Below are 115,343 nucleotides of genomic sequence, written 5' to 3' on the forward strand. Positions count from 1 at the left end.
AAAGGAGACGTTGAGCAAACTCCTTTTTCACCTCAACAGGGATTGCTTGCAATATCATTTCAAGGCGAAGTTCTTCTTCAAATGTAATTGGCACATCCATAGAACAGGCATTCAGCGCTCTTTCAGCCTCCAGATAGGAATCTTTTAACGAAGAAAAATTTCCTGCTTTTCCAATTCCCATAAAAACAGGTGCACCTATATAGCTTTGGAGTTGATCTTGGAATTTCGTCAGAAGCGTATGGAGAGCCTCCTTGCTTGAAATTCTACTGCTTGCGAGAAGTAAAATCATACGGTTCTGTCCCCATTGCACAAGAATATCTTCCTTCTTCAGCTCTACATCCAATTCGGAAAAATGCCATCTTTTTGTTTTCATGAGCGCTTCATCACTCTGAAACTCTATTAAAATAACTTGCCTGTTCACTTCTAGGTTTATACCTAGCACTTCAGCACGTTTTTTAATGGAAGTGGATGGTCCGTCCTTCAATAACCAATCAAACACAAATGTCTCAAGCGATCTTGCTTCCCACTCAAATTGATCCTGGTAATGATTTTCTTGGATCAATAGCTCTGTCATTTTCTTGATCAATTCCCCGTAAGGAAGCACTTTTTCTGGCGTTCCTGTAATGCCGATCACCCCAACAACTTTTTGCTGATGGAAGAGGGGAAGGGTGATGCCTGCTTTTACACCCGATAGAGTCGTTTCATCCACCTTAGAGATAATTCGCATTTGTTTATCCGAAGCCGCAAGATAAGCCCCTTCATGGAATTTACCAAGTCTATCAGGGTCTGTACTTGCAACGATGATTCCGGATGTATCGACGATAATTAAATCTTCTTCTATAAAATTTTTCACTTCTCGTATGATCTTTTTGGCAAGGGATGTTCGCAGCAAGGTGAGACCTCCTATAAAAAAAGCGGCCTAAAGGGAAGGGCCGCTTTCTAGTCGTTATATTTAACTTACCATAAGTATAAGAAGGCTTCTACTGCTGCTCCAACACTTCCGCCTCACTGCCTGCTTTTTCATAATACCGAATAACAGAAGGAGTCAGTTTTAGAAGCAAATATTCCGGATCGTCCGGACTTTTGATCCACTCCGACAGTTTTTCATCCCAGAATTTCTTTTTCAAATCTAGACTGTCCTCAAAGCTTGCTTCTGCCTCTATTTCTGCGTAAGGCTGCTTCCAACTTGTACCCTCCATGCCTAGAAGGATATGTACATGTGGGTTCGCTTTTATATCTTCAATTTTATGAGTGTGCTCGTTTGTTGCACAGTACAATACCAGATCTTCATTGAAGAATAGCATGAAACGGGAGTAAGGGCGGTCCCCTCTTATTGTAGCGAGCGTTCCGATTTTATGGTTGCTGAACATCGAAGTGATCTTGCTTTTTAAGTCGGTAGTCATCGTTATCCTCTACACCTTTCATTTAAAAGTACTCCCCGTTAATGTGGCATGTTTGACGAATTTTTAAACACTGTTGTCGTCAGGTTTCTACGATTAAAAGAATAGGTCAGGGATATGATAAGGGTAAAAGAAGAAAGCGGGTGTACACGTGTATAAATTTTTCCTTATTATGATTGCTATTGGTTTTCCTTTATCTGTCCTCGGGTCGCTGCTTCATTGGCCGGTTGTAATGATGTTCATTATATATAGTTTAACCATAGTTGCGCTTGCAAGCTATATGGGGCGGGCGACAGAGAGTATCGCAGTACATACGGGTCCAAGGGTGGGCGGCTTGATCAATGCGACCTTTGGAAATGCCGTGGAGTTGATTATTGCATTCTTTGCGCTTAAAGCGGGACTTATTACAGTAGTGCTTGCCTCACTTACAGGTTCAGTGCTCGGAAACCTATTACTCGTTATGGGCCTTTCGTTTTTTGTTGGAGGTTTAAAGTATAAGCGACAAAAGTTTAATGTGTTTGATGCTCGTCATAATTCGGGTTTGTTAGTTTTTGCGGTCCTTGTTGCGTTTGTTATTCCGGAAATTTTTGCACAGGAGATGGGGCCAAGTGATACATTTGCTCTCAGTGTGGGGATTTCGTTAATCCTGATTTTGCTCTATTTGGCGGCATTATTCTTCAAACTAGTGACTCATCGCGGGGTATATCAATCGTCCGAAACGGAGGGAGCGGCAGAAGAGCACGAAACAGCGGAGTGGGGGAAGAAAAAAGCTATCTTTATCCTTTTGTTGGCAACACTTGCAGTAGCGTATGTTTCGGAAAGCCTCGTTCATACATTTGAAGAGGTGGGTGAGGCATTTGGTTGGTCTGAATTGTTTATCGGGGTTATCATCGTTGCAATTGTCGGAAATGCGGCAGAGCATGCATCCGCCATTATTATGGCCTACAAAAATAAAATGGATATCGCAGTAGAGATTGCGGTTGGCTCTACCTTGCAAATTGCGATGTTTGTCGCACCAATACTCGTGCTGATTTCCATCTTTTTTGAACAGCAGATGGCATTGGTGTTCACGGTACCAGAGCTTATTTCAATGGTAACGGCCGTCCTGCTTGCGATTGTCATTTCGAACGACGGAGAGACCAACTGGTTTGAAGGGGCGACAATCCTTGCAGCATATTTGATCATGGGGATTGGATTCTTTCTTTTATAAGGCACAAAAAAAACTCTGTGCGGTAGGCTGCACAGAGTCCCAAAGCATGTAGGGCCAACCAATAACTTCTAAGTACCAAGGGGTTAAAGCTTTGAACTAAGGAATAAAAAGCTTTATATGTGCACTGTGTAGGTGTAAATCACTCCTTCACTCTAAGCTGATTTGGAGCTTTTAATCCCTCCTTCGTTTTTAGGTAATTATAGTATATAAACGTAATGTTAAAAATATTCTGATTTATTTAATCTTTTTTTTCTTTTTCATATTTTGATGATTCACGCTTACAATGATAAAGTAGGACAAGTGACAGTAAATTGTAGAGGAGTTATCAGATTGGTTATACGGACATTATTTTATTTAATTGGTCTTTTTGTCTTATCCTTCGGGATTAGTTTGACGATAAAATCAGATTTGGGGGCTGGCGCGTGGGATGCTCTTAACGTAGGTCTTTCCACCACATTTGGGCTGACGGTAGGGAGCTGGGTGTTTATTGTCGGGATTATCCTGATTGCGATTAATGCTTGGCTACATAAAAGCAAACCTGATTATCTGGCAGTTATTACGATTTTCCTTGTTGGGATTTTTATCGACTTTTGGTTGATACAGGTGTTCGGCACATGGATTCCAGTGGGGATGTTTTTCCGTTTTGTTGTCCTTTTAGCTGGAATGGTCATCATGGCAGTGGGGATATCGGCATATTTGCAAGCTAAGTTTCCTGTTATTCCAATTGACAACCTGATGCTTGGGATTCAAAATCGTTTTAAGGTCAAGATGATGACGGCAAAAACGATTGGGGAAGTGTTTGCCCTTATCTTCGCTCTTATTTTCAAAGGGCCGATTGGGATTGGTACATTTATCATCACATTTGGGATCGGACCATTAATTCAAATTTTCTACCCGCGTTTGGAAAACCTATATAAAAAATTACGACACGAGAGCTGAGATTAGCTTTCGTGTTTTTTATTTGGTAAAAAGTTTCACCTTTCATGGATAATCTGAAATCGCTTCGAAAAAGATAACAGTACATAGATTTCAAGACGATTGAAAGGAGTAATACACATCATGCGCATACTTCAAATTATGTTGGCAGCTTTTATCGCATTTGGTTTCGCCATGAGTAGTGTCCACGCTGAAGAGACAAAAGTAAAGGCTGATAATAAAAAACTGGAGGTACCTAATTCTGTTTTAGACATCTCTAAGGACAACACGTATCCAAATCCTTCACAGGATGTGCCATACCTGCAGCCAAGTGAGCTATCTCAAGAACTGATTGATTCTTCCAATGTGAAAATTGAAAACCCGAAGCTGATCAAGATTTTAAATGAGTCGAACATTTCGCCTTCCCCAGTGGCAATCGGCTATCGGGCAACCATTTACCTTGGACAATGGCCGCTTTCTTACGAATCCACGGAAACGAGCGTTAACTGGGAATACCAAAAAATCAACACCAATTACACAGATAACCGCGGTGGAAAAGTGCCGCAACAGCTTCATTATCGACAAGAAGCACAAAAAAGTGTCAAAGGCGGTTTGACTTCCAAAGTGGAGGCAGCTGATGATGTAAAAGAAATGATGATGTTAAAAGCGATGGATAAAACGAAGCTTCCATTATCCTTCCAAACCATTGTAGGCGCTGGAACGAAAAAGGATCAGGTATATAACATACCTGTAAAAAAACTTGGCTACCTGTATGCGTACTCCCCGGCTGTTAGTGAGAAAGGGAAAATTACGTACGGTGAAGTTTACCTGGTGTTAAAAGGAAAAGAAATGAAAATTGTTGTGAAAAACGTGACATCGCAAGGAATCGGGGCGTGGATTCCGGTACAGGACCATGTTAGTTTCATTTTTGCAGCTTCCGATCGCCCAAGATAGTACTTGTGCCTTACACCAGCCTAATTCGAAGGGCTGGTGTTTTCATGTTGAAAGTTGTGATTATTTTACCAGTTTCAATTCTTTTCAAAACAGGGTAATAAAAGGTTACAGAACTCCACTACCTTGTCGAACGAAAAGCAGCCGCAGACCGAAACTTTTTCCGCCTTCAAGCGTCTTTAAAAGTGAGAATAAAAAGGAGGTCATCAGCACGATGATGCACCTGGTATTATTGGTCTTAGGTTTATTTGTTTTGTTAGGTATTGTTCGGACAATGGTCATAGTTGAATTGAGGCAAAAGCCATCTTATATAGAAAACGAAGATAAACATCATGCCATATTACTGCTTTGGGGTATAGGTATTATTTTTCTGCTATTATTCGTACCATATCAAGCATGGCAGTTGGCAGGAAGCTCGCGTGAATGGGACGGAGCGTTAATCTTAGGTTCAAGCTTGATGGGAATTGTTTTAATAAGTTTAGGATTTTATTGCGCCGTAAAAGGTAAAAGACTTAAAGCGAGAGTGCCAACCACTTGAATTTCACACTAAAAAAGCCTGGGAGTAGATGTCCCAGGCTTTTGTTTATTTGGTCAATTTTGTTTGGCGCATGGTGAAATCCGTGGTTGGATAGTACGCATTTTTAACTAATATGTTAGGTCCAAGACAGGCAACCGCAGGACAGTGACAGTCTAGTTCTTTCGCAATGGAGGTCTCTTTCCACTTCTCATACGCCGCCGGCAAGTCTGTTGTTTGAATGTTTCCAAGAGGAGGCGTGTCGCCAAAATCTGTGACAATGATATCTCCGTTAAAGATATTCACATTCAAACGGGAGCGTCCGTCCGGATCATTTCGAACCGTCACATTTTTTGCCTCATAGACGCGTTTCAGTAATTCTCGATCTTCCGGATTATCGCTGCAAGGATAGAACGGCAATGTACCAAACAGCATCCATGTATTTTCATCACGCATATCAAGCAGACGATGTATCGCATCGCGCATCTCATCGAGGGTAAGAACCTCCATGCCGCTAGCGAAATCGCTTGGGTACATAGGGTGCACCTCATGCCTTTGGCAGTTCATCTCCTTAACAATTTGCTTATGAATATGCTCGATATGTGGAAGCGTACGTTTATTCAGCATCGTTTCAGCTGACACAATGACGCCGGCTGCAGTTAACGCCTTGGAATTTTCAATCATACGTTCAAAATATTTCGCACGCTGCTCATAAGTTGGTTTACGATCCATCATCGCAAATCCGCCTTCCACAAAGTCATCCATCGTACCCCAGTTATGAGAAATATGTAACACATCCAAGTAAGGAATGATTTTCTCATATCTGGCTAAATCTAACGTTAAGTTCGAATTAATCTGCGTACGCACACCGCGTTCATGCGCATACTTTAACAGTGGCACGACATACTCGTTCACTGATTTCATGCTCATCATAGGTTCACCGCCCGTGATGCTGATTGAACGAAGTCGTGGAATTTCTTCCAGGCGTTGAAGTAATAACTCTATCGGCAAGGCTTTAGGGTCCTTTGGTTGTAACGTGTAGCCGACTGCACAATGCTCACAACGCATGTTACAAAGCGTCGTCGTGGTAAACTCTACGTTTGTCAGTTCCATCTGGCCGTATTCTTTTACATCTAAATAAGATTCCCATGGATCATAGGAAGGGGTGATTGGTGGTAGTATGGTTGTCTTCATCGTAAACTCCTTTATTAAAAAACCTTACCCTTCATTGTATCATGATTCACGTGGATACAGACCGAAAATTTCATACGAAGGTTGCCGGAAGTGCTTTAGTACGGTAGTATAAAGAAAAACTTACAGGAATAGCAGAAAGGTGCGATTATTATGGGCAAAGCAACAGAAAACAAAGATTCCCAAGTCGATTACTTGAAAAATAGATTGAATATGTTTTTAGAGGTTGTGGATTCCTTGGATCCAGAATCAACGGACTTAGAGGACATCGACCGCCTGATTCAGATGCTGGATGATTTAGAGGGGAAATATAATCAGTTTAAGAAGGATTGGTAAGAGGGGGGCCATCCATAAAGAGATGAGGACCTCTTCAAGGTGTAATAGCTGTGACAGAGGTCTTTATAGGGGTTATGAAGACTTCTTTAAGGTGTAAAAACAGCAACAGAGGTCTTCATAGGGGATATGAAGACCTTTTCACGGTGTAAAAGCTGTGACAGAGGTCTTGATAGAGGTTATGAAGCCCTCATGGAGCTGAAAAAACTTGAAGAGAGGTCTTGATACTTCGCTTCACCCCTTCACTCCCTAATTTGCAACCAATCAATCCTACTGTTTCACCATTCTATAAACCTTCAACAATTCCTCCACAGACACCCCATCAATTTTCATTCCAGAAATGTCGCAGTCATTAAGTTCCACGTCAGCCATCTTACAATGGTTAAACCTAGTCCCCATCAACTCACAGCGCTCGAAGCTTACCGGCGCACCTTCAATAGTTGTATCGCTAAACTCCACACCACTCATTTCCACATGCTTCACTCTACTACCAGAAAGATTCAAGTCCGCAATCAACGTATCTCGAAAATTGATGTTCTGAAACTTAGAGCCGCTTAAATTGATATTGCTGAAATGAGCCCCTGCTAAAGTGCTATTACTGAAAGCGCTGTTTGCTAAATTCGTCTGATAAAAGGTCGCATCTTCCAAATTGCATGCTTCAAATTCATTTTCCCCAGCCATACCAGTTCGGCCAATGTGCTTGATGTAACACACTTCATCCTCTGTTTCAAACGTACGATCATAGCCCAACTTTTCATAAAAATGAAGGTTGCCTTTTTGTCTCTGAGAGGTTTCCAAATCCCAAGTCGTTACAGTGGGATGTGCTTCTTCCACTAATCTAATCACTTCAGAACCTAGGCCTTGTCCTTGAAAATCAGGGTCAATAAAAATCCGATCAACCCGACCAAATCGGCTTCCAGTCAACGTCAAAATAATTCCTCCAACAAGTTGCCTATCCGCAATTATTTTATAGTATGTAAGTTCTTCTATCATATAACGAGTAGTTTGTACGGAATCGTAGCCTGGCGGTTGGATGTTATAGTCCACGATATGTGAGTCTACTGCACCGAGCCATGTACGAGCTTCTTCATCAAAAGTCTTTTTCATCATTGCAGTCAATTGCTCTGCATCTTCTAGTCTTGTTTGTAAAAGTGTAATCTGTGCCATGTTTGTTTCTCCCATCTCTCATGTATCTATTTTCCACTTTACCACAAAAATCCAACTGACATTAGGGTTTTGGTGGAATCGGTTACAAAGTGCTTTATCCTTCTAATTAGAACAAGTATAATGAAGGATGTATAAAAGAAACGTAGATAACTTTTCAACTGGGGATAGGAGAGGGAGTTAAAGATGAATAAATTATATGAGAGCATGTATGACTTGATCGTAGAAACCTCTACAAAGCTGCCTAAAGATGTGCGTCGTGCGATTGCAAAAGCAAAGCTTGGCGAAAGTGCCGGAACACGTGCAGCGATGTCACTTGCTACAATTACTAATAATATTACAATGGCAGACGAAAATGTGTCGCCAATTTGCCAAGACACAGGACTGCCTACTTTTAAAATAAAAACACCTGTTGGCGTAAACCAGCTGGAAATAAAAAAGGTAATTAAAGAAGCAATTGTACAGGCCACAAAGGACGGAAAACTGCGCCCGAATTCAGTGGATTCCTTAACTGGTGCAAACAGCGGGGACAACCTGGGCGATGGAGTACCTGTCATTAAGTTTGAACAGTGGGAAAAAGATTATATTGATGCCCGCCTTATTTTAAAAGGTGGAGGCTGTGAGAATAAAAATATCCAGTACAGCTTGCCATGTGAGCTTGAGGGACTTGGCCGTGCGGGCCGTGACCTTGATGGTATCCGCAAATGTGTCATGCATTCTGTGTACCAGGCACAAGGACAAGGCTGCAGTGCCGGAGTAATCGGTGTTGGAATCGGTGGTGACCGTACTTCCGGTTATGAGCTTGCGAAAGAACAACTTTTCCGCAGCCTTGATGATGAAAACACAGTACCTGAGTTGAAAGAACTTGAAGAGTATGTAATAGAAAATGCAAATAAGCTTGGTATCGGAACAATGGGCTTTGGTGGCGAAACAACATTGCTTGGCTGTAAGGTCGGGGTTGCACACCGTATCCCAGCAAGCTTCTTCGTATCAGTTGCTTACAATTGCTGGGCGTATCGCCGTTTAGGAGTGAAAATCAGTCCGGAAACTGGTGAGATTAACGAGTGGTTGTATCAAGAAGGGGAAATGATTGACTTCTCCAAAGAGTTGGCAGAACAGGAAGAAGTGGCAGCAACTTCTGAAGCGACTGAAATCGTTCTGGAAGCGCCTATTACAGAAGAGAAAATACGTTCATTGAAGGTAGGCGACGTGGTTCGCATCAACGGCAGAATGTACACGGGCCGTGACGCGATTCATAAACACTTGAGCGACAATGATGCGCCAGTTGATTTGGATGGCCAAATCATTTACCACTGTGGTCCAGTTATGCTGAAAGATGACGCAGGAAACTGGCATGTAAAAGCAGCCGGCCCAACGACAAGTATTCGCGAGGAGCCTTATCAAGGAGATATCATGAAAAAGTTCGGTATCCGAGCAGTCATGGGTAAAGGCGGAATGGGTGCGAAAACGTTAAAGGCATTAGAAGAGCACGGTGGCGTTTATTTAAATGCAATCGGTGGAGCGGCACAATATTATGCTGATTGTATCAAGGGTGTCGACGGTGTAGATTTGATGGAATTCGGTATTCCAGAAGCAATGTGGCACTTGAATGTGGAAGGCTTTACAGCGGTTGTAACGATGGATTCACATGGCAACAGCTTGCATGCGGATGTGGAGAAATCTTCCTTAGAGAAGCTTGCGCAGTTTAAGGACAGAGTGTTTAACTGATTTTTGTAGGATTGGCGGTTCGGTGACCATATGGTTGCCGAACCGCTTTTTTAAATTCAATTGGAAAACAATACACGGTATCAATCCCTGATTCCAAACGAAACATAATAGTAGCTAGAAATCATGGAAGGGAGGAAAAGCCATCATCATGCGAAAATTACTTAATATCCTAACCATAACTGTTGTTGCACTTTTCGTCATTCCGCATTTAAGCCAAGCGGATACCTATTCCACTACTACCTTGCATTGGGGGTTCAAAAAGAGTCAAAACCACGAGCCGCCTGATGCAGGTCAAAAATACAATGAACTTTTAAAGAAACATGATGCTTTTTATCTTGGAGATACAAGTAAAAAGGAGATATATCTTACTTTTGATAATGGCTATGAGAATGGCTACACCGAGAAAGTATTAGACGTACTGAAAAAGAAAAAAGTACCCGCCGCTTTTTTCGTAACAGGGTATTACCTAAAAGATCAGCCGGACTTGGTCAAACGTATGGTCAATGAGGGACATATTGTCGGCAATCACAGCTGGCATCATCCCGATATGACACAAGTAAATGATGTACGCTTTAAAAAAGAGCTCGACATGATCAAGGAAGAGTACAAAAACATTACTGGGCTCGATAACATGACATACCTGAGACCGCCTAGAGGAACCTTCAGCGACAGAACCTTGGCGCTTGCCAATCAAATGGGCTATCAGCATGTGTTCTGGTCCTTGGCATATGTTGATTGGTACACGGATCAGCAAAAAGGCTGGAGATATTCCTATGACAACATCATGGCGCAAATTCATCCTGGAGCGATTTTGTTGCTTCACACCGTTTCCAAAGACAATGCCGAAGCAATGGAAAAAGTGATTGATGACCTGCAGAAACAGGGGTATGAATTTAAAAGTCTGGATCATATCGCTGCACAACATACTATCCCCAATCCGATATTGCTTATTCAAGAAAATTGACTCCTTTGCACTTTAGCAAAGGAGTTTTTTCGTGTCCTCATCCGTCATATCGAACTTTCCACACTTCCGGTGTTTGGCAACACACCAGAAAGCCGTTATAATTGGGAAAGTAAATTAAAGGACGGTGGGGAAATTGGTTAAGATAAAGATAAATGGACCATACGATTTTGACAGAGTGTTGCAACGGCTATCCATTGATCCTCTAATGGCCATCCATTCAACGGAGCGATCTGTAAAAGTCCCAATGTACCAAGAAGAAACACCGATTGTTGTAAAGGTGCAAGCGACAGGGGCCAAGCAGGACCCGAGCTTTGAATTATCGAGTTCTGCTACGCTGACAGATAAAGAAATCCAGCAAATAAAAACTATTTTCCAGTGGGACAAGCCGCTTCAAGACATCAGCAATCATTTTGCCAAAACAGATCTCGCCACTATATTCCAAGAGCACGAAGGAACGCCGCTCGTACTCGATTTTGACCTGTACCACTGTTTAATGAAATGCATTATCCATCAGCAAGTCAATATGAAATTTGCGCATACGTTGACAGAACGGTTTGTTCATACATTCGGTTTTGAGAAAGAAGGAGTATGGTTCTATCCAAAGCCCGAAGATGTTGCTAAGCTTGATTACGAGCAAATTACAGAGCTGAAAATGAGCCGCAGAAAAGCGGAATATATTATAGATACCTCCAAACTGATTGCAAATGGCGACTTGCCACTATACAGCTTGGACAACATGTCAGATGAAGAAATTCTGAAAAAACTTATAAAAATAAGAGGAATTGGCCCCTGGACTGTCCAAAACCTGCTTCTATTTGGACTCGGCAGGCCGAATCTATTCCCCATCGCAGATATTGGCATCCAGAATGCCTTGAAAAAATTAAAAGGACTCGACCAAAAGCCTACTGTTTTGCAGATGCAGGAGTGGGCGAAGGAATGGGAACCATATTTAAGCTATGCTTCCCTTTACCTTTGGAGAAGCAGCGAACCGCAAGCTGAGGAGTTAGTGAAATGACAACGAAGAAACCTTATAACAAGCAACAATCCAATGTCGATATGAAAGTGGGCCAAACTTTTCCGCTAACGATTAAGCGTCTTGGAATCAATGGAGAAGGTGTGGGTTATTTTAAAAAGCAAGTTGTGTTTGTCCCTGGAGCACTACCGGAAGAAGTAGTTGTGGCGGAAGTGACAGACGTGAAAAACAAGTTTGCTGAAGCAAAAATCAAAAAGATCCGAAGCAAATCCCCACATCGAACCACACCGCCATGCCCGATTTATGAGCAATGTGGAGGCTGTCAGCTGCAACATTTGAAATACGATCAACAGTTGATACTGAAACGGGATATTGTCATTCAGTCTTTGGAACGTCATACAAAGCTGAATGTAAGTAAACTCGACATCAAGCCGACCATTGGTATGGAAGATCCGTGGTATTACCGTAATAAGAGTCAATTCCAGGTTGGCAAGTATAAGGAAAAAGTGATCGCTGGCCTTTATGGTGCCAACTCACACAAGTTGATCGATATCGATAATTGTATCGTCCAGCACAGTGCCACAACGGAAGTAACCAATACGGTCAAAAAAATTCTTGAGGACTTCAATATTCCTGTTCAGAATGAGAAAAAGGGGCAACCTTCTGTTCGAACCATCATGACAAGAGTCGGTTTTTCCACAGGAGAAATTCAAGTGGTATTGATTACGACCGATGAAAAATTGCCTCGTAAACAGTTAGTAGTAGAGGAAATTCAAAAACGTTTGCCAAAAGTGAAGAGCATCATGCAAAACATAAATGGCAGAAAAACCTCCCTTATTTTCGGAGAAGAAACGATTCATTTAAGTGGAGAAAAAGTAATACAGGAAACGCTTGGGGATGTATCGTTTGAGCTTAGCGCACGCGCATTCTTCCAGCTCAACCCTGTACAGACAGTTAAGTTGTATGATTTGGTGAAAGAAGCGGCACAATTGACCGGTAAAGAGAAAGTAGTTGACGCTTATTGTGGAGTCGGAACCATCGGACTTTGGCTGGCAGAAGGTTCCGGAGAGGTGCGCGGTATGGACACCATTGCAGAATCGATCGAGGACGCAAAGGAAAACGCCAAACGCCATGGCTATACCAATATGAAATATGTTGCAGGCAAAGCAGAGAAATGGTTACCAAGATGGGTGAAAGAAGGTTGGAGACCGGATACGATTGTCGTGGATCCACCACGTACAGGTCTGGACGAAACATTCATGAAGACCGTTCTTGACGTAGAGCCGAAGAATTTTGTCTACGTATCCTGTAATCCATCCACACTTGCCAAAGATATTCAGTTCCTTAGCAAAAAGTATAAAGTGGACTGGATCCAACCTGTGGATATGTTTCCTCAAACCGCTCACGTAGAGAGTGTCGTGAGGTTTGTGTTGAAAAAGCATTAAGGTTATCCACATGTTGATAGTTAGTTACTAACAAGTAATCAACATTTTATACACAGGTTGTTAACAACCGGAAGTGGAATTAAAAAGGAGTTTATACATGACTAACAACGATATTCTAATCAGACTTAGATACGCACTAGATATTAAAGATAACGACATGGTTGAAATCTTTAAGCTTGGTGACATCGACGTGACAAAAGAAGAAGTGCAAATGATTCTCACCAAAGAGGTGGATAGCTATGATTATGACACCGAGGAAGAGTATGAGCAGGCGCTTGAGGAAGAAGAAATTCTGCCTATCAACAACAACAAGCTTGAATCTTTCCTAAACGGTTTAATTATTTTCAAAAGAGGCAGACAGGAACCAAGACCTGGTCAACCTGCAAAGCCGCCATTTTCCAATGAACCGGCAAACAATATTCTTCTGAAAAAAGTAAAGATTGCTCTTGCGTTAACAACCGAAGATATTATCGACATTATTGGAGAAGCGGGTGTGACAATAACGAAGGGTGAATTGGGAGCTTTTCTAAGGAAAAAAGGACACAAAAATTATAAAACCTGCATGGACAAATATGCGAGAAACTTCTTAAAAGGTTTGGCTCTTAAATATCGAGATTAATACGCAATGTAAAACAGCACTTTCCGACATAAAAGAGGAGAGTGCTGTTTTTTGTCGAAATGAAGAGAAAGACCAACTACATAAAAGGGGAATTTAATATGAAAAAAATAAGAGTAGGTATTATTGGTACAGGTTTTGGCGCAAAAGTTCATGCACCTGTGATGAAAAGTCATCCAGGGTTTGAGGTAGTGTCGATTTCGAGTGTATCCCGTGGCAGACTGGATGAAATTAAAGAGGAAACAGGCATCGAAAAAGTTTATGGGAACTGGGAGGAAATGCTGGGGACAGAAGATTTAGATTTGGTTTCCGTTGCTTCCGCACCATTGTTACACCATGACATGGTGGTAAAAGCAATTGCGAGCGGCAAGCATGTTTTATGTGAGAAACCTATGGCTTTTGATGCTGAAGAGGCGGAGAAGATGATACATGCAAGAGATGCAGCTGGTAAAATGGGCTGGATTAATTTTGAGTATCGCTTTTTGCCAGCAAGACAAAAGGTAAAGGAGATCATTTCAAGGGGGAAAATCGGCAAGGTATTGCATGTGAATTTCTCCTTGAACATTGCAGGGTACGAGAGATACGCTACAAGTAAACGCGGTTGGCTAAGTCAAAAAGATCAAGCAGGCGGGATGCTTGGAGCGGTAGGTTCTCATCTCATCGATTCTCTCCTTTGGTGGACAGACGGGAAAGTGGAATCTGTTTCCGGACAACTGACTACTCATGTACCGGAATTCGTAGATGAAAATGGGGAGAAGGAAGTCCGAACAGCAGATGATGCTTTCCAAGCGATGGGTACCTTCGTAGGCGGTGGCACCTTTAACATTGGCTCCAACATTGCCGTTCGCCATGCAGAAGGATGGGAGTTAGAGGTTTACGGAACGGAAGGCACGATTAAAATGTTGCAAGACAACAAGGTGCTTGTTGGCATCGGAAATGATCCTTTGGAAGAAGTGGAGCTAGAGGTCGCTTTGGAGATACCGGAGGGAATGAATCCAGTCGCAGCTGGTTATTTCAATGCCTTTTATCGCTCGTTGGATGAGGTGTATAAAGCTCTGTCAGGAGACGGGGTTAACCCTGATTTGCCTGTTTTAGAGGATGGGTATGTTGTGCAGTTAGTGATGGATGCAATTCGCCGGTCTGATGAGGAGAAAAGAACGGTTAAAGTTGAGTATTAATATTGTTGTGTTGGTGCAGTTGCGATGAAGCGGCTGCACTTTTACATTTTATGGGTTCTATAAGCCATTTGGAGCTGATTTAGGGTTGCTTCGGTCGAATAGAAGGGTTCTATGAGACATTAGGAGCTGAATTTGGATTGCTTCGGTAGTATAGAAGCGTTCTATAAGACATTAGGAGCTGATTTGGAGTTGCTTCGGTCGTATAGAAGCGTTCTATAAGACATTAGGAGCTGATTTGGAGTTGCTTCGGTAGTATAGAAGCGTTCTATAAGACATTAGGAGCTGATTTGGAGTTGCTTCGGTAGTATAGAAGCGTTCTATAAGACATTAGGGGCGGTTTTGGAGTTGCTTCGGTCAAATAGAATAATTCTAAAAGGCCATTAGCTAGGAAGCTCTTTCGGGATTTAAAAATGTGATTTTTGTTATAATGCGAAAAGGAGGGATAACAATGAATATAAACAACTTCCAAAACCATATAAATAAAAAAATACTCCAAAGAGGTTATGATTATTTCTTAGACGGATATATCCTAGAAACCTATCTTATTGAAGAGAACAAATATGTCTTCCAAGTGGATGGGACAGAAATATATGAAGTAAAAGTCCAACTAAATAAAGAAAATGAAATCACTTATTCCGAATGTGACTGTCCGTTTGATTATGAGGCCATTTGTAAACACGAGGTTGCAGCTTATTATAAAATAGTTGAAATGAAAAGAAACGATGAAGACCCCTCCGACCAGAACGTTCAAACCGACCTACATTCAGTATTAAATGATCTATCGAAGAAAGAATTAATTAAAATTATTAAGGAACTGACAGAAAAAGATTTAGCGTTAATAGATACTTTGATGGTGAAATATGCGACCGGAGATGAAAAACATGACTTGGAAAGATGTAGGAAACTCATTGCTTCAATTGTGAGAAAATATACAGAAAAAGGATTTATTAATTTTAGACGTGTTTCTTCTTTTACAAGTGAATTGTACGAAGTTTTACAACAAATATACCGTACTAAGGATATTCTATTGGCAATGGATATAGCTTTTTTATTACTACAAGAAGCAATGAAAGCTTTCCAATATGCAGATGATTCTGATGGGGACATAGGTAATTTAGTTACGGAAACAATTGAAGCTATTGAGGATACACTTCACAGAGAGTCATTGACTACTGAACAGCGAACAAAAGCATTCCAAAAGCTTATAGATCTTAGTGAGAGTAATATTTTCGAGGGATGGGAAGATTTCCAAACGGACATATTATCCATTGCTGCAGAAGTAGCTACAACAAATGAACTTAGAAAAAAACTCACCGGATATATTTATAAATTAATAGAGCTGAATGAAGAAGACAACTATAAAAAATATTATACTGAAAGACTTCTCAATACCCTATTTTCACTAGTAGAAGAATATGGCGATGAAGTTGAAGTAGAAAGCTTTATCCAAGAGAATTTGAAATACTCCTCTTTTAGAGAGAAACTCATTGAGAAACACTTTGAAAACAAGGAGTATGAAAAAATCATAAACCTAACATTGGATGCAGAAGCAAAAGATAAAAATTCTGCAGGACTAGTGACACAATGGAAGAAAATTAGGTATGAAGCTTATAAAAAATTATCAAAAATAAATGAACAGAAATTTTTAGCAAAAGAACTTCTTTTACATGGTGAGTTTGAATACTATGAGGAATTGAAAAGCCTAACTGATAAGAATTATGCTCTATTTTATCAAGAAATAAAGTCAGAATTGAAGGTGGCCCAGAGTTGGGCGGCAAAGAGTGTTTTTCTTAAGCTAATTGAAACGGAAAATGATAATTCGGAGATATTAGAGTATGTAAAAGGGAATCCGCAATTGATAGAAAATTATACGAAAAGACTAGTGGATGAATTTCCTGATGAAGTAAATGAACTGTATGCACAACATATCCTTGGACAAGCAAAAAGCTCTTCCAACCGTAAGCAATATCAACAAGTCTGTAAAGTTCTCCGTCATTACAAAAAAATTAGCGGAAGAGAGAAACAGGAAAGCATCATACAAGAACTCCAGCAACTGTATTCTAATAGACCGGCGTTTATGGATGAATTAAGCAAGCTTTAAATATAAAAACCATGAAATCCCACCCAGGGATCTCATGGTTTTTCTTAATCATTCCTAATCAAAGTCCTCAGCATATCAACAAAGAAAATACCTTCATCGATTTCCGTTGCAATTCTCACGCAACCTACACCCGTGCATTCTGGTACACCCGGCCTGAAGTCTGCAATCGAAAGTCCCTCTGCATAACCTTCCTTATATTCGACTTTCACCTGTTTACTTGTGTAAGTGAATAATCCAGAAATCTCTAGGCTTGCCATCACAGCTGCCATATCGTGCTGAGGTGTTCCAGCAATCCCGGGTTCCAGCTCTTGATAGGCCTCATAGTAGAAATCAAGAATCGGTTTGATGATCTGCTGGAGGGGAGTAGTGGCAACACTGTCGATAAAGTCCACGACTCTCGGTGTAATGAGTGCTTTGCGGGTTACATTTAAAGGGATGATTGTCAGGTTAGGGGCATTTTGTGCAATGAAATTGGCTGCAATAGGATCTCCGAAAAAGTTGGCTTCTGCTACCTCTGTAACGTTGCCCGGCTCTAAAAATGAGCCTCCCATAATATACGTTTCTTTTACCAATTCCATCACAGAAGGACTCAAGAACCAAGCCATAGCAAGCGATGTACAGCGGCCGACATTCACAATTGTTAGTTCATTTGGGTTTTCCTTAATGATACGAAACAACTGACTGAAATTTGTTCGATTCATAAAACGTTCTGTAGGGATGGGAGGAGTGATTGGCCCCAGTCCTTCTTCACCATGAATTTCCGGGAAGAACTCCGGAAGCTCCCCACTTAATGGTCTTGTACTTCCAGTAATGACGGGAATGCTTTCCTGACCTGCCAATTCCAATAGATACTCTGCATTTCTAGCGCTGCGGTCACGGTCCGTATTTCCATAACCTGCAACAATTGCTTTCAACTCTACTTCGGGATTTTTCAATGCATAGATTACGGCAATCGCATCATCAATTCCCGTATCAGCAAACAAAATAATCTTCTTCAATTTATATCACCTCCTACTATTATTAATGAAAGATTAATAGAAGGTGCTTGTATGAAAGTACTAGAGTTGATAGAGAAATTCTCCCCCTTAAAATATTCCCAATTATTAAAAAAGTACAGGCAATACCAAAAGAGTGCTAGTGATAGCGCTTACAACCAACTAAACCCCCACCATATAATTAAGATGTAATCAAATCAATGAAACAAGCCAAACAAAGGGGGAGCAACAAATGAAGAAGACTTGGAAAGCTACGTCATTATTACTGGTTTTAATGCTTTTTACAGCTATGCTTGCAGCGTGTAACAGCAGTACAGGGGGAAGCGGCAGTGTAAGTGTGGGAATTGTTTTGCCAACAAAGGATGAGCCTAGATGGGTTCAGGACGAGCAACGATTTAAGGATGCATTGAAAGATTCTGAGTATACAACAGAGATCCTCTTTAGCCAAGGTTCTTCCGCCAAGGAAAAAGAGAATGTTGAAACATTGATCAACAAAGGAATTGAAGTGCTGATCATCACTCCTCAAGATGGAGATGCAGCAGCTGCAGCAGTGGAAGCGGCGAAAAAAGAAGGAATCACGGTTATCTCTTATGACCGGTTAATTACAAACACAGATGCAGTCGATTACTATGTAACATTTGATAGTGTGGCAGTTGGTGCGGCACAAGGTCAATACCTAATTGATAATGTAGAAGGATCAGGCGTACCACTTTACTTATATGCAGGTGCAGCTTCTGACAACAACGCATTCTTGTTCTTTGAGGGAGCTTGGAAAACGTTACAACCGAAGATTGCAGATGGGACGTTCAAAATTGCAAACTCCAGCGAAGCAGAAGCTTTAAAAGATACAGCCGAACTTACTCGTGATCAAATGAGTAAAATCTTAGGACAGGTAACAACAAACTGGGATCCAAACGAAGCGAAAAACAAAGCACAAACACATCTGACTGCAGTTGGTGCAGATATGAAAGGTGACGTGGCGGTTCTTGCTCCAAATGACGGTACAGCCCGTTCTATCGCAGATGTATTCTCAACTGACGGTGAAGTTTCAAGCTTCTTGGTAACAGGACAGGATGCAGAAAAAGCGTCCATCCAATACATCATTGATGGCAAGCAATCCATGACGGTTTTCAAAGATGTACGTACATTGGTAACGGATGCAATGGGAATTGCAGTTGAAATCCTAGACGGCAAAACTCCGGAAACAACTGGTTCTTATGATAACGGAGAAGTAGAAGTCAAGGCGAAACAAACAGATGTCATCGTAGTGGACGAAGAGAATGTAAAACAAGAACTAATTGACTCAGAATACTACGAAGCAAGCGAATTTACAGGATTATAATTTTTAAAAAAAGAAAATACTTCGCGAAATAGTGATAGCAACAATATCACTATTTCGCCATTGTCATTGCTTTTGTTAAGGGGGGAAAAGGATGGGCAACTATATACTCGAGATGAATGATATCTCTAAAGAATTTACAGGAGTCAAAGCGCTGAGTAATGTGAATTTCAAAGTAGAAAAAGGCGAAATTCACTGCTTGATCGGTGAGAATGGAGCAGGAAAATCCACGCTGATGAAGGTGCTGAGCGGCGTGTATCCTTTTGGAACATACGATGGGGACATTGTGTTGGAAGGAGATGTTCAGCAATTTAACAAAATCAGTGACAGTGTAAATACCGGCATTGCCATCATCTATCAGGAACTCGCATTGTTTCCGGATTTGACGGTGTATGAAAATATTTTTGCTGGAAATGAAATGAAGCTTGGTGGAGTGATCGATTGGAACAGGACGATTGTGGAAGCGAAAAGGTTACTGCGGAAAGTAAAGCTCGACGTTAACCCTGACACACTTGTAAAAGATTTAAGTGTGGGGAAACGCCAACTAGTGGAAATAGCCAAAGCGCTAAGTAAAGAGGTTAAGCTCCTTATTTTGGATGAACCGACCGCGGCACTTAATGAAGACGATAGTGAGAACTTGCTTGAACTACTTAAAGAACTAAAAACGCAAGGAATTACGTGCATTATGATTTCCCATAAGCTGAAAGAAGTAATTAGCATTGCAGACAAAGCAACGGTCATCCGGGATGGCAAGACGATCTGTACGCTTGATGCAAAAAAAGGCGAGGTTACTGAAAGTGTCATCATCAAGAACATGGTAGGTAGGGAAATTGAAGACATCTATCCGAAAAGGGAAAAGAAAGTTGCCGGAGAGAATGTACTGGAACTCAACAACTGGTCAGCCTATGATCCGCAACTCGGAAGACAGGTAGTAAAAAACGTCAACCTCCACGTAAAAAAAGGAGAAATCGTCGGTATTGCCGGTCTTATGGGATCAGGCAGAACAGAGCTTGCACTTAGCATATTCGGAAACGCCAAATCCTACAAAATTCAAGGTGATTTGATGTGGAATAATACGCTAACTACACTCAAGCATACTAGTGATGCAATAAAGGCTGGAATCGCCTATGTCACAGAGGACCGCAAAGATGATGGACTTTTTCTTTTGCAAGATATCAAAAGCAACATCTCTGCCGCAAATTTAAATGGGATAGCCTCACAAGGGGTCATAAATGACAATGAAGAAATCAAGGTCGCAGAACAATACAAACAATCTCTTCATATCAAAGCTTCCTCTTTGGAACAACTTGTAGGGAATCTAAGTGGTGGGAATCAGCAGAAAGTATCAATTGGAAAGTGGTTGTTTGTCGGTCCCAAGCTACTTATCCTAGACGAACCGACACGCGGAATCGACGTTGGGGCTAAATTTGAAATCTATACCGTAATGAACAAGCTTATCGATGAGGGTCTAAGTATCGTTATGATTTCATCTGAGCTTGGTGAGGTACTTGGCATGAGCGATAGAGTCTATGTCATGGCCCAAGGAGAAATAAAAGGGGAATTGGAAATTGAAGAAGCGGACCAAGAAAAAATTATGGAGCTTGCTACGCAATAGGGGGTATTACAATGAATGTTATTCAGGAAGCCAGAACACTGATTCATGAGAACATCCGTGACTACGGGATGTATATCGCATTATTTGTCATTATTTTAACTTTTACGTTCATGACAGACGGTTTATTTATGTCGTCCCGTAATATTAGTAATCTACTGGACTCGGCAGGTTATATAGCCGTACTGGCAGTTGGGATGACGCTCGTTATCGTTATCCGCCATATCGATCTTTCCGTTGGATATGCTGCTGGATTCCTTGGGGCGATTGCCGCTATCTTGCTTACACAAGCAGGAGTATCTGTATGGGTAACCATTCCAGTTATTTTGCTATTAGGAGTTGCAGTTGGATTATTTAACGGAGTACTTATTGCCACGATTGGGATTCCATCCTTTGTAGCCACTCTTGCTGGAATGCTTATTTTCCGTGGGGCTTTGCTGCAGGTCACAGAAAAAACGGGTACCATCATCATTCAGGATGATACCTTCAATGCCATCGGTAACGGATATATCCCTTCTCTTGTGGAAGTGAATGGTTTACATCTGCTATCCCTGTTAGTCGGGTTAGTCGGTATTCTGCTTTATATCTACAGTGAGATCTCGACCCGTCGAAATAAAATCAAGTATGATTTTGAAGTCGTCTCCAAGCCGATCTTTGCCCTGAAACTATTCTTTGTCTCTGCAATAATAGGTTATATAACTTGGATTCTCGCAGGCTATAACGGATTCTCCTGGACAGTCATCATCATTTTATTAGTAGTGGTAGTTTATCATTTTCTAACAACTAAAACGGTGCTTGGCCGCCATATCTATGCTGTTGGGAGTAACCCGGAAGCGGCACATTTGAGTGGGATCAATGTGAAGAAGATTACCTATATTGTCTTTGGATCCATGGGAATGCTAGCAGCTCTTTCTGGAATTTTATTTACTGCCCGTTTACAATCTGCTACAACCACTGCAGGTACCCTTTTTGAGCTTGATGCCATCGCTGCTGCTTATGTAGGCGGAGTATCTTCTGCTGGTGGTGTGGGAAAAGTGACAGGTGCCATAATCGGTGCGGTTGTAATGGCATCCCTATCCAACGGGATGAATTTGCTTGGCGTAGGTATTTCCTATCAATATATGATTCGTGGGGGAGTTCTTGCCGGAGCAGTAATCTTTGATGTTATGACGCGTAAAAAAAGATAAGGAAAGTATAAAAAAACTTGCTATCCCTGTTGAATCCCTTAATCAACAGGGATTGTACTATTTCCATTAGGTGCTATGATGAAAATAGTACACCTCAAATTGGGGAGGGGGATATTACTCTTGCGGAGAACAGGAATTCTAGCAATTTGCGTTATTATTATTCTACTATGTCATCTTACTTTTTTATCCGCACAAAAAGTCTTCCAATCCGATTGGCAATTGCCTCAAGCGCTAAGTTCGAGCAGAGAGGAACATCGTCTAGTTCTTATTACGCAGGATATGGAAACACCGTTCTGGGACAAGGTGAGTGAAGGTGCCAGAAAACAAGCAGAACTAAGTGACGTTAGTCTTGAAGTATGGGGAAGTTACGGTAAGAATCGAGAGGACTTCCTGAAAAATATAGAAATTGCCATTCAGTCCAAAGTGGATGGGATTATCATACAGGGGCTGGATACAGAGGAATTCAAGGAATTGACGAAGGTGAAAGCCGCCTTTCATGGCATTCCCATAATAACGGTGGCAAATGATGTGCCGATGGAGGAAAGCATTCGGCGTACGTATGTCGGTTCTGATCAGTATGAAGCGGGTAAGATGATCGCAAGACAAATTTTGATGGATATGGGTAGAGTGGGGAATGTTGTACTCATGTATGATAAGAACCAGGAATATTATCAAAAGCGCCGGATGGAAGGAATTCAGGATATCTTAAAATTTTACGATAATATCCATATGATCCATGCCACTACAGATGACACAAGAGAGCAGGTCATTACAACCACTCAAACTGTGATGAACCAAGAGCCAAACATTGATGCGTTCATTGCCATCAATGCCAATGTGGCCGGTGCGATGGTTGGGGAGATAAGTAAGCGCTCCCAAGTGGAACCGTACCATATCTATTCTTTTGACGACGGACCTGAGACATTGACCTTGTTAGCACAAGGGAAGTTGGATGGAGTCATTGAACAGTCTCCCGAAGAAATGGGAAGAAAAAGTGTCCAGCTCATGAAGGAATGGCTGAACGGGGAAAGCGTCCCACTTGATAAGGACGGCTATCTGACAGATATCAGAATCAGGAAAGCAGCGGATGTCCAATGACAAGTATCCAAAAAAAGATTCTTACCCTTACAACGGTTGTATTGGTGATTATGTCGGCAATTTGGATAGCGCTTACATACTACAATCATAAAACTCATAAACAATATAACGATATCCTGCAACGGTATTTGAGCATGAATGAAGTGACAAAGGCAAGCCACCAATTGGTTACAGATCTGAATAACTATACTATTGATCCGACTCCAGACAACCTTGACCAACTGACGGCAAGCAAGGAAAAAGTCCAGCAGGCAAAATACGGTGTGCATCATTTAAGAAACACGGAAAACGATTTTACTTTAACCAACTATATGAACTTGATTGATAGTTTGGTGGAAGCAACCGACAGATCCATTATGTTTCAATCAGAAAATGATACAGAAGCCTCCGCACAGGAATTTGCCGAGGCCACACGGATTACCACCTATATTTCCGAAACGACCTTAACCCTAATAGATACAGAGTTAAATACATTTGACCGATTTTACAGAGGAATCATTGAACAATCCAGTGAAGTTATTAAGCTCGGAATATGGAGCCTGTTGCTTATTACTTGTTTGTTGCTCCTAGTCACCTATTGGTTCTCCCTTACGATTACACGGCCTGTATTTAAGCTGACAAAAGCGGCTAATGAACTGTCCAAAGGGAATTTTGATCAGCAGGTAAAAATAGAAACCAACGATGAAATCGCCTTTCTGGCAAGGACGTTTGATCGAATGCGAATCAATATAAACAACTTGATATCTGAGATTAAGCAGAAGGCAGCACTTGAGAGGGAGCTTCAGGAAAGTAAGCTTCTTTTGCAAGAAAGTCAGTTTAGAAGCCTGCAGAGTCAGATCAACCCGCATTTTCTTTTTAACACCCTTAATACCCTTTCCAAAAAAGCCTATCTAGAAGGGTCTGAAGAGACCAGCGATCTCCTAGTGAGTGTTGCGGGAATTCTGCGTTACAACTTAAAGCGGCAAGACCGCTCTGTAACGTTGCACGATGAAATTCAAGTATTAAAGCAATATATGGACATCCAAAAGGCACGCTTTACCGACCGGCTACAATTGCACTGGGATATTGAAGAATCTTGCCTAGACTTGAAAATTCCAGCCTTGACTCTCCAGCCAATCATTGAGAATGCCGTCATTCATGCGGTGGAACCGAAGGAGGATGGAGGAAACATCTGGTTCCGGGTAAAAGTCGAAGGCAACCAAGTAGTGATAGAAATCGAGGATGATGGCATGGGTATGCCTGAACAGAAAATCCAACAGATTCTAAACGAAGAATCCCCTCCACCTACAGAAGGTCATTCAACAGGTATCGGCTTCAGCAATGTCGTCAAACGACTCCGCCTCTTCTACGGACATGACGATGTCATTGATATAAAAGGAATACAAGGCCATGGAACAAAAGTTACATTGAAGATAAAGTGCTGAATACAGAATTCACCTGTAGATTGTAGTGCAAGGTGTGAGACTCCAGCGGGGGAGTAACGGTAGCTTGAGACCCCACAGGCGAAGCCGAGGAGGCTCAAGCATCGTCCCGCGGAAAGCGAACACCTGGAACGGAAATCTAAAGGAGTTATATATGTAACTATAATAATGAAAGGAGACGAACTGGATGATCAAACTCCTCATTGTAGATGATGAACAAATTGAACGCGAAGGCATGCAAACCATTCTAGAAAGAAACTTTCCAGACCTACTAATCAAACAAGCGAAAAACGGAAAAATGGCAGTAGAAATGGCAGATGACTTCACCCCTGACCTAATTCTGATGGACATCAAAATGCCTGGATTAAATGGGCTAGAAGCTGTCGAACAAATCAGTGGAAGGCATCCAAACACAAAATTCATCATGGTCACCGCCTACGATACATTCGGATATGTCAAAGCGGCCATCAAACTTGGTGTCAAAGATTATATTCTAAAGCCAAGTAAAATCAGCGAAATTAAAACAACAGTTGGAAAAGTACTGGAGCAAATTGAACAGGAGAAGGCTCAGCAAATAAAAACAAAGCTCCAGGAAGCAGCACTTGAAAAAACACTGACTCTTGTTGAGACAGATGTTGTCACACAACTCCTCTTCGACCACGTGCATGAAGTGCATATAGACATGCTGATGGAAATGCTTGATATCCCTTCCACGAATGAAATGTTTGCCATGATCGTACTTTTACCCCGAGGATCCGAGTCCAATTATTCCATGATCAAGGATAAGGTAAGGCAGACCAAGAGCGGATGGGTTGGAGCACTATATGGAGAGCAACTGCCAATTATCGTGTTCCGTCAGCCGGATAAGACCTTTAGATCCCAAGCTAGTACACTTGCACGAGATATTCTAGCAGTCTCTAAAAAAGGACAAGCTACCGATTGGTTTATCGGTATAGGAGAGGTTTGCAACTCTCTTGACCAAGTTCGCCAATCCTATCAGGACGCCCTCATGGCAACAATGGATACCAAAACGTTAACCAACTATCGTTTTTACACAGACATCCATACAAGCGTGGATACCCGCAATAGTAGCTTGGATAAAAATCAGCAAAAAGAATTTGCCGATTTAATCCGACTTGGCCAGTGGGATGATCTTTATATCTATGTCATGAACATTCTTCAATGCTATGAAAAAGAAGGAGCAAATTTACTGCATACACAACAACGGATGCTGGAGATTCTTTGGATTACTTCTCGTGTATTGAGTGAAATAGGAGTGGAGGCTACAACGCCGCTCTATTCTGTACAAACTACAAATTATCGTCAGCTTAGTTCCGAAACAAAGCAGCTCCTTGAGGGGATGAAACAATCTTATGACACGCACTGCAACCACTTGGAGGCAGACACCATTCAGCAAATAAAACAATACATTATGGACCATTCACATCAAGATATATCGCTCGATACACTTGCCAGAAAAGTGGGCTTGAGCCCAATTTATATCAGTAAATTGTTCAAGGAAAAGCAGGGTATCAATTATATCGATTTCCTTACAGAATGCAGGATGGATAAAGCGAAAAGACTCATGAATGATTCGGAGAAGAGTATAAAGGAGATTACCTTTGAAGTGGGTTACCATGACCCTAATTATTTCAGCAAGGTATTTAAAAAAATGACCAACGTTTCACCAAAAGAATATCGTAAAACACTGCTTCGAAATAAAGCTAACTAGGCAGAGAGGGAGGAGGAAATGGAGCTTAGAATACATAGATTACTAAAAATGTTTGTTATGCTGGCTCTGTTTTTTGTAGCCTTAGGCTGTGAAAAGATAGATCGTTCCCCTAAGCTGGAAGGGGAATCTGTTCAGAATGTTTCCCTCCTGCAGGATGAAAAAGCAACTTCTGAGAAGGAAAAAATAAAAATTGGTTTTTCTATGGATACCTTAGAAGAGGAAAGGTGGCTGAGAGACCGAGCTTTATTTAAGGCAGCGGTAGAAAACCTTGGAGCGGAAGTGGAAATATTGGCAGCAAACGGGGATGACGCGATGCAGGTTCTTCAGGCGGAAACGCTAATTAGCCAAGGTGTAGACCTCCTCGTAGTAGTCCCGCATAACGCAGAAGCAGCAGCCACGATCGTGAAGAAAGCACATCTTGCCGGAATCAAGGTACTCTCTTATGACAGGCTTATTAAAAATGCAGAGATCGACCTTTATGTTTCTTTTGACAACGAACGTGTCGGAGAGCTGCAGGCAGAGGCAATCACAAAAATTGTCCCAAAAGGAAAATATGTTTATATCGGCGGAGCGGATACGGACAATAATGCCCACCTGTTCAAAAAGGGGGTCTTCCATGTCCTTAAGCCACTAATAGATAAAGGAGATATCACGGTAGTTTATGATCAGTGGACGAAAAACTGGCTCCCAAGCAATGCTTATGCCAACATGCAGGAGGCGCTAATTGCGAATGAAGGGAAAATAGACGCAGTTATAGCAGCAAACGATGCGACAGCAGGGATGGCAATTGAAGCTCTCATGGAAACGGGACTGGCCGGAGAAATTCCTGTAGCAGGACAAGATGCAGAGCTTGCAGCCGCTAAGCGGATTGTAGAAGGTACTCAGACGATGACGGTGTACAAACCGATACCCACTCTTGCTGAAGAAGCAGCAAAACTAGCAGTAGCAATGGCCAAGGGAGAATTTATAGACACAGACCGCAAAGTGAATAATGGGAAAGTGGAAGTGCCTTCTGTCCTGCTGCCGCCGATTGCTGTGAACAGGACCAATATGGATGAAACGGTTATTGCTGATGGATTTCATTCAAAGGAGGATATATATAAAGGGGAGTAAAGATAGCGGATGTGTGATGAAGTCTCAGAGATACTCTGTTTAAAGCATCTCTGAGATTTTTTTGTCAATCGACAAAATAGACTCTCTCTTCTAAAGCCTCGTAACAATACAATCGTCCTCCGTAAGCACAACCGCCATCAATCCCGATGATATTGTTCTCACCGAAGTAAACCTCAGGCTTTTTATGGAGGTGCTTTGTTGGGGTATGTCCAAAGACTACGGTCTTTTCTCCTTGGTATCCTTTATGAAATTCTTCTCTGATCCACACTAAGGTGTGAGGTTCAGTAAGTTCCAATGTTGTTTCAGGGTGTACTCCTGCATGGACGAAAATATGAGTATCTGTTTCATAATAAAAAGGTAGTGTTTTTAGAAAGTCTAAATGAGAGCGGATTTCCTCATTTATGACAAGTGCTTCCGGCATCTCCTCTGTCGTATACCAGTATTTCGCGTCGTCTTTTTCAATTTCGTACCCATAATTCTGCAGGGTTTTAATTCCTCCGTTATAGTACCACCTTTTCAAATGAAGGGGATCTTCAGGTTGATCAAATGCGTCGATCATCATTTTATCGTGATTTCCCATCAGAGCAATGGCCCCTTTAGCGGTCAATTCGATTACCTTGTCCAAAACCTGACGTGACTGTGGGCCGCGATCCACATAATCCCCAAGTAGCAAGAGTTGGTCCTGCTTGCTGTCAAAATTAATTATTTCAAGAAGCCTTTCAAATTTCTCTAAATCACCATGAATATCACTTATTGCAAGGATACGCCTCATTGTCATCCATTCCTTTACTTATCATTATTTAAATTTTATCACAATTTTCGAAAAGCGAAATATTCTGTGCGATTTTCCATTATAATGATGAAAACGATAAATCGGTGGGAAGGATGTTTTCCGTGAAAGCAATTCTAATCGGCGTAATAGCTTCTATGTTTTTTGCTGTCACCTTTATATTAAACCGCTCGATGGAACTCTCAGGTGGTAGCTGGCTTTGGAGTTCGTCCTTGCGTTTCTTTTTTATGGTGCCATTTTTGCTTTTGATTGTTTGGATGAGGGGAAATCTTGGTGTGCTATTCCGTGAAATGCGAACGGCTCCTTTCTCATGGTTTCTATGGAGTTTTACTGGATTTGTCCTTTTCTATGGCCCCATAACTTTTGCTGCCGCATATGGGCCGGGCTGGCTTGTTGCCGGAACGTGGCAGCTGACCATCATCGCGGGTGTTCTTATGGGACCTTTCTTCTATAAAATAGTGCAAGGAGTAAAGGTACGCGAACGTATCCCATTGCGAGGACTATTCATTTCCATCGTCATTTTTGCAGGTGTCCTATTAATTCAGACACAACAAGGAAGCGGTCTAACTGGATCTATGATTATTTATGGAATTCTTCCCGTTGCAGTCGCATCCTTTGCTTATCCGCTTGGAAACCGGAAGATGATGGAGGTGTGTGGTGGCAGGTTGGATACGTTCCAACGGGTGCTTGGTATGACTTTGTCCACTATCCCAATCTGGCTGCTTGTTGCTGCAAGGGGATATGTGACAGTGGGTGCTCCAACGCAGGAACAGGTTCTACAGACATTTATAGTGGCAATCAGTTCAGGCGTCATTGCAACCACCTTGTTCTTTATTGCAACAGATATGGTGCGCCACAGTCAGGAAAAGCTGGCCGCAGTGGAAGCGACTCAATCGACGCAAGTATTATTTGTGTTATTTGGAGAAGTACTTCTTCTATCAACGCCATTGCCGAATGGCATCGGGATGCTTGGGTTATTCATCATTATCATCGGTATGCTTTTGCATAGCTTTCTTACCCAAAAAAGAATAAAGCCAAAGCAACTGGCTGCATGAAGAGTGAAATTCCATCTGGAATCACTCTTTTTTATTTTGTAGAATATTTTTTTTTCGATTTTCCAAAATAAAAACATCACGTCCCCCAACGGTTTTCAAGAGGTCTGACAATCCTTTACAAAAACTATATGACATTTGTCATACTCTACATATGACACCTGCTACTAACTAATTTTTTTAAATTGGATATAATAAAATTTATCAAGTCAACAACGAAGGGATTTAATAAAATGTCAATTCAAAATGAAATGAAAAACCTTAAAAAACAAGTTGCTCCTTTCGAAAAATCGCAAACTAAAAAGAGTATCTGGCAGTTGATCAATACGCTAACGCCATTTTTCCTGTTATGGTATCTCACTTATATAAGCCTATCTGTTTCTTACTGGTTGGCGTTGGTACCTGCCATATTCGCAGCTGGATTTATGACACGTATCTTCATCATTTTCCATGATTGCACACATCACTCCTTTTTCAAAAATCGAAAATGGAACCGTGCAGTAGGGACCGTGACGGGAGTGCTAACATTATTCCCATTCGACCAGTGGGGACATGATCATTCCGTCCACCATGCTACAAGCGGAAATTTAGACAAGCGCGGTGTTGGTGATATCTGGACACTGACTGTTGAAGAGTACAAAGCAGCATCATTAAAGACTCGTATATTCTATCGTCTATATCGAAATCCATTAGTAATGTTCGGATTAGGACCAATTTACACGTTCCTGATCAGAAATCGTTTCAACCGTAAAGAGGCAAGACAAAAAGAGCGCAACAACTTATACCTGACAAACGTACTGATTGTTGCAGTAGCCGTATTAATGAGCTTAGCAATCGGCTGGCAGGCATTTCTGATTGTACACGGCACCATTTTCATGATTGCTGGAAGTGTGGGAATTTGGTTGTTTTATGTACAACATACGTTTGAAGATTCCTACTTTGAAATGGATAAAGATTGGGAATATGTATTAGCTGCAGTAGAAGGAAGTTCTTATTACAAGTTACCAAAAGTACTTCAATTCTTAACTGGAAACATCGGTTACCATCATATTCACCATTTAAGCCCAAGGGTGCCGAACTATGAACTGGAAAAGTGCCATCATAGCACTCCACCGCTTCAACACGTACCAACCATTACACTGGCTACAAGTTTGAAATCCCTTAAGTTCCGTTTATGGGATGAAAAGAGCAAAAATTTTGTAACGTTCAGAGAAGCGAAGAAAATGATACGTAACACAGTTTCTTCTGTGGATATGAAGCCAGAAGTATAAAAGTAATTTTAAGCCAGTCCCTATTTCTAAGGGGCTGGTTTTTTGGTCTTTTTTCAAAGGTGGGAGTAGCAGTAGCACTTTAAAAAAAGTTCTACCTGCCGATATAAAGGATAGAGTAGGTAAGAAAAAACAAAATATTACAAATAAATATAGATTTAACCATCTGTTACTTGTATAATTATGGTGATATATAGGGAAAAAGCACGAAATTACATAATGTAACTGCAGGAGAGAAATTCGCACAATGACACCGAGATAAGTAAAAAAATATTATTTAGGGGGATTAATCAATGAGAAAATTTGGTATGCTTACTTTCTTCACAATTTTATTTTTAGGAGTTTCATTAGGGTTATCTTCGAATGCACAAGCTGCAAGTGACGCAGATATCGAAAAAGCGCTAGAAATCATTGATGCAGCAAACTTAGAAATGGATCTAATTATTGAAACAGGTGTACAAGATGCAGACGCGTTATGGGCTGTGTACCTAGAAGAATTAGATGTAATGAAAAATGAAATGGAAACTTTGGATCAAGAGATTGCTAGAGTAGAAACAGACTTAACAAACTCAACAGAAGCTTCTCAACAAGAGGGATTAAATGCTGCACTATCTGCACTTCTACTAGAAAAAGGCCTGTTACAAGAACGTATGGACCAAAGAACTGCTCAATTTGATCAAGAAGTTGATGCGATTATCACGTACGTTTTTGATATTACATTACAAATGACACAAGATACAATCGATGAAGTAGCAGAGTATGGCGTCGTAGCTGAGTGCTTCTGGAAATATGTAAGATTTGCTGATCGTTGGGCTTGGATTGATCCAGTGCGAGTGGTAGCAACTTGATAGATTTTTAATTACAGAGCGACTCAATAGAAAAGGCGCTCAAAATGGTAGAGGTGAGTGATTAGGGTGGCTTTTACGATTGGAAAGAAAGGAACTAGCTTAGAACAAGTTACTTTAAATAATTTTGATATGAGTCTAATTGCTAAAGGGAACGGAACTGAAGTTATACTCCAAAACATTACAAAAGGTAATATATTTTATGTTTATCCTAGTGAGAATGAGGGAGTAATGGAGTTTTTTTATATTCTCAGTGGTGAAGTACTTTGTGAAGTAAATGGAGAAAAGATTTATTTAGGGCCACAGGATTATTTTACAGCTACCGATATAGAAGTTCCTGTTCACTTTTCAGCTATCACAAATGTAACATATATTTGGGTGATTACAGAGCCAACATTCCATCAGCTTAGTGATAGTATAAGATCACTTAGGGAAGTTGTTCAGAGAGTAGAAAAAAGAGATGTATATACATTTAATCATAGTGAGAGAGTGGCGGAGTATTCCATTAAGATTGCTAAAAAGTTTTCACTTTCTACGGACAGGCTGGAAAATCTCTTTTTAGCTTCAATTCTACATGACATTGGAAAAATAAACATACCATCTGAAGTACTTAACAAACCATCTAGACTGACTGATGAAGAATTTGCCCTAATCAAAAAGCATCCCGAAGATGGTGCAAATATGGTCAAGGACTTATATTATGGAAATACTATAGCCGAAATCATAGAACAACATCATGAACGATTAAATGGTCGAGGGTATCCAAGTGGAATTAAAGGCGATGAAATCCTCCTTGAAGCCCGCATTATCGCAGTTAGCGACACTTTTGACGCTATGACAGAAGATCGTGCTTATCGAAATGCATTTACTCCTGAGTATGCAATTGATGAACTGCAAAGACTATCTCCTTCTCAATATGATCCTGATGTTGTCAATGCACTTATTGAAGTTCTTCATGAAGAAGGTAAATTAAAAGTAAAAAGCTCTGAAGCGTAATTGCTTTAGGGCTTTTTTATTTGTCCTTTTTTCACTTCCCGAGATTTTCATTAAATAACACAACATATTCAAGGCTTTTAAAAATGAACATATTGGGTAATGTATTTAAAGGAGGAGTGAAAATTGATAAATATATTTATACATAATGCAAAATCAACTAATTTGTATTATAGATAATTCGGTACTACAATGAATACTGAAAAAATACAAACACATTTTAGGAGGAAATCAATTATGACTAAACATATATTAATGGTAGTAACTACTGCAGATAAAATGAAAGACGGACACGAAACAGGACTATGGCTATCCGAATTTGGTGAAGCGTATGTGGAATTTGATAAAAAGGGTTATGACATTACGGTTGCAAGTCCACTAGGCGGAAAATCACCTGTTGATGCTAGAAGCTTAGAGGGGGGAGAAACTCCTCAAGAAATTTTGGACACAGCTAAATACCTTGAAAACACAATTAAATTAGATGAGATTACTGACGTATCTAAATTTGACGCTATCTTCTTACCAGGTGGTCATGGTACCATGTTTGACTTGCCGGATAACATGAAATTACATCAAGTGATTCGCGAACTGTATGAAGCGGACAAGCTAGTTGCAGCAGTGTGCCATGGTCCAGCAGGGCTTGTAGGTGTGAAGCTTTCAGATGGTACTCCACTTGTAGCTGGTAAAACAGTAACAGCTTTTACAGATGATGAGGAAAGAGAAACAACATTAGATAAATATATGCCATTCCTTTTAGAAACGCGCTTACGAGAACTGGGAGCGGAAGTTATTGTAACAGATAACTGGACAGACCATATGCAAGCGGACGGAAACTTAATCACTGGCCAAAACCCGCAATCCACCACCAGTGTGGCAAAAGAAGTAGTAAAACAACTAGGGTAAACACTCTCATCCTGTAAGCAAGAAAAATCTTGCTTGCAGGTATTTTTTTGAAAATCATCGGAGAAGGAGATTATCTCAACCCTCTCAACGCCCGAATTCAACTGGAAAAGAGAAAAACGGTAGGAGAGAAGGCGTCTCTACGCCCGAAGCTCAGTGAAAATGCAGTCAACTGTCTAATAGAAGCGGTCTAAACGCCCGAAGAGTCAACGCCAAGAGGTAAACTGTCTAATAGAAGCCGTTTAAACGCCCGAAGCACCAACGTCAAGCAGTCAATTGTCTAATAGAAGCCGTCTAAACGACCAAAGCCCCAGCACCAAGCCCCCAGAAGTCTAATAGAATCCATCTTTTACCAAAACGTGAACCTAATCTACACCTGAGCAGCACCATAACCCCCATACAAAAAAGCGGTCACATAGATACCGCCTATGTGACCACCAACTTAACTACATCCCAAACACATCAATACCTAACACCAGTACGCGTATGCGTCTTCTTAAACTCATCTGGATTTGGATCAAAATAGTCCTCATTATAAGAAGAGACAAATTTATCATCTCGATCAATATAACCTGAACCCCAAGTTGGATCCATCTCGACCCACTCTCCGTCCAAGTTCGCTTCGACCCATGCATGATTCCCCGGCCATGGAGAGCCAGCACGACCCTCCACATATCTAGCCTCGACTCCGCTCGCACGCATCAGAGCTATTGCAAGGTATGCATAATCTTGGCAGACACCTGTCATGGAGTCCAAAGTCTTCAGTGCACTATCATCCCATTCGAATTCATTGTTTTTATACTTCTGCACATCATAAGTAACATTCTTCGCAACATATTCATATATTGCTTTTGCCTTCTCAAGGTCAGAATCCTTACCGGCAGTCAGCTCTTCAGCAAGTTTAATAATCTCAGGCGCATCAGACTGAACGCCGCGGGAAGGTAATAAATCTCGTTTATCTTCAGCAGAAGCGGTCACTTCAAATTTGGCAAAACCATAATAGCGGAAGAAATCACTGTTTTCCTCTTTGATTTCTGGAACACTTAATGTTACCTCATATTCACCAGGTCCGAAACGCAGATAAAAGGATCCATCAAACTCATAGTTTTCCACAGGAACCACATCAAGTGCTTCATCTTCTCCTTTTTTCGTCGTTACATAAATGTGGGTGGTCTCTGGGCCAAATTCTGCGTCAGGATCAATCTTACCTTTTACCGAATAGGTGCCTTCCGCCTCGTCCCCTCCGTATTGAGGGGATTCAAGTGTCACACCGCGCTCTTTATAAGCAGTATAATATTCTAAAGGCTGCATTACTCGTTCAGAGGCATTGTCTATATAAAAAGTGGATGCAAGTTGATAGTAGTCTTCACGTTCTCCATCCGGGACCATGACTTCCAGTTGGTGCAATCCTTTTCCATAGAACAGTGGAATGTCTGTGGTAAACTGTCCATTTTCAACAGTGACCATATGCTTCCAAATGTCGGAATCCTTTTTTAACTGAAGCATTATAGTTTCGCCGTCTGAGAGATTACTTGCTTTTCCACCCAAAGAGAAAAGCTCGTTTTCCTTTAAAAAAGCTGATTCTACATCAAACTGAAGGCCTGCATCATGTCCAAAAGGAGTTAAAGAAATATCATAGGTCGATTCTGGGTTCACATTATGGACGGTGAAACTCGCAGTATCGTAATAATAGTTTTCACGATCTGTGTCTGGAAGTTGAACGGTGACGTGATATTCTCCTTCGCCTTTAAAAAAAGAAATGTTCTCTTTAAACTCGCCGTCTTTTATTGGTACGTAATATTCCGCTTGATTACCGGTGGGGCCTTCTTCTGTAGAACGCACCTTAATCCAAACGTATTCCCCTTTTAAATCAGCATGCTTCTCAACGGTTCCTGCAATTTCTACTTGACCGTTTGCGCTGAATTCCTTGTACTGTGGTGCACTGAAAGTCGCATTGACTTCTTCTGCATAAGAAGTTAGCTCAAGTGCTTCAAGCTCCAATTCTGCATTCTTTTTGTCAACAAGTTGTTCAAACTTGTCTTTCTCTACTTCTTGCTGAGCAGGTTGATTTTCCTTCACGCTCGTATCTTTATCGGAACAGGCAGAGAGAATTAAACTGCTGCTCAAAAGCAATGCAGTTATATATCGATATTTTACTACCATTATATCCTCCTCGGGACGGGTTCTTTTCGTCCATCTAAATTGTATCTTTTATATACGTATGTACCAACTATAAAGTTTCTGATGCTATTTTACTATTAAATTGGAAAACTTTGAATAAAAACGACAATACAATGAAGTGGTAGAATTAGCCATTTGAAGGTGGTATAGTTGGGGTATAGGTAAAATATTCCTTGGAGGTCAAACCATGATAGAAAATATAAAGGAAATGATTGATCAACTATCTGAAAAGGATGCTAAAACATTGCTGCGCTTAACCTTGATTCGATTAGATCAGTTAACGAAAATAGACGTGCCAAAAGAAGAAATAATAGAAGAGATACAGCATATAGTACAAATAATCGACCACCAGCCACCACCTCGAACAGATTATGACATGATACATATTACCGGGAGCGAATCTACTGCCGGATCACTAAGAGTTGGGCTGGAGCGGAACCATAAGGTAATAGGGTTTTCTGAAATGTTCGATATCGGGCCATTATGGGATTCATCTGCTAGGCAAGAGTGGCTCCATGATCATATTAATATTTTTGAAGATTTCTTGGAAGAAGAGTTTAATAGCAATTTTAAAAAAGCGATCGAAGAATTAAACCATATCCCTCCACATATCCCAGTAATTCTGTGGACAGCTGATAACGTCCATGAACAAATTTTCCATAGATACATTCTTCACCACTTGCATAACAGTGAAAATGAAGTGGTTCTTATTAATGCAACCACAGCATACCAAAAACTTTCTCTGTCCAACAAATTCGAGCCCATACATTCGGGTGAAATCATGCCGGAAACCTTGAAAGTAATTTTCGAAAATGAATCGGAAAATATTCTGCCCATAAATGCTAGAAACCAACTATCAGAAGAGTGGCTTCAACTAAAAGAAACGAAAGACCTGCTTCGTATTTGGAAGAACGAGGAGATACAAGGGGTCCCTGAAGAGTATATAGACCAAGAATTACTTCATTGTGCTCAAAATGTCAAAAGGGATTTTTCCGAAAATGAATTTGTAAAGGCAGCGCGTATTATCGGTGAAACGCATGGTCAGTTAGAAGGGAAATTCAATACTGCTTTTTTAGAATATCGCCTTCGAACTCTTGCTTTTGAAGGTTATTTCAAGATAAAGGGGATACCAAAATCCATGCATCATTATAGCGTTAGACTTAAAAATAGGGAGGGGGAAAATATATGAAAAAATTATTATCGTTTTTGTTTGTGCTCATTTTATTAGCGATTGGGGCTACAGTTTTATTTGGTCAATTCAAAGAAACGTTTAGTTTTAATTTCAATACTAGCCCAATTGAACAAGAAGAATCAGTAAGCGGCAGAGAAGTTGAAAATATTGAAATCCGTGCTACATCCGCTGATATCAAGGTGGTGTCTGTAGATAGGGAAGATATCTATGCAAAATTATCCGGAGATGTTAGTGAAAAAAACAAGGATAAATATAAACTAAAAGTAAAGGAAGTCGATGGAAACGTACATATTGAAGTCGAACAACCGAAAATGGAATTTCAATTTGGTACTAATATTACAAACTTGAAACTCGAAGTTGAAGTGCCGATAAGAACTTATGCAGAGTTATCCACCTATTCCACCTCAAGTGATATTCATATGTCAGGGTTGCAAGTGGGTTCCTTGAGAACAGAGGTGACTTCAGGGGATATTTTAGTTGAAGGAGTAAAGATTACAGATAATTATTCTATTGAGCTCACAAGTGGTGATGTGCGCATTGAGAACACGGAAGCCAAAGCCATTGCAATTGAAGGAACAAGCGGTGATATCACCTTCAAAGAAGTTCTCGGAGACGTTCAAGTAGATACGACATCAGGTGATATCAATGTTTGGGGCGTTCAAGGGAATATTGACCTTGAGACTACATCAGGGGATATCGAGATAGATAATGAACGGGTGACAGGAAATCTGGAGGTGGAGGTAACGAGTGGTGATGTGAGAGTCCAATTCGACGAAAGCCCTACCTCTCTAACAGTAGACTTTAAAGGGGGATCAGGAAAAGGAACCGTAAACTTAGATGGAATGCAATATGTAGAGAAAAGTGAGAAGAGTATTGAAGGACAAATCGGAGACGGAGAATACTTGCTTAAGGTAAGAACGACTTCAGGGGATTTTAGACTAAATTAATAAAATGAAAGGTGCACTTTTGCTAAAAGGTGTACCTTTTAAAATTAAGGTGTGTTTCAACTGTCCAATAAAAATAAACAATGTATATTCCTTCCACCATCCCTATGCTATATTTATAAAGTAATTCTACACAGAGAAACATGGGGGCATTATGAAAAAATCGTTTAGTTTACATACACTTTTATCTGCAAGTTTTGCAGCATTGATTATTGTTTTGACAATTGTGTTAAGCGTTGCCATAGGGCACCGTTCCAATGAAGAGGTGCGAAGTGAGATAGGAAATTCGCTTAAGGAGACATCCTATATAATGGCTGGGAAATTAGATCATTATATGTGGTCGCGTTATGGAGAGGTCTCTATGCTGAGTACTCTGTCGGAAATGAGGCAGACGGAGGAGTTGGAGGGGCAAAGGCAGGTTCTTAACCGTCTGAAGGAAAAATTCCCATCTTTCTCTTGGATTGGAATGACGAATGATGAGGGGACTGTCCTGTCTTCTACCGACGGGATTCTGGAAGGGGCCGACATATCGGAACGGCCGGTGTTCAAAGAAGCGCAAGATAAGACTTTTATCGGCGATGTTCATGAGGCGGTGCTACTTGCCAATTTGCTTCCTAATCCTACCGGTGAAGTGATGAAGTTCGTGGATATCAGTACGCCCGTTTTTAATGAAGAGAATCAATTTATCGGTGTACTGGCGGCGCATCTAAGCTGGGAATGGGCAAAGGAAATTGAGGATTCCATGATGAAACCACTTCAGAAAAGAAAAAGCTTAGAGATGTTTGTCGTAAGTGGTATAGATAATACTGTGTTGCTAGGACCACAAGAAGAGCTTGGAAGTGTGTTACAACTGACAAGCGTGGATAAAGCCCGAAAAGGCGAAAATGGTTGGGTTCTTGAAAAGTGGCCAGATGGAAAAGAATATCTGACCGGATATGTCCTAGCAAGTGGCTACAAAGATTATCCAGGACTCGACTGGGTGGTTCTTGTACGGCAACCGATAGACGATGCATATGCACCAATAAAAGAAACCCTGCAATACATCTACACGTTTGGACTTATCCTGGCTGGTTTACTTGGCATCCTTGGCTGGATTGTGGCCGGTAAAATAACCTCACCGTTAAAAAATATCACAACCGCAGCGGATCAGTTGAGGCGTGGGGAGCGGGTAACTATACCTGCCCACAAAGGCATTAAGGAAATAGAAGTTCTCTCGTATTCTCTAAAAAAACTAATCTCTAAGCTTACGAAAACAGAGACTGCGCTAGAGAAAATGGAAGATGTAGCACGCCGCGACCATCTGACCGGACTTCCAAACCGAATCGCTCTGTATGCTTTTATAGAGGAAGTCATTGAAGACAATCTTGCATTTGCTGTCCTCTATATGGATCTGGATGGTTTCAAAAAAATAAATGATCAACTAGGACATGAGGCAGGAGACATCCTTTTAAAAGCTGTAAGTGACAGACTTAATGAAGCGGTACCTGCAGGAGGGATGGTTGCCAGAATGGGTGGAGATGAATTTGTCATGGTCCTTCCTGTTGTGGCCAACCCTGAAAAAGAGGGGATGAAAATAGGAGAACGCATTATTGCCTCTATTAACAATCCATTCCTAGTCACTGGTAAAGGAGTTTCTGTTGGTTGCAGTATCGGCGGAGCTGTCTGTGAGCCCGATATTAACGCTTCCATTAAGGTTAATGAGATCATTAGGAGTGCAGATGAGGCACTCTATAGGGTGAAACGGACAGGGAAAAATAGCATTGCCTTTTAAAAAATAGGAGGAGTTTCAAGAAATAAAAAGTCTTGGGGCTCCTTTTTTGTTGAATTAGAAAAAAAATATTCGTTATCATGTATACTAAACTGATAGATGCCATAACCGAAAGGGGCTAACACCTGATGAAATATTTTAAATCGCAGATGAAGCAGCTTATTAAAGAAAATGATGAATTGCAGCAACGTTTAAGAGAATTGATGGACGAGCACGGCTTAGAAAAGAACTTCGCTTTAAAAGCTCTCTATCACTCTGAAGTGGCAGAAGGCGGAAAGTATCAAACAGATTATCAAGCGCTCGATGATCCGAAAAACTAACAGCAACAGAGCAGACCCTAAATTGGGTTTGCTCTATTGTTTATCAAGTGAAGGTAAGTTTAAAATAGAAGGAACTTATAATTTGGAAAGGTGTCTGGTACCAATGAACACGGAATCTTTTTTTCCTAAAAACATCAAAGCAGCCCTAGAAAAAAAACCTCCCGGCGAATGGATCCCGTCCGTTCCAGCTCACGCAATTCGATTGCATTCCGGCTATCCGGCACCTCATTTAGTACCTTCCAAGGAATTAAAAGAAGCAGTAGCTCAATTGCTAGAAGAAGAAAATGACCTTCCACTACATTACATAGGTAGTCCTAGAATTGATAAGCTGAAAGAGTGGGTACGATTGAGGCAGGGGGTACGTGGTATGCCTGCACAAGATGACGAGCTTTTAATCACAGCCGGCGCTTGCCAGGCTATAGACCTTATTGCTCGAATTTTTCTTGATAAAGATGCAGTCGTGGTGGTAGAGTCACCAACCTACATGGAGGCACTCGAAATTTTTCAAAACTACACAGATAGGATATTAACCGTTCCGATTGATAAAGATGGTCTTCAAACGGAACAGTTAGCGGAGTTGCTTGCGGAGAGAAAGGATAAAGGTTTAACCAATCCTACATTCTTATACACGATTCCAACCTTTCACAACCCAACTGGAACAACGATGACAGAAGAGCGTAGAAAGCATGTTTTAGAACTAGCGGAGGAATACGATTTCTTGGTGCTGGAAGACGATGCATACGGTGAGCTTGGTTTTACTAGCAATCCGAAGACGCTTAAGTCTATGGATACGAAGGACAGAGTTCTTTACGTCGGGTCTTTGTCAAAAGTGGTGGCCCCAGGTATGAGAATTGGATGGGTACATGCGAGAGCAAGATTCATCCAAGCCTTGTTCTGGTTCAAAAAAGATTTGGAGCATCCTTTCGCACAAGCGACCATGTCCACACTTTTGGAAAATACAGATTTTACAGCACGGTTGCTAACTTTAAGTAAGACATATCAGAAAAAATGCCAAGTTATGCTGACAGCCCTTGAAAAGTACATTCCTGAAAATGCGTCCTGGTTTGTACCAGAAGGTGGTTATTTTGTTTGGGTGAAGATCCCGGGTATAGACACAGAGAAACTACTCTCAAAGGCAACAGAGGGAGGAGTATCATTCCTTCCGGGCAAATATTTTTTCCTTGATCAGTCAGAAGGGGCGGAATACCTCCGTCTGTCATTCAGCTATGAGAGTGAAGAGAATATTGAGAAAGGTATTGAGAAGTTAGGGAATGTGGTATCATCCAACTAAAAATGATTAAAAGGGACGGCTCGATTGCTTACGAAGCAAAACTGAGCTGTCCCTTATAAATTGTTTACTGCACGTCTTCTTCAAAATACATTTGTTTAGGTAGGCTATCTACATTTCCTTTCTTCTTCGGCTTTGGTCCGTGGTTATCGAAGCGGGCATAATCATAAATGGCCGTTCCAACGATTTCCGCTACATCCTGAAGCTTTTCTTTGCTGATTTTATCTATTGTATCTTCAGGTGTGTGATACCATGGCTCAAGCGGGCTGTGTATAAACAGTGCTGCCGGAATTCCCTTCTCTCCAAATGGTACGTGATCACTGCTTCCACCTCGAGCAAATGGAGTAGGTTCTCCATTTAATCTGGAGCTAGTTGACTGAGCAAGCTCTGTCACAAGATTCGCTTGTCCATCTACAGTCCTCATTACAAGATCTCCAGCATCACGGCTGCCGACCATGTCTAAGTTAAAATTAGCTACAATTCTATTAAGCTCATTGTCTGGTAATGTATTGACATAATGTCTGGACCCAATTAGACCAATTTCTTCAGCTCCAAATGTGACAAATCGAATTTCAGTATCTGTTGGAGCATCTTTCAAAACCCTAGCAAGTTCAAGGACCATTGCGGTGCCAGAAGCATTGTCATTTGCTCCTGGTGCACCAGGAACGGAGTCATGGTGAGATGTTAAAACAATAACATTGCCATTATCTTTGTTTTTATTGGTAGCTTTCTTAGATGCGATTACATTGTGTGAAGTGCGGATTCCTGAGGAAGCACCAAGTACTGTTAGTGATGCCTCAACTGTTTCACCACTATTAAGCTTGGAAACTAGCTGATTCCCTTCTGCTTGTGAGATAGAAACGGCGGGAACATATTCATCATTGGCCTCGCTCAATGTACCATTCAATGCCCCAGGAGCATTGTTAAAGATGATAACTCCTTCAGCACCGCTTCTGGACGCATTTAGAACTTTTTCAGCAAAGCTAATTTCTCCACGTTGAATAAGAGCAATCTTTCCGGTAAGATCCTTGCCAGCTAAATCAGCAGTAGTTCCTAAGCCGACGTATTCCAAGGCAGTAGTTACTTCGCCGTTAGGAGTATAAGTGAAAGCACCAGGGCTTAGGCTTGTACCATCCACACTTAAATCCACAGTATGGGGTGCAGTGAATCCAAAGAATTCAAAGGGCTGAACTTCAGCATCATAGCCATAGGATTCAAATTGTTGTTTTATGTATTGAACAGCAGCGTACTCTTCAGGTGATGCAGCAACCCGAGGAGTTTGTTCCAAATGAGCAATCATGTTGTAAATGTTGTCAGCGTTGATTTTGTTAATTATTTTATTATCCAGTGCGTTAACCACACTGTATTGTTGTTCTGCAATAACAGTTGGCTGTGCGTAGGTTTGTACACTGAATGCTCCAAAGGTCAATGTCGTAGCAAGTGCGGCAGTAAGAATTCTGTTTTTCTTCTTCAATGATATACCTCCTATTAAATAATTTGAATTATATTAATATTAATAATAGTCAAAGTACAAGGATGTTGTAAGGGATAATTTTCCTATTAATATGCAGTAGTAAAGGGCTATTCTGTGTTTGCATAAAAAAAGGAACCTTATCTAACTCGAAAACGTAGAAAAGTTAAGTTATAGAAAATCAGCATTCTAGGTAAGGTTAGGGGGATGAACTCATGGAAAAGGTAAAGTGGTTTATGTACACAGTTGCAGGATTGTTGATTGTGATACCAACAATGTATGTTTTTATATTCGATACTGGTTTTAGTTCTCTGACTAGTAACATTCTAATATCTATAGCAATTCTGTTGGTGATACTTGGCAAGCTTATTAGTGTGATTGAAAAGAAGAAAGAGAATAGGAGTTACGCGGTTGATATTGGGGCAATTATTGGTCTTTCGATTGTTTTAATTTTAGGTGTATTTTTATGAGAGGAGAGTAGTAGATGATTCAGATTTTCTTAATAATCGGTATTATTTCTATCATCATTTCAGGTATGTTTCTAGGAGTCTGGACAAGCGGACAACAACAAAGAGCGAATTATCATTCAGAGACGAAAGATCACCGGGATTTTAGATCAAGGGTTGGGATTTATGCTGGATTAATAGGCCTGGCTTCATTAGGTTTAGCAGGATTATTATTTTATATTTAACGATTCAATTTTCGAGGGGGGAGGGTATTAATCTCCCCGAATTTCCCTCAACAACTGAAATATCTGCCCCCTGTGATGTGCCTCATGTTCTATTAAATGATAAATCACCCACTCGGGTGTTACATCATATTCATCAAGCACCCTGGCCCTGCGCCAATCTTCCAAATTCATAGAACGAAAGTGGATAAGCAAGGTCTCTCTTACTTTATTTAACCGGTGAAGATGAGTTTCAATAGTGTCTCCAACTACATGTACCAAGTTCCCGTCAGGCCATCCGTCTAACGGGAAAAGCTCTTCTATTTCTGTATCCCACGCTTCTTGTTCCATCACTTCCCCATACAGCCAACCAGCTTCGACATATGCTATGTGGTACAACAGAGATCCGATGGATTGTCTGGACCCTATTTTTATATCAAGCTCATTTTGGCTGATACCTTTTAGTCTCTTTGTTAGGTTGCTGCGGACATCTTCTAAACACCAAAGAGCACGACCAATATCCGGTTCATAGCCGGGCAGGCTTCTTACCTTGAGGGTGGGTTTGGTTGTCAATAGAATTTCCTCCTCTAATAAAAGTGTTAATTACAATAATAAAAGTATTAATAACAATATACTGCATTCCACCTAAATTCCCTTCATGAATAGTCTGGTGTAAAAAATGTTTGACATCTACCTTTTCCAGTTTTATACTAAAAAGTGTAAAATATATTTTACACTATAGCATTTTAGAAGGTGATTACTTGCAAAATCGAATCAAGGAATTACGTGAACAGCATGGAGTTTCTCAAGGGAAACTTGCAGACCTCTGCAAAGTAAGTAGGCAAACCATCAATGCTATTGAAAATGCTAAATACGCACCAAGCTTGCAACTTGCATTTGATCTTGCTAAATACTTGGGTGTTACAGTGGATGAACTTTTTAATATGAATGACTAGATGCAATTTAGAAGTGAAAACGACCGAACTCCATTGGCCGGCTGAGCAGCATTTGGAGATTGAACCAAGTTAAAAGGTGGGAGAAAAAAATGGGGAATTTAAAAAAGTTAAGTATTATTCTGTCTGGGGCAATGTTAGTATTGGTGGGAGGATTTGGGCTATTTAAGTGGTTTCAAAACGGTATTGTTGATCTAAATGCAATCTTTGCGGGAGCACTTGCCTTAGGATTTCTTTTTAATTCGCTCACATGGGGTGACATGCAAGGTGAGAAAGCAACAGATGAACTAGATATGCATATAAAGACCCAAAGTGCTAAAATTGGTTATTTTGTTTTAATGATTTTAGCTTTATTGATTCTATTTATTTCAGAGGGAGTAGTAAACTTCAATGAAATTAAAAATATACCGTTAGCTGTTGTTGTATGCCTTTCATTGGCCGTGCTTCCAGTAACAGAGTTCTTTTACTCAAAGCGATTTAGATAATAAAAGAAAAATCCAGCAGTCCAAGGGGGCTACTGGATTTTTCTAATTAAAGATGCCTGTACTTCTAGTTTTCTATAAGATTTTTACCGTTGCCAAAACAGGATAATGATCTGACGGATACCCTCCATCAAAACTATCTCTAAGAATGTGGGCAGTAAGAAACTCTACCCTGTTCGATCCGAATATGTAATCGATGGGACTGCCTTTTATTCCGCCCTCATAGGCATGAAAAGTAAGGCTGTCTTCCTTTTCTTCTTCAGTAAAACAAGAATAACAGCTTTCCATGGACGAAACTTCCGCCAATGCTTCACTTTCAGGCACATCATTAAAATCGCCGGTTAAAATAACTGGCAAGCTTTTCGCGTTATCTTTACTACGGATCACGTCACGAATTAGTTTCAATCCTTCCTTCCTCGCAAGCTTCCCCATATGATCAAGATGCGTGTTAAAAAAGCGCAAAACTGGTTCGGTTTGTCCCTTTGGAATAAGCTCCACCCAGGAACAAATTCTTTCGCAGTGTGCATCCCAGCCCTTACTTCCGATAATATCTGGGGTTTCTGATAGCATAAAGGACCCTTTTGAACCTGTGGTAAAACTGGACTTTTTAACAAATACAGCACTGAATTCTCCAACCTCCGTGGAAACGGTTCGATTGACTGCGTATACTTCATAGGACTCTTTGAATCTCTCTTTTAGCCATTCAAGCATGGGAATGGTTGCTTCCTGTGTGCCGATAACGTCAGGCGAGTAAGTATGAATGGTTTCTGCAATCCAGTGTTTACGGTCTTCCCAGATAAATGGGTCAGTGGGGACGATAACACGTAGATTAAAGGACATGACGGTATATGTATGTTTCAAAGACCATTCCTCCTTAAAAGTTTTCGGTAACAACTATTTCGATAAAACAATTAGGAGTTCCTGCAAAATAGAAGACAAAACAAAAAAGCGCCGAATACAATTGGCACTTTTTATAGTATCTATTAACGGGAAGCCTTTGGTGGCTGGCACACGTCACATTTGCGTTGGTTATTATTTTTAAATTTTGTAAAAGTCTTTTCAAAGTTGCTGCCACACTCACATTTAAACAGTAACTTCTGAGAGAATCCGTGGTATTCAGTCGATAACAGTTTACTCTCTGAATTCTTCTCCACAAATTCATTTATTTTACCAATAGTCCATCGTTTATTCATTTCCTAACACCTCACATCCGTACATATTATAACATGGTCGTGGGTAGAAGGGACAGGCACTTCGACCCAATAAGGGTCAAAGTGCCTGTCCCTGAAATATGCTCTAAACTCTTCGCATAGAGTAAAGTAGGAACATATTGAACCGTAAAGGTGGGACAACGATGGCTAAAGAATTACGGACAATCAAGAAACCCAACTTTCTCATCCTGATGGTAGATCAGCAACGTTACCCAAGTGTCTATGAAAATGAAGAACTTAGAAAATGGCAACGTGAAAACCTGCTTACCCAAGAGCTCCTGAAAAAGAATGGATTCGAATTTACGAAGCACTATGTTGGAAGCACAGCTTGCTCTCCAAGCAGAACCACCCTATATACTGGGCAATATCCTTCCCTTCATGGGGTGACGCAAACGAGTGGTGCAGCGAAAACCTCTTTTGATTCGGACATGTTTTGGCTTGATCCTAATACCGTGCCAACTATGGGCGAATATTTCCGTGCAGCAGGTTACAAAACTTTTTGGAAAGGCAAATGGCATGCGTCTGAAGAGGACATTCTTATACCGGGAACGAAAAACTCTCTGCCAAGCTATACCTCTACAGGCAGACCGGACAAGAGAAATGTAGAGGAATATCTCGCCTCCAATCGCCTAAGTGATTACGGATTTGACGGTTGGGTCGGACCAGAGCCACATGGTTCTTCTCCTCGGAACTCTGCAAGCTCAGCTGCTATTGGGGTAAGCGGAAGGGATGTCATCTATGCTCAAGAAACAGTAGAGCTCCTGCAGTCATTGGAAAATGAATGTCATCGAGATTCTTCCCCATGGTTTGTCATGTGCTCACTTGTTAACCCTCATGACATTGCGATTTATGGGATCTACACAGAGTTAAGTCCTTTGTTCAACTTTGAAATTGACCCATCCGTGCCTTTCATCCCGCCACCGCCGACTGCCAATGAATCACTAAGTACCAAGCCTTCCGCCCAAGAGAGCTATCGTGAGATTTACCCAAAGGCACTCCAACCAATTAGAGATAACGTTTCTTACAGACAGCTCTATTATTCTTTGCAAAAGAAAGCAGACCAAGAAATGGGGAAGGTTTTCCGAACCTTGCAGGAGTCTACATTTTACGAAAATACGATTGTCGTCTTTCTGTCTGACCATGGAGAACTGCTTGGTGCGCATGGAGGACTTTATCAGAAATGGTACAATACGTACGAGGAATCCATCCATGTGCCATTGATTATCCACAGTCCGAAACTATTTTCCGGAAAAGAAACCACTGATATGCTTACAAGCCATGTCGATGTACTACCGACCATGTTAGGACTCGCAGACATTGACGTAGATGAGATCCAACAGCATCTTCAACGGGATCATACAGAAGTCCACCCACTAGTAGGGCGGGACCTGACACCTCTCCTAATGGGAAAAAACAAATTTTACCGTGCCAACGAACCACTTTATTTTATGAGTGACGACGACGTCACCCAAGGGCTAAACCAAGTCTCGGCAACAGGGGAACCTTATCATGCGGTCATTCAACCAAACCACACCGAAGCAATTATCACCAAACTATCCACAGGTGAGAACGGAACAAAAGAAATCTGGAAACTCACACGCTACTATGACAATCCACAATTTTGGAGCAATCCTGGAGTCGAAAATGTCACCACCACTCAAGTATCTCAAACATCTTCAGAAGAGAAGGTAGACTGTGCATTATGCATCACGACCACCAAAACGAGACCAGTCCCGGAACAATATGAACTATACAATTTGACAAAAGATCCGTTAGAAGAAACCAATCTTGCTTATCCAGACAATCGAACTCCAGAAACAATAGCTATCCAAAAGCTCCTTATGGTGGGTTTAGAGGAACAGTGCAAGCAAAAGAGGTTGGAACCTTCAAGTGGGGAAGTACCAGGGATGCCTTCGTGTAAAAACTAAAAGAAGCCAAACGACCTGGTTAAAATAGGTTGTTTGGCTTCTTATTTATGTTTGTTTAATTTTTTACTCTGAACCCTTCTCCAACGCCAACTTTACTCCAAAACCAATCAATACAATACCAGTAATGGACTCAATGACAGTGGTGGTACGCGGTCTTTTCATAAATGCACTAATTTGATCCACTAGATAGATGTAAAGGACAAACCAAATGGCTGTCAGGACAGCGTAGGTAACTCCCATTAAAAGAAATGGTCCGATTGTGCTTGTTCCCGGGTCTACGAATTGTGGCAGGAAGGTCAGGAAAAAGACCGCAACTTTTGGATTTAGCATGTTGGTCAGGAAACCTTGTTTAAAATGAGATTGATTTTTATATTTATTAGCCACGTTGCTGTCCATTGGAATCTCCGCATTCTTGTTGCGGAGTGCCCAAATCGTTTTAACCCCCAGGTAGACAAGGTAAACGGCACCAACATATTTAAAAACAGAGAAAAGGAAGGCAGATTTAACAATAATGGCGGAAAGACCGACGACGGCTGCGATGGTATGGATGAGAATTGCGCAAAAGGTACCTAAAACGGTTTTGAATCCGCCGCCTCTTCCTGCAGACAAGGTATTCTTGGTTGCGATGGCGGTGTCAGGGCCGGGCAGAATGATAAGTAGAATACTCATAACAACAAACAGAAAAAAGTTTTCCATGGTGAAAACCCCAATCTTCGTGAAATTTATTAAGATTCATTCTAACAGATATCAGAATATTTTTAAAAGTATTTTTTGGGTTTTAGGGACAGGCACGGCGACCCTTAGTGGGCCGCGGTGCCTGTCCCCATTACCCACTAACTTGCTCCAATACTTTTCTGCTGAATTCCTTCATTTTTGAATCTAGGAGGGGCTCGAAATTTTCGACGGCTTTTTGTGCGGCAGTCACGGCTTCTTCCTTTTTTCCGCACTCCATAAGAAGGAGTGCTTGGTAGGATTCTTTTACATATAAGAAGGACAAGTCAATAGGATGGTGGAGGTCAGGCATGTTGAACATTTCTAATGTTTGATATGCCTCTTCATAGCGTCCCAAATAGTAAAGTGCTTTCGCTTTCTCTAAATTTAACCAAGGTGCATAGAAATCCACTAATTCTATTGATGAAAAAAAATCTTCAATTCTGGCAAGTGCCCGTTCGTATTCTTTCTTTTCTGCTATCAAATCCATAATGGCGAATAATTCACAAAAATAAATGGAGGAGGGGTGATCTGCAAATTCGCCGTATTGCTTTAACTTTTTTAAATAATACTCCTTTTTTTGTTTATCTCCCTCCATCAATGCATGTGCAGAGGCAAGACGGTAGAGATCATCTGTCAAATAAAAGATACGTTTTTCTTTTGAATAGGCAAGTGCCTTTTCCATCGTTTCGATTGCTGCTTTTGAATTCCCGACTGCATATAAGTACACGGCTTCCGAATAATCAAGATCAAGTCTTGCCATCGGTTCTATGTAGGCATGCTTGGCTTCAATTTCTTTTCGTTCATTTATAAAAATATTTAATGCTTCCTGGTAGTTGTGTTCTGAAAATGCAATAGATGAACGAAAAATTCCAATGGACGTCCGGTTGGAGGAAATGTTCATCTCGTCAAACATATCAGAAGCGTTCTTAAGAAGACTTTCCCAACCAGTACGTTGTTGTTTCTGTAGCGAATAGCTATATATTTCTAAAAGTCTTGCACCCTCATATCCATGGTTAAGCTTATCTATGTGAGGTTCAATTTGGTTAATGATTTGCAAGTATTTATCATGGAATTCTGTAACCGGTATGTTGAAAATCTTTTCAGCCCGATCTAATATTTCTCTTAGTTCATGAGAATGGACCTCTCCTAATAATTCTGCTCTCTCCACACCAAGCTGATGGGCAATATAAGTAAGACTTTCCATAGAAGGATTGGCCTTGTTGTTTTCAATCAGGCTGAGCATTCCTTTCGTCAGCTCTGTCCCGGCAACTGCTTCTAACGTCATTTTCTTTTGCTTTCTTAATTTGCGTATCCGTTCTCCGAGCATATAAGTATGCACTCCTTGTAAAAAAATATTTTGTTTAATTATATTAAACTTTCCCTTGAATTGGAATACCTTAGTATGGTAAGATTTGTTTAATTAAATTAAACTTTTAAAAAACGGGGTGCTTTTAATGGAGGAAAGCTTAAAATTGAAAAGAGCGACATATCACCTGTACACCTTTATGATTAGTAAATTAATTTCCACCTTTGGATCTCAGGTATATGCATTTGCCATTAGTTTTTATATTTTGCAGCTTACTGGATCTGCTACAAGTTTTGCAACAAATCTTCTATGTAATATTCTCCCACGAACGCTTGCAGGACCGTTTGCTGGAGCCATCACCGATCGTTATTCTAGAAAAAAGATTGTTATTATCTCACAAGTAGCCACAACTCTCGCCATCACTGGACTTCTCATCTATACCCTTACTTCAGGACTTTCCCTTTTAGCAATCTACACAACTACGAGTATTCTATCCCTAACATCCATTTTTTCGGGAATTGCCTTTACTTCATCCATTACAGGTTTGATTGATCAGGCCCGTATACAAAAAGCAATGTCTATGAACCAGATGGCCATTTCTTTTGCAGCTATCGGAAGCCCTGCTGTCGGCGGGCTTTTATATGGAACGGTGCCGATTCCTGTATTTCTAATATTGTTTATTGTTGCATCTGTTATCGCTGTGATTTTGGAATCGACGATGAATTTCCGCCTGTTTTCTGAGGGTAAGAGTAGCTTAGAGGACGGGGAGAAGAAGGAATCCATGCTGCAGAGCATGAAAGCAGGTTTACGCTACTTGCGTCTGCAAAATTCAATTTTGCCCATACTCTGGATACTTTTACTTATTAACTTTCTTTTCGGGGCTTATGAAGTTGGATATTCCTATATCCTGATTGAAAATTTGAAAATGGAGTCCCAGCATTTTGGTTTCACACAAGGAGCGTTTTCTCTTGGCATGTTGCTAATGTCGATTTATTTTTCCGGACGAAAAGAAGTGAAATTTCCACTGCTAGTTTCCAAAAAGGGAATCATAGGAATGGGAACGGTTATGGGGGCGATTGCTCTTCCGCTGTTGCTGCCGATGTCGTATTGGATAATGTTCTCTTATTATATGTTTCTAATGTTCAGCTTCGGTTCACTCATTATTATCGTCAATACACCATTGCAAGTGATGCTTCAAAAGACCGTTGCCGACGAATTCAAGGGACGTGTATTTTCCATTATTGAAACAATGGCGATGGCACTTATTCCCCTTGGTATGGTAATTTACGGGATATTGTATGATGTCCTATCCGGGGAGTGGATCTTGCTTTTATCAGCAGGGATGCTCATTGTTATCACGCTCATCATGGCGAGGCCGTCTGTTATTAGAAAGGTGCATCCGGAGATTGGGGAGAAGCAAGTGGGCGGAGTAGTGGAAGCGGGGAATGTGGCTCGGTAAGGTAAGGGAGTATGAAGACCTCTGTTGGCGAGAATTGAGGTCAGAGAGGTCTTGAAAAGTGGTATGAAGACTTCTGTTGGTGAGAATTGAGGTCAGAGAGGTCTTGATAGGAGGTATGAAGACCTGTGTTGGCGAGAATTGAAGTTAGAGAGGTCTTGATAAGTGGTATGAAGACTTCTGTTGGCGAGAATTGAGGTTAGAGAGGTCTTGACAGGAGGAATGAAGACCTCCGTGGGCAAGAATTCAAGTCAGGGAGGTCTTGATAAAACTGATCAAGACGTCCACCACCCAACAACAAACAAAAAGAGGTCTTCATCATCAATCGACATGAAGACCTCTCTCTATTCTCATTTCTTCAAACTACTATACACAACCAACCGATCAGAATAATTTCTACTTTCCCGATTAAACGTCCCTGTACAGGTAATCAGGTTTAAATTGCTTTGAAACGAATAATCAAAAATTGCCTCCACAGGAGATTCATCCTCGGGATAGGTTTCTATTCTGTCCACCACATAGGTCAAGGATTCGCCGGCTTCGTTGGAAACAACAATCTCGTCACCGGCTTCTAGGTTTTTCAGATCAAAAAATACAGCGGGGCCGTTACGGCTGTCGACATGTCCGGAGATGACGGAGTTTCCGCGTTCTCCTGGCATGGGGCCTTCATTGTACCAGCCGACGGTCTCGAAAGATTCGGGTACTCCCATTTGACCGTTTTCGATAACGCCTACTTGTTCAACTAGTGCATCGACTCCGATAGAGGGGATTTCGATTCGGTGGGGTTCGATGCTGATAGATTCATCTTTAATGACTTTCCCGTTTTCGTTCGTCGTTTGTGTACGGGTAGGGAGGGGAGTTTTTTTGTTGGCAGGGGCCGCAGTTTCGGTGGACGCGGTTGCTTCGTTTGGAGTTTCCATTTCAGTAGCCTGATTACCAGTTGTCATCGGAGTATTCTCCGAACTACATCCGACTAGTAAAACAAGCATGAATGATAAAGCGGTTAGTAGTCTCATAGTTCTTCCCCTTCTAGAAAATGATAGTAGGAAAGAGAGGGAAGACCCCTCTCTTCTTAACATAAACTATTATTCTTGTGTAGCTTTTCTTCTATATGCAATAACTTGAGTTAAGACAATCGCGGAGATTAATCCAGCAACCGTCCAAGCGATAGCAGCATTCATTCCATTGTCTGCTGCACCACCCATACCTGCTGCAGGCATGTCAGTTGGCATGTCTTTTTCAAAGTTTTCTGGGAATTGGTCCACAATCGCACCGGACATCATTTCACCTACACCGAACATGTGGGCATAAGATTCACGGATTGTGTTATAAGTAGTTTCATAGTCTGCTTCGTTATAGCTGTTGAAAGCTAGAAGTAACTCATCAATATGCATTTGCAGTCCTTCTTCAAGGTCAGCTGCTTTCAGACGGCCTTCTGTAGCTGTGTCTAAGAATGCAGCTTGTTCTACTTTATACTCTTCCAACTCCGCGATTGCTGCTTCACGGCCTTCTTCATTTTCTTCACCAGTAGCAACGACATAATCTACGAAATATCCAATATGGCTACTCCAGATCTCTTCGAATGCTGCTCCGCCTTCTTCACCGTAAACAGATCCTACAGCTGCAGATAGGTCAGCTGTGTTTTCATTCAAAGCTCCTGCAGCGTTTTCAAAGTCACCAGCGCCATCAATTCCTTTTTGCATAGCTAGAACTGCTAGTGCAGCATGCTCAGCGAAAAGGTGGTTCAAGTCAGCGCGTAAGTCTGCGGCTGGTGTGTCAACACTAGTATTCTCGAATTTGTCTGGGAATTGATCTGTGATCGCCCAAGATAAACCTTTTCCTGGCTCATACATGTGCTCAATTGCGTGACGCATGTTTTCGTATGCTTTTTCAAAGTCTCCAGCGACATAGTTATCAAATGCCCAAACTAGTTGCTCCACGTGCATTTTTAGTCCAGCTTCTAGTTCGCTCGCTTTTAGGCGACTTTCTGTTGCTGTGTCAAGAAACGCAGCTTGTTCTACTGTATATTCATCTAGTTCGGCTAACGCCTGTTGTCTGCCTTCTTCATTGTCTTCCGCAGTTGCTGTTACATAATCTACGAAGTAACCAATATGGCTGCTCCAGATTTCTTTGAATGCTGCTCCGCCTTCTTCACCATAAACGGAAGCGACTGCTGCTGATAAATCATCTGTGTTTGCATTTAGTGCTCCAGCTGCTTGATCGAAGTCTTCTGCTCCGTCAATTCCTTTTTGCATAGCTACGACTGCTAAGAAAGCATGCTCTGATAATAATGCATCCAATGACGCTCTCAAGTCAGATGCCGGGGTGGATACAGATGCAGTGTGTTGATGTGCTCCATGGTCATGTGCACTTGCTGCTTGAAAAGTTGGTACTAATAATCCTACGCTAAGTGGTACGGCTACGATTGCTTTTTTCCAGTTCATGTTCTAAGCACTCCTTTTTAGTTGGTTTCACTTACCTAACGGAGCGGATCAGAAACTGGATCACTTTTTTTTGAAAAAAATAAAAAAGTCTTCAACTTTGTATGTATAATGGGAATTGGAAGTGGTTGAAAAATACATATCGTGGGAGTAATACCATGAAGCTACCTATTTCACAATTAGATGGCAAGAACCTTACAGATGAGCAGATGACTGACCTGCTTTTTAGAAATATAAAAGATGATAATAGAAATGGTGACTGTATTTTCGTTCCGGGGAGTAGCAAGGCGGTCGAATACCGGTTGCCTCCAGCCATACAGCTCTATAAGGAAGGAAGAGCAGGGAAAATACTGTTTTCCGGTGGAGTCGTATGGGACGGAAATCAGCTTAGCGAAGCGCAGCTCTTGGCAGAGAAGGCCATGGAATTAGGGGTGCCGTCAAAGGATATCCTCATCGAGAACCAGTCGCTCCACACAAAGGAAAATGTCCTGGCATCTTTGCTTGTATTGGATAGAGCGCTTCATCTTCATAAGATAGACCGGTTGCTTGTGGTGACAAGTCATTACCATATGAGGCGAATGAATCTTAAACTACGAACCTATATGCCGGATTGGATTGATTATTCTCTTTGTCCAGTCAATGATAGAACTACACGAGAAGACAACTGGTTCCTCAATCCCTATGGTAGGCAACGGGTGGAGGCAGAATCTGCTAAGCTGATCAGTTATGTGAAACAGGGAATAATCATAGATCAGGAGCTGGAATTTACAAGTCAGCCATAAGAGCGAACATCTAATTAACACCAGGAGGTACACATTGAAAAAAAATATATCATTTCAATTTCCAATCGAAAAGCAAGATTACACCGAACTATTCCGGTATATGCCTTATTTTAAATCCATTTTTAAGATGGCCACTGTGGGGAACTTGGTTGCACTCTTTTTATTTTGTGGTTACAACATTATTGCCAACCTGCAGATCGCACAAGATGGCACGCAATTCCTTATTTTGAATATCGTTACCGTGGTAATTGGATTTGTCATGTACTATATCATTCTTTTCTTGATTCGTTTATTTTTCAGGAAAATTATTGAGAATAGAAGCAACAAACTCCATTCGTTATATTTTCAATCCAATAATACCTATCAGGTTGGGTTCGATCCCCGTTTTGATGCCTTTGTACTTGGTAAGGAAAAGAGAAAAATTCCTGCTGATGAATCCTTAACGGTCATTGAAACAGACCAGAATTTATTGTTTTATGTAGGCAAAGGAAAAGGGAAAGATGATAAGTTCTTAATTTCAAAAGCAGGTATTTCTCCCGACCATGCGCTAAAGCTTGAGCGCGTCACCAATATGTTACAAGAGAAGGGAATTGCCGTTCAAACAGCAAAACTAATCTAATACTACCGGTTTTTAAAAATATCAGAAACCAATCTAGGCGTTTTTTCATACTATGGTGTTGAGGTGAAATTATGGCTAGAGTTAAGTTTACGGATTCAGATGTAGCGTTAGTGGCAAGGATGATGAGAGCAGAAGCAGAAGGTGAAGGCAAGCAGGGAATGCTTTATGTCGGCAATGTTATAACCAATCGTGCAGTAGCCGATTGTTTGGACTTCAAAGAAGTAAGAACCATTCCCCAAGTCATCTATCAAGTGCAGGGCGGAAATTATTCATTTGAAGCGGTTCAAAAGGGTAATTTATTTTATAACAGAGCAAGGTCGGTTGAAAAAAACTTAGCTAGAAAGACGTTGACTTCTTGGAGAGAGCATCCAGCAAAATACGCATTATGGTATTTCAATCCATATGCACCATGTCCTCCAACATGGTATGACCAACCTTTTTCCGGCCAATTCAAGCAGCATTGTTATTACGAACCGATTGCGGGAACATGTGCTAGTGTATATACGTGAACAAAATATCATTACTTTTTAGGGGACTCTTTGGCAGATATGCGGAGTTCTCTTTTTTTCAATTAGGAATTGATTTATTTCCTGTTATTGGGTTTTTGAAGTGAGAATGGTAGAATTATAGAGAGGTATTTATTGGAATGGGGTGTGGAATCTGACTATTAATTTCGGGTATGTGGAGAACATTATTGAGTTGCTTTGTATCCTTCTTGCTTGGGCGATAATTGCAGTGCTTGTTGTTCGTATTTATGTTAGGCAAGATGCAGAAGAACGTCCAAAATTATGGAAAATACTTATAGCTGTTTTGTTGGGGTTATTTTCATTTACCTTCACTTTTATATTTTTTAATGAACCTCTTTCCATTGCGATTCTTCCCCTTGGAGTATGGATTTTGTATGGAATCTTAAAAAGAAAAGGACGTTGGGAAGCTTATCGAAAATATGCTTGGACGGGTTTTGGAGGAAACTTTATATTTTTGAGTACGGCTATACTAGCAATTGGGTTAGCTGCTGTGTTCTATCCAACTGATGAAGTGCGGACGTATCTAACAGATGTTTCGAAAGTGGAATTGTTGGTGACTCATCCATCTGGCGGAGAAGTGAAAATAAACGAAGAAAAGTTAGATGACTCCCTATCTACTTTTAAGTACGAGCGATCGAACGTCATTCAGTGGTTTGAAGAAATAAGAGAGCAGATTTGGCCAGAAGAAGAGAGTGAAGAGCCGGTTGACATTCAAGAGAAGTTTCCTTATTTGTTAACTGGAGTAAAATCAAAAACTGGTGACAAGATTCAAGTTTATGTGGAACAAGATGGTAAGGGATTGCTTGTTACAACGAAGAAAAATCAGCATTACTTTAAATCAAAGACAGCTTCCTTTTTAGAAAAAAGGGGGAATGCTGAATGAGGAAAAAAACAATCTTCCTGTTATTCTTTGTAATGGCAATAGTAGCAGGAGCTATCACTATGTACATAATGATGACACCGAAAGCATTTTATTCAGAAGAAGTAATCATTAAAAATATGGATTATCTAACTCAAGAGATGGAAGTTCTAGACGTTATTCAATTAGATGAGAAAACTTATTTCGTTCCGATCTTATCAAATGGTGGTGAATCTTATGGATCTAGCATTTGGGTATGGAGTGGTTGGAAATGGGAATGTGTTGGTGCAACGAGCGCTTCGGACCCACAAATAGTAGTTAATGAGGGAAACTCTTATATTTATTGGAATGTTCATCCTCAGGACGAGGTACGTGAATGGGAGTTTTATCTAACATCTGAACGGAATTATTCTGTGACGTCGGTAGGGGATGATAATCAGGTAGAGGTTTATTATCCAAAGATACAGATGAAACATTCTGTAGAGTTTGGAAAAGAAAGTTATGGTTATGTAGAAATGCCAAGTGAATGGAAAGATGTTATTGGATCCTTTGATTCTTTTCCAGCTGAAACGGGGTTCATCCCTTCCAGCCATTCGTATATGTATCAATGGCAGGCCTATAATGACGACGGAGAATCAATTCGCCTCGAGCATACGTTTCGCAACGGTGGAGGAGGATCCTATGGTGGGAATTATGTAATTCATATGCAACAGTTAAATCCTGAAAATTTGGAATAGGGATGAAAGTATTAGTAAAGATTTGAGGTAATAGAAATGTTTCAACAATCAAGCAAGCAATATTATATTTTGGTGTTTCTTTTATTTATTTCTGTTTTCTATGGGTTTCAAAAGCATGTGGAAGTAAATAAGCAACAAGAGTATTTAGTACCGCATCTCAAGGAAAGGGTATGGAATCTTCAATCGGAGACCAATACTACTTCGGTTATCATGGGAACAGTGATGAGGGAAAATGAAATTCCATACGCGCAATGGGTTCAATTGAAGAATGGCTTCAAAGCAATAGAGGATACTAGCTATGAAATTGAAAAGCTGGCCAAAGCGATTTATCCACGGCATGCTGAGGAGTTACAGTTTGCGACTAGGACCAGTGCTAGTTTAATTGCAGGAGAGCTAAGATATTTGGAGGCAACCTTGCTGGAAGAGGACATGGATAGATTGGATACAGTCACTTTTCCAAAAGAAATGGAAGCGACACTCGTCCGCATTCATGAGACTGCAGCTGCGTGGAGCGAAGCAACAAATCCTTTTATAGGCTTGCCGAGCAATTTAATCGACCAAACAGATTGGGTAGATATGCTGAAAGAGATGGAAGATGATTCAATTGCGTATCAGGATGGTTATGGGGACTAACTAAATCAATTGTGGTGATAAAGTTGAAAAGAGTGGACGTTGCGTATGTATTATTATTAGATGAAGCACAAGAAAAAGTACTTTTGGTAAAGAACATTGGAGAAAATGAATCTTATTATACGCTGCCAGGTGGAGCGGTGGAGGAAGGAGAAACCCTTCCGGAAGCTGCTGTTCGTGAAGTGAAAGAAGAGACGGGCTTGGATGTAGAGGTATCTGGAATAGTCGCTGTTATGGAGGCATTCTTTGAGGTAAGAGGACATCATGCTATATTTTTTATTTTTGATGGGGAAGTTAAGGGTGGAGATATCAACATTTCAATGCTCGAGGAAATAGAGGAAGTTGCTTGGATGGAAGTAGAAGAGGCTGAACAGTGGTCTTCTGTCAAGAAAGTGGACAACTTTTTAGAGAGAATCTTCTTATGTTTTTCAATATTGGTACAGCTTTACTTTTTAAAAAAGCTATTTTCCTCGTATCTAGTTTGTATCTTGTATGAAAGATCCCAAATAGAGAATTCTCAGTGTCCCGCAACTTGACATGGAGCCTCTGCGGGTATGACCTCGAGCCACAAAGCCACCTGGGTAGGAACCAGTGGCTCGCCAGGTAGGCTATCCTACCCGCCCCTCCATGTAAAGTTGCTAAGTGGGGTTACTCTTTATGCAGCTTCTTTATCTAGTACTTGTTTTTTCGTATTGCTTCGTTCGTATTCATTTGGTGATATATATCCTAGTTTAGAGTGACTTCTTCTTTCGTTATAAAAGCTCATAATATAGGTCCAAATTTCCTTCGTTGCTTCTTCTCGAGTTGCGAATTTTCTTCGATACACAAGCTCTTTTTTCAGAGTCGCAAAAAAGGACTCCATACATGCATTATCATAACAGTTTCCTTTTCGACTCATACTTATTTCCATGTTACATTCCTTCAAGCGTGCGATGTAATCACTGGAGGTATATTGGCTACCACGATCAGAATGGTGAATCAGGCCATAAGGAGGCTTTCTTTGATTTATAGCTCTGTTTAACGCTTGTAAAGGAAGCTCCTTTGTCATGGTTTTGTTCAAACTCCAACCAACAATTTTTCTAGAAAACAGGTCCATTACTGTAGCCAAATACAACCATCCTTTTAACGTCCAAATGTAAGTGATATCTGTTACCCACACTTGATTAGGCTTTTCTGGATTAAACTCGCGATTAAGTAGATTCGGATAAATTGGCTGATTATGGTTGGAATCTGTCGTAACCACAAAACGTTGTTCCGGTATAGCACAAAGCCCCATTTCACGCATATATCTTCCGACGGTTTTCTCTGAAATCAGAAACCCATCTTTATACAATTCTCTCGTAATTCTAGGACTCCCATAGACTTCTTTATTCTGAAAGAATAGACCACGAATTTTTGCCATCATCCACGTTTTTCGTTTTTTTCTAGGGGACTCCTTTTTATTAATCCACTTGTAGTACCCACTCTTGGATACATTTAATACCGTGCACATCTTCACAATTCGAAACTCTTTCCGATGTTGAAAAATAAATCGGTAAATTACTTCTGGCTTTTCATGAAGATGTGCGCCGCCTTTTTTATGATTTCATTTTCCTCTTTCAATTCGTTTATTTGATCCAATAGTTCTTTTTCACGTTTTTTAAACTCGCTAGGAGTAATGTAACTCTCCCCAGCTTGCGTTTTCTTTCGATAAATGCTAACCCAACGTGATATGTTCTTTGGTGACAAGTCCATTTCTTTACTAATATCTGTTGCTTTATTTCCCTCTTCTACTACTAGCTTGGCAATGTATTCCTTGAATTCAGGGTCATATCTTTTACTCATCATGACACGCTCCGTTCCAGATACTTGTTTTTACAAGTCTCTCCAAACCGTGTCTACTTTATAGTCTAGACCCACTAAACGCCTGAAGGGCTATGGAACCAGGTTGAATTGTCTAATAGAAGGGTTCTAAACGCCCGAAGCGCTGAGAAATCAGGTTGAATTGTCTAATAGAGGGGCTCTAAACGCCCGAAGCGCTAAGAAATCAGGTTGAATTGTCTAATAGAAGGGTTCTATACGCCCGAAGCGGCATGAAACCATGTTGAATTGTCTAATAGAAGTAGTTTCAACACATTATTAAATAACAGAATATTAAATAAATGAAACTTTTCATAAGAGTAATCGTATTAATATATATAAGATCAAAAGGGGGAGTATCACATGATCTGGTTATTTATCATCGTACCAATAGGGCTACTCGTCGGAATTACTATTTTTATGGATAAAAAGAATAAAGGAATGGGCCAAGCTCCGGATGTGAACAGAGGCAATCAAAATATTGAATCAGAAACAACTAGAAATCAATTCAATCAGTTCAACAATCATGGTGGAGGAAACGATGGCGGGGGATCAAACTAAGATGGATTACGCTATCCAAGCAAACCATCAAAACATGAAAATCTTGAAGGCTTCCAAAGATCGCTTTGGAAGCCATCTTAAGCTTGAGGTCACTTTTCCTGATGGAGTTATTGTCTTAAGGTGGGGACTAGATGATGTGGATTATCTAAGAGTTAGAAATATCGTCAAAAATAATTATTTTGATAGCTTAGAAGCAGGGTATCATTATGAGTTACTCCCTTATGTTGGAGTAAGCCTCGACAAACCCAACGGTAAACAAACATTCCTTGCGAACCTCCGTTGCGTACAGGGACAAAAGGCTGCAAGAATTGAATTTGAATGCTCAGAAAAGTTTGCTGGGAATATAGAGTGGTTTAAAAAGGATGTAAGGTGTATAAAAGATTTGGAACATCTGAAATGGGAGAAGTTTAAAGCATGAAACAACGAAGAATTTTGCTATTAGGATTAACGCTATTGATAGGAATAATAGTTTTTCAATTTATAGGAAATAAAGATATTCCGATGATAACAAATAGCCATACATTTGGTGTCTTCTATGTGGAGGAAAAAGACCATCATATAGAACCAGGAGAGTATATGGAGATGTGGGTTATCGGTTATAACGGAGCCGAGAAAGAAGAGAATAAAGAGTACTTCAAGGTATACATTAAGGATGCTAATGTTTATAACCTTATTGAAGCAGAAGAAACCTATATGTTTTCCTTTTCTTCAACGGGAGACGATAGATACTATTTAGACCAAGTTTTCCCCGAAAATGGTACTCAGTTGACTGGAGAGGGAAGATAAAAAGATTAGTAAAAGTAACGGCCCTTCTTTTGGCTTTTAAATGTGACAGTTATAAAGATTTACTTTATCAAAATCCTCATATAGTTACTGAGATATGCACGCGTATGTGTGCATTTTTTTATTTATTTTATGCACCTCACGACAAAGACCCCTTCTAAATACACCACTTTTCTCGAATAAAAAAAGTAATAAGTAAAATAATACTCCGTAGTACAGTCAAACGTATTTAATCAGTCATAGACTTATACAAAAAATGAGGTAATTGTGTGTTTAATAAGAGACCTTCTCGGGGCAGCAAACAGATTCAATCAGTAATGAAGCCAAACTATGAAGATTATTTGAAAAAGAAAATCCAGGTGGATGACTCAACCATTCCAAATGATCAAAAATCTTTTCAGGATATTATTAAACATGTTTTTGAAGATGTAGGTGATTTTCGCGTTAGGTATATTCCTAAAAACGATGAATCGGGGGTGTATGTCTATTACATTTCCGGAATAACCGACGTAACTAAATTAGAAGAGCAACTACTACTCTCAGATGAATTGGAATTAGCGGTATTAAAAGAAAACATTAGAAACTTTGATTACTATGAGGCGGATTCATGGAAGTCTTGTATCCAAGGGTGCTTGGAAGGTCATGTAGTCATTCACTTACCTGGGGAAGTACCTTTTTTAGTGAACTATGTGAAGAAAGAACAGAGAAACGTAACAGAACCCACAACGCAGTATCAAGTATATGGACCGAAAATCGGCTTTATTGAAGATAGCAGAACAAATATTTCACTTATTCGTAAACTAATCAAGGACCCGAGGTTGAAATTAAAAGAATTCACCGTGGGAACGTTAAGTCACACCCACGTTGGATTATTGTATTTAGATGAATATGTGGACCCTGATTTGTTGGAGTTGGTCACTAGTAGATTGGAAAATCTAACAATGGAGCAATTGACCGATGGCGGGGAGCTTGCAAAAAAAATAGTGGATCATCCCCTGTCCATTTTCCCACAAGTATATGAAACAGAGAGACCGGACTATACTTCCATTGCATTAGGACAGGGAAAAATTGTGCTAATCGTCGATAATTCCACCTTCAGTGTCGTACTGCCAGCGACCTTGTTTAACCTGATTGAAATAAGTCCAGACAACTACCGAATGGCATTGGATAATTCTTTTATCCGTATACTAAGAATTGTGTCTATACTAGTAGCGACCATTCTTCCAGCTCTATACGTGTCTTTAGTTGGGTATCATCCAGAACTGCTTCCAACCACACTCGCTTTAACGATCGCTGATTCCAGAAATAATATTCCATTTCCTATTTACTTGGAAGCGCTAATGATGATTTTTGCTTTGGATGTTTTAGTAGAAGCAAGTCTAAGGCTTCCTAGTTTTGTAGGTCAGACTATTGGTATTGTAGGGGGGCTTGTTGTAGGTCAGGCGGCTGTAGAAGCTGGCTTAGTTAGTACAACAATGATTATCGTTAGTGCCTCAACCGCTATTACATCGTTTACACTCCCAACTTGGCATCTAATTTCTTCATGGAGAATTTCAAGATATCTATTAATAATCATGTCTGCTTTATTAGGAATATTCGGCTTAACAATAGGTATAGCGTACCTTACATTACATCTTTGTAACCTTAGTTCTTTCGGAAAACCATATTTATCTCCTGCAACCCCTTTTAATCCGAAAGAACTATTAAATATTTTTTCTAGATTAAGAAACAACCAATTTTCGAAGCCAAAGTGAAAGGAGGAGGAAGCTTTGCGTAATACAATACAACAATTCCGCGGCTTTGATTTGTTTGCCTTTACGTTTTCATCCACCATTACTTTGGGAGTAGCTTTTTTACCGTATGTAGCAGATGGGGAAATCAGGAGTGCTTGGTTAAAGCTAATCATAACGTCCATTCCCTTTCTTTTTCAGGTCTGGCTAATATCTAAATACTTCCGATTATACAATAATATGGATTTCTTCAAGGTATTTAAAAATCATGCCGGCCCTTTCATATATTTCACCATAATGGCTTACTTGATAATCAGTTCCATTTTTAGCACGATGAAAGTAACACAGGATCTGACTTTTCTAGTAAGGACATTTATGTTAAAAACCACCCCTACATTTTTTATTATTTTACCTTTCATCATACTTATCTCTATTGCAGTTCATTATGGATTATTGACAATCGTTAGGTTTGTTTCTTTCTTTGTTGTTGCAGAAATAATACTGCTTTCGACATTTTTGACTTGGGGATTTTTTGGTGGATATTTCGATTGGATCTTTATTCCACCTGTTATGAATGTTGACTTATCTGTTTTTCTAAATAGTTCTATTTCAGATGCTGCACGGTACGGGGGAATAGTTACTCTCCTTGGGTTTATCCAATATGTAAAACGGGGGGAAAAGACCTTTCGTGCCATGAGTACAGGATTATTATGTGTCATGCTGGTATATGTATCCTTGAGCTTGGTTGTATTAGGAGTGTTTGGATATGAAGAAGCAATCCATCTTATATCACCAATCATTACGTTGGTTCAATCAATTACACCTAGTACTGGTCTGTTAGAAAGGATGGATCTCTTGTTTTTGGGGTTTTGGATCATCTCTTTTATAAAAGTTTCTTGTATCCTTTTTTGGTTTTCGATTCATTTATTAGAGCAACTATTACCAAAAATAAAAAGAGGAATTTTAATTGTCTGCATTACCCCTTTATTTTTTATTTATGCGAATTGGGTCCCTTTTCAATTTATTGAAGGATGGCATGCTTATAATATCAATGTCTTAGTAGCTTCTTTGCTAGTCCCCTGTCTGCTATTAATCTTTGTCATACTAAGACACCGTAACTCTCGGGGGATGGTTTCATGATGGGAAAAAAGATACGATATTTGCCGTTACTGCTAGTGTTGTGTTTAAGTGGTTGCAATGATATGCGTGAAATTGACCAAAGAGGGATGGTATTAGGAATATCTATTGATCAAGGAGAGGAAAAAAAATATAAAGTTAGCATCCAGTTACCTATTCTGGGGAAAAGTCAAAACGGAGGGGGAGGTCCTGCGAAGTCCGGAGAATTTGAGGTGTTATGGAGTGAAGGGGATACAGTATGGGAAGCACTTACTAATTTGGAATCAAAGACGCCGAATGTATTATTTTTTGGACATCTAAAGGTTATTGTAATTTCAGAGAAAATTGCGGCATCTAGTATCAACGGTTCATTGGATTTGGTGGACAGAATTCCTGATATAGGGAACAAGGTCTTCCTTATAATAAGCAAGGATGAAGAGGCTAGCAAGTTTTTAAAATCAGAGTCCTCTCTCATAAAGTTACCGGCCCTGTATGTTAACCGATTCTTCCGGGCTGATAAAAAACTTTCTCGAACGCAGCCAATTAAAGTTTTCCAGTATAGACGGGATCGAAACACGGTATCTTCAGCGGCAGTTATTCCCTTTGCAAAAACAATTGACAGTGAAATTATTATTGAAGATATGGGAGTATTAAAAGAGGATGCATTAGTAGAAATCTTGGAAGGGAATGAAGTAGCAGCAAGTCAGCTGATAAAAGGCGAGAAAGTGGAAGAAATGAATTATATCACCCAAATAGAATCAAAAGGAAAAAACGTATCTGTTTCTTTATCTAGAATGATGTTAGAAAGTAAAGTGAATTTAGAAATGGTAACTCAGGTAACCTTTGATATTCATGTGAAGGGTGAAGGGAACCTTGTTGAGCTTTCTGCTGGTGAAACATCCAAAGACTTTATTGAAAAGCTCGAAGCTAAATTGAATCAAGAGATAAAAACGGATATTGAACAAACGATAGAGAAAATGAAGAACGCAAATGTGGAACCATGGTTGTTGGGGCAGAGGATATGGATAAAGGATCAAACCTTTTTTGAAACGTTAAAGTGGAAGGAAAAAGGGTTTAAAGAAGCATTATTTACTGTAAATGTGGACATTCAGATAGACACAACAGGACAAAAAGGGTTATTCAATAAATCGCCTATTTATCAGAAGTCAACTAGAAATGATGGGGAGTAAGAATGGAAAATACGTGTATAAATATTTTTTCACGCACAACGGGTTAAACTAAATAAAAATTAGTATAAAAAATCTTATACACAAAGGACACATCATGATTGGATTAATTTTAGCTATCCTCATATTTAATGGAATTGCATGGAAAGTAGATAAAAAACTATCTCGAAATCAAATGGTTCATATTTGGTTTTTTACGATTGCCTTTCAGCAAACACATGATTTCATTGTGGAATTTAAATTGGGGGGATACTGGTATTTTAATCCCGGGGTTGATTGGGCAGGGCTCTTGGCTCATACAATATTAATCGCTCCCGTAAATATCTTGTTCCTGAATTTTTTCCCTTTTAGGAACAATTTCTATAAAAAATTTCTTTATTTTATTGCGTGGCTTGCCTTTATTATTATTTATGAGATTATTGCTGCTCTACCTGAACCATATGGTTATTTTCACTATGGTTGGTGGAAGTTGCAGTATTCAATGGTGGAAGATGTAATATTGCTATTGATTCTATTAGGTTTTTATAAATACATTGTAAGTCTGGAGAAATCCATTGGAGGAATTCAATGATCATTTTAGTCACAGGATTTACCGGAAAAGTCGGGAAGGAAGTAGCCAAGAATTTAAAAGCAAAAGGGTTATCAATTAAGTGTGCAGTGAGGAATGTAGATAGCTTAAAGAGAGAACAGAATTCATATGATTTTGTGTCACTTGATTTTTCAAATCCAGCCACATTTGATCAAGCTTTAAACGAGATAGATAAAATATTTTTGATTTATCCTCCAGGGGCTGACATCAAGTTTGAAGAATTCTTAAATGTTGCAAAGCAAAAAAAAGTAAAGCATATTGTTTATTTATCTGTTAAAGATGTACAATTCTTGCCCTTCATCCATCATTATAAGAATGAAAAATTAATTAAAAAATCAGGTATTCCATTTACATTCATACGTGCCGGATATTTTATGCAAAATCTAAATGACTTTCTAGGTGCAGAACTGAGAGAGAATCGGCGAATATTCGTACCTGCTGGGAAAGGTAAGACGAGCTTTGTGGATACTAGGGATCTTGCCGAAGTTGCTTCCATAGCATTTCAAAATACGGAAGATCATCAAAATAAAAAGTATGTCATCACAGGTGATGAAGCATTGGACTTTTATGAAGTGGCTGAAATGATGACTGATGTGATGCATGTAGATATTCACTATACTAATCCTTCTGTGAAAGAATTTAGAGAATGTATGCTGAAAAAAGGTGCAAAGGAACAATTTATTAATGTGGTCGTAGGTATTCATTTCCCAACTAAACTTGGATTGGCGAAAGGGATTACCAAAGAGTATGAAAAACTAACAAAAATGAAGCCCAGGAAAATGAAGGACTACATAATGGACTACCAAGAGGAATGGTTATAAGGCGCTGAGACTGTTTTCTTTTCATGTGGATAGTACATAGAACCACTAGAACAAAGAGTAAGACACCAGTTGCCTTACTCTTTGAATTATCTAAACCACCTAATGTACCTCTCCATCACTTTAGGTAGGAAACCTTCAAATAGCTTCTTCCTCCAATAGGCATCTGCTGTACGTTGAACAGCTGCGCTATGATTTGGATACGGATGAATGACATTTGATATGCTACCGAGCTTCTTTTTAAACTGTTTGGAAAACACCGCCTCTTGCATCCAGTCCCCGGCATGATTTCCAATGGCATGGGCTCCTATGATATGACCTTTCTTATCCGTGATAATTTTTACAAAACCAGTTGTCTGGTGATCTGTTACGAATCGATCGACTTCGGAAAGGTCCACCTTATAGGCATCATAGTCTAATCCTTGTTCTTTTGCTTCTCCTTCGGTTAAACCTAAATGAAATACTTCTGGTGAAGTGTAGGTGACCCATGGAACATTGGAATAATCTATTTTTCTTCTTAATCCTATAAGTGCGTTTTGGACGACTAGCTTGCCCTCCATGCCGGCTACATGAGTAAAAGGTAATGTTCCGTTAACATCACCTACAGCATAGATGTGAGGGATGTTTGTTTGCAAGCGTGCATTCACTTTTATATGTCCGCGCTCATCTGTTTGAACATTGGCCTTATCTAATTGAAGTTTGTCAGAATTAGGGGTTCTTCCTGTTGCAACCAGTATTTCATCCACTTCCATAGAGATTTCCTGCTCTACTGGTTCCACCGTTAAATGAACAACTTTCCCGTTTGGTCCAGATTCAATAGAATTGACGTTAGCATTATAGAGTAGCTTCATCTCTTTAGAAAGAACATCTTTCATGAGTTGCTGAACTTCCTCATCCTCTTTTACTAGTACACAATCAGACTTCTCGACAACCGTCACTTCACTTCCTAGTCTCGCCATCGCCTGAGCCATTTCAATTCCAATCGGACCACCGCCTAACACTAATAGCCTTTTTGGTAATTTGGATAAAGAAAAGATGGTTTCATTTGTGATAAATCCATTTTCTTTCAAACCGGGAATTGATGGAACAAACGGTCTTGAACCAGTAGAAATTACAATTCTCTTCCCATAAATAATTTCTCCATTATTAATAACCACTTCATTCTTGGAGTTAAAAGCCCCCATTCCTATATAAACATCCACTCCTAGTTTTCGGAACCGATCCGCATCATCATGCACTTGAATATGTTCAATGGCTTCCTTCACTTTATTCATGACAGCTTCCATTTGAATATTCTCTGAAACGTGAACACCGAATTCCTCAAGGGAACGTGCGCTTTTAACGCGGTTTGCAATCTCAATTAAAGCTTTGGATGGAACGCAACCGAAATGTAAACAGTCACCGCCAGGCTGTTCTTCCTTTTCTATTAACGCAACTTTTCCTCCTAAAGAAGCAGCGCCGGCGGCTACTGTTAATCCTCCGGCTCCTCCTCCAATGACAATGAGGTCATACTTTTTCATAAAAACCTTCACCTCTTTTCTTCGGTTTTCGCAAATCCTAATTTAGAACGGACTTTTTTACTTAATATAAGCGGAAGAACACTTATCAGAATAAAAACGACAACTGCAAAAATAATGACCGATTTATTATCGCCGACAAAACTGGATCCCAGAAAATTGTAAGCAAAAGTACCTGGAATGATCCCAATTACTGTAGCCAAAACAAAATGCGACAGCTTCACCTTGGAAAGCCCCGCCAGGTAACTTATTAGGTCAAAATTGAACAAAGGTATTAAACGAAGAAGAAGCACATAGAAAAATCCATTGACCTCCATTTGCGATTGAATCTTTTGTACTCTCACGTTTGAAGTTTTCTTCTGCGTTATATTTTTTCCGAATTTCTTCGCAACAAGGAAAGATACGATTGCTCCTAATGTCGCCCCAATGATGGTATAAACCGTTCCCCATAAAACCCCAAAAGCAAGTCCGGCAGCTAAAGAGAGAATAGATGCTGGAAATAAGATGAGTGGTCGAATCGTATATAGAACAACGTAGATGATCGGTGAAAAGATACCGAAGGATAGAATCCATTTCCGAATTCCTTCTGGGCTGATATTTAGATAGTTGTGATTGATGTATAACAAGGAACCTACTATTATAGCTAGCAGTATTCCTTTAATCCAATTCTTTTTCATCATGAAACCCTTCCTTCCGGTATCAACTTATCTTCTATTATTAACCCAACAGCACATCAATGAGCAACAAATAAGGTGCAGGAATTAGTTTTATCATGATATTGAATACTTCCTATTTCCAACTACAATCCCGCCTAAAATAAGCACAACCCCAGCCCATTGATACATACTGATATGTTCGGATAATACAAATGCCGACATGATTACAGCGACAGGAAGTTCAGAGGCTGTAAGGATTGTTCCTAGGCTTGGTCCCACATGAGGCATTCCAATGGAAAAGAGTAATGGGGGCAGCACCACACCAAATATACCTAGAATTAACCCATAAGGAGCGATTCCCATTACAGTTGGTAGCTCGACTAAAAATACTGGGGGAAACAAGATAAAAGTAATAAGCAAGCCACCGGTGGAAAGAAGGGCACTTTTTTGAATCGCAGGGATTTCTTTGCCAATGATCCCACTCAAAAAAATAAAGATAGAAAAAGTAAAAGCAGAAAGTATTCCCCAAATTACACCTTGCCATGAAATGGATTCAATACTTTCTCCCAACAATCCGGCTGCCAAAACGGATCCAGAAAGTAAGATTACAATCGATACAATCTTACCTGATGAAGGAAGCTTTTTATAAAAAATCCACTCAATCAATGTGCCAATCCAAATAAATTGAAACAAACAAATGATAGCGAGGGAAGCTTCAAGCGTTTGCAAGGATTGGTAGTAAAGCAATCCTGTTAGGCCCATCGGTATCCCTGCTAACACAAGCTTCAATGTTTGCATGACATGTAATTTTTTCTTTCGGATAAATAAAGAAACAATCCAAATAATGATCGTACCAACTAACACCTGACTGCCTGTTACCTCACTCATGGAATAACCGGCAGCATAAGCAAGCTTCACGAATGTAGATAAAATCCCAAGGCAGCAGCCTCCTAAAAATACCATCAACGCATAATGCCAAGTCTTCATATAATTTACCTTCTTTCAATGATTTGTTTGAAGAAAATACAAAAAAGCCACACAACTGTCAGAAGACAGTCGTGTGGCGAAAATAGAGTGATCTCTAGAAAAATCCACAAGAAACATTTTATTATTAAATTTACAAACCAAATTATACTGAAATAATCCCTCCTTTTCAATAAGAAATTTCACTGCCAGCACAACACATTAAAAGTTGTGTTTCCATCAATTTAGGAGCAGAGTTGGTAGTAACAGGAGAGGGGACGGAAAAATGAACTTTAAAAATTCCATATCAGATACAAAGTTGAAAATGGTCCAATTGGAAAGAGAACTGACAAGGCTGGAAAATCTGAAAAGAGGGGAAGATGTCAACACATTACATGACAGATTAGTAAGTATAAACAAGGATATCGATGCGTTGATTCTTGAGGCAAATAAGAAAACAGGAAGAGTTAGTGATGGAATAATGATTTGAAGTAGGTTTTCTGATGGCCTTCTAAATTGTGTAAACGTACATAAGTTTTAATATTACGTGAACATAGTGGAGGGACATATGAATACGGTAAATAAAATATACGAGAAGTTTAAGGATATGATAAGCAGTTTACTCAGCGCACAATCGGATAATGGTGCCTGGAACTTTTGCTTTGAAGGAAGCATCATGACAGATGCTTATATGATTATCCTAATAAGAACACTTGAAATCACCGATGAGGAAGTATTGGTAAAAGATTTAGTAGAGCGAATAAAGTCAAGGCAATCGCCAAATGGAGCCTGGAAAGTGTACCCTGATGAGGACAAAGGTAACTTGAGTGCCACAATAGAGGGGTACTTTTCTTTATTGTATTCAGGGTACGTTGCCGAAGAAGCTAGCTATATGCGAAAGGCGGAGCGCTTCATACGCGAAAATGGAGGACTTGCAAAAAGTGATTGGTTGACCAAAATGATGCTTGCTATAACAGGGCAAATTATCTGGCCAAGTACCATAAAAATCATTCCGATTGAAATCATGTTACTTCCAAAGTGGTCCCCCATCACGATTTATCAGCTTGTAGGGTATGCGAGAGCACACTGGATTCCGATTCTTATCTGCAGTAATCTGAACATATCGTTTGTTACACCTCAAACCCCTAACATATCACCTCTTCAGGAAAGAATAAGTGATTCTGAAAATGAACGGATTTTGGAAGAAATGCAGAATCTAAAACTTTATTTTAAAAATGCCCTAGAAAAACTTTCAGAATCGCCTGAAGTCCTCAAGCAAAAAGCTTTTATCAAAGCGGAAGACTATATTATCGAGAGAATCGAAGAAAATGGAACCATGTATAGTTATTTCAGTGCAAGTTTCTTTATGGTCTTTGCCCTTCTTGCACGAGGTTTCGATAAAAAGCATCCCCTCATCCGTAATGCCTTTAAGGGGATGAAATCCTATCTTTGCAGAAATGCTGACCAAGCTTTTATTCAAAATTCCCCCTCTACCGTCTGGGACACTGCTCTTCTCACAGCTGCTTTGCAACAGGCTGGAGTCCCTCATCAACATGCTTCCATCATGAAAGCAAACAACTATCTTTTCTCTAGACAGCATCAGAAATACGGTGATTGGGCCATCAAAAATCCAGACGTTCCTCCAGGCGGATGGGGTTTTTCGGATATCAACACCTTTGTCCCTGACATTGATGACACAACTGCTGCTTTGAGGGCTATCACCCCATCAGCAAGAACTGAGCATCATTTCAAAGAAGCGTGGGACAGGGGAGTCGAGTGGATCCTGTCCATGCAAAATGATGATGGTGGCTGGTCGGCTTTTGAGAAAAATACGGATAACTATCTTCTGTCTTTACTTCCTTTTAAATATGAAGACAGGGTGCTTTTTGATCCTTCGACTGCTGATTTAACAGGAAGGACCTTATACTTTTTAGGGGAGTATACAACCATTCCCCAGGAGTCTGAAATTTTTCAAAAAGCAAAAGAGTGGCTCCAACACAACCAGGAGGCGAACGGGTCGTGGTATGGAAGATGGGGAAATTGTTATATTTATGGGACATGGGCTGCGATAACAGGATTGAAGGCTATCGGCGTATCCAATCATGATCCTATAATCAGTCGTACTGTGAAATGGCTTCTTTCCATACAAAATGAGGATGGGGGTTGGGGAGAATCGTGTGCAAGTGATATCAACAAGCGCTATATTCCTTTGCATCAAAGTACTCCTTCTCAAACTGCCTGGGCTTTAGATGCGCTCATTTCTGTATCGGAAACTCCAACTCCCAAATTAGAATTGGGAATTCAAGCACTATTGAGTTTACTAGAAGCGGATGATTGGAGAAGCACGTATCCTACAGGTGCAGGAATTCCAGGGGGGTACTATATTCACTATCACAGCTATAAATATATTTGGCCATTGCAAGCGCTTAGCCACTATAAGAATAAATATGATAGGTGAACAACATGATATTGAAAGGTGATTCTAACAAACAGAATCACCTTTTTTCTTTGCTCACACTTTATTCACATTTTTGGAGTAAAATAAGGGTTAGTATTTCTATTTAGGAGTGTTACGGATGAAGTATCCTTTTATTATAATCGCCATAATAATAACAGTTACACTAACCGGGTGTACAAGCAATGATATTGCATTGCCGAAAATGGAGAACGATGATTCGGTCATGTATATAAGCCACTTGAAAGAAAATGCCATTACCGCCTTGGACCTTGCCACAGGTAGGGAAGAGAAAGTAAGTCTGCCATTCCGGCTTTCCTCGATTGCGGAAATAAAGCCAGGTGTTTATATGGCTTCTGTCAAAGAAAAAGAAAGCCTTTTTGTAATTGATACAAATGAAAATAAAGTTTCTCCATACATGGAAATAGAAGCGGGAGTTCTTGAGCTGAAATATGATAGCGAAAATGGTCTTCTTTACACGGCAAATGGAAAAAACAACACGATACAAGTGATAGATATTGAGAAGGAAGAGGTTCTCAAAGAAGTAAGTGTGGAAGAGTATCCGTCTAAGATGGTACACCACGGAGAGCGTTTGTTTGTGCTTGCTTCTAAGAGCGGGGATGTACATGTGATGGACACTTCTACTAACAACATTAAACACTCTTTTTCGGTGAATGAGAGGCCGGAAGGGTTGCACTTTGATGGGAAGAATATATGGACTGGCGGGCATGGTGCTACCGGTGAATTGAATGAAAAAGTAATTGCCTATAATCCAGAGACAGGAGAAGAAGTAAAAACGGTGACAACTGGACTGATGCCAATCCAAATTTCACAGGTAAGCGGGAATTCTTCTATTTATGTGCTAAGCCATGGAGACCACAGCCTGACGAAATTCAACGCTGACACTTTTGAAGTGGAAAAGAAAATAAATGTCGGGGATAATCCGAGCTTCATGATTGCAGATGGGGAAAATTTATATGTGTCGAGCCTTGATGGGGACGAAGTAATTGTACTAGATAAAGAAAGCATGGATGTTTTAGACAAGTATGCAATAGCGAACGGTCCCTATCTCTTATTCAAAGGAGGCGAAAGAGAATGAAAAACGCCTTTTGTGTATTAGTGGTGGATGATGAAGCGGATATGCGCGAAATGCTTGGCATGTATCTTCACAAGGAAAACTATCAAGTCCTCCATGCGGAAAACGGAGGGGAAGCGCTGGATATGCTCTATGACCAAGCGGTGGACCTGATTATCCTCGATGTGATGATGCCAGTCATGGATGGCTTTACTGCTTGCAAAAAAATCCGTGAAAAATATATGATGCCGATTCTGATGCTCACAGCCAAAAGTGATGAATGGGATAAAGTGAGAGGTTTGAAGCTAGGGGCGGATGATTATGTAATGAAACCATTTAGCCCCAAGGAACTTTTGGCCAGGGTGGAGGCATTGCTTCGCCGATCCAATCAAGCATTCTTTGATGTGGTCTCGCACGCTGAGATAACGATTCAGAAAAACGCTCGGCAAGTGCTGGTTGGAGGGGAACGGGTGAACCTTGCACGAAGAGAATATGATCTTTTACTTTTTTTAATGGAACATGAAGGGAAAGTATTTTCAAGAGAACAGCTACATGATGTCATTTGGGGGCTGGATGCGGAAAAGAGTTCATACCGCACCGTAGACACTCACATAAAGACATTGCGATTCAAGCTGAAGGATGAAGGTGCCAAAATAAAAACGGTATGGGGCATCGGTTATAAATTTGAAGGTGAGGAAGCATGAAGCCATTATCTATTCGCAACAAAATTTGGCTTACCATCATTTCTGTTTCCGTTTTGACCATTATTTTGGTGGTGGTCGTGTCCTATTACCTGTATCAAACATTGTATATCGAAAAACAGACAGAAACTCTTTTAAAACAAGGACAAGCCTTGGAGCAATCCTACTATGAAAATAATCCGGAGAATTTCTCAAGGAAATTAGACTGGTTGGAAGATAGTTCGGATACCTTTTTCATTTTTACGGATGACCCGATGCTATTGGCAAGTGGTGCACCTTTTGACTCTTTTGCAGAAGAAAATCTAATCACTTTTTCCGAAAGACAGGACTTACTGAAAGGGAAAACGCTGACCTTCACGAAATACCATACCGGACTGAACCAAGAAATCAATGCGGTTGTCATTCCATTAAGTGTGGAAGATAGGTTGGAAGCAGTCATTTTTCTATATATTCCTTTAACAGCCATTGCGGAGGCATTTGAGCCAATCAGAAACTTTCTGATTGGTGGAGTTTTCCTAGTGATTATTCTTCTGATTTTAGTTGGAACGAAAATGACAAACAGGATTGTACAACCAATTAAGCAGATGGAGAAAGTGGCAAAAGACATTGCCCAAGGGGATTTTTCGAAAAGGTTATCCATAAAAGGCGAGGATGAAATTGCAAGCCTTGGTAGATCCATCAATACCATGTCATCCAATCTTGATGAAGTCGACAGGAACAGACGAGAATTTCTGGGCAATGTATCCCACGAATTAAGGACACCGATCAGCTATCTAAAAGGGTACAGTGAAGCGTTGGATGAAGGAATCATTCCAACAGAAAAATTTGCAGAAACGGTCAAGAAAGAAACGGATAGAATGGAACGTCTTGTTCATGATCTTTTGGATCTTGCTCAGCTAGAGGGTGACTCGTATCCGATGAACAAGGAACCGGTCATACTGGCGGAACTGGTAAAAGAAGTGCTGGACCGCTTTCGCTTAAAGCTGGATGACAAGAGTCTTGTAACGGAGGTCCAACTTGATGAAGGGGTCGTCGTGAATGGGGATTATGGGAGACTTGATCAAGTCATGGAAAACCTTTTGAGCAATGCTATCAAATTTTCCGCTACTAACAGGAAAATAAGAATTCTTGTCAGAGAGGGAAAAGAGATGGGTGTCTTGAAAATTGAGGATGAAGGAGTAGGTATTCCAGAAGAGGATGTTCCCTATATTTTTGAAAGGTTTTACCGAGTCGAAAAAGCCAGGACTAGAACAAGCGGTGGAACCGGCCTTGGACTTTCCATTGTCCAGCAGATTATAAATAAGCATGAAGGCAGGATTCATGTCGATTCTAAGCGTGGAATAGGAACAGTAGTGACAGTGGAATTACCGTTGTTTGATTTTCAATAATCCTTCATTCTTTTTTCACAATTGACCGTCAAAATATAAGCATACAAAGATAAAGTTGAAGGAGTATGCTTATGGAGAACACAACGAATCAAGATAAGAGCAAAAATCAGAGCAGAAATGGCCTCTACCAAACCATGTGGAGATGGCACTTTTATGCTGGGATTATTTTTGCTCCTTTTTTAATTATTTTGGCCTTCAGTGGTGCTGTTTATTTATTTAAACCGCAGATAGAATCCTATTTGTATCAAGATCTATATTATGTGGAAGAAACAAACTCAGCAACTTTGTCTGTAAATGGGCAGGCGGAAAAGGTAAGGTCGCAATACCCGGACGCTATCATAACAGGAGTATCCGTTTTTGATGAGGAAGAACGGACTTTTAAATTTTCCACGATGCAGGACGGACAGGCGGTAAATGTTTTTGTAGACCCTTATTCCGGAAAGGTGTTGGGAAATCTTCCTGTTGAAAAAGAACTGATGACCATCTTTATGAAACTGCATAGCGAACTGCTTGTCGGCGGGACGGTTGCCAACCGCTTAGTGGAGCTTGCTGCTTGCTGGGCCATTATTCTTATATTAACAGGACTGTATATTTGGTGGCCCCGAAACCGAGCCTCCATTTGGGGCACCGTCCTTCCGAGATTAAGAAGCAAAGGACGGGTGTTCTGGCGTGACATGCATGCGGTACCAGCATTCTGGCTGTCCATTGGACTCTTGGTCTTAATTTTGACAGGGCTGCCATGGTCCGGTGTTATGGGGGAGCAAATCAATCGAATCGCAACAGCAACAAATACCGGATATCCAGCATTCTCTTTTGCTTTCGGACCTAAGCCTGAATCGGTCTCAGTGACAAAAGATGTCGCCGAAGATGTCCCTTGGGCTGCAGAAAATATTCCAGTACCTGCTTCGGTCGATAATCAATATGTACCATTAACTCTAAATGACGCCGCAGGAATTGCGGAAATGAAAAATGTTCAAAAGCCGTATTCCATCTCCATGCCACAAGGGGAAACGGGAGTGTTTACGATAGCTGCATCTCACTCCAAACCGTTTGATAATGCTACGTTGCATGTTGATCAATACAGTGGTGCCGTGCTGACAGATGTTAGATATGAGGACTATGGATTTTTGGGGAAAGCAATCACCTTAGGAATTGCCCTTCATGAAGGGAAACTATTTGGTTTGGCTAATCAACTATTGGGTCTGTTGCTTTGCATTGGTTTGATAGGAATGATGGTAAGTTCCTTAATTATGTGGAGGAAAAGAAAACCGAAAAATGGGTTAGGCGCTCCAGGTAGAAATGTAGATATAAAGATAAAAAGGGCAGTAACCATTATCATGCTGCTACTAGGACTTGTCATGCCGTTGGTAGGGATCTCCATCATTGTGGTGCTCTTATTAGATAAGCTTGTATTTGTAAGAATAAAACGTTTAAAAGCCTGGTTAGGGTAGGAAAGGTGTCGTGTTTAAAATGAAGAAATTATTGCTAGTAGTTGTACCGATTTTATTATTGTTGGCGGGTTGCACAAGTGCGCCTGAGGAGAAAACCTCTTTGGAAATTGTTGAGGTTGAAATAACACTTCCTGAAAACGTGAAGGAAGAAGAGAAAGTAGCGATTACGACCTTAGTTACGCAGGGCGACGAAAAAGTGGAAGATGCCAAAGAAGTGCAGATTGAGATTTGGAATGTGGAGAACGGAAAAGAAAACAGTGTCCTTCTTGATGCAGAGCATGTTGGTGATGGCGTTTATGAAGTAAAACATTCTTTTGGTGAAAAGGGAGTTTATCGAGTTCAGTCTCATGTAACAGCTCGTGACATGCATGTCATGCCTACTAAGCAATTGGTGGTTGGGGATATGAGTCAGGAAGAGATCGACGCTATTTTGGAAAGTGAAGTAGAAGAGGAAGAGCATGATGATAGTGAGGACAGTGGGCATCATCATTAAAAAAGAACCGAGGGGACAGGCACGCCGACCCACATTAGGGGGCTGGGGTGCCTGTCCCCTTAAATTTTTTCCATTCTTGTAGGAATAATTGAATTTTTTCTAGTAGAAATCCTTTACTATGTTAATAGAACATAGTGAAGGAGGTCAACTTACATACATTATATTAATCTCTAAACCTAGCAATCAATCGTTGTCGTAGCTGCAGTTTGATTTGAACAAGTCATTCAAAAAATTATTGTGGTTGGGAGAGATGGGAAGATGGTAAATGCGTATCAGAAGATGTTGGTATTCAGTTTTACTTTAATGCTTGGGATGGTATTGTCATTGGTCGCGGCAGAAGAAGCGTCCGCTTATAACTGGACGAGGACGTTAAGTGAGGGCTCTAGTGGTACGGATGTAAGAGAATTGCAGATCCGGGTAGCAGGCTGGGCAGCTGATTCACCGCAACAAACAGTAGTCAGTGTGGATGGTCAGTTTGGACCGGGTACGAAAGCTGCGGTCATCCGATTTCAACGTGCTTACGGATTGACGGCAGATGGAGTAGTTGGACCACAGACACAAGCAAAGTTAAATGAATTAGAATCACCAAATGGAACGAAACACTTCAGTTACAGCGAATTTTATTCTAAAGACGGAAGCGGGTTCAACGGCGGGAATGTATCAGCAACAACCGTTCGCGAAAATGTACGCCGTATGATGTACAAGCTTGAGGCAATCCGAGTGAAAATTGGAAACCGTCCAATGAATGTCAACTCCGGTTTTAGAAGCATCTCTCACAACCGCAATGTCGGCGGAGCTTCCAACAGCCAGCACACCTATGGGATTGCTGCAGACATCAGCGTATCTGGTGTGAGCACTACCACTGTACGCAATGCTGCGAAAAGTTCCGGATTTAGCGGGATCTACAGCGAAGGCAGCTTTACACATATGGATAGCCGAGTGGAATATCCTTATGGTACGCAGTATTGGTGGTGGGAATAAAAGTCAAAGAAGAGTACATATCCGGATATCGGATATGTACTCTTTTTATTCTACATCTACAAGAGGATTGTAAAGTTCAGATGAAATAAAATTTTCTTCGAATAGTATATATGGGTGTGTTTCGAATAGAATGGTTTGAAGTTGTATCGGCATTTGCTCTGCTTCATATGCACAGATTAATGGGAAGGATAGGCTTATCACTTTTTCATCTGCAGTTCGCTCAATATCTTCTATTAAATGTATGGGATCTCCTACTGAAGCCCATTCTACATGTGACCATGTTCGGAAAGAGAGATTTTTGTCCACGTAAGGTTGTACTGTTTTATTAAAGTATTCTAATATTGCAGGGGGTTGATAGCTGCCATTTGTAAAATAAAAATCAAAGTTATTCACCCGGTGTAAAAACTTAAATTGCTCAAATGTTAACCTGTTACTCAGTTCTCTATAAATCAATCGATAATTACGCTCATTTTCAATTAGAATCACATAATCTCCAGCCATTATGCCATTCAACACAAAATCTACAACTGTACTTATGTACTTCTTTAACCCAACATAAGGATACAGAACATGAACACTTCTCTGCTCCTCAAACAGTTGATACATTTTGCTATGCAATCGGACCACCCCTTCGTTTACGAGTAACTAGTAATATATATTTTACTTGATATATGAATAGAAAGCGAAATAATTATTTCTATTAAATGTAAATATTAGAGAAGGATTTTAAAACCACTTTATGGAAATGTATAGAGTGTGCTGATTAAGAATGGAGGAAAACATATATGCCATTTGCCATTATTGTATTGGTTTTATCAATAGGAATAGGTATCGTACTGAGCCGTAAATACGAAAATAGAGCATTAATCATTTGGGGACTTATAACCATGCTATCCATTGCTCCATTCTTCAGTTGGATTGTTGCGATTCTTGTTGGAGTGAGTGTAGGGGATGGTTTTGCTGCAGTGGCAGTCATGTGGCTAATGGCCCCTGCATTGTTCTTGATAGGAGTGGGGATGGTTGGTGCTGGGGTGTATAAGAAAGTGACCGGGGAGAATCTCTAGGGGGATGGGATCAATTTTATGGAATAATTAAACCAATTTTAGTCCAAAATTCCCTTCTGAAAATGGGTTTGGACATTTTTTGATTAGCTTTGGACATTTGAGTTGCGTCTTAGAAGGTACTTCGGCCATTTAAATTGGTCCTTCGGTCAAGAAATTCAAGTGTTTGGTCATTTGAAAATTTGGTTCGGTCAACTTTCCAAAATCTTCGGTCAAACTCGGAGAATCTTCGGTCAACTTTCAAAAAACTTTGGTCAAAATCACGAAAACTTCGGTCATTTACGAAAATGGCAGTTCGAGGGAGGATGAAAAAAATGAAAAATATTGATAAAAGAAGCCGTTTGGATGAATCACCTTTCAGCTACCGCATCTCAAAGGATAATACCATTTTCCTTGATTATGAAAACCGACAAGTAAAAATCCTGAAAGGAAAAGAAGCGAATAAATTCCTAGAGCGGATGGAAGCTGCGGATGATGATAAAGCTAAGCAATTGATAATGGCAAAAATAACTGGAAATTTCAAAAGAGGTAATGAGCGAAGTGCAAACTCTGATAAATAAAAAAAAGTATGCAATAGGGGAGGGGTTCAAAATTGAATCCAAAAATACGTTGGTTAGTTTCTATTTCACTGGCAATTCTTACGATTTTATTAATTTCAGAAGGTCTCCATCTTTGGTCATACGGTTCAGATGTTGATGGAAACGGTATTGGTGTGTATTTTTTAGGACTGGAGATTAACGACAGAGTATTAGAAGCGACCATACCAACTTATGCAATTGGGTTCTTTATTGCAGGATTGTGTACATGGCTAATGAGTATAACTAATTTAACAAAATTACTATTAAAGTCAACTTGAAAAAGCAACAAAGGGTTTGTTGTCATGGGGACTGCAGGGGGATAACACGTAACACATAAGTTCCAGAACTTTTTTCTGAATAGTATGATATAGTAATATTTGTAAAGATAAGCGGCATCGGAGCAGTTCCGGTGCTTTTCTTTTATGTGTTGAAAAGAGAAAAGGGTGGTCGTATGTCTTCATGGAAGTACCCCCTCTTATTGATTGCCGGAATCGGCGTATCTTATTTGGGGAGCTGGATTTACTTAATTGCATTAAATATATCCATTTTAAATATGACAGGTTCAGCAGCGGCCGTTGCGGGCTTATACATAATCAGGCCAATCGCCATTTTACTGACCAATATGTGGGCCGGAAGTGTCATTGATAGAGTGAACAAAAGAAAGCTCATGATATGGGTGGATGTAGCACGTGGAGGACTAGTGTTTCTCATCCCATTCATTGATTCACTCTGGACTATCTACTTTATTTTGTTAGTTATCAATATGGTCGGGGCATTTTTTGGACCAAGTTCTTCTGTGTACATAACGAAACTTATTCCGGTCAGCGAACGTAAAAGATTTAACTCGTTATTAAGCATGACAAGCTCAGGTGCGTTCCTTTTGGGGCCGGCCATTGCAGGATTTCTCATCATGTATGTGAGTACCGACATATGTATTTTGATCAACGCAGTGACGTTCTTAGTATGTGCATTCTTCATTTTCCTGCTGCCGGATGTGGATGAGAAGGTTGAAAACAAACGGGAACCGATCCGCCTGCAAACTCTAATGGACGATTGGAACGTGGTCAAGGACTTCTCAATGAAAGCAAGATTTTTTATCACTGTTTATCTACTGTTCCAATCCGCTATGTTACTTGGATTTGCTTTGGATTCGCAAGAGGTGACTTTTATCAAACAAGTCCTGGAATTGTCTGACCGTGATTACGGGCTAATCGTAAGTTTGACGGGTCTCGGGGCCTTGGGCGGTGCGTTTGTGTCGGCTTTGGTAGCAAAAAAAGTATCATTAAAAGTTTATTTAGGAGTTGGGATGCTTCTAACTTCTGTGGGATATGTAGCCTTTTATGCTTCTTACGACTTTTTTACTGCTACTGCTGCCTTTGTATTCCTCGGCTTTTTCATGGCATTTGCCAATGCAGGGTACGCGACATTTTTCCAAAACACTGTCCCTGTTGATATCATGGGGAGGTTCGCTAGTATTGCAGAGATGTTCCAAGGGATGGTGCAAATAGCACTTACGCTGCTCCTCGGATTTGCAGCTGAGGTGTTCTCCTTGCAATTTGTTTGCCTGATATTTTCAGGTGTTTCCACCGTTTTTGCATTGGTTTTATTAATTGCCATTATAAGACCCTCGAAAGCAAGCTATTTTAGGGAAGAAGTTTCTGTTTAACTAAGGGGGAAATATGTTGACTAATCTATATTTCATTAGGCATGCTCATTCCATTTACACACCTGATGAATTGGAGCGGCCCTTATCTGAAAAAGGGTACAAAGATGCTGAGAGAATACTAGCTTTGATCCAACCTGACAATATTGATGTGGTAGTTTCCAGTCCTTATAAGAGGGCAGTTCAAACTGTAGAAGGTGTGGCGGAGTATTTTAATTTGGAGATTGAGATTTTTGAAGACTTGAAAGAACGCACGTTGACAGGTAAGCCCGCTGAAGACTTCGCAGCAGCCATCACAAAGGTCTGGGAGGATCCAAACTTCGCCTGGGAAGGCGGCGAATCCAATATGGAGGCGCAGGCAAGAGGTGTGAAGGTCATCCATCGCCTATTAGAAAAGTACGAAGGGGAAAATGTGGCGATCGGAACGCATGGAAACATTATGGTTTTAATCATGAATCATTTTGACAAGCAGTATGATTTCTCGTTTTGGAATGGGTTGGATATGCCGGATATCTATAAGCTAACGTTTGATGGGGATGAGTTGGTTGGGGTGAGTCGGATGTGGGAGAGGTGAACTCTTGGGCAAAAAAGTTTTAAAAAGGATCAGAGGTAAAAGTTGGGGATTTCTCCAAAAAGTAAGCAGCGTTTTCCTCATGAATTGGTTGAAACAAAAAATGATTGTAAATCAATACTCAGACATGTCAGAAGAAGAAAATAACCATTTGGACGGTATTAAGCGGCAAAACCCTTTTGGAATTATGGTTCTAGTATTAGGAGGGGCATCCTTCGCTTTTGGACCAGAATATAAATGGATTCCAATCTTTACAATGCTATTCTGTTTAGCAACCATTGGCACTTTTGACAGAGTAAAAGAAGATAATCCATGGCCATTTGGCATCGGGTTTGGGTTAAGTGTTATTGGATTATATATGTATTTAGTTAAAGTGTACCATGATGATTATCTTTATTGAGACGGGGAGTGGGGGATATATGTTATTACATACAGAAGTTTTTGGGGATGGAGAACCAATCGTTTTTCTACATACAGGCTTGCAAACGGGGATGACTGATTTTGAAGAACAGCGGGATTATTTTCAGTCGCGATATAAAGTAATTTTGCCAGACTTAAGGGGGCATGGAAAGTCTTCTTCAAGTAAGCTCTCAAACTATTATGAGGATTGTGCCTCCGATTTAAAAGATACGTTGAATCTTTTAGGGGTGGAATCTGCCCATATCGTTGGCTGTTCCATTGGTGCATTGGTTGGACTATTTCTTGCCAAGAGGTTTCCAGACAAAGTGAAGACATTGACACTTTCTGGGATGATGACTGAAAAACCTGTTAATTGGTCGGAAATACATCGGAATATGGTTGTACAGCATTCTAACCTTTTGGAAAATGAACAAGTTGTAGCCTACTTTGACCAGCTTCATGGTAATGGTTGGAGGGAGTTTATTCACTTGTCTGCGGAAGAAGATTCCTATCCATTTGAGGAAACTTCTAATTTGGGTGAGCTGAAAATGCCAACATTATTCATGGTAGGAGAGAAGAACGCGAATGAAGTGAAGGGGGCTATCATTGTCCCACTGTCAAATATGTACATCCACGTATCAGTCATCCCGTTTGCAGGACATCTGGTTCATTCCGAGCAGCCGGAGGTCTATAACCGGATTTTAAAGGGGTTTTTGGAGAGATATAGTGTGGTTGGTGTAGAAAGTTAGTTGAAATGAGGCTATTAGTGCAAGCAGGATACCTCTTCCTGGTAAGGCAGCAAGGTGCTAGGGTGATATATCAATAAATCTGGGAATATATCAATAATTTTCGAGATATATCAATAAAATTCAAGATATATCAAGAAATTCTGAAATATATCAAGAAATTTAGGGATATATCAATAAATCAACCAAGAGGGTGTGAGAGATCGGTGAAATCTACCGGAACCGGGTACTTGTCTATTCAACTAAGAGCCCTTCAAGTTGAAGATTTTCCTATGGTGGAAAAGTGGAGCAATGATCATGCTTTCTGTCTTGCGAATGGTTGGGAAATTGATAGAAACGAGGATGAACTTTTTTCATGGTGGCACAATTGTGTACATAACCATCCCCATGACTTTGTAAGATTAGGAGTCCAATATGAATCAAGGTTAATTGGCTATGCAGACCTGGCAAACATCAATGGTATTAGCGCTGAGATTGGCATCGCCATAGGGGAAAGTAAATTATGGGGACATGGAGTCGGTACGGAAGTTGTGAAGCTATTAATGGTCAATGCAACCGAAAAGTTTGGCACTGAAATATTTGATGCAGAAACGCATGAAGCTAACACTCGCTCTAAAAAAATGTTAGAAAAACTTGGATTCACCGAGATTAGTAGAATTGGATCTGAAGTATACCAGGGGATAGAAAGTCAGTTGATTCAATTCAGATATAACAAGGGGGAATAAACAATGGTACAAACAGAAAGAGTGACACCAAAACACATCATTTCGGCAGCGGCAGTTGTCCTGAATGACAAGAATGAAGTGCTTCTAATTAAAGGCCCAAGCCGTGGATGGGAGATGCCTGGCGGACAAGTGGAAGAGGGAGAATCACTGAAGGATGCTGCCATCAGGGAAACGAAGGAAGAGTCGGGAATCGATGTGGAAATCGTCAAATTCTGTGGAGTTTTCCAAAACGTCAGTGGCTCCATATGTAACACGCTTTTCTTAGCTAGAGCGGTTGGCGGGACACCTACTACTTCACCTGAGAGCTTGGAAGTTGGTTTTTACCCTATAGAGCAAGCGTTGGAAATGGTAACATATAAGAATTTTAGAGAACGGATTGAATATTGTTTAAAGGAAGAAATGGTTCCGTTTTACATAGAGTTTAATTAACTGGAGTGATCACGATGAAGCCAATTCAGCTTGAAGAAATTCCAATTGTAATAAAAGATTATGTGAAAGATATCCATTCCATCACCTTCCCCCGCCAAGGGTGTACATCTGATGTTGGAATCATTCAAAGTGACAACGGGCGATATGCTCTAAAACGAACCAAGACACAACAATTCAATGCGTGGCTAAAGAAAGAGATCATGGTATTAAGAAGCTTGAATAAGGAAACCTCATTGCCCGTTCCGAAAGTTGGAAAATTTGTTGAGGTTAATGGGCAAGCTTGGGCGCTACTTGAGTATTTAGAAGGGGAAACCATCAGGACTGCGTTAACCAAAACCCATCATAAAGGCAATCGTGAAGAGTTGTTAAGAAACTTTGGTAAAGTCATGTCTGATATCCATGCTACCCCGTGTCCGGAAGCCTTAAAGAGCGAGAAAATTTGGTTGGATGATATGCTCGATCAAGCAACATACAATCTTCAAAACTACGGGGTGGATGGTTCGGAAGACTTGTTGGAACAAATCAAGGAAAACCGACCTGGTAATAGAAAACAAACCCTTATCCATGGCGACTTGACGATTGATAATGTATTAGTACATAACGGAGAAGTCACAGGAATCATTGACTGGAGCGGGGGAGCATTTGGCGATCCAAGGTACGATGTATCTTTGGCTATTAGGCCAAAACACCACATCTTTGAGTGGGAATCGGATAAGTTATGCTTTTTTGAAGGGTATGGAGGAAGCATTCTGACTGAAGGGGATTATGAATATTTCATTAACCTTTATGAGTACTTTTAGAGGAGGGAGTGTGCAATGATCTTAAGGGAGCCAATTGCATCCGGTAATACTGCCGATATTTATTTGCATGAGAACCAAATCATCAAAATTTTCAAGGACCATCTACCAGATACCGAATCAAACTATGAAGCGCAAAAACAAAGGGTTGCCTTTGAAAGCGGTCTGCGCGTGCCTAAAATACTCGATGTCAAAAAAGTAAACGGAAAACAATCCATCATCATGGAATATGTGGAGGGGAAAACACTAGGCGAACTCGTGACAGAGAACATGGATCAAGTAGGGTCTTTTCTGGAAATGTCGGTTAATATTCAGATGGAAATTCATGCGGTGCTTACTGAATCGTTGGTACCTATGCGTATCAAACTGCAGCGGCAAATAGAAGCAGTTGAAGGATTGGATGAGCAAGTAAAATGGTCATTGCTAAAGAAACTGGAGTCGATGGACGTGGAAAAAAGACTCTGCCACGGGGACTTCCACCTCTATAATTTGATAAAATCAGATGATGAGGTTTTCATCATCGATTGGGTCGATGCAAGTGCTGGGGATCCGCGAGCAGACGTATGCCGTACATATATACTTTATTGCCAGGTTTCAATAGACATAGCAGAATTGTATTTGAATCTATATTGCGAGAAAAGTGGTTGGAGCAGAAAAGAAATACTGGAATGGGCACCAATCATTGCGGCAGCGAGACTTTCTGAAAATGTCGCAACGGAAGATTCAGATAGGCTGATGAAATACATAGTAATGGAGGAACATAATTGATGAATCAAGCATCTTTAGAGTACTGGAATAATTATTGGAAAGATCAAGAAAAGCCTGAAAGAGTAACAGCTTGGCAGTTCGGTGGTAGTCCGGACTACTTGGCGCAATTAGTTATGGATGGAGTGAAAAAAGCGACTTGTTCTGGCTATATCTTTTATGAAGTGGAGAATGAACCTCTACCAACAACAGAAGATTACAGTGTTGTTCTGAACAGTAAAGACGAACCTGTAGCCATTATTAAAACGGTGGATGTTCAGATCATGCCGATGAACGAAGTACCAGAAGAATTTGCGATTTCAGAGGGAGAAGGAGACCGAACATACCAATACTGGTGGGACGTTCATGTGGAATTCTTTACTAAGGAATTGCGTGAAATTGGGAGAGAATATTCCAAGGATATGCTCTTGGTTTGTGAGCGATTTGAACTGGTCGATGTAAAAAGATAAAAAAGAGGTGCTTTTATGGATGTCAAATACTATTGCGACGGTGAGCTAATCTATGAAACTCACACATCTGATTTGAGCGGACTTATGATGGCGATTGAAAAATCAAACAGCATTCATTTCGAAAATGATGCCTATACTTTTGACGCCTTTTTCTTAAATCATTACGAACAAGATGGGATCTGGTTTGAGGAATTGGTGGTTTATTTGGTGAAATGATAAATGAAAAACACACGAGATTGCATACTCGTGTGTTTCAATCATGTTTAGAATTAGTAACTTTTCGCACCAATATATTTGTCCTTCCAGTAGGAACTTCCAATCTCACTTGTTGTCACGCCTTCTGTGGATGATGCGTGGATGAACTCCCCATTACCAATGTATAAACCGGCATGACTCGGTCCGTTTCCTTCAATATCAAAAAATACAATATCACCGACAGCTGGTGACTCTACTTTCGTTCCTTCTGCATAAATGTCTTTTACTGTTCGTGGAAGGTCTTTGTTTTCTGCTTCATCAAAGATATAGTTTAAGTAGCCGCTGCAGTCAAAGCCTTCTTCTGGCGTTTCCCCACCCCACTGGTAAGGCGTGCCCTCATATTTCTTTGCCACTTCGACAATGTTTGATTCATTACTTTCAATACCTAACGCTTCAAATGTTTCCTCGCCAGCAATACCATTTACCTTGAGGTCATTATCAGCCTGAAACTTTTTTACGGCATCAGTTGTATATTCTCCATAATATGTAGTAGTTTCGCTATAGCCGAAGTATCCTTTTTTATCTAAAATTCCTTGTAATTCTTTTACATCCTCATGATACATTCCGGGTTCGAGCGTTTGATCTCCAAGCTCTGCATGACCGATCACCGGATTGAACGCCAATACACCTGCTAATGCTAACCCTGCTGTTAATCGTTTCAAACTATCATCCCCTTATCTATGTAATCTGACCTGTCCCATACTAACAGGCCGAGATGACAGCGAGGTATTAAAGGAGTTACATAGGGATAACAATTTGTGAGGTTGAATGTAATATTTACTACCATTTTATGCTGATTCTACTTCTTTGTCCTCATATTCCATAGTCAACTTAGACAACCATCTAAAGCTCCAAGTTATGAAAAACGAGCACATGCCGAGTATAAAAAAGATGACCCGTATATCTACCAATTCGGCTAATATTCCTGTCAAAAACCCCGCTAGAGGCAAGGTTCCTAGCCCAAGCATGGAAATTAACCCATTTACTCTCCCAAATAGATGAGAAGGTACAAGCTTTTGGCGCATTGTTTTAAAAAGAACATTAAACATGATGACAGGTGCACTCTGAATGGCAATTGCAAATAATAGTGTCTGCCAGTTCCAGCTCATAGCGACAATCATGATTCCAACCGCACTAACCATAATATTGAGCAACATCAATCGAATAGGATTGCCTTTATCTCCTCTATAATTAACATAAGCAATGGCAGCTACCTGGACTAAGGCTGCACCTCCATACACCCAACCGACCTCTTGGGAAGAAAGGAGTAGTTTTTCACGTGAAAAGTAGATAAGCATACTGATTAATGCCCCATTTGCCACATTTACCATAAGGACAAGAAGAGTGAAGGGTCCAAGTAATGTGTGGTTCTTCAAAAAGGTGGCTCCTGCCTTTAATTGCCCCCAGGATTTAGACTTGGTTTTAATAGGCGTTTCCTTTACCAGGAATTTAAGAAATAGAACCGACACTGCAATAGGTAAGAAAGAAATTGCATCGAGTAGTAAAACGTTATAGACGCCGATATGCGTAATTAAAATTCCCGCGAGCATACTGCCGAACAGGACAGAGGAAGTGTCAATGAATTGGTGGGTTGCATTGACCTTCATCAGCTTCTCTTTTTTAAAAAGCTGTGGTACCACCGTGGAATTTACTACAGAATAGGTAGCTCCTACACAAGCAATCAGGAAACCAACAGTATAAATATGCCATAATTGCAATACTCCCAGCACATTCATGAGTGGGATGACACCAGCAAGTGCTCCCTGTAAAAGTGCACTAGAAAACATCATTAATCTCCTAGGAAATCGATCTGCAAGCACTCCCGCAATGGGTGAAACGAATATGAAGGGCAGTGTTTGAACGAAAAACATGATACCCATGTTTGCAGCTGACTGCGTTAGTTCGTAGATAAGCCAAGGGATGGCAATAATATAGAACTTATCTCCGAGCTTTGATAGTGCAGTCCCTGTAAAATAAAGAATAGCGTTTTGCTCGCGCCAAATGGACTCTTTAAACATTTCTCTCTACCTCTCTTTTCTGATTTATCCTAATTATCAGCTATCTACAAAGGGGGAAAAAGGGTAAAATTAAGTTAATAATGTCCCCTTTTAGGAAGGTGCAGCAAATGAATGATCGATATATCACACTGAGGGCCAATCTTCATCATTACAAAGGAAATCATTGTTATGAAGTAAAACTGGAGGACCTGGATGGTATTTGGTTCTGTACGAGAAAGAATTCCAAGCGGATTCTAAAAAAACTCGAGAGAGCCGGACAACTCAAGTATCAGCCTGGCAGGGGAAGAGGAAATGCTTCTCAAATCACCTACCCAATTGAGTTCCAACAAGAGATGGATACGTACATAGAAGAGTGTGTAAATAGGGGTGATTTAGAAAGTATAGCTCAAGTTCTGCGGGTACCAATTCCAGAGCAGTGGGTGATGAATTTCTCTTTAGAGATACGTCAACTTCTGGGATTGAAGCGTGATGAAACGGTCTCAAGGGATGTTTTGCATACCTTTAGAGCTCGGGACATCACAACCTTGGACCCATTACGTGTTTCGGTATCATTAGAAACCCATCTTATTGAATATCTGGGTGATACACTTGTACGTTATAACAGGGAAGATGATTGTTTCGACCCTCATATTGCACATCATTTTGATGTAGCAAATAATAATAGAATATGGACATTTTATTTACGTAAAGCGGTAGCTTTTCATCATGGTGGGATTGTGACGAGCAGGGATATCGCGCATACAATCAACCGGATGAAAAACAGTCAGCATTCATACTCTTGGCTAGCAAGGAATATTACCAAGATTAAGTGTTCCCACCCATATAAGGTGGAGATTCACCTAGCGGAACCGAATCCATTCTTCTTGCGGTATCTGTCTGCTCCGCATTTTTGCATCCTACCAGAAGATATAGAATTTAATGAATATCAATGGATTGGCACTGGACCTTTTCGACTAAAGGAAAGAACGGAGCACAAGTTAGTGTTGATGGCTAATGATGTCTATTTCAAAGAGCGGCCGCTTATAGATGAAATTCACTTTTACAAAGTAACTCATGAGGCTGCTAAAATTGTCTATCTATCCAACAAAGAAGAAGTGGACAAGATTGAACCTAGAAAGCATAAAATTAAAGATGCAGGAATACGATTGCTTTCCTTTAACCTTTTACGCTCTAATGTTGTTAAACAGCATTCATTTAGAGAAGCAATCTACCATATTTTTAATGTGAGAAAGATGGCTAAAGAACTCGAGTGGGAGGTATTGGAAGCTAGAAGTTTTGAAATCGAGAAGGCTGGGCCGCAGCTTAGGGACCTTAGCAAAATTCCATATTTATTAAAAATTTCGGGATATAAGGGAGAGGCCTTGAATCTGTATCATTTTGTAAACCAGCATGCAGTTGTGGAAGCGGAGTGGTTGAAAAAAGAGGCATCAAAATACGAAATACTTTTAAATCTCCATCCGATTACTTTTCAAGAATTTACAGAAAATGGAACGGAGCATGACATCGACTTATTAATTATGGGGTTATCTTTGTCCTTTGATAAGCATCTTGCATTTTCCTACGCTTTCCGCAACAAAGCGCTACTGTTCAATAGATTGTTTGATAGGAAGATAGATCGTTATATTCAGGAGATGTTGACGGCTTTTGAGCTAACAGAGGAGCGAACTAGAAGAGACGAAATAATGGAAGAGATGGAGCAGTATCTTCAAAAGGAACATGCCATTATTTTTTTGTATCATCCTATTGTGACAAGGGCACTAGATCCTATTATCCAGGACGTGGAATCCAACTCATTCGGGCACTTGGATTTTCGGAAGCTTTGGGTTAGGAGTTAATAAAATGAGAAAAACGCAGGATAGCAAGAAATAAGTACTCTATGAAACATAACTAATGGGACGGTTCTAGCATTCCTTAAATATTTGAAGAAGGAAGCAGTTGAACCGGCCACTTTTTTGGAAATTGTTGTTGTTTAATGGTCTCATTTTTTTCTATTAATTATGGAGATTTTTTCAATAACTTAATGATTACTTCATTTTGTTTAATAATGACTTCGTTCTGTTTGCTTGTTTTATGTAGGCCTTTTGATATTTTAGGTAGGTAGTATAATACCAAGATACCAGCGATTAAAAGTAAAAGAACTATTATTTCCAATGATTTCAACTCCTCAAAGCTTATCTTGCTTAAATACGAAAATTAAATGACTAGACAACTGCTGTAGTCCTTATATCTATACATTACGGTAGCATAAACTATTTATGAAGAACAGAGGAGGTGATTAAGAATATGAAAAATCATATTTTTGAATCTGAACGATTGATATTAAGAGTTTTAGATAGTGGAGATGTACAGTACCTTAAGAGAATTTGGGGGGATGAAGAAGTTATGGGGCTCTGTTTAGGTGCCACTTCTCACGAAAAACTCCCCAATATAATTGAATTTTACAAGAAGTGTGAAGTAGACAAGGGCTTATCAGTGTATGCGGTTGTTGAAAAATATTCTGGAAATGTCATTGGCACTGCAGGCTTCAATGTGGCAGATTCCTTAGAGAAAGTGGAGCTTATTTATCATTTTGTTAAAGAGTCTTGGGGAAAGGGCTATGCTTCAGAAGCCGCTAGGGCGTGCTTGGAAATCGCAAAACGTAACCATGCAGTAAGATGTGTCTTTGCTTCTGTAGATGCAGCCAATAAGAATTCCTTAAAGGTATTAGAAAAAATAGGGTTTGAGTATAAGGGAATGAAGTGGTTTGAGGATACTCAACAAGAGGAGCCTTATTACGAACAAACGCTGACGTAAGCTGAATTAGCCAACTCTTATTTAATGATAGAATACATGAAATTGCCATAAATAGAGATAGTAATAATCTTCTCAAGAGTGTAAAATTATCTCAAATCAATTCGATTTAATTTATGTTAACAGGGGGAAAGAACGACACATAGAATACAGTTGACTATCGTTGCATAGAGTTCAGGTTATTTTTTCAGAATATTAATAACACTATAAAAGAGGTTGATGTTAGTTGACGAAGGATACAAGAGATTTAACTGTTAAGGAACAGACTATTTTCCCTCATGTTGGCAATAAAATAAAAACAGAAGATAGAGAGATAGCTATCATTGCACGAATGGAAGAGCCGCTTGTTGTTGTACTTGCAAATGTCCTTAGCGATGAGGAATGTGATGCGCTGATTCAATTGTCCAAGGATAAGATGAAGCGTTCAAAAGTTGCTAATGGCATGGAAGTGGATGCTATTAGGACAAGCAGCAGTACTTTTTTCCAAGAAGGCGAAAATGAGCTTGTGTCTCGTATTGAAAAAAGAGTTTCACAGATTATGAATGTACCTGTGGAACATGGGGAAGGTTTACAAATCCTTAACTATCAAGTTGGCCAGGAATATAAAGCGCACTTTGATTTCTTCAAGTCTTCCAACAAGCCGGTAAGCAACCCCCGTATCAGTACACTAGTCATGTACCTGAACGATGTGGAAGAAGGCGGAGAAACGTATTTTCCTAAGCTGAAATTGTCAGTTTCCCCACAAAAGGGAATGGCAGTTTACTTTGAGTATTTTTACGACAATCAAGAACTGAATGAATTGACCTTACACGGCGGATCACCTGTCGTGGTTGGGGATAAATGGGCGGCAACGCAGTGGATGAGAAGGAAGAAATACTAGAATTTGATGGCGCTGATCTCTTTGGAGGTTGGCGTTATTTCATGTTTATGAGTAAGTTTGACCACAAAAAAGGTCCAGCAACGATTTTGTTATAGCTTTTTTCAAAATACTGTCGGATGTGTAATGAATACTGTCCAAAACTCATCAAATACCGTCGGAAATCACTATAATACAAGCCGTTCGACAAACGCTCCAAGGATCCGACACAAGCTCCCGGAAACTTATCCCTCGACCAATACGTCATATAAATATAATAGAAAAGGACTGATACTAAAGTGGACTACATAACACACCTAAGATCAATGGTAGGCAACGAAAACGTAATAATGGTAGTTGCTGGAGCATTTGTTTTTGACTCAGATGGAAAGCTCCTTTTACAACAACGGACAGATAATGCACAGTGGGGCCTGCCTGGAGGCTTCATGGAGCTTGGTGAGAACATAACTGATGCGGCACGAAGAGAAGTCCAAGAAGAAACTGGTCTCCATTTAGAACAGCTTGAGCTTTTCGGAATCTACTCAGGACCAGAGTATGATAAGACATTCGCAAACGGAGACCAAGTCTCTTTAGTACAAGTACTTTTTACTTGTAAGCGATATAGCGGAGAACTAGTCACAAGTAACGATGAGTCACTAAAAAATGAATTTTTTCATCTAGATAGTTTACGGGAAAATATCTTTACCGAGCATCAAGTATTCATTGAGGATCTTGTGACAAAACAGATCCTCCCCATTGTTAAATAAAGGAGAGGTGGAAACCTAGTGCCTATTTCAGATTATTACCGTAAGTTACGTGAAAAAGTGGGGACCGACCTCCTGCTTCTCCCGAGTGTTGCAGCAGTCATCAGAAATGAAAAATCGGAAATATTGTTTCAATATCCTAGGAACAGTGAGTACTGGAGTTTGCCAGCGGGTGCCATTGAACCAGGAGAATCACCAGCTGAAGCAGTAGTGAGGGAAGTACGGGAAGAAACAGGTCTGACAATAGAGCCGATCAACATCATTGGTGTTTTTGGCGGGGAGAAGTTTCGTCACATTTATGCAAACGGAGATCAAGTAGAATACCAAGTAACCATATATGAGTGCAAAATAGTTAGTGGTACCTTGGAAGCGATGGATGGAGAGTCGGAGAGGTTGCAGTATTTTAAAGAAGACAACATTCCAAAACTCGCGTTGTCGTATCCAGATGGGGTATTTAAAGCAAATTTAGAACGGGGCTGTTAGTGTTGAAAAAAAGTATGTCTTTATTGGGGATTTGTATTGTTTTTACTTTCCTGCTAGTTGCGTGTTCTATGGAGGAAGGGAAAACGGCTGTTGTGAACGAGGATATAAAAGAAGCTGTAGTATATGACGCTGAAGAAGTCATTGAACAAGTTGTGATTAATGAGATGGAGAGCTTCTCAGAAGTGAAAGGCTCATCTGAAAAGACACTAACAAATAAAGAAGATATTAAAATTATTCAAGATGCATTCTTGAATGCAAACAAAGAACCTGGTGTAGCTGATATGTCAGATCCTCACTATAAATTGTTGGTGGGTGATAATTCATACTACCTTTGGATTCACGAATCCTCAGGAACAATTATGAACAGGAAGGATACCCATGTCATATATTCTTTTTCCGAGGAAGCAGCACAAGGTGTATATAAATTATTGGATAGAATGTACGGGGGGAATAACAATGACCAATAAATTCTACATAGCATCAAGCTTCAGCAATATAGAAAAAGTGCGAGAAGTAAGTAGTCTTCTCAAAAATAAAGGCTTCATCCAAACCTATGATTGGACCCAAAACGAACGCGCCGCCACTTTAGAGGATCTAAAAGAAATCGGCGAGAAGGAACGTATTGCAGTGCTAGAAGCAGACTTTCTCATCGTCTTATTGCCTGCCGGAAAAGGCAGTCATATAGAATTCGGGATTGCCCTTGGTCAAGGAAAGAAAATATATTTGTTTTCCGAGAATGATGATATAGATAACTTTGAAACAACCAGCACATTTTATCATTTAGACAACGTTGAAAAGATTGTGGGGACTGTAGAAGAACTTATGGAGAAGATAAAACAATACAATTGAATACCTACCCCACTATAAATTTCCATAAACACGACACATCTCCCAGCAACCCTACCATCTTTTATTTAGTAAAATAAGGATATAAAGATAAATCCTAACAGGTGAAAAGAGGAGATGTGGTTGGGGACTAACCTGAATTCTAAAAAGTTTTTATTCTATTTTTTTGGAGGCTATATATTCTTGATTGTGGCGCTCATCTTTTTTTCTTCTTCCGCGGATCTTACCGGTGGAGGTAGCACGGAAGATCTTGTGCAGTCGTTTGAAGAGGGGATGGCGCATACGGAGAAAAAGAACGAGGAGAAAGCGGAAAAAGAGCCGCTATGGGATGTACCGAACCATATTGCTGCTCCAATCCTCATCATGGCATCCATACTCGATATTGTCATAATCCTCCTTTGGGCGCGTACCGAGAACAGAAAGCGAGAGGCTCAAGAAGCTGGAAACATTCCTGTAAAGAAGAGGTGGACAGATAGCAAGTGGTTCTGGCATATCATAGCATTGGGAATTGTTCAGCCGAAGAATGGTAGAATAGTAGTTAATTGGCGCAATCTAGTGGCAGCTTTTGTGCTGTTGACCATATTGAAATTTGCTATTTTAGACCAACTGTAAAAACGGAGGTATCTTCCATGAAAATCGCATGCATCGGGGACAGTTTAACAGAGGGGAGACCAGGCGTTTCCTTCTTTAACATATTAATAAAGAAATACCCAGACATAAAATTCGTCAATCTTGGAAAGGCTGGCGAAACGGTTAAGAGTTTACATACAAGACTGAGCAAAAATAAATTAGATCAAGATTATGATCTTGCTTTTCTATGGATTGGTGTCAATGATATATACTCAAGACTTTTAAAAGTACAGGCTCAACCCATCACTAGAAATTCAGAAGAGTTCCGGGAATTCTACGAACATGTACTAGAATTAGTCATGCAATCTTCCAAAAAGGTGGTGGTCGTTTCTCCAGCTTTGATTGGGGAAAATATCAATTCTTCGAACAGAGGATTGCTAAATCTTTCTATGATAATAAAAGAAATGTCACAAGAGCATAAGAATACTACATTTATTGATTTGCACCAATCATTTACAGAACAACTAGAAACTTTGCGCACAACAGACTACCTCAGTACAAGCGTAGGAAGGTTAGTAAAGGATGTATTTTTCTATAAAAGTCCGAAGCGTGTAGACCGGCTGGCAGAGGAGCGAGGACTGCATTTAACCCTGGACGGCATCCATCTGAACAGTAAGGGTGCAAATATTGTGGTGGATAAATATAGTCAGATAATAGAAGGGTTTCAATCTAATAACTAGGAACATAAAGAGGATGTGCTCTCTTCATATTTTCTGCAAACTTTTTGGGTACACTATTTGTATAGAACTCAAAGGAGGTTGTATTACATGAAAAAAAGAAAGCTATTAGGAGCACTAACCATGGCAGCGGCCATCACATTATCCGGCTGTGCAGCAGGTGATAATGAAGAGGCAGCGCCAAACAATAATCAAGCAAATAATGCAGAAGAAGAAGAATCCCATGATGGTGGACACGGTGATCACTCTGGCATGGATATGTCCGGTTCAGGTGAGGTTCCTGAAGGGTTGAAAGAAAAAGAAAATCCAACTTTTGAAGTAGGCAGCACTGCTACCATTACAGAAGCTCATATGCCTGGTATGGAAGGTGCAGAGGCAACCATTGTAGGAGCCTATGAAACAACGGTCTACTCCATTTCATATGACCCGACAGATGGCGGGGAACGAGTGGAAGATCATAAGTGGATTATCCATGAGGAAGTAAAGGATGCTCAAGAAGAGCCATATGAAGTTGGCGATGAAGTAGAAGTGGACGCGGATCATATGGAGGGCATGCAAGGAGCTACTGCAACGATCGACTCTGCGGAAGAAACTACGGTTTATATGGTGGACTTTACCCTCACTGACAGCGGAGAAGAAGTGACGAATCATAAATGGGTGACCGAGAGTGAGTTGTCAAAAGAAGAATAGAAAGTAAAAAAGCTTGTAGAAAGGTCTACTCAATGACCTTTCTCAAGCTTTTTTCTTTGGCAATTTTAAGGGTTGTATTTCTTTTTATTGATCATTCCATCTATACCCCACTCCCCAGATGGTCTCAAGGTACTTATCTACTTCAAACCCTGAGTTCCGCAACTTACTTCGGAGGTTTCTGATATGCGAGTCAATGGTCCGGCTTTCTGTCTCTGCGTCGAACTCCCATAAGGACATAATGAGATGCTCTCTTGAAAATACTTTATCCTGGTTTAAAAGGAATGTTTCAAGTAGCGCAAATTCTTTTGGTGTGACTGAAATTTTCTCACCGTTATATTGTACGTGAAAGGACGACGTGTCAAGAACCAGCCCTTTGAAGCGCAAAGAATAAGTAGGGGGGTCAATCACTCTTGTCCGCCTCATCACCGCTTCCATTCTTGCGATAAGTTCTTCTTCATTAAACGGCTTTGCTACGTAGTCATCTGCTCCAGCTTGAAGGCCCCTTACAATGTCATCTTTATCGTTTCTGGCAGTAAGCATGATCACAGGGATATTGGAAAATTCTCTGATTTCTTTCAAGGTGTCCCACCCATCCATTACTGGCATCATGATGTCCAGTAAAACAATATCCGCTTCTTCTTTTTTCAGAAATGTGAGTGCATCCCTACCTGACTGAAATTGAATGCACTCATACTGATATGGAGTCAGGTAAAGGGTTAACAGGTCAAGCATTCTTTTTTCATCATCAATCAGTAGAATTCTTGTCATCTTCGCTCTCCTTCCAAACAATGGTGACGGCAGTTCCAACATGTTGTTTACTATTGATAGAGAGGGTTGCGCCATGAGCTTCCACAAGTTCCCTTACTATAGCCAATCCTAGTCCGACTCCACCTGTCAAACGGGACCTTGACTTTTCCACACGGTAAAAACGATCAAGAATAAAAGGTATCTCTTCTTCCGGGATCCCTTTTCCTTCGTCTTTAATGCTTAGAGAGCTCTCGTTTCCTTTTTTATTGAGTTGAATAGTTGTGGTGGAGCCTGCTGATGAATATTTAAGCGCATTGTCCAGCACATTTAACACAATCTGTTCAAAGCGTCTGGGATCTATAAGTACTTCAAAGCTTTGATTAGGTTCAAACATCAAGTGAATTCCGGCATTTTCAAAGGCAGGTCGTGCTTTTTCGTAAATCGGCAGGATGAACTTTTCTATGTCCATTCTTTGTGGCTGGATTGAAAAAGCATTTTGGTCCATTTTAGCCAGTTCAAAGAGATCTTCGAGCATACTTGATACTCGGTTAGATTCTTCATGAATAATATTCAGGTATTCCAATCTGGCTGATTCCGCAAGGTTCGGTTTTCTTCCAAGATCGGCGTACCCCTTTATATAAGTTAAGGGAGTTCGCAATTCATGAGAAATGCTCGCTAGAAATTCCTTTCTCTCCTTCTGCAAATGATTCAAGTGATTGGCTAAGGATTGGATGGACTCGGCTAACTCTCCAAGTTCGTCTTTCGTTTTTACAGGTAATTTCACGGAAAAGTCCCCATTGCTGATCTTCTGTGTAGCATCTTTCATTCTGATTAACGGCTTGGTCAATAATTTAATAAGGAAAATATTTGTTACGAGTAAAAAGAACATGATAATAACTACCGCTATGGCAAAGTGATGATTCAATTGCTGTATGACCTTCTGAAGTGAGTTTGTACTTTTCAGCATATAAACATAGCCAGTAGAACCGTCTTCTGAAAGAAAGGGGGATACGGTCGCAATGAATGCTTCCTGCTTCCAATCATCTTGGACAACAACTTCTCGAGTCGGTGGAGCGGATTGAATTACGTAATGTGGCAAGTTTCTCTTTTGAACAGATGAGTCAATTACAGAGCCGTTCTCATCAATTATTACGACTTCTGTATCTGTGTTAGACTCCATCAACACAATATGTTGGAGTGTTTCAGGGGTAAAGGAGGTTTCCAATACATCTCGATGGCTGTTCCCTCTTGCCAACAAAGAATCCAATTCCTCTTTTACTAGCGAATCTACCACATGACGATGCAAAACTAACATGGAAACTGATTCAATAATTAGTAGACATATAAAAAACCATAAACCTAGTTTAGTAGAGAATTTCATGACAGTTCTCCTGTATCTTAAAAAGTATGTACTTTCAGTTTACCAAGAAACTATAGAGAAAGTGTGCAGAAACAATAAAAAACGCGCCAACTACGTGACGCGTTTAGAGAACTATTTTAATGGCTAATCATTTCCCTGCAAGCTGCCGCGCAACGTCTGCACGCTTCCGCACATTTCTGGCAGTGATCATGAGTATGCTTGCTGCATTCCTCTGCACATGCCTCGCATATTTCTGCACACAGGCTGCAAATCTGCTCCATAAACGGGCTGTTGGATTGAATTGCTCTCGCTGCAAGTGCACAAATATCCGAGCATTCCCTATCCAAGCGGATGCAGGCGGCCATCATGTTCACATCTTCCTCATTCAAGCACGCATCAAAGCAGGTATTGCACGCCTCCATACACGCTAGGCATTCCTCTAAACATTTTTGGTGTTGTTCATTACTTAACATAATTAAAAACTCCTTTCAAAAGTTAGGTTCCGTATTTGTTTACCCGTCAAAACAAGATAATAACTTAATAGAGGAAACTCCTAAGAATCTGCAAGGTTTTGTAACATTAGAAAGTTATTAAACCCCAACTGAAAATAGGTATTTAGGTTATATTTTGTTATTGAGTTTAAAAGTTTTATATGAAAAGTATCTATCAATGCAATTGAGATAGTTCAAAAGTCTATGTTTTTCCCCTTAAAATACCCCAATCTACCTTAGTGTCGTTCTATGCTAGAATATCCTTGAAATACACATATCTAAATATTCGAAATTTACAGAGGGAGGTAAAATACCTATTAATTGCTAGCTTCACACAACACATCATTTATTCATATTTGGGTAGAAAGTAGGGGGAATACTTATATGTTTACATCCATGAAAAAAGTAACATTCGTGCTCTTAGCAATACTAGTATTAATTTCACCTTTTCATTCTGTTCTTCCTGCAAATGCAGTTGATAGAGAGTTTGATGGAAAGAAGATTCTTTCCTCACTGACAAAAGAGCAACGTGAGGCGCTTCATCAACTTGAAACAACTGAACAAACGGGCTTGCACCTTGATCCTTCTGTAGATTTAAACGGGGATGAATCCTTAAAAGTTATTGTACAGTTTAAGGAACTTCCAGTTGAAACAGCAGTGGAGGCTAGTGGAAGAACTTTAACTCCTTCTAATGCAAAAAAGAAAGTAGAGGCTGCCCATGCACAATTTAAAAAAGATGTGGCAGCTTTACAGAAAAAATCCAAGAGCAAGTCTAATACTCTAGTTATTCAACATGAATATAAACATGCTTTCAACGGGGTTTCCATGGAAGTTCCAGCTGATCAAGTGGAAGCCTTAATGGAATCTCAAGCAGTAAAGGCCATATGGAGTGATAAGGAAATACAAGTCATTTCTCCAATCGAAGAAGAAAAAAATGTGGAAAAGTTGATCACTGCTTCTTCATCTCAAACTTTACACGAAAACGGCTTTACCGGTGAAGGAGTCAAAGTAGCCGTAATCGACACAGGAATTGATTACAATCATCCAGATTTGAAAGATGCATATAAAGGTGGATACGATTTCGTAGATAACGATGACGATCCAATGGAGACCACTTACGAGGATTGGAAGCAATCAGGCATGGCGGAAGTTTATGCGGGAAATACCTATTATACCGCTCATGGTACACATGTCGCTGGAATCATTGCTGGTCAAGGCACCAATGAAACAGAATACGCAGTAACGGGGATAGCTCCTGATGTAGATTTATACGGATATCGTGTACTAGGACCATATGGAACTGGCATGTCTAGTCATATTATCGCCGCAATTGACCGGGCAGTTCAAGATGAGATGGATATTATGAATCTATCACTAGGAGCAAGCATTAATGATCCTTATTTTCCGACATCCATTGCAGTGAATAATGCGGTACTTGCAGGGATAACTTCAGTTGTTGCTGCAGGGAACTCTGGAAGCGAGATGAGAACACTCGGTTCACCTGGTACCTCCACTTTAGCGATTACAGTAGGAGCAAATAACACATCTATCACCGTCCCAACATTCGCCGGAACTATTGCTGGCTCCAATGATTTTCAGGTGGAATTACGCTTAATGGCCTTAAACATCCAGCATCCTGTTGACCTATTAGAAGGGGAAACTCTTTCTATCGTGGATGTAGGATTGGGACAGCCTGGTGATTTTGTAGGGAAAAACGTAGAAGGCAAGACCGTTCTGATTTCTAGAGGTATCACCTCTTTTGATCAGAAGATAACACTTGCAAAAAATAAAGGAGCAAAAGCTGTTCTTTTATATAATAATGACGAAGGTCAAGGGCACATCCCGCATTATTTAGGGGAGACCGTCCAATATATCCCTACCTTTTCCCTCACAAAAGGCGAAGGGGAAGCGGTGAAGAACATGCTCTCTGATGAAGAATTAACCATCACCTTCAACCGTGCTGGAGAGTTCACATTGGAAGGCGGGTACTTAACGGATTTCAGTTCCCGTGGTCCGTCCAGATTGAATTACGAAATCAAACCGGAAGTTACGGCTCCTGGTGAGCAGATTCTTTCTACAATCCCGGCTTATACTAATGGGAAAGATTATTTGGAGAACTATGAACTGGCATATAAGCGTTATTCCGGCACATCAATGGCTTCTCCTTATGTGGCAGGTGTAGCAGCGCTTTTATTAGAAAAAAATAAGGAATATACACCTGAACAAATCAAAACTATTTTAATGAACACAGCAGACCCGCTAAACAAGGAATACAGTGTGTTTGAAACAGGCAGTGGACAGGTGAACCCTCTTAATGCATTAAAAACTAAAGTAGAAATTATGGTGGATAACCCGGCTGTTTCTATTCTGGATGGAGAAGAAACAGAAATCCGTTCTAAATCAGGCGCACTTAATTTCGGTCCGTTGTTACTAGACGGAACAAATGGTTCTGTAGCGCGGGACGTTTCGATTAAAAATAATGACAAACGGCCAAAAACTTTTGATGTAAAAGCTGAATTTCAAACAGGTATACAGGGTTCTAAGGACGCAAATGCGAATAAAGTAGTTTTACAAAGTGACAAGGTAGTGACCATTCCGGGGAAAAAAGTCAAAGGCACAACGTTTAAAATGACTGTCCCTGCTGATGCTGAACCAGGTGCATATGAAGGGTATGTAACATTGGAAAATAAGAAAGACTCCAATGAAAAATACCGTATTCCGTTTGCGCTTGTAGTAGTGGAAGAAGGAATTCATTACATGAAAACCGATCCAAAAGCTATCACAAGGAACTTTGAATTCTTTTACCCTTTTGTTACCTACACAACAGGAGTGTCTTTCCGTACCAAGTCTCTAATAAATACACTAGACTTTATCTTGCTTGACGGGAAAACAGAAGAAGAAATAGGATTCTTGGGGCAACTAACATCTTCAGGTATTTTGGAAGAAACCGATTATTATGTTTCTAATGTATTTGATGGCAGGTACTTCCCATTTACCGGAAATCCAGAGGAACCAATCTCATCTGAAAGAATTTATGTGAATCATGGGCCGGGACATTACAAAGTAAAAATGATCGCAACGGATAAGAACGGGAAGACGTATCCCCTGACAGATCATACCTTTATTGATTATACCGGACCGGATTTTATCACTGATACAAAAGAAGGTGTAATCGAGTATGAAGCGGGTGAAACTTCTTATGTATTAAAAGGCAGCCTAGTTGATCAAACCTTCGAATCCTACAAAGCATTAGGAGTAGAAATTGATCAATCACAAAACTTCATTATGGAGAAAAACAACAGCACATCTTTCACTAATGGTTTTTATGTAAACCCAGATGGCAGCTTTGAATACCATATGCCAATAAATCCTTCCCTAAAGAGTTCAAAAGTTGAATTCCAAGGGTACAATTCTACAGGAGTAGGCGGAGATATTAAATCCTTCACTTTAGTGGAAAAAGGTACTCCATATATGTATGGTTCATTAGCTGATAAGCAAGTTAAAAGTGGAAATACTGTGGTGATGACCCTGAACGCTAACACTGTATCGGATGCAAAAGCATTTAACACAAGCTTTAACTTTGACAACAGATACATTGAAATACTCGATGTAGTAGTACATGAGGAACTTCAAGCTCTTGGAGAAACAGACATTACTACATCAAATTCGGCTGTAAATTCGACCACTTCCAAGTTGGGAGTCAATGTTGAATTGTCAGAGGGAAGTTTCTCAGGTGATATTGCTGTTGCAGAGCTGACAATAAAGGTGAAAGATGATAACTACGCTCTGTATACTTTCTTCAACAACTCTCAAGCTAGTTATAAGAATCTAGAAGAGCAATCCATAAACATGGCTTCTGCAATCGATCATGTTCGGATTAAACCAAGCTACTCCAAAATTACAGGTAGTATTGCAGCACCCAAAGCGCTCCAACGTGAAGGCAGACCTGTTTGGAAGCCTGGATTAAATGCTTCTAACATTGGAGCAGAAGTATATGTGCTTGATCAAGATGGTAATAGATATGATGCGACTGTTAATATCTACAGTCAGCACTCCGTAGAGCAACTGCCTCTTACTTTGAATGACATGAAATTGGTAGCGAAAATCCCAGGGCACTTTACATCCTATCGCAACTTTAGAGTAGGATTCCCGGATGATGAAGGAAATATTGTAGGTCAAACACATTCAGGTATGAGCGTAGGAGAGCTTACTCCGGGAGATGTTAATGATGATGGGGTAATCGATATTCATGACGCACTTCTAATAGAAGAACATTGGGGGACCACATACCGCGCTGCTGATATCAACTTTGACCAAGTTGTAAATGCTACAGACCTGCAGTTTGTAGTAGACAATTATATGATGGTTAATGAATCGGCAAGTGAGACACCTGTACCATCTAAAGAACACAATGGAAGAACAATAGAAGATATTTTAGAAGCATTGAGTTCTAACTAAATTAATCAAAGGGCTGTAGATGAAAACAATCTGCAACCCTTTTTTTACTATTTGTGGAAAAGAAGAATTGAATTTGTTGTTAAAATTTGAAATAATCAGAAATATAAAGTAGATAAGGAGTGGATTGTAATGAAAGTGAAAAAGATGAAAGAACCCGTTGTCAAAAAGCTGGAGGAACTCAAATTAACAGGATTCCGGGTATTATGTCCAGGTGAAGAGTATGCAATCGAAATACCGAAAGCTTCCAAACTATTAGAATCGCGCTTGTCTGAAGTTAAAAACGTGAAAAATAGAGCTATTCAGTTTGGGGCATTTATCGTAGACACCAACTCAGTAGAGGAAGACGGATATTGGGTGGCTGTTGAAGTGGAGGAATTCGAAGATATACCAGAGGGAATGGTCACGTTAACTGTTCCTGCACAAAGATATGCATCGGCAAAGTATGAAGGTCCAAACACTGGCATTTTTAATGCGTATGATGAATTACATAGCTGGGTTGCAGAGCAAGGGCACAAAAGACTTAAAGACAAATGGCATGTCGAAATATTTAAGTCTTGGGATGATCCCAATAACTTGGTAGTGGAATTACTAGATACGATTGAACAATAGAAGGGGTGAAGTAAAATGAAAGAGAAATTATGGAGAGTAGGGACGACTTATATTCCTGTAACAAATGTAGGTGAATCTGCTGATTGGTATGTAAGTAAGCTGGGAGCGGAATTGAGTTATCAGGATCAGGACAAGGCGATAATAAACCTTGCAGAGCAAAGTCTGTTTCTTGTAAAAGCGAAAGAAGGTCAAACTTCGAATTTTATAGATGCAAACGGACAGGTGCGTTTCTCTTTAACTTTTGAAGTAGATGGTCTAAGCGCATTAGAAAATATACACCATGATTTCGTTAAGCAAGGAATCAAGGTAGGTGAAATAGAAAACAGAGGGCACACCGGAAGAAATTTTGTATTTGAAGATCTAGATGGGAATAAGTTTGATGTGTGGAGCGAGCTGAGTATGAAATTTAAAGAGAAATATTTTAACAGACTCTAACGAATCAAGACATTTTTTCTAACGGGTTTAATTAAGGGTATAATGTATATTACCAACTTATATACAGGAGTGAACTCATATGACAAATAATACTACTAGTGAAAAGAGTCTATCACTAGAACAAATGGAAGAATTAAAATCCGTTTTAAAGAAGCGGTTTGAGAAAAACATGCTTCGTCATGAGGATCTTGATTGGGATAAAGTTCAGGAGAAGCTAGAAAGTAATGCAGAGAAACTTTGGTCGCTCTACGAAATGGAACGTACCGAAGGGGAACCAGATGTCATTGGTTATGATAAAGGGACGGATGAGTACCTATTTTGCGATTGCTCAAAAGAGAGTCCAAAGGGTCGCAGAAGTGTGTGCTATGATCACGCAGCACTTGAGGCAAGAAAAAAGTTTAAACCTGAAGATAGTGCAATGAATATGGCAACTGAAATGGGAATCGAAATGTTGACAGAAGAGCAATATCGCGAATTACAAAAGCTTGGAGAATTCGATTTAAAAACATCCAGTTGGATACAAACACCGGATGAAATTAGAAAGCTTGGCGGTGCATTGTTTTGCGATCGTCGCTTTAATCATGTCTTCGTATACCACAATGGAGCTGATTCTTACTATGGTGCACGTGGATTCCGCGGGATGCTAAGGGTATAAATTAAAGCGTTATTTTAAATAGACGTAGAAGGAACAATTCTTCTGCGTCTTTTATTTTTCCCGAAAATTGAAAACTTTTGCACTTTTAATTCGTATATAGACAAGAGTGAATATACAATTAATAGTAAGGAGGATTACATATTAATTGAAAACAGTAATCAGCAAGATATTAATAGTAGTAAGTGTACCAATCCTTTTTGTCCTCTGGTTTCATCACCATAAAGTAATGGATGGGGACTATACAAAACTAACAATTAAAATGCCAAATGAAGGCGTGACTGTCATTGATGAGAAGGAACAGATTGAAGAAATCATTGATGCCATTAATGAAAGTCCACGAAACTTCGGTACAGAAAAGCCTTGGTACAACTATGAACTTGCTAGCCTTATTTTCGAAAATGAAAGTGGAGATAGCAAGGCGCTTCATTATATGACAGAGAGCCAAAATATTAAAATAAGATTTGGCGAGATTGATACGGATTTAGTGTTTGGGGAAGAGGACTTTCAAGAGAGCGAAAATGTATCGGCAGCCCTGAGTGAAGAAGTTCAAGAAAAAGTGATATTAGAACATGGTACCTTGGAAACATATAGCATCAATGGGCAAACGTTTGAAATTATTCCTTATCATCAACCTTATTTAGACTTTATGGAAGGGCTTGAAACGACAAAAGGTGATCGGGCGGAACTGTTTTCAGCCCATGTCGTTAAGCCTTTTAGCAAAGAAATCTATGGACATGAATATTATGGTGAGGACGATCCCTACTACGTTTCACCAGTTAATACAGATATCCTTAGAGAAATGATTGTACAGCTGGATGATCAGTATGAGGAGATTAGTAGATTTATAAAAGAGGGACTAGAGGATTCTACAGCTCTTCTGACCGGGAGCGAAAAGGTCAGAATCTATCTTCAGCCACACAGTCCGGATTTCAATTACTTAGAAATGGGTGGCGTTGTGGCATTTGCTGCAGATAAAGATGTCATGGTTCTGCAAATCGATCCGCGAAAGTACACGGAAAAAAGCATTAAACAAACTATTGCGCACGAATTCCACCATGTAGTAACCATGGAAGTTTCCGATTGGTCCTATCGAAAGCAGCATCTCTTGGACAGGGTTATCATGGAAGGAAAGGCAGACACTTTTGGAAAACTGGTGTATGAAGACTATGATGTTGCATGGATTGAACCTCTAAGTCCTGAAGCGACCAACAAAGTTTGGAGCTTTATAGAGGAAAACAAGGGTTCTTATGAAATGGAAGATGTGACAACTCTACATATGGGCCGTCCTTCGTCGGGAATTCCTAAATGGTCTAACTATAGAATTGGCTATCGGATTATGGAAGATTTCTTGGAAAAGAATCCTGAAGTCACTCTAGAGGAATGGACCGAGACGAGAGCGGATGAGATTTTGGAGTTGAGTGGATTTGGAGTGGGGGACTAGACTGAGCGTTACTTTGTGGGTGTGCTCAAGACCTGAAGTCTTGCTATGGATGGGGAAAAGGTAAGAGAGAGGGCGTCTCTACGCCCGAAATGTTGCAATGAAAGGGAAAACGGTAAGAGAGAAGGCTTCTCTACGCCCGAAATGTTGCAATGAAGGGGAAAACGGTAAGAGAGAGGGTTTCTCTACGCCCGAAATGTTGCAATGAAAGCAAAAACGGTAACAGAAGGAGGGGAATATAAATGGGCGATGCAATTTTTCAATTTGTTGTTTATGGACTGATTATACTTGGGAGTATTTCTTTTACTCTATTTATCAGAAGGCTGCTTGTTAATGCATCTTACAAGAATCAAAGATTGTACAATATCGAACAAAAACTAGATGCAATCATCAAGAAGATGGAGGAAGAAAATTCACCGAAATAAATTGCAATCATATGTTGTTGAGAGGAGAGAACACCAATGAATATAAGACAATTAACCCCAGTTGATGCTGAAAACTATCGAACCATTAGGTTGGAGGCTTTGAAAAATAAACCGGAAGCATTCAGCTCCAGTTACGAAGACGAAGTAGGGTTTTCGGTTGAAAAATATAGAGGTAGATTTAACAATGACCATACCTACACCTTTGGAGCTTTTGAGGGAGAAAATCTGGTAGGTACGGTAACCCTACTATGTGAAACGAAAAAGAAAATTAAGCATAGAGCTACTATAGTAGCAATGTATGTCATGCCTGAACAACGAAAATCGGGTGTAGGAAAAGCACTTATGAATATAGCAATAAACAAAGCAAAAGAATTAAAGGAGATTGAACAAATCTATCTCGCGGTGACAGCGAGCAATGAACCTGCGAAGCGACTTTATGCATCCCTGGGATTTGTTACATATGGAGTAGATAGAAATGGATTGAAAATAGATGGAACCTATTTTGACGAGGAATTGATGGTGTTGGAGCTCTAATTTTATTAAGAAGGGGAGAACAGGGGGAAGTAAATGAGGATTTTTCTTTTACTATGTTTGTTGATTCTTGCGGGATGTGAGAGTGGAACAAAAGAGGTGACAGTAGAGAAGGAAAAAGAACTAGTTCTCAAAAATAATAGTGTTGAAACTTTTTCAATAAATGGACAGGAATTTGAAATTCATCCATGGTATGGATATTATGTTGAGTATTTGAATGAGGAATATAGCACAGCTGAAGCAAGGAGTGACAACTTCCAGAAGGTTGTTGTAAACCCTTTGAGTAATGAGGTATTGGGATATGATTATGGCTACCAAAATAGCATATACTTCAAGCCACCTTATAATAGAAACAAATTAAAAGATTATATTGTAAAATTGGATGAACGTCATAAAGAAATTGTAGAAGTAATTAAAGAAGCTTTGACTGATTCAACCTCCCTTCTTCCTGGTGGAAATTATAAGATATATCTGGCCCCGTTTAACTCTGACGTGGACACGGAAGAGTTTCATGGGGTTACAGGGTTTGCGGAAAAGAATGCGATGATTCTCATGCTGGATCCAAATAATATAACAGAGAAAAGCATTAAGGAGCTTGTTGCCCATGAATATCATCACTTAGTGTACATGGAAATCTCTGATTATAATACACGAACAGCTCATCTTTTAGAAAAAGTTGTTATGGAAGGAAAGGCGGAAACTTTCACTAAAATTCTCTATCCCGATTATGAAGTTCATTGGATAGAGCCATTAAGTAATGATGAAAGAGATAGAGTCTGGAACTTCATGGATGAGAACAAATACTCCGTTAATGAGGAGGATTACAGTGTGCTCAACAATGGCAGCATTTCCAAAGAGATTCCTAGTTGGTCCAACTATAGAATGGGCTATGAAATAATGCAGGAGTATTTAGAGAAAAATCCTGATTTACCGATAGAAGAATGGACTGTATTAAAAGCGGTAGAGATTATAGACGGATTAGAATTTGATAGTAGAGAATAATAAAAAGAGAACTTATCTCACCAACAGATGAGTTCTCTTTTTGTTTTAATTCAAAATAAATTTATTGATAATCAATAAATAGTCTGATATTATACTGTTAATTAATGTAAAGTTAATAGGTGTAAAAGGGGATGAGAAATTGAAAAAAGTTTTATTGATTACCACAGTTATGTTGTTAATTCTATCTGGATGTAACCAATATTCTAGGGTGGATATTCCAGCAGAAGGAACTTTTCATTTGGCTGTTATCAATAACACCGATGTTGATATCTACGGATATGAGGTCAGCTATTCCCAAGATGGAACACGCAGAGGGGGAAGTGGTGGTGGTCAATATGCTGATAATTCCAAGATAAAGAAGGGGGATACGTTCACGCTGGACTTTAATCATGTAAATTTTCTCCCGGACAAAGAGGTTACCTTTGTAATCACGGTCTTTACAGGAAAGCATCAAACGGAAAAAGTAACGTTGAGTTCCCCGGTTACTACCATGCTTTCTAATTTGGAAAGTATTTATTATGTAGAGATAATTGGAGAAAATAAGGAAGAGTTAAGTATAAATTAAATGATGAATCGGATTAAAAAATTGGAAAAAAACTGTGGAACTAAATTAGTGTTCATTTCGTATAGGTAATGAATGTAATTTTCATAAAAGAAAGTAGAGGAAAAGATGAACACTAAGAAGAGAGTCAGTTTCCGCAAAGCATTTAAGTATATATCAGTAGGCTTAATAAGTATGGGTGTAATGTGGGTGGCATATCATCAAGTAATGGTTTTATTCGAGAAAAACAAATATGAAGCCACTGGGCAGTTGGTGGAAGTGGATGGTAGCAACATGCATGTTCATGCTGAAGGTGAGGGACCGAATACTATTATTCTACTTCCTGGATTGGGAACGTTAGCGCCAGTATTGGACTTTGAACCTTTGGTGGATGAACTAAGCAAGAATAATAGAGTGGTAGTCGTGGAGCCGTTTGGCTATGGATGGAGCGAGAAGACTGATAAGGATAGAACGGTAGAAAATGTGGTGGAAGAAGTAAGGGCGGCTCTTAAGAAAGCAAATATTGAAGGTCCCTATATTCTGATGCCGCATTCTATTGGCGGAATCTATAGTACGTACTATGCAAATACATATCCTGAAGAGGTAAAAGCGATTGTTGGTATTGATCCAACACTTCCGGCTGCAGTTGATTATTTTGATGTACCTGTACCTACTATGCCAGGTTTCCTTAGGGCTGTAGCTCCGAGTGGTATTGCAAGAATAGTGATAGCTGGAAATGAGGAGGATTTTTTACCACTGTCAGAAGAAGGGACGTACTCAGCGGAAAATCTTGAGCTAACGAAAACTTTAACTGTCTGGAATGGCTACAATAAAAATATCATCATGGAAGCAAATGAGATTAGTAATAATATCGCAAAAACGATTAACATGTCTTTCCCGTCCGATATACCTGTAATGATTTTTACACCAAAGGACGAAAAGGTAAACCCTGCCGGAAGATCTACCATGACCTTTTATGAAGAGCAATTAACAAATGTAGTAAAAAGTAAAATTGTACCACTAGATGGCCATCATTATTTGCATTGGACAAATGCAGAAGAGATGAGCGAGCATGTTGGGGAATTTATTGGCGGAAGTTAAGATACGGGGGTAATAAATATGGCCAAACCGATAAAGTGGCTTATAGTAGCGTCGATAGCAATTGGCTTAGTGTTTTCCCTTTTTACTTTTACTTTGTTTAAAGAGAGCAGAGGATATGCACAGTATCATTCCGAATCATTAATGAATGATACTTCCAGCCTGATAGGAAGCTTTCAAAGGAAACAAGAAATTTTGCAGCAAATTATTCAAACAAGAACTTTGACACAAGTTCAAGTAGATCTAATTCGTGAAGACAGCTATACTCTTATAAACTATTATGAAGACTATAATCGCTTGGCTATGAATTTGGATCGATACGAAAATAAAGGTTATTCCATCGTAGAGGCGGCCTTTGTAACAGAAGCATTTTTTAACCGTAAAATAGCCGAAATACAAGGGACAGGCCAAGCGAAGTTAAAACTGGATAATGAGTTTCTTGAAAAAGTGGAATTTTTGGAGGCATTTAATGAACGTTGTCTCTATACCTTAGGCAAATATGTAAGGGGATTCGTGATCACAGATACTTCTATGGAGCTCACGGAAGAAAGGGAAGAATTGAGCAAAAATGGGATAAATGAGGACTTTTGGGTGGAGATCTTAAAGCGTTTGGATAGAGAGGCTTTTGAAAAGCAAAGGGATTTGGAGATGTTGTTGAATTAGACAATGTTTTTGATTAGCAGCTTGGTAAAATTTATTCCAAGCGCTTTTTTTCGTTATTAATTAACATAACAATAAGAACACAAACCTTCAAAATTATGAGTAAGGGGTGGTTTATTTGAAAATTATGTCTAGTACCTTCAGGTTCTTAGGGCTAATCGTAACAGCTTTAGGCTTTCTTCCACTTTTAGAATCTTTACCTAATAATAGAGTGTCAGGACATGAAAACTTTTGGGAAAACATCATCTACTTAGCTCATGAAGGGCAAGGATGGTTCTTGGCTTTTGGTTTTCTGATGTTGCTAATAGGGTTGTTTTTGTCTGGGCAGTCAAAGGATAATGCATAACCCCTTAGTTTTCTGACTTGGATTTTATGAAATTTAACTTTCTTGCAACATACTCTTTTCCATCCCATTCATATCGAACTTTTAACTTACCAATTAATCCGCCTTTTACACTATCGTCTCGTAAAACAAAGACAGGGACAGTGGCATATAGCTTACCATCCTCAATAGAATAATCAACAAGTTCCATACTTAAATAGGGTGTTCTCGGATTGACATAACTAAATTTAGAGAGGTCGATGGTATAATTCATTCCGTCGACTTGGATACCGATTATATTTTTTATTTGTTTTATAGCGACCTTATTTATAATGACCGTACTAATAGGTTCCATCGGAGCCTCTTCATATCGGCGTTCGGGATCTTGAAACTGATTAAGGACATGTATATCCTTGAGTGGTTGGTCTATCACTGCTTTGTCATTGTTCAACACAATAATGATGTCATCCAGCGTATCGTCATTTATATCTGCTTTTGCCATGTAAGGATCATATTTTCCATGGTACCAGTTTGGGAAGTTATAAACATATTGTCCCATGTCACCAATTTGTACGGTGAAGTTCTCATATTCCATCCACTTTTTCTTGTCTGCAATCAAGTAAACAGTTTGATGCCAGATATCGGAAGGAATGCTTGATAGGACTACACGTTCTGATGCTAAAGAATTATTGGAACTTGTGAAAAGCATCATCAGAATAATACCCATATTGAATATATGTCTCCGCATTTATTTCACCTCTATAGTAAATTTCCCAACAAAAAGAAATTCACTAAAAAGTTGCATAAGTATATCTGCCCGGTTCTTTCCATCTATTTATTGTCTGAACGTGTAGAAAGAGAGGAGTTTGTCCTCATTTACAGATTATTCAATAAAATCTAGTATGAAATATGTAGGGTCACTAAATATCTGAAATGAGGAGGAAATTATGAAAAAGATCAGTAAAACGGTATTAGCGTTATCTTTAACAGGAATTATGACAATCGGTACGTTAACAACAGGAACGCTTCCAACAAGTGCGGTTGGAAATGGTCCCAACTATAACGGCAATGAGTCTATCCAAACCTCCATCCTTACTACATATGACGAGTTGGTAGATTACTTACAAAAACAAGAAGCAAGACAGCAGGCGATGGAGCTTGAGGTTATTGGCGAGACAGTCAAAGGCCGTGATATTTACATGGCCAAATATATTAAAAACGAAGACAATCCGACCATTTTGTTTTTGACTCAGCAGCATGGAAATGAGCAGTTGACAACAGAGGGTGCGATGGAATTTATTAAGCATCTTGGAACTGGGAAAAATCAATCGGTATTGGCTCATGTCAATATCCTTGTTATACCAATGTTGAATGCAGACGGTGCGATGGGTGATGTGAACTTTTCAACAGATAATTACATTGCAGACGGAGACCGTCATTTGACGCGAGCAAATGCAAATAACTTTGACTTAAACCGTGAGCATGATAAAGCGGTAGAAGCGATGCAACCAGAAGCGCGTGCACTTCATACAAATGTGTTGGAGAAGTATGACATTGACTACTTGATTGATTTACATCATCAAGGAACACAGAGTGAACGTGATGGGAAGCTGGTTTCAGGTTCTATTTTACATCCGACAAGTCCTAATGTTGATCCGGCTGTAGTGGAGCAGTCCAAGCAGTTGGGAGCAGTGGTGTTCCATGAGATTGAGTCAAAAGGCTGGGGACATCTTGGGAAGTACAGAGGTGGAAATACAGACAACATTGGCCGAAATGGAATTGCTTCGAGGTATGATATCGCGACATTATTGTTTGAAATGCGCGGCATGTCCGACCACACGAATCCAACAGCAATTCTTGGGCAAAAGAGTAATGGATACTTGATCAAGCAGACGGTGAATACGCTTGATTCAACTGTTCAAGCCATTGCTGATGGATCTATTAACACTGTTGATACAAGCTTTTGGGATACATTACCTTTCCAGAACACACGACAAGGTGAGGAAAGCGACGAATAGACAAAGGAAAAGCTCGGTGCGCTTAGGTAGATGTGCTCCGAGCTTTAACTTTTATTTTGACCTATGAAGACCTGAGCTCCAAGATTTTTGGGTGACAGAAGTCTTCATAGGGGTTATGAAGACCTGAGTTCCAAGGTTTTTGGGTGACAGAAGTCTTCATAGGGGTTATGAAGACCTGAGCTCCAAGGTTTTTGGGTGACAGAAGTCTTCATAGAGGTTATGAAGACCTCATAACCCAGAATTTCACCCGCTAGAGGTCTTCATCAATCACAATCCCGCCGATAAATGAATCTCCCCTTCAGGCAATTCATTCCCACTCTGAGGTTCCAACGTTATCGCGATGGTATCCCAATCTTCCGCTGTTGTCTGTTCGATGTTATGGAACACATACCCTTTTCCTTGATCATCAATGGTGAAGTCTCCTGCAGGTATTGGTGAGCCGTCTTTCAATAGCCATACCTGATACACTTCGTTGCCGGTTAGTTCAGGTAAGTCCTGTGTTTGGATCATGACAGATAGTGCCTGTTCCTGTTGGAAAAGTGCTGCAAAGCCACTGCCTGCAGCAGCTGATGGCTGCAAGGTAACTACGTTATCAGGTTGTTGCAGTTCTTCAGCAGCCAAGTCACTTTCTTCACCGTTTTGCATCATTAAGTAGCCGTTTCCAATCAATGAGAGCAACAGCGATGCGGCAAGCAATGTTGTTAGCCAAGGTGTCCTAGAAGCTTTATTTTTAATAAAGGGTTCTTCAACGGCTTCTTTTTTAGTAGAAATCGGTGTTACAGTTGCTTTATCTAATTTCACGTCTTCAGCAAATACATTATCCAAGATTCGTTTCTTCATCTCTGGTGGGGGTGAGGCTTGCTCTGACACAAGGGCAACATCTCCTAACAGATCTTGAAGTTCCATTAATTCTTCCTGACATTCGGGACAGGTAGCTAAGTGCTGTTCGAATTCTTCTCTCTCTGTTTGTGTTAGGTGGCCATTGAAATAGTCCAACACTAATTCACATTTCTGACTCATATACTCCCCCTCCTATCTGCAAGCAACGGTTTTAGTTTCTTTAGCGCCAGCCGTATCCTTCCTTTTACGGTCCCAAGCGGTATGCCGGTCAACTCCGCTATTTTCTGCTGGGTATATCCTTTGAAATACATATAGTGGACCATCTTCCTTTGATCATCGGATAAAGTGGAGACCGCTTCCCTGATGACATCCTGTTCTTCTTTCCACTCTGTCTCTTTTTCAGTGGAGTCGTTAGATTGCAGAAATGGTTCCACATCTTCTATCGGGGCACTTTGTGTTCGTTGTTGCTTACGAATAATATCCAAGGCTTTATTACGGGCGATGGTGAACAGCCATGATCGAAACTTGCCTTTTGACTCGTCATAGATTCCTGTTCCCTGCCAAATCTTGATAAAGACATCCTGCATTGCTTCTTCTGCAATGTCATGGTCATTCGTTATTTTCAATAAAAAAGAATACAAGATCTTTTCGTACCTGTCGTACAGTTCTTCCAGAGCGGTTTTATCTTTTTTCCTGATCCGCTCATACAGAAGAGAGTCCTTATTCTGCATAGGTTTTCTCCTTTTTTATGTGATTATTTTTATTATATCTTTATTTATCTATTTAAAAGAAGAAATAAGGCTTTCCTACTTTCCTAACGTTGGAAAATGGGATTTAGATCAGTTTTGCCAGGAAAGAACCATTTGGAAAATTTGCTCGCTTGACTCTGCTTCCTTCGTAGCGTACTTTAGTATATATTGCAGTTTTTGATACACCGGAGGAATGGCCATGCGTGTGAAGAAAGTATTGAATAACAATGTGTTGATTGCTGCCCACCCGGAGTACAATGAAGTGATCCTGACAGGGAAAGGAATCGGCTTTGGGAAACGTACCGGAGAAGATATTTCCGTCGAGAGTGCGGAGAAGTTCTTTGTGCTTCGCGATCAGGAAGAGCAGCAACAATATAAACAGTTACTTAATTATGTCGATGAGTCGTTCATCGGTTTGATGAATGAATGTATAGAGCGAATTGAAAAACGTTTTGAGGTTCGGTTGAATGAACATATCCATGTCGGATTGACGGACCATCTTTATTTTGCAGTGAAAAGAATTCAACAGGGGCTGGATATAAAAAATCCCTTCTTGACGGAGACGGAGCTTGCCTACCCTAAAGAATATACGGTGGCACTTGAAATTGTAGAGTGGCTGAATGAGAAGCTTGGGATCTCAGTTCCAGTGGGAGAAGTAGGTTTCATTACATTACACATTCACAGTGCCTTGACCAACAGGGAATTGTCTGAGGTCAACAAGCATACCCAGCTGATCAGCAGAATGGTGGATGTCATTGAGGAATCTCTGAAAATGTCGGTTGACCGCACAGATGTAAACTACTTGAGGCTCATTCGTCATTTCCATGCGTCGATTGAAAGGGTGCAAAAAGACGAGAACCGTCCAGAAAATCAGGAAGCGCTCGCAAAAGTGTTGCAAGCCGAATACCCTGTGTGCTACAATCTAGCATGGAAATTAATTAAGATTATGCAGCAGAACTTACACA

122 protein-coding genes and 1 pseudogene (2 of these 123 only partly in view) are annotated in these 115,343 nt (G+C 40.2%); 95 read left to right on the plus strand and 28 right to left on the minus strand.

Translation table 11 applies throughout. From position 1 onward, the window contains the following. Positions 1-892: the 5' portion of a CdaR family transcriptional regulator gene (locus K7887_RS04195; protein WP_223492333.1), read on the minus strand. The gene continues 227 nt to the left of window position 1, outside the view; 892 of the gene's 1,119 nt are visible here — the first part of the coding sequence; the start codon lies at positions 890-892; its stop codon lies off the left edge, out of view. An 88-nt stretch (positions 893-980) separates the two neighbouring features. Continuing rightward, positions 981-1,403: a pyridoxamine 5'-phosphate oxidase family protein gene (locus K7887_RS04200; RefSeq protein ID WP_223492334.1), complete on the minus strand. Its 423-nt coding sequence runs from the start codon at positions 1,401-1,403 to the stop codon at positions 981-983. Positions 1,404-1,572: 169 nt separating this feature from the next. On the opposite strand from K7887_RS04200, the gene cax reads away from it, so the two are divergent. From cax to K7887_RS04220, 4 genes are all read left to right on the plus strand, one after another. After that, on the plus strand, positions 1,573-2,610 hold the full coding sequence (gene cax, locus K7887_RS04205) for a calcium/proton exchanger (RefSeq protein ID WP_399209665.1): 1,038 nt from the start codon (positions 1,573-1,575) through the stop codon (positions 2,608-2,610). A gap of 330 nt (positions 2,611-2,940) precedes the next feature. After that, positions 2,941-3,549: a YczE/YyaS/YitT family protein gene (locus K7887_RS04210; protein WP_223492336.1), complete on the plus strand. Its 609-nt coding sequence runs from the start codon at positions 2,941-2,943 to the stop codon at positions 3,547-3,549. Between the two features lie 171 nt (positions 3,550-3,720). Further along, the gene (locus K7887_RS04215; protein ID WP_223493578.1) at positions 3,721-4,479 is read left to right on the plus strand and encodes a YfkD famly protein; all 759 of its coding nucleotides are present in this window, start codon (positions 3,721-3,723) and stop codon (positions 4,477-4,479) included. A gap of 211 nt (positions 4,480-4,690) precedes the next feature. Next, the gene (locus tag K7887_RS04220; RefSeq protein ID WP_223492337.1) at positions 4,691-5,014 is read left to right on the plus strand and encodes a hypothetical protein; all 324 of its coding nucleotides are present in this window, start codon (positions 4,691-4,693) and stop codon (positions 5,012-5,014) included. A gap of 45 nt (positions 5,015-5,059) precedes the next feature. Here the strand turns inward: K7887_RS04220 and yfkAB are convergent, their stop codons facing one another. Further along, positions 5,060-6,184, minus strand: a complete 1,125-nt coding sequence (yfkAB, locus tag K7887_RS04225) for a radical SAM/CxCxxxxC motif protein YfkAB (RefSeq protein ID WP_223492338.1) — start codon at positions 6,182-6,184, stop codon at positions 5,060-5,062. A gap of 150 nt (positions 6,185-6,334) precedes the next feature. On the opposite strand from yfkAB, the gene K7887_RS04230 reads away from it, so the two are divergent. After that, complete coding sequence (locus K7887_RS04230; protein ID WP_204415028.1) at positions 6,335-6,517, plus strand: SE1561 family protein; 183 nt, start codon at positions 6,335-6,337, stop codon at positions 6,515-6,517. A gap of 267 nt (positions 6,518-6,784) precedes the next feature. Here the strand turns inward: K7887_RS04230 and K7887_RS04235 are convergent, their stop codons facing one another. Continuing rightward, on the minus strand, positions 6,785-7,681 hold the full coding sequence (locus K7887_RS04235) for a GNAT family N-acetyltransferase (protein ID WP_223492339.1): 897 nt from the start codon (positions 7,679-7,681) through the stop codon (positions 6,785-6,787). A 183-nt stretch (positions 7,682-7,864) separates the two neighbouring features. On the opposite strand from K7887_RS04235, the gene K7887_RS04240 reads away from it, so the two are divergent. From K7887_RS04240 to K7887_RS04270, 7 genes are all read left to right on the plus strand, one after another. Beyond that, a complete protein-coding gene (locus K7887_RS04240; protein WP_223492340.1) occupies positions 7,865-9,406 on the plus strand; it encodes a fumarate hydratase in 1,542 nt (513 codons plus the stop codon). Positions 9,407-9,554: 148 nt separating this feature from the next. Beyond that, entirely contained in the window at positions 9,555-10,370 is an 816-nt protein-coding gene (pdaA, locus tag K7887_RS04245) for a delta-lactam-biosynthetic de-N-acetylase (protein ID WP_223492341.1), read from the plus strand. Positions 10,371-10,503: 133 nt separating this feature from the next. Then, a complete protein-coding gene (locus tag K7887_RS04250) occupies positions 10,504-11,385 on the plus strand; it encodes a DNA-3-methyladenine glycosylase family protein (protein WP_223492342.1) in 882 nt (293 codons plus the stop codon). Next, positions 11,382-12,788, plus strand: coding sequence for a 23S rRNA (uracil(1939)-C(5))-methyltransferase RlmD (gene rlmD, locus K7887_RS04255; protein ID WP_223492343.1), 1,407 nt, complete (start codon positions 11,382-11,384; stop codon positions 12,786-12,788). Before K7887_RS04250 ends, rlmD begins: the two co-directional genes overlap by 4 nt. Positions 12,789-12,885: 97 nt before the next feature. Further along, a complete protein-coding gene (locus K7887_RS04260; protein ID WP_223492344.1) occupies positions 12,886-13,407 on the plus strand; it encodes a YehS family protein in 522 nt (173 codons plus the stop codon). Positions 13,408-13,505: 98 nt separating this feature from the next. Next, complete coding sequence (locus tag K7887_RS04265) at positions 13,506-14,582, plus strand: Gfo/Idh/MocA family protein (RefSeq protein WP_223492345.1); 1,077 nt, start codon at positions 13,506-13,508, stop codon at positions 14,580-14,582. A gap of 448 nt (positions 14,583-15,030) precedes the next feature. Beyond that, positions 15,031-16,683, plus strand: coding sequence for an SWIM zinc finger family protein (locus K7887_RS04270; protein WP_223492346.1), 1,653 nt, complete (start codon positions 15,031-15,033; stop codon positions 16,681-16,683). Positions 16,684-16,727: 44 nt separating this feature from the next. Here the strand turns inward: K7887_RS04270 and K7887_RS04275 are convergent, their stop codons facing one another. After that, positions 16,728-17,681: a nucleoside hydrolase gene (locus K7887_RS04275; RefSeq protein WP_223492347.1), complete on the minus strand. Its 954-nt coding sequence runs from the start codon at positions 17,679-17,681 to the stop codon at positions 16,728-16,730. 229 nt (positions 17,682-17,910) lie between these two features. Between K7887_RS04275 and K7887_RS04280 the strand changes: the two genes are divergently transcribed. The 7 genes from K7887_RS04280 (at position 17,911) to xylF (ending at position 27,180) form a co-directional block, all read left to right on the plus strand. Next, entirely contained in the window at positions 17,911-19,020 is a 1,110-nt protein-coding gene (locus tag K7887_RS04280) for a sugar ABC transporter substrate-binding protein (protein ID WP_223492348.1), read from the plus strand. A gap of 91 nt (positions 19,021-19,111) precedes the next feature. After that, the gene (locus K7887_RS04285) at positions 19,112-20,632 is read left to right on the plus strand and encodes a sugar ABC transporter ATP-binding protein (protein ID WP_223492349.1); all 1,521 of its coding nucleotides are present in this window, start codon (positions 19,112-19,114) and stop codon (positions 20,630-20,632) included. A gap of 11 nt (positions 20,633-20,643) precedes the next feature. Then, entirely contained in the window at positions 20,644-21,816 is a 1,173-nt protein-coding gene (locus K7887_RS04290; protein ID WP_223492350.1) for a sugar ABC transporter permease, read from the plus strand. A gap of 120 nt (positions 21,817-21,936) precedes the next feature. Beyond that, a complete protein-coding gene (locus K7887_RS04295) occupies positions 21,937-22,914 on the plus strand; it encodes a sugar ABC transporter substrate-binding protein (protein ID WP_223492351.1) in 978 nt (325 codons plus the stop codon). After that, a complete protein-coding gene (locus K7887_RS04300; RefSeq protein ID WP_223492352.1) occupies positions 22,911-24,338 on the plus strand; it encodes a sensor histidine kinase in 1,428 nt (475 codons plus the stop codon). The genes K7887_RS04295 and K7887_RS04300 overlap by 4 nt, the downstream gene beginning before the upstream one ends. A 184-nt stretch (positions 24,339-24,522) precedes the next feature. Further along, positions 24,523-26,067 carry a response regulator gene (locus K7887_RS04305; RefSeq protein WP_223492353.1) on the plus strand — a complete coding sequence of 515 codons (1,545 nt, stop codon included), beginning with the start codon at positions 24,523-24,525 and terminating at the stop codon, positions 26,065-26,067. A gap of 18 nt (positions 26,068-26,085) precedes the next feature. Then, a complete protein-coding gene (xylF, locus tag K7887_RS04310; RefSeq protein WP_223492354.1) occupies positions 26,086-27,180 on the plus strand; it encodes a D-xylose ABC transporter substrate-binding protein in 1,095 nt (364 codons plus the stop codon). A gap of 64 nt (positions 27,181-27,244) precedes the next feature. Here the strand turns inward: xylF and K7887_RS04315 are convergent, their stop codons facing one another. Continuing rightward, positions 27,245-27,952 carry a metallophosphoesterase family protein gene (locus K7887_RS04315; RefSeq protein WP_223492355.1) on the minus strand — a complete coding sequence of 236 codons (708 nt, stop codon included), beginning with the start codon at positions 27,950-27,952 and terminating at the stop codon, positions 27,245-27,247. 122 nt (positions 27,953-28,074) lie between these two features. Between K7887_RS04315 and K7887_RS04320 the strand changes: the two genes are divergently transcribed. The 5 genes from K7887_RS04320 (at position 28,075) to K7887_RS04340 (ending at position 33,031) form a co-directional block, all read left to right on the plus strand. Continuing rightward, complete coding sequence (locus K7887_RS04320; RefSeq protein WP_223492356.1) at positions 28,075-29,025, plus strand: DMT family transporter; 951 nt, start codon at positions 28,075-28,077, stop codon at positions 29,023-29,025. Positions 29,026-29,255: 230 nt separating this feature from the next. Then, on the plus strand, positions 29,256-30,293 hold the full coding sequence (locus K7887_RS04325) for a Delta(5) desaturase DesA (RefSeq protein ID WP_223492357.1): 1,038 nt from the start codon (positions 29,256-29,258) through the stop codon (positions 30,291-30,293). 290 nt (positions 30,294-30,583) lie between these two features. After that, positions 30,584-31,138: a hypothetical protein gene (locus tag K7887_RS04330; protein WP_223492358.1), complete on the plus strand. Its 555-nt coding sequence runs from the start codon at positions 30,584-30,586 to the stop codon at positions 31,136-31,138. 66 nt (positions 31,139-31,204) lie between these two features. Beyond that, positions 31,205-32,131 carry an HD domain-containing phosphohydrolase gene (locus K7887_RS04335; protein ID WP_223492359.1) on the plus strand — a complete coding sequence of 309 codons (927 nt, stop codon included), beginning with the start codon at positions 31,205-31,207 and terminating at the stop codon, positions 32,129-32,131. A 234-nt stretch (positions 32,132-32,365) separates the two neighbouring features. After that, positions 32,366-33,031, plus strand: a complete 666-nt coding sequence (locus tag K7887_RS04340; protein ID WP_223492360.1) for a type 1 glutamine amidotransferase domain-containing protein — start codon at positions 32,366-32,368, stop codon at positions 33,029-33,031. A 459-nt stretch (positions 33,032-33,490) separates the two neighbouring features. Here the strand turns inward: K7887_RS04340 and K7887_RS04345 are convergent, their stop codons facing one another. Continuing rightward, positions 33,491-35,191 carry a transglutaminase domain-containing protein gene (locus K7887_RS04345; RefSeq protein ID WP_223492361.1) on the minus strand — a complete coding sequence of 567 codons (1,701 nt, stop codon included), beginning with the start codon at positions 35,189-35,191 and terminating at the stop codon, positions 33,491-33,493. A 205-nt stretch (positions 35,192-35,396) separates the two neighbouring features. On the opposite strand from K7887_RS04345, the gene K7887_RS04350 reads away from it, so the two are divergent. The 5 genes from K7887_RS04350 (at position 35,397) to K7887_RS04370 (ending at position 40,724) form a co-directional block, all read left to right on the plus strand. Beyond that, a complete protein-coding gene (locus K7887_RS04350; RefSeq protein ID WP_223492362.1) occupies positions 35,397-36,398 on the plus strand; it encodes a DUF1835 domain-containing protein in 1,002 nt (333 codons plus the stop codon). Next, a complete protein-coding gene (locus tag K7887_RS04355) occupies positions 36,395-37,348 on the plus strand; it encodes a DUF4097 family beta strand repeat-containing protein (RefSeq protein ID WP_223492363.1) in 954 nt (317 codons plus the stop codon). Before K7887_RS04350 ends, K7887_RS04355 begins: the two co-directional genes overlap by 4 nt. Before the next feature lie 151 nt (positions 37,349-37,499). Further along, entirely contained in the window at positions 37,500-39,116 is a 1,617-nt protein-coding gene (locus K7887_RS04360) for a sensor domain-containing diguanylate cyclase (protein ID WP_223492364.1), read from the plus strand. Between the two features lie 125 nt (positions 39,117-39,241). Then, positions 39,242-39,433: a hypothetical protein gene (locus tag K7887_RS04365; protein WP_223492365.1), complete on the plus strand. Its 192-nt coding sequence runs from the start codon at positions 39,242-39,244 to the stop codon at positions 39,431-39,433. Positions 39,434-39,536: 103 nt separating this feature from the next. Continuing rightward, complete coding sequence (locus tag K7887_RS04370; protein ID WP_223492366.1) at positions 39,537-40,724, plus strand: aminotransferase-like domain-containing protein; 1,188 nt, start codon at positions 39,537-39,539, stop codon at positions 40,722-40,724. A 64-nt stretch (positions 40,725-40,788) separates the two neighbouring features. Here K7887_RS04370 and K7887_RS04375 read toward each other — a convergent pair whose 3' ends face one another. Continuing rightward, positions 40,789-42,195, minus strand: coding sequence for a M20/M25/M40 family metallo-hydrolase (locus K7887_RS04375; protein WP_223492367.1), 1,407 nt, complete (start codon positions 42,193-42,195; stop codon positions 40,789-40,791). A 212-nt stretch (positions 42,196-42,407) separates the two neighbouring features. Here K7887_RS04375 and K7887_RS04380 point away from each other — a divergent pair, with 212 nt between their 5' ends. Both K7887_RS04380 and K7887_RS04385 read left to right on the plus strand, forming a co-directional pair. Then, positions 42,408-42,662 (plus strand): histidine kinase, encoded by a 255-nt coding sequence (locus K7887_RS04380; RefSeq protein WP_223492368.1) that lies wholly within the window; start codon positions 42,408-42,410, stop codon positions 42,660-42,662. A 14-nt stretch (positions 42,663-42,676) separates the two neighbouring features. Next, positions 42,677-42,883, plus strand: coding sequence for a DUF5316 family protein (locus K7887_RS04385; protein ID WP_223492369.1), 207 nt, complete (start codon positions 42,677-42,679; stop codon positions 42,881-42,883). A gap of 27 nt (positions 42,884-42,910) precedes the next feature. Here the strand turns inward: K7887_RS04385 and K7887_RS04390 are convergent, their stop codons facing one another. Next, positions 42,911-43,432, minus strand: coding sequence for a DinB family protein (locus K7887_RS04390; RefSeq protein ID WP_223492370.1), 522 nt, complete (start codon positions 43,430-43,432; stop codon positions 42,911-42,913). A gap of 188 nt (positions 43,433-43,620) precedes the next feature. Here K7887_RS04390 and K7887_RS04395 point away from each other — a divergent pair, with 188 nt between their 5' ends. Further along, complete coding sequence (locus K7887_RS04395; RefSeq protein ID WP_223492371.1) at positions 43,621-43,815, plus strand: helix-turn-helix transcriptional regulator; 195 nt, start codon at positions 43,621-43,623, stop codon at positions 43,813-43,815. Positions 43,816-43,904: 89 nt separating this feature from the next. Beyond that, positions 43,905-44,297: a hypothetical protein gene (locus tag K7887_RS04400; RefSeq protein ID WP_223492372.1), complete on the plus strand. Its 393-nt coding sequence runs from the start codon at positions 43,905-43,907 to the stop codon at positions 44,295-44,297. Between the two features lie 72 nt (positions 44,298-44,369). On the opposite strand, the gene K7887_RS04405 is transcribed toward K7887_RS04400, so the two are convergent. Then, entirely contained in the window at positions 44,370-45,155 is a 786-nt protein-coding gene (locus K7887_RS04405; protein WP_223492373.1) for an endonuclease/exonuclease/phosphatase family protein, read from the minus strand. Positions 45,156-45,277: 122 nt separating this feature from the next. Continuing rightward, positions 45,278-45,487: a hypothetical protein gene (locus K7887_RS04410; RefSeq protein ID WP_223492374.1), complete on the minus strand. Its 210-nt coding sequence runs from the start codon at positions 45,485-45,487 to the stop codon at positions 45,278-45,280. 161 nt (positions 45,488-45,648) lie between these two features. Here K7887_RS04410 and K7887_RS04415 point away from each other — a divergent pair, with 161 nt between their 5' ends. Beyond that, complete coding sequence (locus tag K7887_RS04415; RefSeq protein WP_223492375.1) at positions 45,649-47,433, plus strand: sulfatase family protein; 1,785 nt, start codon at positions 45,649-45,651, stop codon at positions 47,431-47,433. A gap of 63 nt (positions 47,434-47,496) precedes the next feature. On the opposite strand, the gene K7887_RS04420 is transcribed toward K7887_RS04415, so the two are convergent. Together K7887_RS04420 and K7887_RS04425 are read right to left on the minus strand one after the other, a co-directional pair. Then, on the minus strand, positions 47,497-48,129 hold the full coding sequence (locus tag K7887_RS04420) for a LysE family translocator (RefSeq protein WP_223492376.1): 633 nt from the start codon (positions 48,127-48,129) through the stop codon (positions 47,497-47,499). A gap of 130 nt (positions 48,130-48,259) precedes the next feature. After that, positions 48,260-49,474: a helix-turn-helix domain-containing protein gene (locus tag K7887_RS04425; RefSeq protein ID WP_223492377.1), complete on the minus strand. Its 1,215-nt coding sequence runs from the start codon at positions 49,472-49,474 to the stop codon at positions 48,260-48,262. A 127-nt stretch (positions 49,475-49,601) separates the two neighbouring features. Between K7887_RS04425 and K7887_RS04430 the strand changes: the two genes are divergently transcribed. Next, the gene (locus K7887_RS04430; protein WP_223492378.1) at positions 49,602-50,912 is read left to right on the plus strand and encodes an MFS transporter; all 1,311 of its coding nucleotides are present in this window, start codon (positions 49,602-49,604) and stop codon (positions 50,910-50,912) included. 347 nt (positions 50,913-51,259) lie between these two features. On the opposite strand, the gene K7887_RS04435 is transcribed toward K7887_RS04430, so the two are convergent. Further along, positions 51,260-51,925 carry a class F sortase gene (locus K7887_RS04435; protein WP_223492379.1) on the minus strand — a complete coding sequence of 222 codons (666 nt, stop codon included), beginning with the start codon at positions 51,923-51,925 and terminating at the stop codon, positions 51,260-51,262. Between the two features lie 69 nt (positions 51,926-51,994). Continuing rightward, the gene (locus K7887_RS04440) at positions 51,995-53,353 is read right to left on the minus strand and encodes a copper amine oxidase (protein WP_223492380.1); all 1,359 of its coding nucleotides are present in this window, start codon (positions 53,351-53,353) and stop codon (positions 51,995-51,997) included. Positions 53,354-53,508: 155 nt separating this feature from the next. Between K7887_RS04440 and K7887_RS04445 the strand changes: the two genes are divergently transcribed. The 7 genes from K7887_RS04445 (at position 53,509) to K7887_RS04475 (ending at position 58,040) form a co-directional block, all read left to right on the plus strand. After that, entirely contained in the window at positions 53,509-54,132 is a 624-nt protein-coding gene (locus K7887_RS04445; protein WP_223492381.1) for a YdcF family protein, read from the plus strand. Between the two features lie 34 nt (positions 54,133-54,166). Then, positions 54,167-54,751, plus strand: a complete 585-nt coding sequence (locus K7887_RS04450) for a hypothetical protein (protein WP_223492382.1) — start codon at positions 54,167-54,169, stop codon at positions 54,749-54,751. Between the two features lie 71 nt (positions 54,752-54,822). Then, positions 54,823-55,260 (plus strand): cell wall hydrolase, encoded by a 438-nt coding sequence (locus K7887_RS04455; RefSeq protein WP_010198722.1) that lies wholly within the window; start codon positions 54,823-54,825, stop codon positions 55,258-55,260. A 190-nt stretch (positions 55,261-55,450) separates the two neighbouring features. Continuing rightward, entirely contained in the window at positions 55,451-56,161 is a 711-nt protein-coding gene (locus K7887_RS04460) for a hypothetical protein (RefSeq protein WP_223492383.1), read from the plus strand. Continuing rightward, complete coding sequence (locus tag K7887_RS04465; RefSeq protein ID WP_223492384.1) at positions 56,158-56,874, plus strand: hypothetical protein; 717 nt, start codon at positions 56,158-56,160, stop codon at positions 56,872-56,874. The genes K7887_RS04460 and K7887_RS04465 overlap by 4 nt, the downstream gene beginning before the upstream one ends. Positions 56,875-56,910: 36 nt before the next feature. Further along, the gene (locus tag K7887_RS04470) at positions 56,911-57,507 is read left to right on the plus strand and encodes a hypothetical protein (protein ID WP_223492385.1); all 597 of its coding nucleotides are present in this window, start codon (positions 56,911-56,913) and stop codon (positions 57,505-57,507) included. Positions 57,508-57,530: 23 nt separating this feature from the next. Beyond that, a complete protein-coding gene (locus K7887_RS04475) occupies positions 57,531-58,040 on the plus strand; it encodes an NUDIX hydrolase (protein ID WP_223492386.1) in 510 nt (169 codons plus the stop codon). A 119-nt stretch (positions 58,041-58,159) separates the two neighbouring features. Here K7887_RS04475 and K7887_RS04480 read toward each other — a convergent pair. Further along, positions 58,160-59,328 (minus strand): annotated as a pseudogene (locus tag K7887_RS04480) (IS3 family transposase). Positions 59,329-59,706: 378 nt separating this feature from the next. Here K7887_RS04480 and K7887_RS04490 point away from each other — a divergent pair. The 8 genes from K7887_RS04490 (at position 59,707) to K7887_RS04525 (ending at position 66,130) form a co-directional block, all read left to right on the plus strand. Further along, a complete protein-coding gene (locus K7887_RS04490) occupies positions 59,707-59,904 on the plus strand; it encodes a hypothetical protein (protein WP_223492387.1) in 198 nt (65 codons plus the stop codon). Further along, entirely contained in the window at positions 59,885-60,322 is a 438-nt protein-coding gene (locus tag K7887_RS04495; RefSeq protein ID WP_223492388.1) for a hypothetical protein, read from the plus strand. Before K7887_RS04490 ends, K7887_RS04495 begins: the two co-directional genes overlap by 20 nt. Next, complete coding sequence (locus K7887_RS04500) at positions 60,319-60,690, plus strand: hypothetical protein (RefSeq protein WP_223492389.1); 372 nt, start codon at positions 60,319-60,321, stop codon at positions 60,688-60,690. Before K7887_RS04495 ends, K7887_RS04500 begins: the two co-directional genes overlap by 4 nt. 266 nt (positions 60,691-60,956) lie before the next feature. Continuing rightward, positions 60,957-62,441, plus strand: a complete 1,485-nt coding sequence (locus K7887_RS04505) for a spore germination protein (protein ID WP_223492390.1) — start codon at positions 60,957-60,959, stop codon at positions 62,439-62,441. Between the two features lie 15 nt (positions 62,442-62,456). Then, complete coding sequence (locus tag K7887_RS04510; RefSeq protein ID WP_223492391.1) at positions 62,457-63,557, plus strand: GerAB/ArcD/ProY family transporter; 1,101 nt, start codon at positions 62,457-62,459, stop codon at positions 63,555-63,557. Continuing rightward, positions 63,554-64,723: a Ger(x)C family spore germination protein gene (locus K7887_RS04515; RefSeq protein WP_223492392.1), complete on the plus strand. Its 1,170-nt coding sequence runs from the start codon at positions 63,554-63,556 to the stop codon at positions 64,721-64,723. The genes K7887_RS04510 and K7887_RS04515 overlap by 4 nt, the downstream gene beginning before the upstream one ends. Before the next feature lie 94 nt (positions 64,724-64,817). Beyond that, positions 64,818-65,291 carry a hypothetical protein gene (locus K7887_RS04520; protein WP_223492393.1) on the plus strand — a complete coding sequence of 158 codons (474 nt, stop codon included), beginning with the start codon at positions 64,818-64,820 and terminating at the stop codon, positions 65,289-65,291. Continuing rightward, complete coding sequence (locus tag K7887_RS04525; protein WP_223492394.1) at positions 65,288-66,130, plus strand: SDR family oxidoreductase; 843 nt, start codon at positions 65,288-65,290, stop codon at positions 66,128-66,130. Before K7887_RS04520 ends, K7887_RS04525 begins: the two co-directional genes overlap by 4 nt. A gap of 86 nt (positions 66,131-66,216) precedes the next feature. Here K7887_RS04525 and K7887_RS04530 read toward each other — a convergent pair whose 3' ends face one another. The 3 genes from K7887_RS04530 to K7887_RS04540 form a co-directional block, all read right to left on the minus strand. After that, positions 66,217-67,647 carry a dihydrolipoyl dehydrogenase family protein gene (locus K7887_RS04530; RefSeq protein WP_223492395.1) on the minus strand — a complete coding sequence of 477 codons (1,431 nt, stop codon included), beginning with the start codon at positions 67,645-67,647 and terminating at the stop codon, positions 66,217-66,219. Between the two features lie 8 nt (positions 67,648-67,655). Beyond that, the gene (locus tag K7887_RS04535; protein WP_223492396.1) at positions 67,656-68,324 is read right to left on the minus strand and encodes a TVP38/TMEM64 family protein; all 669 of its coding nucleotides are present in this window, start codon (positions 68,322-68,324) and stop codon (positions 67,656-67,658) included. 90 nt (positions 68,325-68,414) lie between these two features. Beyond that, complete coding sequence (locus K7887_RS04540) at positions 68,415-69,287, minus strand: EamA family transporter (protein WP_223492397.1); 873 nt, start codon at positions 69,285-69,287, stop codon at positions 68,415-68,417. Between the two features lie 262 nt (positions 69,288-69,549). Here K7887_RS04540 and K7887_RS04545 point away from each other — a divergent pair, with 262 nt between their 5' ends. The 8 genes from K7887_RS04545 (at position 69,550) to K7887_RS04580 (ending at position 77,807) form a co-directional block, all read left to right on the plus strand. Continuing rightward, entirely contained in the window at positions 69,550-69,753 is a 204-nt protein-coding gene (locus K7887_RS04545; protein ID WP_223492398.1) for a hypothetical protein, read from the plus strand. A 78-nt stretch (positions 69,754-69,831) separates the two neighbouring features. Continuing rightward, complete coding sequence (gene shc, locus K7887_RS04550) at positions 69,832-71,721, plus strand: squalene--hopene cyclase (RefSeq protein WP_223492399.1); 1,890 nt, start codon at positions 69,832-69,834, stop codon at positions 71,719-71,721. A gap of 118 nt (positions 71,722-71,839) precedes the next feature. Further along, positions 71,840-72,817 (plus strand): YncE family protein, encoded by a 978-nt coding sequence (locus K7887_RS04555; RefSeq protein WP_223492400.1) that lies wholly within the window; start codon positions 71,840-71,842, stop codon positions 72,815-72,817. After that, entirely contained in the window at positions 72,814-73,497 is a 684-nt protein-coding gene (locus tag K7887_RS04560; RefSeq protein ID WP_223492401.1) for a response regulator transcription factor, read from the plus strand. Before K7887_RS04555 ends, K7887_RS04560 begins: the two co-directional genes overlap by 4 nt. Beyond that, positions 73,494-74,882, plus strand: coding sequence for a sensor histidine kinase (locus K7887_RS04565; RefSeq protein WP_223492402.1), 1,389 nt, complete (start codon positions 73,494-73,496; stop codon positions 74,880-74,882). Before K7887_RS04560 ends, K7887_RS04565 begins: the two co-directional genes overlap by 4 nt. 71 nt (positions 74,883-74,953) lie before the next feature. After that, the gene (locus K7887_RS04570; RefSeq protein WP_223492403.1) at positions 74,954-76,333 is read left to right on the plus strand and encodes a PepSY-associated TM helix domain-containing protein; all 1,380 of its coding nucleotides are present in this window, start codon (positions 74,954-74,956) and stop codon (positions 76,331-76,333) included. Between the two features lie 19 nt (positions 76,334-76,352). Continuing rightward, the gene (locus tag K7887_RS04575; RefSeq protein WP_223492404.1) at positions 76,353-76,826 is read left to right on the plus strand and encodes a FixH family protein; all 474 of its coding nucleotides are present in this window, start codon (positions 76,353-76,355) and stop codon (positions 76,824-76,826) included. A gap of 258 nt (positions 76,827-77,084) precedes the next feature. Then, positions 77,085-77,807: a D-Ala-D-Ala carboxypeptidase family metallohydrolase gene (locus K7887_RS04580; protein ID WP_223492405.1), complete on the plus strand. Its 723-nt coding sequence runs from the start codon at positions 77,085-77,087 to the stop codon at positions 77,805-77,807. A 45-nt stretch (positions 77,808-77,852) separates the two neighbouring features. On the opposite strand, the gene K7887_RS04585 is transcribed toward K7887_RS04580, so the two are convergent. Next, positions 77,853-78,425, minus strand: coding sequence for an MEDS domain-containing protein (locus tag K7887_RS04585; protein WP_223492406.1), 573 nt, complete (start codon positions 78,423-78,425; stop codon positions 77,853-77,855). A gap of 167 nt (positions 78,426-78,592) precedes the next feature. Here K7887_RS04585 and K7887_RS04590 point away from each other — a divergent pair, with 167 nt between their 5' ends. The 13 genes from K7887_RS04590 (at position 78,593) to K7887_RS04650 (ending at position 86,206) form a co-directional block, all read left to right on the plus strand. Continuing rightward, entirely contained in the window at positions 78,593-78,871 is a 279-nt protein-coding gene (locus K7887_RS04590) for a hypothetical protein (protein ID WP_223492407.1), read from the plus strand. Between the two features lie 311 nt (positions 78,872-79,182). Beyond that, positions 79,183-79,428: a hypothetical protein gene (locus K7887_RS04595; RefSeq protein WP_223492408.1), complete on the plus strand. Its 246-nt coding sequence runs from the start codon at positions 79,183-79,185 to the stop codon at positions 79,426-79,428. 32 nt (positions 79,429-79,460) lie between these two features. Continuing rightward, entirely contained in the window at positions 79,461-79,724 is a 264-nt protein-coding gene (locus K7887_RS04600; RefSeq protein WP_223492409.1) for a hypothetical protein, read from the plus strand. 173 nt (positions 79,725-79,897) lie between these two features. After that, entirely contained in the window at positions 79,898-81,112 is a 1,215-nt protein-coding gene (locus K7887_RS04605) for an MFS transporter (protein ID WP_223492410.1), read from the plus strand. Positions 81,113-81,125: 13 nt separating this feature from the next. Further along, a complete protein-coding gene (locus K7887_RS04610) occupies positions 81,126-81,683 on the plus strand; it encodes a histidine phosphatase family protein (protein ID WP_223492411.1) in 558 nt (185 codons plus the stop codon). Positions 81,684-81,762: 79 nt separating this feature from the next. Next, the gene (locus K7887_RS04615; protein WP_223492412.1) at positions 81,763-82,080 is read left to right on the plus strand and encodes a cell division protein FtsK; all 318 of its coding nucleotides are present in this window, start codon (positions 81,763-81,765) and stop codon (positions 82,078-82,080) included. A gap of 19 nt (positions 82,081-82,099) precedes the next feature. After that, positions 82,100-82,828: an alpha/beta fold hydrolase gene (locus tag K7887_RS04620; protein WP_223492413.1), complete on the plus strand. Its 729-nt coding sequence runs from the start codon at positions 82,100-82,102 to the stop codon at positions 82,826-82,828. A 203-nt stretch (positions 82,829-83,031) separates the two neighbouring features. Further along, the gene (locus tag K7887_RS04625) at positions 83,032-83,550 is read left to right on the plus strand and encodes a GNAT family N-acetyltransferase (protein WP_223492414.1); all 519 of its coding nucleotides are present in this window, start codon (positions 83,032-83,034) and stop codon (positions 83,548-83,550) included. Positions 83,551-83,553: 3 nt separating this feature from the next. Continuing rightward, positions 83,554-83,979, plus strand: coding sequence for an NUDIX hydrolase (locus K7887_RS04630; protein ID WP_223492415.1), 426 nt, complete (start codon positions 83,554-83,556; stop codon positions 83,977-83,979). Positions 83,980-83,993: 14 nt separating this feature from the next. After that, positions 83,994-84,779, plus strand: a complete 786-nt coding sequence (locus K7887_RS04635; RefSeq protein ID WP_223492416.1) for a phosphotransferase family protein — start codon at positions 83,994-83,996, stop codon at positions 84,777-84,779. Positions 84,780-84,794: 15 nt separating this feature from the next. Further along, positions 84,795-85,544: a phosphotransferase family protein gene (locus K7887_RS04640; protein ID WP_223492417.1), complete on the plus strand. Its 750-nt coding sequence runs from the start codon at positions 84,795-84,797 to the stop codon at positions 85,542-85,544. Continuing rightward, positions 85,544-85,990, plus strand: a complete 447-nt coding sequence (locus tag K7887_RS04645) for an ASCH domain-containing protein (protein ID WP_223493579.1) — start codon at positions 85,544-85,546, stop codon at positions 85,988-85,990. Before K7887_RS04640 ends, K7887_RS04645 begins: the two co-directional genes overlap by 1 nt. Positions 85,991-86,005: 15 nt before the next feature. After that, positions 86,006-86,206, plus strand: a complete 201-nt coding sequence (locus K7887_RS04650; protein WP_010198799.1) for a hypothetical protein — start codon at positions 86,006-86,008, stop codon at positions 86,204-86,206. 53 nt (positions 86,207-86,259) lie between these two features. Here K7887_RS04650 and K7887_RS04655 read toward each other — a convergent pair whose 3' ends face one another. Next, positions 86,260-86,907, minus strand: a complete 648-nt coding sequence (locus tag K7887_RS04655; protein ID WP_223492418.1) for a C40 family peptidase — start codon at positions 86,905-86,907, stop codon at positions 86,260-86,262. 126 nt (positions 86,908-87,033) lie between these two features. Further along, on the minus strand, positions 87,034-88,263 hold the full coding sequence (locus tag K7887_RS04660; protein ID WP_223492419.1) for an MFS transporter: 1,230 nt from the start codon (positions 88,261-88,263) through the stop codon (positions 87,034-87,036). A gap of 107 nt (positions 88,264-88,370) precedes the next feature. Between K7887_RS04660 and K7887_RS04665 the strand changes: the two genes are divergently transcribed. The 10 genes from K7887_RS04665 (at position 88,371) to K7887_RS04710 (ending at position 95,999) form a co-directional block, all read left to right on the plus strand. After that, entirely contained in the window at positions 88,371-90,098 is a 1,728-nt protein-coding gene (locus K7887_RS04665) for an ABC transporter substrate-binding protein (protein WP_223492420.1), read from the plus strand. A 448-nt stretch (positions 90,099-90,546) separates the two neighbouring features. Beyond that, positions 90,547-91,056: a GNAT family N-acetyltransferase gene (locus K7887_RS04670; protein WP_223492421.1), complete on the plus strand. Its 510-nt coding sequence runs from the start codon at positions 90,547-90,549 to the stop codon at positions 91,054-91,056. A 223-nt stretch (positions 91,057-91,279) separates the two neighbouring features. Then, entirely contained in the window at positions 91,280-91,933 is a 654-nt protein-coding gene (locus K7887_RS04675; RefSeq protein ID WP_223492422.1) for a 2OG-Fe(II) oxygenase, read from the plus strand. Positions 91,934-92,208: 275 nt separating this feature from the next. Continuing rightward, complete coding sequence (locus K7887_RS04680) at positions 92,209-92,676, plus strand: NUDIX hydrolase (RefSeq protein ID WP_223492423.1); 468 nt, start codon at positions 92,209-92,211, stop codon at positions 92,674-92,676. Between the two features lie 18 nt (positions 92,677-92,694). Continuing rightward, a complete protein-coding gene (locus tag K7887_RS04685) occupies positions 92,695-93,156 on the plus strand; it encodes an NUDIX domain-containing protein (RefSeq protein ID WP_223492424.1) in 462 nt (153 codons plus the stop codon). 2 nt (positions 93,157-93,158) lie between these two features. After that, positions 93,159-93,623: a YhfM domain-containing protein gene (locus tag K7887_RS04690; protein ID WP_223492425.1), complete on the plus strand. Its 465-nt coding sequence runs from the start codon at positions 93,159-93,161 to the stop codon at positions 93,621-93,623. Further along, positions 93,613-94,005 (plus strand): group-specific protein, encoded by a 393-nt coding sequence (locus K7887_RS04695; protein ID WP_223492426.1) that lies wholly within the window; start codon positions 93,613-93,615, stop codon positions 94,003-94,005. Before K7887_RS04690 ends, K7887_RS04695 begins: the two co-directional genes overlap by 11 nt. A gap of 120 nt (positions 94,006-94,125) precedes the next feature. Beyond that, positions 94,126-94,614: a hypothetical protein gene (locus K7887_RS04700; RefSeq protein WP_223492427.1), complete on the plus strand. Its 489-nt coding sequence runs from the start codon at positions 94,126-94,128 to the stop codon at positions 94,612-94,614. Positions 94,615-94,631: 17 nt separating this feature from the next. Further along, positions 94,632-95,312, plus strand: coding sequence for a GDSL-type esterase/lipase family protein (locus K7887_RS04705; protein WP_223492428.1), 681 nt, complete (start codon positions 94,632-94,634; stop codon positions 95,310-95,312). A gap of 87 nt (positions 95,313-95,399) precedes the next feature. Beyond that, the gene (locus K7887_RS04710) at positions 95,400-95,999 is read left to right on the plus strand and encodes a YdhK family protein (RefSeq protein WP_223492429.1); all 600 of its coding nucleotides are present in this window, start codon (positions 95,400-95,402) and stop codon (positions 95,997-95,999) included. 84 nt (positions 96,000-96,083) lie between these two features. Here K7887_RS04710 and K7887_RS04715 read toward each other — a convergent pair whose 3' ends face one another. The 3 genes from K7887_RS04715 to K7887_RS04725 all read right to left on the minus strand — a co-directional run bounded on the left by K7887_RS04715 (position 96,084) and on the right by K7887_RS04725 (position 98,579). Then, entirely contained in the window at positions 96,084-96,767 is a 684-nt protein-coding gene (locus K7887_RS04715) for a response regulator transcription factor (protein WP_223492430.1), read from the minus strand. Next, on the minus strand, positions 96,745-98,127 hold the full coding sequence (locus tag K7887_RS04720; protein WP_223492431.1) for a sensor histidine kinase: 1,383 nt from the start codon (positions 98,125-98,127) through the stop codon (positions 96,745-96,747). The genes K7887_RS04715 and K7887_RS04720 overlap by 23 nt, the downstream gene beginning before the upstream one ends. 116 nt (positions 98,128-98,243) lie before the next feature. Continuing rightward, complete coding sequence (locus tag K7887_RS04725) at positions 98,244-98,579, minus strand: four-helix bundle copper-binding protein (protein ID WP_223492432.1); 336 nt, start codon at positions 98,577-98,579, stop codon at positions 98,244-98,246. A 402-nt stretch (positions 98,580-98,981) separates the two neighbouring features. Between K7887_RS04725 and K7887_RS04730 the strand changes: the two genes are divergently transcribed. The 12 genes from K7887_RS04730 (at position 98,982) to K7887_RS04785 (ending at position 110,795) form a co-directional block, all read left to right on the plus strand. Then, positions 98,982-103,055 carry a S8 family serine peptidase gene (locus K7887_RS04730; protein ID WP_223492433.1) on the plus strand — a complete coding sequence of 1,358 codons (4,074 nt, stop codon included), beginning with the start codon at positions 98,982-98,984 and terminating at the stop codon, positions 103,053-103,055. A gap of 129 nt (positions 103,056-103,184) precedes the next feature. Further along, the gene (locus K7887_RS04735; protein WP_223492434.1) at positions 103,185-103,664 is read left to right on the plus strand and encodes a GyrI-like domain-containing protein; all 480 of its coding nucleotides are present in this window, start codon (positions 103,185-103,187) and stop codon (positions 103,662-103,664) included. A gap of 15 nt (positions 103,665-103,679) precedes the next feature. Then, a complete protein-coding gene (locus K7887_RS04740; protein WP_223492435.1) occupies positions 103,680-104,099 on the plus strand; it encodes a VOC family protein in 420 nt (139 codons plus the stop codon). A gap of 79 nt (positions 104,100-104,178) precedes the next feature. Continuing rightward, the gene (locus K7887_RS04745) at positions 104,179-104,754 is read left to right on the plus strand and encodes a DUF4256 domain-containing protein (RefSeq protein WP_223492436.1); all 576 of its coding nucleotides are present in this window, start codon (positions 104,179-104,181) and stop codon (positions 104,752-104,754) included. 145 nt (positions 104,755-104,899) lie between these two features. Next, a complete protein-coding gene (locus K7887_RS04750) occupies positions 104,900-106,195 on the plus strand; it encodes a DUF2268 domain-containing putative Zn-dependent protease (protein ID WP_223492437.1) in 1,296 nt (431 codons plus the stop codon). A 239-nt stretch (positions 106,196-106,434) separates the two neighbouring features. After that, entirely contained in the window at positions 106,435-106,617 is a 183-nt protein-coding gene (locus tag K7887_RS04755; RefSeq protein ID WP_223492438.1) for a DUF4083 domain-containing protein, read from the plus strand. A gap of 36 nt (positions 106,618-106,653) precedes the next feature. Beyond that, complete coding sequence (locus tag K7887_RS04760; RefSeq protein ID WP_223492439.1) at positions 106,654-107,151, plus strand: GNAT family N-acetyltransferase; 498 nt, start codon at positions 106,654-106,656, stop codon at positions 107,149-107,151. Positions 107,152-107,247: 96 nt separating this feature from the next. Further along, a complete protein-coding gene (locus tag K7887_RS04765; protein WP_223492440.1) occupies positions 107,248-108,150 on the plus strand; it encodes a DUF2268 domain-containing putative Zn-dependent protease in 903 nt (300 codons plus the stop codon). 139 nt (positions 108,151-108,289) lie between these two features. Further along, positions 108,290-108,715 (plus strand): hypothetical protein, encoded by a 426-nt coding sequence (locus K7887_RS04770; RefSeq protein ID WP_223492441.1) that lies wholly within the window; start codon positions 108,290-108,292, stop codon positions 108,713-108,715. 105 nt (positions 108,716-108,820) lie between these two features. Continuing rightward, positions 108,821-109,792 (plus strand): alpha/beta fold hydrolase, encoded by a 972-nt coding sequence (locus K7887_RS04775; protein WP_223492442.1) that lies wholly within the window; start codon positions 108,821-108,823, stop codon positions 109,790-109,792. A gap of 18 nt (positions 109,793-109,810) precedes the next feature. Further along, positions 109,811-110,452 (plus strand): hypothetical protein, encoded by a 642-nt coding sequence (locus tag K7887_RS04780; protein WP_223492443.1) that lies wholly within the window; start codon positions 109,811-109,813, stop codon positions 110,450-110,452. A 115-nt stretch (positions 110,453-110,567) separates the two neighbouring features. Next, positions 110,568-110,795: a hypothetical protein gene (locus K7887_RS04785; RefSeq protein WP_223492444.1), complete on the plus strand. Its 228-nt coding sequence runs from the start codon at positions 110,568-110,570 to the stop codon at positions 110,793-110,795. Positions 110,796-110,799: 4 nt separating this feature from the next. On the opposite strand, the gene K7887_RS04790 is transcribed toward K7887_RS04785, so the two are convergent. Continuing rightward, positions 110,800-111,519, minus strand: coding sequence for a hypothetical protein (locus tag K7887_RS04790; RefSeq protein WP_223492445.1), 720 nt, complete (start codon positions 111,517-111,519; stop codon positions 110,800-110,802). Positions 111,520-111,718: 199 nt separating this feature from the next. Between K7887_RS04790 and K7887_RS04795 the strand changes: the two genes are divergently transcribed. Beyond that, a complete protein-coding gene (locus tag K7887_RS04795) occupies positions 111,719-112,789 on the plus strand; it encodes a M14 family zinc carboxypeptidase (protein WP_223492446.1) in 1,071 nt (356 codons plus the stop codon). A 267-nt stretch (positions 112,790-113,056) separates the two neighbouring features. Here the strand turns inward: K7887_RS04795 and K7887_RS04800 are convergent, their stop codons facing one another. Together K7887_RS04800 and K7887_RS04805 are read right to left on the minus strand one after the other, a co-directional pair. Continuing rightward, a complete protein-coding gene (locus K7887_RS04800) occupies positions 113,057-113,809 on the minus strand; it encodes an anti-sigma factor (RefSeq protein ID WP_223492447.1) in 753 nt (250 codons plus the stop codon). After that, entirely contained in the window at positions 113,806-114,360 is a 555-nt protein-coding gene (locus K7887_RS04805; RefSeq protein ID WP_223492448.1) for an RNA polymerase sigma factor, read from the minus strand. Before K7887_RS04805 ends, K7887_RS04800 begins: the two co-directional genes overlap by 4 nt. Before the next feature lie 217 nt (positions 114,361-114,577). Between K7887_RS04805 and glcT the strand changes: the two genes are divergently transcribed. Beyond that, positions 114,578-115,343, plus strand: partial view of a glucose PTS transporter transcription antiterminator GlcT gene (glcT, locus tag K7887_RS04810; protein WP_317849235.1) — the 5' portion only. The gene runs 65 nt beyond the window's last position; 766 of the gene's 831 nt are visible here — the first part of the coding sequence; it begins with the start codon at positions 114,578-114,580; its stop codon lies beyond the right edge, outside the window.

Origin of the sequence: Sutcliffiella horikoshii (assembly GCF_019931755.1) — a bacterium.
Classification (GTDB): Bacteria; Bacillota; Bacilli; order Bacillales; family Bacillaceae_I; genus Sutcliffiella_A; species Sutcliffiella_A horikoshii_E.

Coding starts and splice junctions, on each gene's coding strand:
- K7887_RS04365 (WP_223492365.1), top strand. CDS start 39,242: ATGAAATATTTTAAATCGCAGATGAAGCAGCTTATTAAAGAAAATGAT.
- cax (WP_399209665.1), top strand. CDS start 1,573: ATGATTGCTATTGGTTTTCCTTTATCTGTCCTCGGGTCGCTGCTTCAT.
- K7887_RS04330 (WP_223492358.1), top strand. CDS start 30,584: ATGAGAAAATTTGGTATGCTTACTTTCTTCACAATTTTATTTTTAGGA.
- K7887_RS04300 (WP_223492352.1), top strand. CDS start 22,911: ATGACAAGTATCCAAAAAAAGATTCTTACCCTTACAACGGTTGTATTG.
- K7887_RS04260 (WP_223492344.1), top strand. CDS start 12,886: ATGACTAACAACGATATTCTAATCAGACTTAGATACGCACTAGATATT.
- K7887_RS04385 (WP_223492369.1), top strand. CDS start 42,677: ATGATTCAGATTTTCTTAATAATCGGTATTATTTCTATCATCATTTCA.
- K7887_RS04800 (WP_223492447.1), bottom strand. CDS start 113,809: ATGAGTCAGAAATGTGAATTAGTGTTGGACTATTTCAATGGCCACCTA.
- K7887_RS04370 (WP_223492366.1), top strand. CDS start 39,537: ATGAACACGGAATCTTTTTTTCCTAAAAACATCAAAGCAGCCCTAGAA.
- K7887_RS04710 (WP_223492429.1), top strand. CDS start 95,400: ATGAAAAAAAGAAAGCTATTAGGAGCACTAACCATGGCAGCGGCCATC.
- K7887_RS04745 (WP_223492436.1), top strand. CDS start 104,179: ATGACAAATAATACTACTAGTGAAAAGAGTCTATCACTAGAACAAATG.
- K7887_RS04340 (WP_223492360.1), top strand. CDS start 32,366: ATGACTAAACATATATTAATGGTAGTAACTACTGCAGATAAAATGAAA.
- K7887_RS04200 (WP_223492334.1), bottom strand. CDS start 1,403: ATGACTACCGACTTAAAAAGCAAGATCACTTCGATGTTCAGCAACCAT.
- K7887_RS04615 (WP_223492412.1), top strand. CDS start 81,763: ATGAATTGGTTGAAACAAAAAATGATTGTAAATCAATACTCAGACATG.
- K7887_RS04640 (WP_223492417.1), top strand. CDS start 84,795: ATGATCTTAAGGGAGCCAATTGCATCCGGTAATACTGCCGATATTTAT.
- K7887_RS04630 (WP_223492415.1), top strand. CDS start 83,554: ATGGTACAAACAGAAAGAGTGACACCAAAACACATCATTTCGGCAGCG.
- K7887_RS04565 (WP_223492402.1), top strand. CDS start 73,494: ATGAAGCCATTATCTATTCGCAACAAAATTTGGCTTACCATCATTTCT.
- K7887_RS04695 (WP_223492426.1), top strand. CDS start 93,613: ATGACCAATAAATTCTACATAGCATCAAGCTTCAGCAATATAGAAAAA.
- rlmD (WP_223492343.1), top strand. CDS start 11,382: ATGACAACGAAGAAACCTTATAACAAGCAACAATCCAATGTCGATATG.
- K7887_RS04645 (WP_223493579.1), top strand. CDS start 85,544: ATGAATCAAGCATCTTTAGAGTACTGGAATAATTATTGGAAAGATCAA.
- K7887_RS04575 (WP_223492404.1), top strand. CDS start 76,353: ATGAAGAAATTATTGCTAGTAGTTGTACCGATTTTATTATTGTTGGCG.
- K7887_RS04610 (WP_223492411.1), top strand. CDS start 81,126: ATGTTGACTAATCTATATTTCATTAGGCATGCTCATTCCATTTACACA.
- K7887_RS04285 (WP_223492349.1), top strand. CDS start 19,112: ATGGGCAACTATATACTCGAGATGAATGATATCTCTAAAGAATTTACA.
- K7887_RS04520 (WP_223492393.1), top strand. CDS start 64,818: ATGATTGGATTAATTTTAGCTATCCTCATATTTAATGGAATTGCATGG.
- K7887_RS04775 (WP_223492442.1), top strand. CDS start 108,821: ATGAACACTAAGAAGAGAGTCAGTTTCCGCAAAGCATTTAAGTATATA.
- K7887_RS04495 (WP_223492388.1), top strand. CDS start 59,885: ATGGCGGGGGATCAAACTAAGATGGATTACGCTATCCAAGCAAACCAT.
- K7887_RS04270 (WP_223492346.1), top strand. CDS start 15,031: ATGAATATAAACAACTTCCAAAACCATATAAATAAAAAAATACTCCAA.
- K7887_RS04455 (WP_010198722.1), top strand. CDS start 54,823: ATGGCTAGAGTTAAGTTTACGGATTCAGATGTAGCGTTAGTGGCAAGG.
- K7887_RS04705 (WP_223492428.1), top strand. CDS start 94,632: ATGAAAATCGCATGCATCGGGGACAGTTTAACAGAGGGGAGACCAGGC.
- K7887_RS04780 (WP_223492443.1), top strand. CDS start 109,811: ATGGCCAAACCGATAAAGTGGCTTATAGTAGCGTCGATAGCAATTGGC.
- K7887_RS04715 (WP_223492430.1), bottom strand. CDS start 96,767: ATGACAAGAATTCTACTGATTGATGATGAAAAAAGAATGCTTGACCTG.
- K7887_RS04240 (WP_223492340.1), top strand. CDS start 7,865: ATGAATAAATTATATGAGAGCATGTATGACTTGATCGTAGAAACCTCT.
- K7887_RS04530 (WP_223492395.1), bottom strand. CDS start 67,647: ATGAAAAAGTATGACCTCATTGTCATTGGAGGAGGAGCCGGAGGATTA.
- K7887_RS04355 (WP_223492363.1), top strand. CDS start 36,395: ATGAAAAAATTATTATCGTTTTTGTTTGTGCTCATTTTATTAGCGATT.
- K7887_RS04400 (WP_223492372.1), top strand. CDS start 43,905: ATGGGGAATTTAAAAAAGTTAAGTATTATTCTGTCTGGGGCAATGTTA.
- K7887_RS04670 (WP_223492421.1), top strand. CDS start 90,547: ATGAAAAATCATATTTTTGAATCTGAACGATTGATATTAAGAGTTTTA.
- K7887_RS04440 (WP_223492380.1), bottom strand. CDS start 53,353: ATGAACTGGAAAAAAGCAATCGTAGCCGTACCACTTAGCGTAGGATTA.
- K7887_RS04445 (WP_223492381.1), top strand. CDS start 53,509: ATGAAGCTACCTATTTCACAATTAGATGGCAAGAACCTTACAGATGAG.
- K7887_RS04590 (WP_223492407.1), top strand. CDS start 78,593: ATGCCATTTGCCATTATTGTATTGGTTTTATCAATAGGAATAGGTATC.
- K7887_RS04415 (WP_223492375.1), top strand. CDS start 45,649: ATGGCTAAAGAATTACGGACAATCAAGAAACCCAACTTTCTCATCCTG.
- K7887_RS04380 (WP_223492368.1), top strand. CDS start 42,408: ATGGAAAAGGTAAAGTGGTTTATGTACACAGTTGCAGGATTGTTGATT.
- K7887_RS04350 (WP_223492362.1), top strand. CDS start 35,397: ATGATAGAAAATATAAAGGAAATGATTGATCAACTATCTGAAAAGGAT.
- K7887_RS04725 (WP_223492432.1), bottom strand. CDS start 98,579: ATGTTAAGTAATGAACAACACCAAAAATGTTTAGAGGAATGCCTAGCG.
- K7887_RS04410 (WP_223492374.1), bottom strand. CDS start 45,487: ATGAATAAACGATGGACTATTGGTAAAATAAATGAATTTGTGGAGAAG.
- K7887_RS04290 (WP_223492350.1), top strand. CDS start 20,644: ATGAATGTTATTCAGGAAGCCAGAACACTGATTCATGAGAACATCCGT.
- K7887_RS04425 (WP_223492377.1), bottom strand. CDS start 49,474: ATGCTCGGAGAACGGATACGCAAATTAAGAAAGCAAAAGAAAATGACG.
- K7887_RS04635 (WP_223492416.1), top strand. CDS start 83,994: ATGAAGCCAATTCAGCTTGAAGAAATTCCAATTGTAATAAAAGATTAT.
- K7887_RS04430 (WP_223492378.1), top strand. CDS start 49,602: ATGGAGGAAAGCTTAAAATTGAAAAGAGCGACATATCACCTGTACACC.
- shc (WP_223492399.1), top strand. CDS start 69,832: ATGAATACGGTAAATAAAATATACGAGAAGTTTAAGGATATGATAAGC.
- K7887_RS04760 (WP_223492439.1), top strand. CDS start 106,654: ATGAATATAAGACAATTAACCCCAGTTGATGCTGAAAACTATCGAACC.
- K7887_RS04360 (WP_223492364.1), top strand. CDS start 37,500: ATGAAAAAATCGTTTAGTTTACATACACTTTTATCTGCAAGTTTTGCA.
- K7887_RS04660 (WP_223492419.1), bottom strand. CDS start 88,263: ATGTTTAAAGAGTCCATTTGGCGCGAGCAAAACGCTATTCTTTATTTT.
- K7887_RS04490 (WP_223492387.1), top strand. CDS start 59,707: ATGATCTGGTTATTTATCATCGTACCAATAGGGCTACTCGTCGGAATT.
- K7887_RS04345 (WP_223492361.1), bottom strand. CDS start 35,191: ATGGTAGTAAAATATCGATATATAACTGCATTGCTTTTGAGCAGCAGT.
- K7887_RS04280 (WP_223492348.1), top strand. CDS start 17,911: ATGAAGAAGACTTGGAAAGCTACGTCATTATTACTGGTTTTAATGCTT.
- K7887_RS04665 (WP_223492420.1), top strand. CDS start 88,371: ATGAATGATCGATATATCACACTGAGGGCCAATCTTCATCATTACAAA.
- K7887_RS04220 (WP_223492337.1), top strand. CDS start 4,691: ATGATGCACCTGGTATTATTGGTCTTAGGTTTATTTGTTTTGTTAGGT.
- K7887_RS04620 (WP_223492413.1), top strand. CDS start 82,100: ATGTTATTACATACAGAAGTTTTTGGGGATGGAGAACCAATCGTTTTT.
- K7887_RS04435 (WP_223492379.1), bottom strand. CDS start 51,925: ATGAGACTACTAACCGCTTTATCATTCATGCTTGTTTTACTAGTCGGA.
- K7887_RS04805 (WP_223492448.1), bottom strand. CDS start 114,360: ATGCAGAATAAGGACTCTCTTCTGTATGAGCGGATCAGGAAAAAAGAT.
- pdaA (WP_223492341.1), top strand. CDS start 9,555: ATGCGAAAATTACTTAATATCCTAACCATAACTGTTGTTGCACTTTTC.
- K7887_RS04570 (WP_223492403.1), top strand. CDS start 74,954: ATGGAGAACACAACGAATCAAGATAAGAGCAAAAATCAGAGCAGAAAT.
- K7887_RS04230 (WP_204415028.1), top strand. CDS start 6,335: ATGGGCAAAGCAACAGAAAACAAAGATTCCCAAGTCGATTACTTGAAA.
- K7887_RS04315 (WP_223492355.1), bottom strand. CDS start 27,952: ATGAGGCGTATCCTTGCAATAAGTGATATTCATGGTGATTTAGAGAAA.
- K7887_RS04595 (WP_223492408.1), top strand. CDS start 79,183: ATGAAAAATATTGATAAAAGAAGCCGTTTGGATGAATCACCTTTCAGC.
- K7887_RS04535 (WP_223492396.1), bottom strand. CDS start 68,324: ATGATGAAAAAGAATTGGATTAAAGGAATACTGCTAGCTATAATAGTA.
- K7887_RS04560 (WP_223492401.1), top strand. CDS start 72,814: ATGAAAAACGCCTTTTGTGTATTAGTGGTGGATGATGAAGCGGATATG.
- K7887_RS04265 (WP_223492345.1), top strand. CDS start 13,506: ATGAAAAAAATAAGAGTAGGTATTATTGGTACAGGTTTTGGCGCAAAA.
- K7887_RS04730 (WP_223492433.1), top strand. CDS start 98,982: ATGTTTACATCCATGAAAAAAGTAACATTCGTGCTCTTAGCAATACTA.
- K7887_RS04540 (WP_223492397.1), bottom strand. CDS start 69,287: ATGAAGACTTGGCATTATGCGTTGATGGTATTTTTAGGAGGCTGCTGC.
- xylF (WP_223492354.1), top strand. CDS start 26,086: ATGGAGCTTAGAATACATAGATTACTAAAAATGTTTGTTATGCTGGCT.
- K7887_RS04795 (WP_223492446.1), top strand. CDS start 111,719: ATGAAAAAGATCAGTAAAACGGTATTAGCGTTATCTTTAACAGGAATT.
- K7887_RS04790 (WP_223492445.1), bottom strand. CDS start 111,519: ATGCGGAGACATATATTCAATATGGGTATTATTCTGATGATGCTTTTC.
- K7887_RS04465 (WP_223492384.1), top strand. CDS start 56,158: ATGAGGAAAAAAACAATCTTCCTGTTATTCTTTGTAATGGCAATAGTA.
- K7887_RS04650 (WP_010198799.1), top strand. CDS start 86,006: ATGGATGTCAAATACTATTGCGACGGTGAGCTAATCTATGAAACTCAC.
- K7887_RS04215 (WP_223493578.1), top strand. CDS start 3,721: ATGAGTAGTGTCCACGCTGAAGAGACAAAAGTAAAGGCTGATAATAAA.
- K7887_RS04515 (WP_223492392.1), top strand. CDS start 63,554: ATGATGGGAAAAAAGATACGATATTTGCCGTTACTGCTAGTGTTGTGT.
- K7887_RS04305 (WP_223492353.1), top strand. CDS start 24,523: ATGATCAAACTCCTCATTGTAGATGATGAACAAATTGAACGCGAAGGC.
- yfkAB (WP_223492338.1), bottom strand. CDS start 6,184: ATGAAGACAACCATACTACCACCAATCACCCCTTCCTATGATCCATGG.
- K7887_RS04755 (WP_223492438.1), top strand. CDS start 106,435: ATGGGCGATGCAATTTTTCAATTTGTTGTTTATGGACTGATTATACTT.
- K7887_RS04470 (WP_223492385.1), top strand. CDS start 56,911: ATGTTTCAACAATCAAGCAAGCAATATTATATTTTGGTGTTTCTTTTA.
- K7887_RS04525 (WP_223492394.1), top strand. CDS start 65,288: ATGATCATTTTAGTCACAGGATTTACCGGAAAAGTCGGGAAGGAAGTA.
- K7887_RS04545 (WP_223492398.1), top strand. CDS start 69,550: ATGAACTTTAAAAATTCCATATCAGATACAAAGTTGAAAATGGTCCAA.
- K7887_RS04580 (WP_223492405.1), top strand. CDS start 77,085: ATGGTAAATGCGTATCAGAAGATGTTGGTATTCAGTTTTACTTTAATG.
- K7887_RS04555 (WP_223492400.1), top strand. CDS start 71,840: ATGAAGTATCCTTTTATTATAATCGCCATAATAATAACAGTTACACTA.
- K7887_RS04420 (WP_223492376.1), bottom strand. CDS start 48,129: ATGGAAAACTTTTTTCTGTTTGTTGTTATGAGTATTCTACTTATCATT.
- K7887_RS04720 (WP_223492431.1), bottom strand. CDS start 98,127: ATGAAATTCTCTACTAAACTAGGTTTATGGTTTTTTATATGTCTACTA.
- K7887_RS04605 (WP_223492410.1), top strand. CDS start 79,898: ATGTCTTCATGGAAGTACCCCCTCTTATTGATTGCCGGAATCGGCGTA.
- K7887_RS04735 (WP_223492434.1), top strand. CDS start 103,185: ATGAAAGTGAAAAAGATGAAAGAACCCGTTGTCAAAAAGCTGGAGGAA.
- K7887_RS04235 (WP_223492339.1), bottom strand. CDS start 7,681: ATGGCACAGATTACACTTTTACAAACAAGACTAGAAGATGCAGAGCAA.
- K7887_RS04500 (WP_223492389.1), top strand. CDS start 60,319: ATGAAACAACGAAGAATTTTGCTATTAGGATTAACGCTATTGATAGGA.
- K7887_RS04740 (WP_223492435.1), top strand. CDS start 103,680: ATGAAAGAGAAATTATGGAGAGTAGGGACGACTTATATTCCTGTAACA.
- K7887_RS04325 (WP_223492357.1), top strand. CDS start 29,256: ATGTCAATTCAAAATGAAATGAAAAACCTTAAAAAACAAGTTGCTCCT.